At 61.0% G+C, this 114220-nt stretch carries 114 protein-coding genes and 1 other RNA gene (1 of these 115 running past the window's edge); 61 read left to right on the top strand and 54 right to left on the bottom strand.

The genetic code is table 11. The features are described 5' to 3' along the window. The 3 genes in view from KD146_RS14475 to KD146_RS14485 are tightly spaced (at most 31 nt apart) and all read right to left on the bottom strand, a layout consistent with a single transcriptional unit that may run on beyond the window. A protein-coding gene (locus KD146_RS14475; protein ID WP_212659524.1) for a coiled-coil domain-containing protein crosses the window boundary here: on the bottom strand, positions 1-1286 show its 5' portion. Its footprint begins 262 nt before the window's first position; only the first 1286 of its 1548 coding nucleotides appear in the window; it begins with the start codon at positions 1284-1286; the stop codon falls past the left edge of the window. Positions 1287-1290: 4 nt separating this feature from the next. Continuing rightward, on the bottom strand, positions 1291-2229 hold the full coding sequence (locus KD146_RS14480) for a DUF6384 family protein (RefSeq protein ID WP_212659525.1): 939 nt from the start codon (positions 2227-2229) through the stop codon (positions 1291-1293). Positions 2230-2260: 31 nt separating this feature from the next. Beyond that, positions 2261-3487, bottom strand: coding sequence for a cell surface protein (locus tag KD146_RS14485; RefSeq protein WP_427857110.1), 1227 nt, complete (start codon positions 3485-3487; stop codon positions 2261-2263). 239 nt (positions 3488-3726) lie between these two features. Here KD146_RS14485 and KD146_RS14490 point away from each other — a divergent pair, with 239 nt between their 5' ends. From KD146_RS14490 to KD146_RS14555, 15 genes are all read left to right on the top strand, one after another. Then, complete coding sequence (locus KD146_RS14490; RefSeq protein ID WP_212659526.1) at positions 3727-4209, top strand: SRPBCC family protein; 483 nt, start codon at positions 3727-3729, stop codon at positions 4207-4209. Positions 4210-4315: 106 nt separating this feature from the next. Then, complete coding sequence (locus KD146_RS18400) at positions 4316-4438, top strand: hypothetical protein (RefSeq protein ID WP_282222684.1); 123 nt, start codon at positions 4316-4318, stop codon at positions 4436-4438. 194 nt (positions 4439-4632) lie between these two features. After that, positions 4633-5637 carry a BMP family lipoprotein gene (locus tag KD146_RS14495; protein WP_212659527.1) on the top strand — a complete coding sequence of 335 codons (1005 nt, stop codon included), beginning with the start codon at positions 4633-4635 and terminating at the stop codon, positions 5635-5637. Between the two features lie 28 nt (positions 5638-5665). Next, a complete protein-coding gene (locus tag KD146_RS14500) occupies positions 5666-7246 on the top strand; it encodes an ABC transporter ATP-binding protein (RefSeq protein WP_212659654.1) in 1581 nt (526 codons plus the stop codon). Then, positions 7243-8373, top strand: a complete 1131-nt coding sequence (locus tag KD146_RS14505) for an ABC transporter permease (RefSeq protein WP_212659528.1) — start codon at positions 7243-7245, stop codon at positions 8371-8373. The genes KD146_RS14500 and KD146_RS14505 overlap by 4 nt, the downstream gene beginning before the upstream one ends. 3 nt (positions 8374-8376) lie before the next feature. After that, complete coding sequence (locus KD146_RS14510; protein WP_212659529.1) at positions 8377-9342, top strand: ABC transporter permease; 966 nt, start codon at positions 8377-8379, stop codon at positions 9340-9342. 21 nt (positions 9343-9363) lie between these two features. After that, positions 9364-9774 (top strand): cytidine deaminase, encoded by a 411-nt coding sequence (locus tag KD146_RS14515; RefSeq protein ID WP_212659530.1) that lies wholly within the window; start codon positions 9364-9366, stop codon positions 9772-9774. Next, a complete protein-coding gene (locus tag KD146_RS14520; RefSeq protein WP_212659531.1) occupies positions 9771-10565 on the top strand; it encodes a purine-nucleoside phosphorylase in 795 nt (264 codons plus the stop codon). Before KD146_RS14515 ends, KD146_RS14520 begins: the two co-directional genes overlap by 4 nt. Continuing rightward, positions 10562-11551, top strand: a complete 990-nt coding sequence (deoC, locus tag KD146_RS14525; protein WP_212659532.1) for a deoxyribose-phosphate aldolase — start codon at positions 10562-10564, stop codon at positions 11549-11551. Before KD146_RS14520 ends, deoC begins: the two co-directional genes overlap by 4 nt. Before the next feature lie 95 nt (positions 11552-11646). Then, positions 11647-14013 (top strand): aldehyde dehydrogenase family protein, encoded by a 2367-nt coding sequence (locus tag KD146_RS14530; RefSeq protein WP_212659533.1) that lies wholly within the window; start codon positions 11647-11649, stop codon positions 14011-14013. 2 nt (positions 14014-14015) lie between these two features. Further along, positions 14016-14315, top strand: coding sequence for a DUF6958 family protein (locus tag KD146_RS14535; RefSeq protein ID WP_212659534.1), 300 nt, complete (start codon positions 14016-14018; stop codon positions 14313-14315). Beyond that, complete coding sequence (gene deoA, locus KD146_RS14540) at positions 14316-15650, top strand: thymidine phosphorylase (protein WP_212659535.1); 1335 nt, start codon at positions 14316-14318, stop codon at positions 15648-15650. Positions 15651-15652: 2 nt separating this feature from the next. Continuing rightward, complete coding sequence (locus KD146_RS14545) at positions 15653-16870, top strand: phosphopentomutase (protein ID WP_212659536.1); 1218 nt, start codon at positions 15653-15655, stop codon at positions 16868-16870. 24 nt (positions 16871-16894) lie between these two features. Continuing rightward, the gene (gene upp, locus KD146_RS14550) at positions 16895-17536 is read left to right on the top strand and encodes a uracil phosphoribosyltransferase (RefSeq protein ID WP_212659537.1); all 642 of its coding nucleotides are present in this window, start codon (positions 16895-16897) and stop codon (positions 17534-17536) included. Between the two features lie 11 nt (positions 17537-17547). Continuing rightward, entirely contained in the window at positions 17548-17946 is a 399-nt protein-coding gene (locus KD146_RS14555) for a VOC family protein (RefSeq protein ID WP_212659538.1), read from the top strand. 47 nt (positions 17947-17993) lie between these two features. Here the strand turns inward: KD146_RS14555 and KD146_RS14560 are convergent, their stop codons facing one another. From KD146_RS14560 to KD146_RS14575, 4 genes are all read right to left on the bottom strand, one after another. After that, the gene (locus tag KD146_RS14560) at positions 17994-18614 is read right to left on the bottom strand and encodes an HAD family hydrolase (protein ID WP_212659539.1); all 621 of its coding nucleotides are present in this window, start codon (positions 18612-18614) and stop codon (positions 17994-17996) included. A gap of 67 nt (positions 18615-18681) precedes the next feature. Continuing rightward, positions 18682-19254, bottom strand: coding sequence for a TadE/TadG family type IV pilus assembly protein (locus KD146_RS14565; protein ID WP_212659540.1), 573 nt, complete (start codon positions 19252-19254; stop codon positions 18682-18684). Further along, positions 19254-19823 carry a TadE/TadG family type IV pilus assembly protein gene (locus tag KD146_RS14570; RefSeq protein WP_212659541.1) on the bottom strand — a complete coding sequence of 190 codons (570 nt, stop codon included), beginning with the start codon at positions 19821-19823 and terminating at the stop codon, positions 19254-19256. The genes KD146_RS14565 and KD146_RS14570 overlap by 1 nt, the downstream gene beginning before the upstream one ends. Before the next feature lie 119 nt (positions 19824-19942). Further along, complete coding sequence (locus KD146_RS14575) at positions 19943-20398, bottom strand: pilus assembly protein N-terminal domain-containing protein (protein WP_212659542.1); 456 nt, start codon at positions 20396-20398, stop codon at positions 19943-19945. A 389-nt stretch (positions 20399-20787) separates the two neighbouring features. On the opposite strand from KD146_RS14575, the gene KD146_RS14580 reads away from it, so the two are divergent. The 8 genes from KD146_RS14580 to KD146_RS14615 all read left to right on the top strand — a co-directional run bounded on the left by KD146_RS14580 (position 20788) and on the right by KD146_RS14615 (position 29059). Next, complete coding sequence (locus KD146_RS14580) at positions 20788-20961, top strand: Flp family type IVb pilin (RefSeq protein ID WP_212659543.1); 174 nt, start codon at positions 20788-20790, stop codon at positions 20959-20961. Between the two features lie 148 nt (positions 20962-21109). Beyond that, positions 21110-21613 carry an A24 family peptidase gene (locus KD146_RS14585; RefSeq protein WP_212659544.1) on the top strand — a complete coding sequence of 168 codons (504 nt, stop codon included), beginning with the start codon at positions 21110-21112 and terminating at the stop codon, positions 21611-21613. A gap of 198 nt (positions 21614-21811) precedes the next feature. Further along, on the top strand, positions 21812-22687 hold the full coding sequence (cpaB, locus tag KD146_RS14590) for a Flp pilus assembly protein CpaB (RefSeq protein WP_212659545.1): 876 nt from the start codon (positions 21812-21814) through the stop codon (positions 22685-22687). A gap of 13 nt (positions 22688-22700) precedes the next feature. Beyond that, a complete protein-coding gene (locus KD146_RS14595; RefSeq protein WP_212659546.1) occupies positions 22701-24119 on the top strand; it encodes a type II and III secretion system protein family protein in 1419 nt (472 codons plus the stop codon). Positions 24120-24257: 138 nt separating this feature from the next. Next, the gene (locus tag KD146_RS14600) at positions 24258-25529 is read left to right on the top strand and encodes a CpaE/TadZ family protein (protein ID WP_212659547.1); all 1272 of its coding nucleotides are present in this window, start codon (positions 24258-24260) and stop codon (positions 25527-25529) included. A gap of 34 nt (positions 25530-25563) precedes the next feature. Then, positions 25564-27057, top strand: a complete 1494-nt coding sequence (locus KD146_RS14605; RefSeq protein WP_249327906.1) for a TadA family conjugal transfer-associated ATPase — start codon at positions 25564-25566, stop codon at positions 27055-27057. A gap of 1 nt (position 27058) precedes the next feature. Beyond that, entirely contained in the window at positions 27059-28036 is a 978-nt protein-coding gene (locus tag KD146_RS14610) for a type II secretion system F family protein (RefSeq protein ID WP_212659548.1), read from the top strand. A gap of 18 nt (positions 28037-28054) precedes the next feature. Further along, the gene (locus tag KD146_RS14615; protein ID WP_212659549.1) at positions 28055-29059 is read left to right on the top strand and encodes a type II secretion system F family protein; all 1005 of its coding nucleotides are present in this window, start codon (positions 28055-28057) and stop codon (positions 29057-29059) included. 246 nt (positions 29060-29305) lie between these two features. Here the strand turns inward: KD146_RS14615 and KD146_RS14620 are convergent, their stop codons facing one another. Then, positions 29306-30076, bottom strand: a complete 771-nt coding sequence (locus KD146_RS14620; protein WP_212659550.1) for a tetratricopeptide repeat protein — start codon at positions 30074-30076, stop codon at positions 29306-29308. 200 nt (positions 30077-30276) lie between these two features. On the opposite strand from KD146_RS14620, the gene KD146_RS14625 reads away from it, so the two are divergent. Then, positions 30277-31620 (top strand): leucyl aminopeptidase family protein, encoded by a 1344-nt coding sequence (locus KD146_RS14625; protein WP_212659551.1) that lies wholly within the window; start codon positions 30277-30279, stop codon positions 31618-31620. A 55-nt stretch (positions 31621-31675) separates the two neighbouring features. Next, positions 31676-32608 carry a bifunctional helix-turn-helix transcriptional regulator/GNAT family N-acetyltransferase gene (locus KD146_RS14630; protein WP_212659552.1) on the top strand — a complete coding sequence of 311 codons (933 nt, stop codon included), beginning with the start codon at positions 31676-31678 and terminating at the stop codon, positions 32606-32608. A 6-nt stretch (positions 32609-32614) separates the two neighbouring features. On the opposite strand, the gene KD146_RS14635 is transcribed toward KD146_RS14630, so the two are convergent. Continuing rightward, the gene (locus KD146_RS14635; RefSeq protein ID WP_212659553.1) at positions 32615-33553 is read right to left on the bottom strand and encodes a 2-hydroxyacid dehydrogenase; all 939 of its coding nucleotides are present in this window, start codon (positions 33551-33553) and stop codon (positions 32615-32617) included. Between the two features lie 76 nt (positions 33554-33629). Next, the gene (locus KD146_RS14640) at positions 33630-34382 is read right to left on the bottom strand and encodes a c-type cytochrome (protein WP_212659554.1); all 753 of its coding nucleotides are present in this window, start codon (positions 34380-34382) and stop codon (positions 33630-33632) included. Between the two features lie 260 nt (positions 34383-34642). On the opposite strand from KD146_RS14640, the gene KD146_RS14645 reads away from it, so the two are divergent. Continuing rightward, positions 34643-35470, top strand: coding sequence for a prephenate dehydratase (locus KD146_RS14645; protein ID WP_212659555.1), 828 nt, complete (start codon positions 34643-34645; stop codon positions 35468-35470). A gap of 1 nt (position 35471) precedes the next feature. Here KD146_RS14645 and KD146_RS14650 read toward each other — a convergent pair whose 3' ends face one another. Then, entirely contained in the window at positions 35472-35708 is a 237-nt protein-coding gene (locus KD146_RS14650; protein ID WP_212659556.1) for a hypothetical protein, read from the bottom strand. 113 nt (positions 35709-35821) lie between these two features. Here KD146_RS14650 and dapD point away from each other — a divergent pair, with 113 nt between their 5' ends. From dapD to KD146_RS14675, 5 genes are all read left to right on the top strand, one after another. Beyond that, the gene (gene dapD, locus KD146_RS14655; RefSeq protein WP_212659557.1) at positions 35822-36664 is read left to right on the top strand and encodes a 2,3,4,5-tetrahydropyridine-2,6-dicarboxylate N-succinyltransferase; all 843 of its coding nucleotides are present in this window, start codon (positions 35822-35824) and stop codon (positions 36662-36664) included. A 90-nt stretch (positions 36665-36754) separates the two neighbouring features. After that, positions 36755-37219, top strand: coding sequence for a DUF805 domain-containing protein (locus KD146_RS14660; protein ID WP_212659558.1), 465 nt, complete (start codon positions 36755-36757; stop codon positions 37217-37219). A gap of 23 nt (positions 37220-37242) precedes the next feature. Then, positions 37243-38403 (top strand): succinyl-diaminopimelate desuccinylase, encoded by a 1161-nt coding sequence (dapE, locus tag KD146_RS14665; RefSeq protein WP_212659559.1) that lies wholly within the window; start codon positions 37243-37245, stop codon positions 38401-38403. Further along, positions 38400-38933, top strand: coding sequence for a hypothetical protein (locus tag KD146_RS14670; RefSeq protein ID WP_212659560.1), 534 nt, complete (start codon positions 38400-38402; stop codon positions 38931-38933). The genes dapE and KD146_RS14670 overlap by 4 nt, the downstream gene beginning before the upstream one ends. A gap of 16 nt (positions 38934-38949) precedes the next feature. Further along, the gene (locus KD146_RS14675; protein WP_212659561.1) at positions 38950-39522 is read left to right on the top strand and encodes a hypothetical protein; all 573 of its coding nucleotides are present in this window, start codon (positions 38950-38952) and stop codon (positions 39520-39522) included. Here KD146_RS14675 and truA read toward each other — a convergent pair. The 3 genes from truA to def are packed head-to-tail and all read right to left on the bottom strand — an operon-like array spanning position 39519 to position 41743. Continuing rightward, positions 39519-40256: a tRNA pseudouridine(38-40) synthase TruA gene (gene truA / locus KD146_RS14680; protein ID WP_212659562.1), complete on the bottom strand. Its 738-nt coding sequence runs from the start codon at positions 40254-40256 to the stop codon at positions 39519-39521. The two genes, KD146_RS14675 and truA, sit on opposite strands and share 4 nt — an antisense overlap. 2 nt (positions 40257-40258) lie before the next feature. Beyond that, positions 40259-41179: a methionyl-tRNA formyltransferase gene (gene fmt, locus KD146_RS14685; RefSeq protein ID WP_212659563.1), complete on the bottom strand. Its 921-nt coding sequence runs from the start codon at positions 41177-41179 to the stop codon at positions 40259-40261. Between the two features lie 48 nt (positions 41180-41227). Then, positions 41228-41743 (bottom strand): peptide deformylase, encoded by a 516-nt coding sequence (def, locus tag KD146_RS14690; protein ID WP_212659564.1) that lies wholly within the window; start codon positions 41741-41743, stop codon positions 41228-41230. 138 nt (positions 41744-41881) lie between these two features. Here def and KD146_RS14695 point away from each other — a divergent pair, with 138 nt between their 5' ends. Both KD146_RS14695 and KD146_RS14700 read left to right on the top strand, forming a co-directional pair. Further along, positions 41882-43309, top strand: a complete 1428-nt coding sequence (locus tag KD146_RS14695; RefSeq protein WP_212659565.1) for a DNA recombination protein RmuC — start codon at positions 41882-41884, stop codon at positions 43307-43309. Between the two features lie 76 nt (positions 43310-43385). Continuing rightward, on the top strand, positions 43386-43862 hold the full coding sequence (locus KD146_RS14700; protein WP_212659566.1) for a hypothetical protein: 477 nt from the start codon (positions 43386-43388) through the stop codon (positions 43860-43862). A 13-nt stretch (positions 43863-43875) separates the two neighbouring features. Here the strand turns inward: KD146_RS14700 and recR are convergent, their stop codons facing one another. The 4 genes from recR to ffs form a co-directional block, all read right to left on the bottom strand. After that, positions 43876-44478 (bottom strand): recombination mediator RecR, encoded by a 603-nt coding sequence (gene recR / locus KD146_RS14705; RefSeq protein ID WP_427857113.1) that lies wholly within the window; start codon positions 44476-44478, stop codon positions 43876-43878. A gap of 6 nt (positions 44479-44484) precedes the next feature. Then, positions 44485-44808 (bottom strand): YbaB/EbfC family nucleoid-associated protein, encoded by a 324-nt coding sequence (locus KD146_RS14710; RefSeq protein WP_212659568.1) that lies wholly within the window; start codon positions 44806-44808, stop codon positions 44485-44487. Next, entirely contained in the window at positions 44805-46556 is a 1752-nt protein-coding gene (locus KD146_RS14715; protein WP_212659569.1) for a DNA polymerase III subunit gamma/tau, read from the bottom strand. The genes KD146_RS14710 and KD146_RS14715 overlap by 4 nt, the downstream gene beginning before the upstream one ends. A 60-nt stretch (positions 46557-46616) precedes the next feature. After that, an RNA gene (gene ffs, locus KD146_RS14720) (signal recognition particle sRNA small type) lies at positions 46617-46712 on the bottom strand. Between the two features lie 127 nt (positions 46713-46839). On the opposite strand from ffs, the gene KD146_RS14725 reads away from it, so the two are divergent. Continuing rightward, positions 46840-47700: an LOG family protein gene (locus tag KD146_RS14725; RefSeq protein ID WP_212659570.1), complete on the top strand. Its 861-nt coding sequence runs from the start codon at positions 46840-46842 to the stop codon at positions 47698-47700. 152 nt (positions 47701-47852) lie between these two features. Continuing rightward, positions 47853-49232 carry an FAD-containing oxidoreductase gene (locus tag KD146_RS14730; RefSeq protein ID WP_212659571.1) on the top strand — a complete coding sequence of 460 codons (1380 nt, stop codon included), beginning with the start codon at positions 47853-47855 and terminating at the stop codon, positions 49230-49232. Here the strand turns inward: KD146_RS14730 and KD146_RS14735 are convergent. The 10 genes from KD146_RS14735 to KD146_RS14780 all read right to left on the bottom strand — a co-directional run bounded on the left by KD146_RS14735 (position 49229) and on the right by KD146_RS14780 (position 58417). Next, positions 49229-50944: a diguanylate cyclase domain-containing protein gene (locus tag KD146_RS14735; protein WP_212659572.1), complete on the bottom strand. Its 1716-nt coding sequence runs from the start codon at positions 50942-50944 to the stop codon at positions 49229-49231. The genes KD146_RS14730 and KD146_RS14735 overlap by 4 nt on opposite strands. A 45-nt stretch (positions 50945-50989) precedes the next feature. Then, complete coding sequence (locus KD146_RS14740) at positions 50990-51823, bottom strand: sugar phosphate isomerase/epimerase family protein (RefSeq protein WP_212659573.1); 834 nt, start codon at positions 51821-51823, stop codon at positions 50990-50992. 65 nt (positions 51824-51888) lie between these two features. Next, positions 51889-52341 carry a MaoC/PaaZ C-terminal domain-containing protein gene (locus KD146_RS14745; RefSeq protein ID WP_212659574.1) on the bottom strand — a complete coding sequence of 151 codons (453 nt, stop codon included), beginning with the start codon at positions 52339-52341 and terminating at the stop codon, positions 51889-51891. Then, complete coding sequence (locus tag KD146_RS14750; protein WP_212659656.1) at positions 52341-53444, bottom strand: extracellular solute-binding protein; 1104 nt, start codon at positions 53442-53444, stop codon at positions 52341-52343. Before KD146_RS14750 ends, KD146_RS14745 begins: the two co-directional genes overlap by 1 nt. Before the next feature lie 14 nt (positions 53445-53458). Then, entirely contained in the window at positions 53459-54610 is a 1152-nt protein-coding gene (locus KD146_RS14755) for a CaiB/BaiF CoA transferase family protein (protein WP_212659575.1), read from the bottom strand. Positions 54611-54612: 2 nt separating this feature from the next. After that, entirely contained in the window at positions 54613-55152 is a 540-nt protein-coding gene (locus KD146_RS14760; protein ID WP_212659576.1) for a MaoC family dehydratase, read from the bottom strand. Beyond that, complete coding sequence (locus tag KD146_RS14765) at positions 55149-56213, bottom strand: Gfo/Idh/MocA family protein (protein ID WP_427857111.1); 1065 nt, start codon at positions 56211-56213, stop codon at positions 55149-55151. Before KD146_RS14765 ends, KD146_RS14760 begins: the two co-directional genes overlap by 4 nt. A 234-nt stretch (positions 56214-56447) precedes the next feature. Further along, positions 56448-56777, bottom strand: a complete 330-nt coding sequence (locus tag KD146_RS14770; RefSeq protein ID WP_212659577.1) for an L-rhamnose mutarotase — start codon at positions 56775-56777, stop codon at positions 56448-56450. Between the two features lie 33 nt (positions 56778-56810). Continuing rightward, positions 56811-57632 carry an amidohydrolase family protein gene (locus KD146_RS14775; RefSeq protein ID WP_212659578.1) on the bottom strand — a complete coding sequence of 274 codons (822 nt, stop codon included), beginning with the start codon at positions 57630-57632 and terminating at the stop codon, positions 56811-56813. A gap of 11 nt (positions 57633-57643) precedes the next feature. Further along, positions 57644-58417: an IclR family transcriptional regulator gene (locus KD146_RS14780; protein WP_212659579.1), complete on the bottom strand. Its 774-nt coding sequence runs from the start codon at positions 58415-58417 to the stop codon at positions 57644-57646. Positions 58418-58694: 277 nt separating this feature from the next. Here KD146_RS14780 and KD146_RS14785 point away from each other — a divergent pair, with 277 nt between their 5' ends. The 6 genes from KD146_RS14785 to KD146_RS14810 all read left to right on the top strand — a co-directional run bounded on the left by KD146_RS14785 (position 58695) and on the right by KD146_RS14810 (position 64957). Beyond that, positions 58695-60023, top strand: a complete 1329-nt coding sequence (locus KD146_RS14785; RefSeq protein ID WP_212659580.1) for an ABC transporter substrate-binding protein — start codon at positions 58695-58697, stop codon at positions 60021-60023. Positions 60024-60279: 256 nt separating this feature from the next. Then, the gene (locus KD146_RS14790) at positions 60280-61155 is read left to right on the top strand and encodes a carbohydrate ABC transporter permease (RefSeq protein WP_269370815.1); all 876 of its coding nucleotides are present in this window, start codon (positions 60280-60282) and stop codon (positions 61153-61155) included. After that, the gene (locus tag KD146_RS14795) at positions 61152-62009 is read left to right on the top strand and encodes a carbohydrate ABC transporter permease (protein ID WP_212659582.1); all 858 of its coding nucleotides are present in this window, start codon (positions 61152-61154) and stop codon (positions 62007-62009) included. The genes KD146_RS14790 and KD146_RS14795 overlap by 4 nt, the downstream gene beginning before the upstream one ends. Before the next feature lie 11 nt (positions 62010-62020). Further along, a complete protein-coding gene (locus KD146_RS14800; RefSeq protein WP_212659583.1) occupies positions 62021-63106 on the top strand; it encodes an ABC transporter ATP-binding protein in 1086 nt (361 codons plus the stop codon). A gap of 2 nt (positions 63107-63108) precedes the next feature. Continuing rightward, positions 63109-64215, top strand: coding sequence for a mandelate racemase/muconate lactonizing enzyme family protein (locus tag KD146_RS14805; protein ID WP_212659584.1), 1107 nt, complete (start codon positions 63109-63111; stop codon positions 64213-64215). Positions 64216-64225: 10 nt separating this feature from the next. Continuing rightward, entirely contained in the window at positions 64226-64957 is a 732-nt protein-coding gene (locus tag KD146_RS14810; RefSeq protein WP_212659585.1) for an SDR family oxidoreductase, read from the top strand. A 66-nt stretch (positions 64958-65023) separates the two neighbouring features. Here the strand turns inward: KD146_RS14810 and KD146_RS14815 are convergent, their stop codons facing one another. Beyond that, the gene (locus KD146_RS14815; protein WP_212659586.1) at positions 65024-65779 is read right to left on the bottom strand and encodes a fumarylacetoacetate hydrolase family protein; all 756 of its coding nucleotides are present in this window, start codon (positions 65777-65779) and stop codon (positions 65024-65026) included. Between the two features lie 14 nt (positions 65780-65793). After that, positions 65794-67026: an aminopeptidase gene (locus tag KD146_RS14820; protein WP_212659587.1), complete on the bottom strand. Its 1233-nt coding sequence runs from the start codon at positions 67024-67026 to the stop codon at positions 65794-65796. Between the two features lie 179 nt (positions 67027-67205). On the opposite strand from KD146_RS14820, the gene KD146_RS18405 reads away from it, so the two are divergent. Together KD146_RS18405 and KD146_RS14825 are read left to right on the top strand one after the other, a co-directional pair. Next, positions 67206-67328 (top strand): hypothetical protein, encoded by a 123-nt coding sequence (locus KD146_RS18405; protein WP_269370722.1) that lies wholly within the window; start codon positions 67206-67208, stop codon positions 67326-67328. A gap of 373 nt (positions 67329-67701) precedes the next feature. Then, positions 67702-69510, top strand: a complete 1809-nt coding sequence (locus KD146_RS14825; RefSeq protein WP_212659588.1) for an ABC transporter ATP-binding protein — start codon at positions 67702-67704, stop codon at positions 69508-69510. 58 nt (positions 69511-69568) lie between these two features. Here KD146_RS14825 and KD146_RS14830 read toward each other — a convergent pair whose 3' ends face one another. Together KD146_RS14830 and KD146_RS14835 are read right to left on the bottom strand one after the other, a co-directional pair. Continuing rightward, positions 69569-69994: an organic hydroperoxide resistance protein gene (locus KD146_RS14830; RefSeq protein ID WP_212659589.1), complete on the bottom strand. Its 426-nt coding sequence runs from the start codon at positions 69992-69994 to the stop codon at positions 69569-69571. 53 nt (positions 69995-70047) lie between these two features. Beyond that, entirely contained in the window at positions 70048-70827 is a 780-nt protein-coding gene (locus KD146_RS14835) for an SDR family oxidoreductase (protein ID WP_212659590.1), read from the bottom strand. Between the two features lie 178 nt (positions 70828-71005). Here KD146_RS14835 and KD146_RS14840 point away from each other — a divergent pair, with 178 nt between their 5' ends. The 3 genes from KD146_RS14840 to KD146_RS14850 are packed head-to-tail and all read left to right on the top strand — an operon-like array spanning position 71006 to position 73526. Further along, entirely contained in the window at positions 71006-71929 is a 924-nt protein-coding gene (locus KD146_RS14840; RefSeq protein WP_212659591.1) for a VOC family protein, read from the top strand. A gap of 44 nt (positions 71930-71973) precedes the next feature. Further along, positions 71974-72975 carry a zinc-binding alcohol dehydrogenase family protein gene (locus KD146_RS14845; RefSeq protein WP_212659592.1) on the top strand — a complete coding sequence of 334 codons (1002 nt, stop codon included), beginning with the start codon at positions 71974-71976 and terminating at the stop codon, positions 72973-72975. A gap of 8 nt (positions 72976-72983) precedes the next feature. Further along, positions 72984-73526 (top strand): DUF924 family protein, encoded by a 543-nt coding sequence (locus tag KD146_RS14850; protein WP_212659593.1) that lies wholly within the window; start codon positions 72984-72986, stop codon positions 73524-73526. A gap of 12 nt (positions 73527-73538) precedes the next feature. Here KD146_RS14850 and KD146_RS14855 read toward each other — a convergent pair whose 3' ends face one another. After that, a complete protein-coding gene (locus KD146_RS14855; protein WP_249327881.1) occupies positions 73539-74453 on the bottom strand; it encodes a sugar kinase in 915 nt (304 codons plus the stop codon). A gap of 125 nt (positions 74454-74578) precedes the next feature. Between KD146_RS14855 and KD146_RS14860 the strand changes: the two genes are divergently transcribed. Further along, positions 74579-76048: a mannitol dehydrogenase family protein gene (locus KD146_RS14860; protein WP_212659595.1), complete on the top strand. Its 1470-nt coding sequence runs from the start codon at positions 74579-74581 to the stop codon at positions 76046-76048. Positions 76049-76169: 121 nt separating this feature from the next. Here KD146_RS14860 and KD146_RS14865 read toward each other — a convergent pair whose 3' ends face one another. The 6 genes from KD146_RS14865 to ppk2 form a co-directional block, all read right to left on the bottom strand. Then, positions 76170-77330 carry an iron-containing alcohol dehydrogenase gene (locus tag KD146_RS14865; protein WP_427857114.1) on the bottom strand — a complete coding sequence of 387 codons (1161 nt, stop codon included), beginning with the start codon at positions 77328-77330 and terminating at the stop codon, positions 76170-76172. Then, on the bottom strand, positions 77330-78712 hold the full coding sequence (locus KD146_RS14870) for an aldehyde dehydrogenase family protein (protein ID WP_212659597.1): 1383 nt from the start codon (positions 78710-78712) through the stop codon (positions 77330-77332). Before KD146_RS14870 ends, KD146_RS14865 begins: the two co-directional genes overlap by 1 nt. A 189-nt stretch (positions 78713-78901) precedes the next feature. Continuing rightward, a complete protein-coding gene (locus KD146_RS14875; RefSeq protein WP_212659598.1) occupies positions 78902-80263 on the bottom strand; it encodes a glutamine synthetase family protein in 1362 nt (453 codons plus the stop codon). Between the two features lie 55 nt (positions 80264-80318). Further along, a complete protein-coding gene (locus KD146_RS14880) occupies positions 80319-81815 on the bottom strand; it encodes an amino acid permease (RefSeq protein WP_212659599.1) in 1497 nt (498 codons plus the stop codon). Positions 81816-81851: 36 nt separating this feature from the next. Continuing rightward, a complete protein-coding gene (locus tag KD146_RS14885) occupies positions 81852-82622 on the bottom strand; it encodes an N-formylglutamate amidohydrolase (protein ID WP_345790831.1) in 771 nt (256 codons plus the stop codon). A 147-nt stretch (positions 82623-82769) separates the two neighbouring features. Further along, the gene (gene ppk2 / locus KD146_RS14890) at positions 82770-83627 is read right to left on the bottom strand and encodes a polyphosphate kinase 2 (RefSeq protein WP_269370747.1); all 858 of its coding nucleotides are present in this window, start codon (positions 83625-83627) and stop codon (positions 82770-82772) included. 87 nt (positions 83628-83714) lie between these two features. Here ppk2 and KD146_RS14895 point away from each other — a divergent pair, with 87 nt between their 5' ends. Then, the gene (locus KD146_RS14895; protein WP_212659601.1) at positions 83715-85001 is read left to right on the top strand and encodes an ATP-binding protein; all 1287 of its coding nucleotides are present in this window, start codon (positions 83715-83717) and stop codon (positions 84999-85001) included. A 233-nt stretch (positions 85002-85234) separates the two neighbouring features. Here the strand turns inward: KD146_RS14895 and KD146_RS14900 are convergent, their stop codons facing one another. Beyond that, positions 85235-85825, bottom strand: coding sequence for a GcrA family cell cycle regulator (locus KD146_RS14900; RefSeq protein ID WP_212659602.1), 591 nt, complete (start codon positions 85823-85825; stop codon positions 85235-85237). Positions 85826-86177: 352 nt separating this feature from the next. Between KD146_RS14900 and KD146_RS14905 the strand changes: the two genes are divergently transcribed. The 5 genes from KD146_RS14905 to KD146_RS18275 all read left to right on the top strand — a co-directional run bounded on the left by KD146_RS14905 (position 86178) and on the right by KD146_RS18275 (position 92389). Further along, complete coding sequence (locus KD146_RS14905; protein WP_212659603.1) at positions 86178-87377, top strand: aspartate aminotransferase family protein; 1200 nt, start codon at positions 86178-86180, stop codon at positions 87375-87377. 117 nt (positions 87378-87494) lie between these two features. Then, positions 87495-88427, top strand: coding sequence for an ornithine carbamoyltransferase (gene argF / locus KD146_RS14910; RefSeq protein WP_212659604.1), 933 nt, complete (start codon positions 87495-87497; stop codon positions 88425-88427). Positions 88428-88549: 122 nt separating this feature from the next. Beyond that, on the top strand, positions 88550-89569 hold the full coding sequence (locus tag KD146_RS14915; RefSeq protein ID WP_212659605.1) for an Hsp33 family molecular chaperone: 1020 nt from the start codon (positions 88550-88552) through the stop codon (positions 89567-89569). 130 nt (positions 89570-89699) lie between these two features. Further along, positions 89700-90410, top strand: coding sequence for a helix-turn-helix transcriptional regulator (locus tag KD146_RS14920; protein WP_212659606.1), 711 nt, complete (start codon positions 89700-89702; stop codon positions 90408-90410). 179 nt (positions 90411-90589) lie between these two features. Next, complete coding sequence (locus KD146_RS18275) at positions 90590-92389, top strand: glycosyltransferase (protein WP_212659607.1); 1800 nt, start codon at positions 90590-90592, stop codon at positions 92387-92389. A gap of 3 nt (positions 92390-92392) precedes the next feature. On the opposite strand, the gene KD146_RS14930 is transcribed toward KD146_RS18275, so the two are convergent. The 9 genes from KD146_RS14930 to KD146_RS14970 all read right to left on the bottom strand — a co-directional run bounded on the left by KD146_RS14930 (position 92393) and on the right by KD146_RS14970 (position 104955). Then, a complete protein-coding gene (locus tag KD146_RS14930) occupies positions 92393-93463 on the bottom strand; it encodes an ABC transporter ATP-binding protein (protein WP_212659608.1) in 1071 nt (356 codons plus the stop codon). Between the two features lie 116 nt (positions 93464-93579). Next, on the bottom strand, positions 93580-94473 hold the full coding sequence (locus tag KD146_RS14935) for a carbohydrate ABC transporter permease (protein WP_212659609.1): 894 nt from the start codon (positions 94471-94473) through the stop codon (positions 93580-93582). A 3-nt stretch (positions 94474-94476) separates the two neighbouring features. After that, complete coding sequence (locus KD146_RS14940) at positions 94477-95370, bottom strand: carbohydrate ABC transporter permease (RefSeq protein ID WP_212659610.1); 894 nt, start codon at positions 95368-95370, stop codon at positions 94477-94479. Between the two features lie 107 nt (positions 95371-95477). Then, the gene (locus KD146_RS14945; RefSeq protein WP_212659611.1) at positions 95478-96767 is read right to left on the bottom strand and encodes an ABC transporter substrate-binding protein; all 1290 of its coding nucleotides are present in this window, start codon (positions 96765-96767) and stop codon (positions 95478-95480) included. Between the two features lie 69 nt (positions 96768-96836). Continuing rightward, positions 96837-98486, bottom strand: coding sequence for an MGH1-like glycoside hydrolase domain-containing protein (locus tag KD146_RS14950; RefSeq protein ID WP_212659612.1), 1650 nt, complete (start codon positions 98484-98486; stop codon positions 96837-96839). Positions 98487-98905: 419 nt separating this feature from the next. Then, entirely contained in the window at positions 98906-100813 is a 1908-nt protein-coding gene (locus KD146_RS14955; RefSeq protein WP_212659613.1) for a diguanylate cyclase, read from the bottom strand. Positions 100814-100919: 106 nt separating this feature from the next. Next, on the bottom strand, positions 100920-101708 hold the full coding sequence (locus tag KD146_RS14960; protein ID WP_212659614.1) for a hypothetical protein: 789 nt from the start codon (positions 101706-101708) through the stop codon (positions 100920-100922). After that, on the bottom strand, positions 101705-104257 hold the full coding sequence (locus KD146_RS14965; RefSeq protein ID WP_212659615.1) for an ABC transporter permease: 2553 nt from the start codon (positions 104255-104257) through the stop codon (positions 101705-101707). The genes KD146_RS14960 and KD146_RS14965 overlap by 4 nt, the downstream gene beginning before the upstream one ends. Then, positions 104254-104955 carry an ABC transporter ATP-binding protein gene (locus KD146_RS14970; protein ID WP_212659616.1) on the bottom strand — a complete coding sequence of 234 codons (702 nt, stop codon included), beginning with the start codon at positions 104953-104955 and terminating at the stop codon, positions 104254-104256. The genes KD146_RS14965 and KD146_RS14970 overlap by 4 nt, the downstream gene beginning before the upstream one ends. A gap of 89 nt (positions 104956-105044) precedes the next feature. Between KD146_RS14970 and KD146_RS14975 the strand changes: the two genes are divergently transcribed. After that, a complete protein-coding gene (locus KD146_RS14975; RefSeq protein ID WP_212659617.1) occupies positions 105045-105650 on the top strand; it encodes an arylesterase in 606 nt (201 codons plus the stop codon). Here the strand turns inward: KD146_RS14975 and KD146_RS14980 are convergent. The 5 genes from KD146_RS14980 to KD146_RS15000 all read right to left on the bottom strand — a co-directional run bounded on the left by KD146_RS14980 (position 105647) and on the right by KD146_RS15000 (position 109679). Then, positions 105647-107095, bottom strand: coding sequence for a dihydrolipoyl dehydrogenase family protein (locus KD146_RS14980; protein ID WP_212659618.1), 1449 nt, complete (start codon positions 107093-107095; stop codon positions 105647-105649). The two genes, KD146_RS14975 and KD146_RS14980, sit on opposite strands and share 4 nt — an antisense overlap. 38 nt (positions 107096-107133) lie before the next feature. Beyond that, positions 107134-107898, bottom strand: a complete 765-nt coding sequence (locus KD146_RS14985) for a TVP38/TMEM64 family protein (protein ID WP_212659619.1) — start codon at positions 107896-107898, stop codon at positions 107134-107136. Positions 107899-107903: 5 nt separating this feature from the next. Next, entirely contained in the window at positions 107904-108725 is an 822-nt protein-coding gene (locus KD146_RS14990; protein WP_212659620.1) for a sterol desaturase family protein, read from the bottom strand. Continuing rightward, positions 108715-108969, bottom strand: coding sequence for an anti-sigma factor family protein (locus KD146_RS14995; RefSeq protein ID WP_212659621.1), 255 nt, complete (start codon positions 108967-108969; stop codon positions 108715-108717). The genes KD146_RS14990 and KD146_RS14995 overlap by 11 nt, the downstream gene beginning before the upstream one ends. Positions 108970-109055: 86 nt before the next feature. Then, on the bottom strand, positions 109056-109679 hold the full coding sequence (locus KD146_RS15000) for an RNA polymerase sigma factor (RefSeq protein WP_212659622.1): 624 nt from the start codon (positions 109677-109679) through the stop codon (positions 109056-109058). A 99-nt stretch (positions 109680-109778) separates the two neighbouring features. On the opposite strand from KD146_RS15000, the gene KD146_RS15005 reads away from it, so the two are divergent. The 7 genes from KD146_RS15005 to KD146_RS15035 all read left to right on the top strand — a co-directional run bounded on the left by KD146_RS15005 (position 109779) and on the right by KD146_RS15035 (position 113752). Continuing rightward, positions 109779-110474, top strand: a complete 696-nt coding sequence (locus tag KD146_RS15005; RefSeq protein WP_249327882.1) for a CDP-alcohol phosphatidyltransferase family protein — start codon at positions 109779-109781, stop codon at positions 110472-110474. 76 nt (positions 110475-110550) lie between these two features. Then, positions 110551-110805: a hypothetical protein gene (locus KD146_RS15010; RefSeq protein ID WP_212659623.1), complete on the top strand. Its 255-nt coding sequence runs from the start codon at positions 110551-110553 to the stop codon at positions 110803-110805. Then, positions 110802-111149, top strand: a complete 348-nt coding sequence (locus tag KD146_RS15015; RefSeq protein WP_282558853.1) for an ABC transporter permease — start codon at positions 110802-110804, stop codon at positions 111147-111149. Before KD146_RS15010 ends, KD146_RS15015 begins: the two co-directional genes overlap by 4 nt. Before the next feature lie 121 nt (positions 111150-111270). Continuing rightward, positions 111271-111561 (top strand): BufA1 family periplasmic bufferin-type metallophore, encoded by a 291-nt coding sequence (locus KD146_RS15020; RefSeq protein WP_212659624.1) that lies wholly within the window; start codon positions 111271-111273, stop codon positions 111559-111561. A gap of 67 nt (positions 111562-111628) precedes the next feature. Beyond that, complete coding sequence (gene bufB, locus KD146_RS15025) at positions 111629-112492, top strand: MNIO family bufferin maturase (RefSeq protein WP_212659625.1); 864 nt, start codon at positions 111629-111631, stop codon at positions 112490-112492. Continuing rightward, entirely contained in the window at positions 112489-113244 is a 756-nt protein-coding gene (locus tag KD146_RS15030) for an HvfC/BufC N-terminal domain-containing protein (RefSeq protein WP_212659626.1), read from the top strand. Before bufB ends, KD146_RS15030 begins: the two co-directional genes overlap by 4 nt. Before the next feature lie 4 nt (positions 113245-113248). Further along, positions 113249-113752: a DoxX family protein gene (locus KD146_RS15035; protein ID WP_212659627.1), complete on the top strand. Its 504-nt coding sequence runs from the start codon at positions 113249-113251 to the stop codon at positions 113750-113752. Positions 113753-114220: the final 468 nt, after the last annotated feature.

Genomic DNA, 114220 nt, shown 5'->3' on the forward strand with positions numbered 1-114220 from the left:
CCTGCGCTCCAGTTCTGGCTGCGCTGCCAACTGTCCCAATAGCTCGCAGCGGTAATGCCGCCGCGCAGGAAATCATTGAGCAGATCGCCCACCAGCCGGTCTTCGCGGAAGGTCGAGCGCGGATCATCAAACCGCTGCCTTTTGAACTCCCACTGAATGTCTTCTAGCTCGCGCCGCCGGGCCGCCAGGGTCTTGAGGCGCTCTTTCTGCTCGCGCGTCTCCTGATCTTCTTCGCGTGCCCGGGCTCGGGCATCGTCGATCTGGGCAACGATCGTGTCGTCTTGGCCTGTGCGGGTGCGACGGGCGTCAGCCAGCAGGGTTTTGATATCTTCGCGCCCTAGTGCGGTCGCCAGTTCTGCCGATGCGCTTTCAAAGGCCGGGTTGAGCCCTTGCGACAGGCCGGCAACGGTCTTGGCGGTCTCATCGCGCTGGTCCTCATGCGCCATGATTTGAGCATCCAGCGCATCGATCCGCTGCTGAGCGCTTTCCATCGCTTCGCGAATGGGTTTGCCCCCGGCGGTGTCGATAGCTTCGGTCTCCAGAGCATCCAGCTCGGTCTCGGCCACGCTGGCAATCGCAATCTGCCGTTCGGCATGCTCACGCAGCCGCAACGGAATCTCATTGAGCATGGCAAAGTTCGGCCGCGCCTTGTGGAATTTGATCAGTCCGGCCACCAGGCCGTCGAGATAGCGCACCAGATTGTTGGCGCGATAGTTCGAGGTGCCATAGCCGGCTTCCCACAGATACATAAACAGAGGGTCGTCGCGGTAAGGCTGTCCCTTTTCATCACGGTCCGCTTCGGCCTGTTCGGTCTTACGCATCGACTGCGCCGCCACGTCAGCCAGCTCGCTGGCCTTCTGCCGCTTGGCAGCAAAGGCGGGGTCGCGCGCAATCGTCGCCCCCAGCTTGCTCGCCAGCGCCTTGAGCTGGGCCTGATGGCTCTCAAACTGCTTGAGCGCATCGGCGCGTTCACCGGTGAGTTTGTTGAGCGCTTCGTCAATGCTGGCAATAGCGTTTTCGGCCTTGCTCAGCTCTTTGGCATGGGTCTTGATCTGCGCGCGTGCCTTGGTCTCAGCCGTGGTAATGGCGCCATCAAGCTCGCCCTGCACCGCCGGGTCGAGCCGCAAACGGGCCAACTGCCGGAACAGCTCGGCCTCGCTCTCGCGGATCTTGCTGATACGCTCGGCCGAACGGGCAAGACGCTTGGAAATTTCGTCTTCCTCGCGACGGATATCGCGCATCGCCTCGTCAAGGCTCGCCAGGGCTTCGGGACCGCGGATACTCATAGCTCTACCACCGCGTTACCGCCCCGCCGGATACCGGCACATTGTATTCGACATCTACAAAACCATACGATTTACGACCGATCTCATTGCTCTGGATGATGCCGTCATCCTGCTTGTCGGCCACGACGGCCTCATAGACCGACTCTGGGACCCGCACGCCCCATTTAGCAACAGTTTCTGTCTGCCCGTTCTCCTCGTTCAGGATTGGCAGGCTGATGGCATCTCCATCGGTATCGAGCGCTTCGACCACCAGATAGTAATTGGTGGCGTCGGTATTGATTTCCGGAAAGGTCCAGAAGCCCGATTGCTCATCGGGGCGATTGACCACCCGCAGTGTATATTCCTGACGTAACTGGTCGCGCAGCGTGGTCAGATCAGCAACCGCTGCTTCTGCAGCAGCGCGGTCACCTTCAGCAGCAAAGGTTTGACCGCGGGTCCGCAGGGCCTCGGCATCCACAACGGCCTGCTGCACCTTGGTTTCTTCAAAAATGGTCTCATATAGCGCGTCCATCTGCGCTGGCAGACCTTCGGCCAGCTCGATCCTGGCCTGTTCGGCCTGTCCGGCTTGATACGGTTGCCAGACGCCGAAATAGCCAATCATGACCGCCAGTACCGCGCCGACTATGGCGAGCACGGGCTTACCCCATTGCTTGCGACCCACATAGAGCTTGGCCAGGGTCACACCGAAGCTTGGCTCGGGCGCGTCATAGGCAAAACGACTTTCCTGCAGTGCCGCCACACCCTCTTTGAGGATGTGGTCTGGCACTTCAATGCCCTGCTGATGATAGATATCGCGCAGCTTGGAGATCAGTTGCGCTTCTTTGGCGTCGGTGTCGAGTTCACGCGTCGCCAGACCTTGCTGGTGACGCAGGGTATCCACCACATCCATCGCCAGCATGACTTCGTCCAGGGGTGCAGCGGACTTTGCGGTCGCGTCACTCATAATTGCCGTCCACCCGTATGCGTCTCTCGGCTCAGTTCCGGTCCTCGAGCAGCAGCGCATTGCCCTCGGCAGCCAAAGCCGCCAGACGGCGCTTGCCATCTTCCACAGCGTCGCGGATTTCCTCGGAATTCTTGGTCGACGCGACGCGCATCTCGTTGATGATGGTGCGGCTCTTCTCCTGGAAGTTCACCACCGAATCCACCAGCTTCTTGACCGCATCGGCGCGCACCGTTGGGCCGTAGCCAGCCCGGACGGCTTCCTCGGTCACCTTGTCGCCGATCTCGGAAAGGGTTTCGAGGCTCTTGCTCATCCCTTCCTTCATGGCGTTCAGTGTCTCGGTGGATTCATGCAGGCCAAACATGCCGGTGAACGACGCGGACAATGCGGTCAGCACGGTCTCATTGGTCGAGAAGAACGAAATCGACTGCTGATAGACCCGCTCCTTGGCATTGGTCGTCTGCATCAGACGAGCCATCACCACTTCGGACGTGTTGTACGAAATGGTCAGATTGTCCGAGAGGTCCTTGGCGATCTGATAGCGCGACTCTTCATTTTGCATGTCGCGCAGCTTTTCGTCGCGATCCATTTCCAGACGCGCACGATCAGCAGGAACGCTGCCGGCATACGTCGAGACGGCTTCCGAAGCAGCCTGGAGGATGTTCTTTTTCTCGGTGAGACGCTTTTCAGCGGTCCCCAGCACTTCCAGGGCCATCACTTCTGACTGCTTGAGCGCGCCACGGAAGTCGCGATAGGCCTCCAGAATGGTGTGTTCGCGGTCGATCTGATCCTTGGTGTCGGCCGTGACGGCCAGATAGGTGTCACGGATTTTGTCAAAGCGCGTGGCGATATCGCCGCGGCTGACCTTCATCCACACATTGGACGCCCGCTCAAGCAGGTCGAGCTTGTTGTCTGCCAACTGGTCGACCATGCCCTTGGCGTCGTCGCGGATGGAATCAAAACCCTTGGTGATGTCTTCGTAGCGCTCACCGATCTTCATGGCGGCGATCTGCTCGCGGACAACTTCATTGAAGGCGCTCGCCTGGCTCAACGTGCGACCAATCAGTACCACGCGGGTCTCGTCCAGTTCGGTGATCTTGGCGAGCAGGCCGGTAATGGGGGCTTCACCCTGCTGTTCAGGCCAGATCCCCAGGTCGCGAATGGCGTTGACCGCCTTGTCCAGATACTGCAGCGGCTTGTCAGCCGACATCGCGACTGGCGCCACTTCAGTTGCTGGTGCAGTGGTCACTTCATTGGCCATTGTATCGCTCCCCGTATGATTGACGCCGAACCGGCGGAATGCCCTCGTCGCGCTATTGATCGCCGCTGGGTCGCTGCCTGACAATTGCAACTGCCCATTCAGACAACTATTTAGACCATATTGGTGCGAAAAAGCCGCACGTAAAGAGCAAGGCCCGCAACTATGGCAAGCAAGTGTTTCTGGTGGTATCGCGGCCACAATAGGGCCGTCATGCAACATAAGCGCGAAGGTAGCCGCTAATGGACTTTGGTGGACGCTATATCGTCGCCGCCCCGCGCGTGGCCGTGTGGGCTGCACTCAACGACACCGCCATGCTCAAGGCGGCGATTCCGGGCTGTCACAAGATTGCCTGGTCCGGCGCGGACACGCTGGATCTTGAGATCAAGGTCAATCTTGGCGTGGTGCACCCCGTCTTCAAAGGCGATCTGGCCCTGACCGGCATCGTGCCAGCGGAGCGCTATACGCTGACCGGGCGGGGCAAGGGTGGATTGCTCGGTCTGGCTGAAGGCTCGGCCGACATCGTTCTCTCCGATCGCGGCGAGCAGACGTTGCTGGTGTTTGACGCCAAGGGCGGTGCGTCGGGCCAGATCATGAAGCTGGGCAAGGCAATCATCGGCAATTCGGCGCAGAAGATCATTGACGGCTTCTTTGAGCGGTTCGGCGCGGCCATGGGTGCTGAGGTTACCCCGCTGCCGGTCGAGGAGGACGCCAGCACCAATTAAGCGCGCGCTAACCATGCCCTCATCTGCCCTCAAACCATCACAATCGGACGGTCTCAATTGCAGTAGGGAATGCCTCCGCATTCGCTCAACCTTGAAACAAATTGCAATGACCTCCCGCACAAGAGACACGATCGCCCTGTTCGCTATTGGCTCCCTGGCCATTCTGGTGGTGTTCTCGCCCGATATTGATCTCGAGGGCCTGTTCCAGTCCGTCCTGTCGCGCTGGTAGCTCTGGTCGATAGTTTGGGCAAATCGCCGCGCAGCACGCAGGCTTGATGTTCAAAATTTGACCAATCGGAAAAAAATGGGCGATTCCATCTTGCAAGTGCTGCATTTGCACGGTTGTATCGCTGCCTAGAGCACGCCGAGTGTCCGCTGGAGCGTATTGCCAGCGCGAGCGTGCGAGACAGGGAGACGAACTCGATGAAATTTTCCACCTTTACCAAGGCTGTTGCTGGCGGCGTTGCGCTGAGCGCGATCCTCACAGGCACTGCCTTTGCCGACCCCGCAGTCATCTATGATCTGGGCGGCAAGTTCGACAAGTCGTTCAACGAAGCCGCTTATAACGGTGCCGAAGCCTGGAAGGCCGAAACCGGCGGCAGCTTCCTTGATCTTGAACTGCAGAACGATGCCCAGCGCGAACAGGCTCTGCGCCGCTTCGCTGGTCAGGGTGCAAACCCCATCGTTATGGCTGGCTTCTCCTGGACTGCTGCGCTTACCGCTGTGGCGCCAGAATTCCCCGATACCAATTTTGTCGTGATCGATACCGTCGTTGACGCACCAAACGTGCAGTCGATCATTTTTGATGAGCACACTGGCTCGTTCCTGGTCGGCGCTCTGGCCGCACTCAAGTCCGAAACCGGCACTGTCGGCTTCGTTGGCGGCATGGACGTTCCACTGATCCACAAGTTCTACTGTGGCTATGCTCAGGGCGCCAAGGCCGTCAACGCAGACATCAAGCTGATCGAAAACTACACTGGCACCACTCCAGCTGCGTGGAACGATCCCGTGACTGCTGGCGAACTGACCAAGGCTGCCATCGATAACGGCGCTGACGTGATCTTCGCCGCCGCTGGTGGCTCGGGCCTTGGCGTGCTTCAGGCTGCCAAGGATGCCGGCAAGTACTCGATCGGTGTCGACAGCAACCAGAACTACCTCCAGCCCGGTTCGGTGCTGACCTCCATGCTCAAGCGCGTTGACGTGGCTGTGCAGAACGCTCTGACCGAAGCCGCCGATGACGCTACCTTCCAGCCCGGCCTGACCGTGCTTGGTCTGGCTGAAAACGGTGTTGGCTACTCGCTGGACGAGAACAACGCCGACCTGATCACTGCCGATATGCAGACCACGGTTGACGAGCTCTCGGCTCAGATCCAGTCCGGTGCGCTGGTCGTGCACGACTACACCACCGACTCAACCTGCCCGCTCTAAGCCCAGCTAGATGAGCCAAGACGACTCCATGAACTCGCAGCGGCCGGAAACGGCCGCTGCATCCGCCCCGGCCAATGGCTGGGCAATTCAGCTTGAGAAGATCAACAAGCGATTTGGCGCTGTTCACGCCAACAAGGACATTGACCTCCGGGTCGCGCGGGGCTCCATCCACGGTATCGTGGGCGAGAACGGCGCTGGCAAATCGACGCTGATGTCCATCCTGTATGGCTTCTACACGGCCGACAGCGGCACCATCCGCGTCAACGGCACCGAGCAGGAAATCACCGATAGCCGCCATGCTCTGGCACTGGGCATCGGTATGGTGCACCAGCACTTCATGCTGGTTGATAATTTCTCGGTCCTCGAAAACGTCGTTCTGGGCGCCGAGGACTCCGGTTTCATCAAGCCCAGCCTTGACCGCGCGCGTCAGGAACTCAACCGGCTCGAAACAGAATATGACCTTGAGGTCGATCCCGATGCGATCATCGAGGACATCTCGGTCGGACAGCAGCAGCGCGTCGAAATTCTCAAGGCGCTCTACCGCGGCGCTGAAACCCTGATTCTGGACGAACCCACGGGCGTGCTGACGCCAAGGGAAGCCGACGATCTGTTCCGCGTGCTGGAAACACTGCGCGCTCAGGGCAAGACAGTGATCCTGATCACGCACAAGCTGCGTGAAATCATGGCGATTACCGACAGCGTGTCGGTGATGCGTCAGGGCGAAATGGTGGCCACCCTCAAGACCGCCGACACCAGCCCCGAAGAGATCGCCGAACTGATGGTCGGTCGCCACGTCTTGCTCGAAGTCGAAAAAGGCCCGGCCAAGCCCGGCGAAAAGCTGCTCGAAGTGCACAATCTCGTCGTCAAGGACGACATGGGTGTCACCCGGGTCAAGAATGTCAGCTTCTCGGTACGCGCCGGCGAGATCGTCGGTATTGCCGGTGTTTCCGGCAATGGCCAGAGCGATCTGCTTGAGGCCGTCAGCGGCATGCGTGACCAGTCCGCGGGCGATATTATCCTCAAGGGTGTCACCCTCTCGCTGGCCGGCGATGACGGCGCTTCGCGCGCCCGCGCCGCGGGTTTGGCCCATGTGCCCGAGGACCGTCAGCGCATGGGTCTGGTGACCCAGTTTGCCGAATGGGAAAACGCCATTCTGGGCTACCAGAACAGCCCGGAATACGGCACCAACGGCTTCCTCGACATCAAGGCCGCCAAAAAGCGTGCTGCCGAACATGTCGAACTGTTCGACGTGCGACCGGCCAATATCAATCTCAAAACCTCGCTGTTCTCCGGCGGCAACCAGCAGAAAATCGTGCTGGCACGTGAAATGGAGCGCGACCCCGATGTGCTGGTCGTTGGTCAGCCCACGCGTGGCGTCGATATCGGGGCCATCGAGTTCATCCACAATCAGATCATCAAGATGCGCGACGAGGGCAAGGCGATCCTGCTTGTCTCGGTCGAGCTCGACGAAATCCGCTCTCTGGCCGACCGCATCCTGGTGATGTTTGACGGCCAGATCGTCGGTGAAGCCGATCCAGCCACCGCCACTGAAGGCGAGCTGGGCCTGATGATGGCCGGTATCGGCAACGACAAGAAGGCCGCAGAATGAGCGCCCGTAGACCTCTTCCGCGCTGGGCTGATGTGGCCCTGCTGCCCGCGATCAACCTGCTTCTGGCGTTTCTGGTGTCCGGTCTTGTGGTGCTGCTGGTGGGTGAAAATCCGCTGCACGCCATTCAGGTCATCATTTACGGCGCCTTCGGCTATGGCGACGGCTTCGGCTATACGCTGTACTACACGACCAACTTCATCTTCACCGGCCTGGCCGTGGCCGTTGCCGCCCATGCCGGACTGTTCAATATTGGCGGTGATGGACAGGCCTATGTCGCCGGGCTTGGCGCCATTGTCGTCGCTCTGGCGCTTGATCAGACCCATTGGCTGATCGCCATGCCGCTGGCCATTCTCGCCGCTGCGGCCGTTGGCGGCTTCTGGGCCTTCATTCCCGGCTATCTGCAGGCCAAGCGCGGCAGCCACGTCGTGATCACCACGATCATGTTCAACTTCATCGGCGCCGCGCTGATGGTTTACATGGTCAATCGCGTGCTCAAGCCTGCCAGCAGCATGGCGCCTGAATCCGACACCATCGAGATGGGTGGCCGCGTGCCACAGTTGCGCGAGTTCAGCTCATTCTTTGGCTACTCCCCGGTAAACCTGTCCATCGTCATTGCGGTCCTGGCCCTGATCGGGGTCTACATCCTGATCTGGCACACCAAGTTCGGCTATGCCGTACGGGTATTGGGCGCCAACCCGACCGCCTCCCGCTACGCGGGTATTTCAAACTCCAAGATGATCATGATCACCATGACTATTTCCGGCGCACTGGCCGGGATGGTGGCGATCAACGAAGTGATGGGCGTGCAACATCGCCTGGTGCTCGACTTTGTCGCAGGTGCCGGGTTCGTGGGCATCGCTGTGGCCCTGATGGGCCGCAACCATCCCATCGGCATCCTGCTTGCATCGCTTCTGTTTGGCGCCCTCTATCAGGGTGGTCAGGAGTTGCAATTCGTTATTCCCGCCATCACCAAGGAAATGATTGTCGTGATCCAGGCGCTGGTGATCCTGTTCACCGGTGCCATGGAAGGGCTGTTCCGCCCCTCTCTGGAGCGCAGCTTCATGCTGTTCTCACCTGAGCAAAAGTCTGAAGCCATCGAGCGGGAAACCGCCAAGACGGAGAGCTGACCGATGGATCTTTCAGCAACCCTTTCCATTCTGGACGCGACCATTCGCCTGTCCACCCCGCTTCTGCTCGCCTGTCTGGCTGGGATGTATTCCGAACGCGCTGGCGTGTTCGATATTGGTCTTGAAGGCAAGATGCTTGCTGCCGCGTTCGCAGCTGGTGCCGTCGCCGCCGTTACAGGCTCGGCCTGGCTGGGCCTTGCAGCCGGCATGCTCGTCTCATTGGCCACCGCACTGTTGCAGGGTTTTGCCGCAATTTCGCTCAAGGGCAATCAGTTGATTGCCGGCGTTGCGATCAACATGCTGGCGGCTGGTCTGACGACATTTTTGGGGCAAACCTGGTTCCATCAGGGTGGGCGCACCCCGCCGCTGGGCGATGGCGGCCGCTTTGAGCCGATCACCCTGCCATTCGCCGAACAGCTCCAGGGCGTGCCCGTGCTCGGGCCAATCTACTACGACTTGCTATCAGGCCACTACCTGCTGGTCTATATCGCCTTCATCATGGTGGCGGTAACCTGGTTCGTGCTGTTCCGTACCCGGTTTGGCCTGCGGCTGCGCGCTGTGGGTGAAAACCCCAAGGCCGTCGATACCGCCGGTATTTCCGTGGTCAAACTGCGCTTTCAGGCCGTTATCATCACTGGTCTGCTATGCGGGCTGGCTGGCGCCTATTTCTCCATCGCCCAAGGCTCGGGCTTCGGCAATAACATGACGGCGGGTAAGGGCTTTATCGCTTTGGCCGCGCTGATCTTTGCCAAGTGGAAGCCTGTCCCGGCCATGTTTACCTGCCTGCTGTTCGGCTTTCTCGATGCAATGCAGATCCGTCTGCAGAGCGCAGAGCTGTTCGGTATCGAAGTGCCCGTACAGGCCATTCAGGCGTTGCCCTATGTGCTCACAGTGGTTCTGCTGGCGGGCTTTATCGGCAAGGCAGTGGGCCCCAAGGCTGGCGGCGTCCCCTATACCAAGGAGCGCTAGCGGCTACGCTGGCGTCAGACAATGACACACACTGCAACGGACAAGGCCTTGTACGAGGCCGCGGCTGCTATTCGCGCTAAATCTTACTCGCCCTATTCCAACTTTGCCGTTGGTGCAGCGATCTTGGCTGATGACGGTCAGATCTACGCCGGCTGCAATATCGAGAATGCGGCCTACCCGCAGGGCAATTGCGCCGAGGCCTCCGCCATTTCGGCGATGATCGCGGCGGGTGGCAAACGCATCAAGCGCATCTATGTGATCGGCACGGGCGCCGCGCCGGTCACCCCTTGCGGTGGCTGCCGCCAGCGCATCCGCGAGTTTGCCGATCTTGATGTGGAGGTGATCTCCCACGGTGTCGACGGCGATCCGCTTACCTGCACGCTCGACTATTTGCTGCCGCATAGTTTCGGCCCGGAGTATCTTTCGAAATGACCAAGGCATCCAAGACAATCCGCAAGATTGCCGGCGATCAGCCCATCGACGCCGCCATTGTGCTCGGCTCAGGGCTGTCGGCCATCGGCGAGCTGCTGACAGACAAGGTGACCATTCCCTATTCCGAGCTCAAGGGGTTTCCCGGCGGGGGCGTGTCCGGGCATGGCCGAGACTTGCTGATCGGCACCATGGGGGGCAAGCGTGTTGCCATCCTGACGGGGCGCGAGCACTATTACGAACACGGCAATGCCGCTGCCATGCGCCCCGCGCTTGAAGCCATGGCAGAGCTGGGCGCCAAGACCCTTCTGCTGACCAATTCGGCTGGCTCGCTCGACGAGCGGTTTCAGCCCGGCGATCTCATGCTGCTCTCCGATCACATCAATTATGCTGGCATGAACCCGCTGATCGGTGAACCAACTGACCGCCGTTTTGTGAACATGGTCGATTGCTACGACCCCGCTTTGCGCGCCAAGGCGCATGACGTTGCTGACCGTTTCGACATCAAGCTCGGCGAAGGCATCTATCTCTGGTATTCTGGCCCCAGCTTCGAAACGGTGGCCGAAATCCAGATGGCCGTGCGCCTGGGCGCCAATGCCGTCGGCATGTCGACGGCACCAGAAGTCATTCTCGGGCGTTTCCTGGGCATGAAAGTTTGGGCCTGCTCCTCGATCACCAATATGGGTGCCGGCCTGTCGAGCGAAAACATCAGCCATGAGCATACAAAAACCATGGCGGTACAGGGCGCGGCCAAGCTGAAACAGCTGATACCCGCGCTGGTGGAGGAACTATGAGCCTGCGCGTCGTCGACAACAGCCAGCCCCACATTCCGCACAAACGGAATCCCGGTTTTCCGCTCGATCTCGATTGGGTCGAACGCGTCCGCATGAACCGTTCGGCGCTCGAGCGCCGTGCCGGCTCTATCGGTGCGCGTCGCACGGTCAAGAAGGACTATCAGCTCGCATGGTTGCTCAAGGCGATCACCATGATCGACCTGACCACGCTCAATTCTGACGATACCGATGGTCGCGTCGAACGGCTTTGCGCCAAGGCCTTGCACCCGCTGCGTCAGGACATTCTCGACCAGCTTGATCTGGGCGATCTGCGTATCCTGCCCGGCGCGGTCTGCGTCTACCACAGCTTCGTCAAAACGGCCGTCGACGCGCTGGAAGGCTCGGGCATTCCCGTTGCAGCTGTCTCCACGGCTTTCCCGCATGGTCTGGCGCCGATCGAAACCAAGCTCAAGGAGATCGAGATGTCGGTCGCCGATGGCGCGGCCGAAATCGACATCGTCATCGAACGCGGCATGGTACTGCGCAATGACTGGCAGGCGCTCTACGATCAGGTCCGCGCCTTCCGCAAGGCGTGTGGCAACGCCCATATCAAGACCATTCTGGGCACAGGCGAACTGGCTACCCAGACCAATGTCGCCAAGGCGAGCCTGGTGTGCATGATGGCCGGTGCCGATTTCATCAAGACCTCGACCGGCAAGGAAAAGGTCAACGCCAATCTGGTCACCAGCCTGACCATGATCCGCATGATCCGCTGGTTTGCCGAAGAGACCGGCATCGAGATCGGCTACAAGCCCGCGGGTGGCATTTCCAAGACCAAGGATGCGCTGACCTATATGGCGTTGATGAAGGAAGAGCTGGGCACCCACTGGCTGCAGCCTCATCTGTTCCGCTTTGGTGCTTCAAGCCTGCTCACCGACATCGAGCGCCAGATCGAACATGGCCTGACCGGTCACTATTCTGCCGATTATCGGCAACCCATGGTTTAGGCGCGAGGCGCGCCGCGTCCGCTCCAAAGGAACGGGCAGGGAGGAGGTCCAGTCGATCTCCATGAGAAATACCGGCACTCTGAAGGAGGCCACACATGAACAAGATCGCTCAGATATTCCAGTCGCTCGATTATGGTCCGGCCCCTGAAGGCCCCGATCAGGCCATTGCCTGGCTCGATGCCCATGACCGTAAGTTCGGTCACTTCATCGATGGCAAATGGACCAAGCCGGGCAAAACCTTCTCATCAGACAATCCGGCGACTGGCGAAAGCCTGGCGCAGATTACCGACGGCACTGCCGAGGACGTCAACGCAGCAGTCAAAGCGGCACGCGACGCCTTCAAGGGCTGGAGCGCATTGTCGGGCTATGAGCGCGGCAAATATCTCTACGCCATTGCCCGCGCAGTGCAGAAGCATGCCCGTCTGTTCGCCGTGCTCGAGACCATGGACAACGGCAAGCCGATCCGCGAAAGCCGCGATATCGACATCCCATTGGTCGCTCGCCATTTCTACCACCATGCTGGCTGGGCCCAGCATCTGAACCGTGAATTCCCCGATGCCGTGCCCTATGGTGTGTGCGGACAGATCATTCCATGGAACTTCCCGCTGCTCATGCTGGCCTGGAAGATTGCCCCGGCGCTGGCTGCGGGTAATACGGTGATCCTCAAGCCCGCAGAATTTACCTCGCTGACCGCACTGCTGTTCGCTGAAATCTGCGAGCGCGTCGGCCTGCCCAAGGGCGTGGTCAATATCGTCACCGGCGAAGGCGGCACCGGTCAGGCCATCACCGCCCATGAGGGGATCGACAAGATCGCCTTTACCGGCTCGACCGATGTGGGCAAGGCCATCCGTGCCGTCACCGCAGGGTCGGGCAAGGGTCTCAGCCTCGAGCTGGGCGGCAAGTCGCCCTATATCGTGTTTGAAGACGCTGATATCGACAGCGCCATTGAAGGCCTGATCGACGCGATCTGGTTCAATCAGGGCCAGGTCTGCTGCGCCGGCTCGCGCCTTTTGGTGCAGGAGAGCATTGAAGAGCGCTTCATCACCAAGTTGAAAAAGCGCATGCAGACCTTGCGCGTCGGCGACCCGCTCGACAAGTCCATCGACATCGGCGCCATGATCGCCCCCATTCAGGTCGAGCGCATCAAGGATCTGATGAAGCGCGGCATTGCTGAAGGCGCAGAAGTCTATGAACCCGATGGGCAGATGCCTGCGCGCGGCTGCTTCCTCAAGCCCGCACTGGTCACCAATGTTTCGCCCGCCAACACCCTGGTGGCCGAGGAAATCTTTGGACCCATTCTGGTCGCCATGAGCTTCCGTACGCCCGAAGAGGCCGTGCAACTTGCCAACAATACCAAATATGGTCTGGCTGCCACCGTCTGGAGCGAGAACATTAATCTCGCGCTCGATATCGCGCCCCAGATCAAGGCAGGCGTGGTCTGGATCAATGGCACCAATAATTTCGACGCCGCTGTTGGCTTTGGTGGCTACAAGGAATCCGGCTACGGCCGCGAAGGCGGTCGTGAAGGCATGAGTGCCTATCTCAAGCCAGCCTGGGAAAAAGACCTCAAGCCAGCGCCAGCCCCCAAGATCGCTGCGGCCAAGGCGACAAACCCACTCGACAGCGGGCATCTCGACCAGACCGCAAAAATGTATATTGGCGGCAAGCAGTCGCGCCCCGATAGCGGCTATTCCCGTGCCGTGTACGATCCGTCCGGCAAGCTTGTTGGCGAAGTCGGCGATGGCAATCGCAAGGATATCCGAAACGCCGTCGAAGCCGCGCGCGCGGCGCTCGGCTGGTCCACGACTGCAGCCCATAGCCGGGCCCAGATACTCTATTTCCTGGCAGAAAATCTCGACTACCGCCGCGACGAATTCGCTGATCGCATCAAGGCACAGACTGGTGAGAACGGTGTCGAAGAAGTCGCGCTTTCGGTAGAGCGTCTGTTTGCCTTTGCCGGCTGGGCTGACAAATATGACGGTGCTGTGCACAATCCGCCACTGCGCGCTGTGGCGGCTGCCATGGTCGAGCCGCTGGGTGTTATGGGTATTGTCGCCCCACCATCGCGGCCCTTGTTGGGCTCGATTGCCTTGATCGCCCCGGCGCTGGCCATGGGCAATCCGGTTGTGCTGGTACCTTCGGCGCAGTCCCCGCTGTCCGTCACCGACCTGTATCAGGTCATTGAAACTTCTGACGTGCCCAAGGGCGTCATCAATATCGTCACCGGCGACAGTGTCAGCCTCGCCAAGACCCTGGCCGAGCATGATGGCGTTGACGGACTGTGGTATGCTGGCGATGCAGAGAGCTCGGCCATGGTCGAGAAGGTCTCGATCACCAATCTCAAGCAGACCTGGACCAGCCGGGGTCTTTACTATGATCTCGCTGACCGCCGCTTTGAGGGCGACTACTTCCTTGCCAAGGCGACCCAGGTCAAGAACGTTTGGATTCCATACGGAGCCTGATCATGGACGACAAGATGGACGTCGAAAACGTCGGCCAACCCGGCAAGACCTATCGTGTCGATGCGGCCAAATACACGGCCATGCGCGACGCGATGCTCAAGGTTCTGTCCACTGAACCGCCGGGGCAAACTGTTGCCGACGTCATCGCTGCCGTCAAACCGCACCTGCCCCAGGACCTGTTTCCTGGTGGCGACACCGCAGGCTGGTGGGTCAAATGCGTGCAACTCGACCTCGAAGCCAAGCGAGTCATCGCTCGCACGCCGTCGCCCGTCCGTCTGTACCGAGTTTCGTCAGGACACTGAATGGTCTTTCTGCCCCAAGAGGTTATCGCGCGCAAACGCGACGGCCACACGCTCAGCAATGATGAGATAGCCGCCTTTATCGCAGGCTTTGCCAAGGGCAGCGTCTCGCATGCCCAGGCCGCAGCCTTAGCCATGGCGGTCTATTTCAAGGATATGAGCATGCCTGAGCGCGTTGCGCTCACCCTGGCCATGCGCGATAGCGGTGAAGTGCTCGACTGGTCTGATCTCGAAGGCCCGGTGGCCGACAAGCATTCCACCGGCGGTGTTGGCGACAATGTCAGCCTGATGCTGGCGCCAATTCTGGCAGCCATGGGCATTTACGTGCCCATGATCTCGGGCCGTGGCCTGGGCCACACCGGCGGCACGCTCGACAAGTTCGATGCCATTCCCGGCTATCAGACCCAGCCTGACAACTACCTGTTCCGTCAGGTCGTGCGGCAGGCCGGTTGCGCCATCATCGGCCAGACGGCAGACCTCGCGCCTGCAGACAAGGCGCTCTACGCCATTCGCGATGTCACTGGCACAGTGGAATCCATCGCCCTGATAACCGCTTCTATTCTTTCCAAGAAGCTTGCTGCAGGCCTTGGCGCGCTGGTGCTCGACGTCAAGACAGGCTCGGGTGCCTTCATGCCGACGCTGGAACGCTCGCGCGCATTGGCACAGAGCCTCGTTGAGGTCGCCAATGGCGCGGGCCTCAAGACCGGTGCTCTTATCACCGATATGAACGAACCACTTGCCAGTGCTGCAGGCAATGGTCTCGAAGTCCGCAACGCAGTCGACTTCCTCACCGGCCGTCATCAGGACCCACGCCTGCGCGAGGTGACCCTGTCCCTGTGCGCCACCGTCGCGGAAATGACTGGCGTTGCTGCCACGGTTGATGCTGGTCGCATGCTCGCCGAATCCGCGCTCAATAGTGGGCGCGCCACCGAGCGTTTCGGCATCATGGTGCATGCTCTGGGCGGACCGGGCGACTTTATCGACAACATCGACAGCCATCTGGCGGTGGCGCCGATCATCCGCGACGTGTTTGCTGATGAGCCTGGCGCCGTTTCGGCTATTGATACGCGCGGCGTCGGCATGGCTGTGGTTGCACTGGGGGGCGGCCGCACCATGCCCACCGACAACATCGACCACCGCGTTGGCTTTGATCGTCTGGCAGGCCTGGGCGCCATGCTCGACAGCAACACTCCCATCGCTCGTATCCATGCGGCCGACGAAGACAGCGCTGCTGATGCCGAAGCCCGCGTCAAGGCTGCGTATACACAGGGTGGCGAGCTGACGCCCCACGAACTGATTCCCGATAGCGTGCCACACACCACGGCCCAGGAGGTCTGACCATGCCACGCGCCATTCTGTGCATTCTTGATAGCGTCGGTATCGGCGGTGCGCCCGACGCTGACAAATATGGCGATGTTGGCTCCAATACCTTTGGCCACATCGCCGAATGGGCCCATGCCGGCAAAGCAGATCGCGAAGGCCTGCGTTCCGGACCACTCAATGTGCCCAATCTGGATGCGTTGGGAATCGGCGCGGCCATCAAACTTTCGACTGGCACATTGCCGCCGGGGCTGTCAGCCACTGCCAAAGGTGGCCGTTTCGGCGTTGGCCGCGAGGTCAGCAACGGGAAGGATACGCCCTCGGGACATTGGGAAATCGCTGGCGTGCCGGTACCGTTTGACTGGGGCTATTTCCCCCACACCGAGCCGACTTTCCCGCCTGATCTGATCGAAGAATTCATCAAACGTGCCAAGCTGCCCGGCATTCTGGGCGACAAGCACGCCTCGGGTACCACCATCATCGCTGAGCTGGGCGAAGAGAGCATCCGCACCGGCAAACCCATCTGCTACACCTCGATCGACTCAGTATTCCAGATTGCGGCCCATGAGAGCCATTTCGGGCTCGAACGCCTTTACGAGATATGCCAGATCGCCTTTGAGCTGACGGCGCCATTGATGATTGGCCGTGTAATCGCCCGGCCATTCGTGGGCGAAGACGCTGCGAGCTTCAAGCGTACCGGCAATCGGCGCGACTTCGCCATTGCCCCGCCCGAGCCAACCCTGCTTGATCGTAATCAGGCGGCGGGTCATCAGGTTTATGCCATTGGCAAGATCTCCGACATTTATGCTGGCCATGGTGTTACCCACAAGATCAAGGGCACAGGACTGCCGCAGCTCTTTGACAAGACCCTTGAGGCCATGGAAATGGCTGCCGACAACGCTTTTGTCATGACCAATTTCGTCGATTTCGACTCCGAGTATGGTCATCGCCGTGACGTGCCAGGCTATGCCGCTGCACTCGAATACTTTGACAGCCGCCTGCCGGAAATGATCGCAGCCTTGCGCCACGATGATTTGCTGGTGCTCACCGCTGATCATGGCAATGATCCGACCTGGACCGGCACCGATCATACCCGCGAACAGATTCCCATCCTTGTCTTTTCCCCAAGCCTGGGGCAGTCAGAGATTGGCATTCGAACCACGTTCGCAGATATTGGCGAAAGCATAGCCCTTTGGCTGGGTCTCGTGCCCGGCAGCCACGGCAAGAGCTTTCTCTAGTACAACAACAAGGCAGGTGATCTCATGAACCCAGTGCGCGGCAACGTAACCGTCATCGATCACCCCCTGATTCAGCACAAGCTGACCATCATGCGGAACAAGGAGACCTCGATTGCGGGTTTCCGCCGCCTGTTGCGCGAAATCGCCCATCTTATGTGCTACGAGGTCACGCGTGATCTGGAGCTTGAGATGATCCCCATCGAGACGCCGATGGCGCAGATGGATTCGCCCACCATCAAGGGCAAGAAGCTGGTATTCGCCTCCATCCTGCGTGCTGGCAACGGTCTGCTCGATGGCATGCTCGATCTCGTGCCCGCAGCGCGTGTGGCCCATATCGGTCTTTATCGCGACCATGAAACGCTGCAGCCGGTCGAGTACTATTTCAAGGCACCATCCAACCTCGAAGATCGCCTGATCATCGTAGTCGACCCCATGCTGGCGACTGCCAATTCGGCAACTGCTGCTATCGAAAAGCTCAAGGAACGCGGCGCCAACAATATCCGCTTCCTCTGCCTGCTGGCTGCGCCCGAAGGTGTCCAACGCTTTACCGAAGCTCACCCCGACGTACCGATTTTTACCGCCTCCATCGATGAGAAGCTCAACGAAAAGGGCTATATCATCCCCGGCCTCGGCGATGCTGGCGACCGCATGTACGGCACCAAATAGGATCCCTCGCCATGGCCAAGCTTGTCCATTCGATGATCCGCGTCCTCGACGAGGCGCGGTCGGTCGAGTTTTATCACCGTGCCTTTGGCCTGCAGGTCGTGGATCGCGTTGCTTTTCCCGAGTTCACCCTGATCTATCTCAACGACCCGGAAACGGGCGGTTTTGAGCTAGAGCTGACGGTCAATATCGGCCGCACCGAGCCCTATGATCTGGGCGATGGCTATGGCCATCTCGCTGTCGTGGTCGATGACCTTGATGCCGAGCATGAGCGGCTGGTCGCCGCGGGTCTCAGCCCGCGCAAGCTGGTCGATTTCAAGAACGGCGAAGAACTGGTGGGGCGTTTCTTCTTCATTGCCGACCCCGATGGCTACCAGATCGAGGTCATCCAGAAGGGTGGCCGCTTCGGCTAGGCCGATAGACACAAAACCCCGGATCGCGCCAGGGTTTTTCGTTTGTCCTATTTCGCTTTGAGCGGCAGCCCCAGCGCGATCAGTTCCTTGCGCAGCATGATCGGGTCCTTGAAGTGGATGCCATGCATGCCGAACTTGCGGGCCGAGATGATATTGGGTTCGCTGTCATCGATGAACACGCAATTCTCTGCGGCAATGCCGTAGCGCTCGCTGAACACGCGGTAGAGCCGCGGGTCCGGCTTGACCAGGCCCTCCAGGCCCGAGACGATCACGCCATCGAATTTCTCGAGGAACGGCCATTCAGGCAGGCAGCTCACCCATTTCTCCCACGAAAAATTGGTAATCGCAAAGGTCGGGATTTCCTGCTCGACCAGTTCATCGTGAATGTCGATCGTACCCTGGATAAAGCCGCCCAGGGTTTCTTTCCAGCGCAGGTCATAGGCTTGGATTTCGCGCCAATATTTGGGAAAGCGCGTGATCAGTTTGGCCACGCCTTCAGAGTAGATCTCGCCGGCATCGAATTCCAGATTCCAGTCCAGCGTGCAGACATTCTGTTGGAACCATAATGCATCCTCTTCAGTCTCGAAGAGCTTGCGGAATAGGTACATCGGGTTCCAGTCGACGAAAACGCCGCCAAGGTCGAATACGGGAACGAGCGTATCGGTCATGCTGAATCTGCCGGATGGAGGGATCTTGCCCGGCTTGTGACACGCACTCAGGGACGGTGCAAGTGCACTAGTTCAGCACGATCCGTTCACGAAACCGCGGCATGAAGAAGTTCTCTCGTGACAGATTGACCGCTGTGTCAAAGACGATGCCGTACAGTGGCGAGTAGGACAATGCCGCCTCGGTCACGATCACATACTGCCCCTTGGCGATTGCAAGGATTTCGGGAGGCAAGGGAATGCTGGATCCAGATGCATGCGCACCAGACGCCTTGGGGGTCTGGCCGAGATAGCGCTTTGACCAATCCACGGTGACCTGGCCGCTATTGTTGACGTATACCTGTGAGACGATCTGCTCCAGATTGTCGACCGGGTAGGGTGTCATGATTCCGCTGGCGATCTTGACGTAGTCGTTGAGCATGCTCGCGCTGATATTGCCATCAATACGGGCCACCAGATCGCCCACGGCGCCCGATACCGTCTGCACCTTGCGGTCCATAGAAATCAGGGTGCTGCCCTCGACCATGCCAATATAGAGCATCAGCATGATGGGCAGGATCATGGCGAACTCAACCGCAGCAACACCGGCTTCGGCGTGCTTGAATCGGCGGAGGCGCTGCAGCAGTTTTGAGTGAACACCCATTAGCTGTACGGCTCGCTGCGGAACACGGTGGATGTCGCCAGCAGGCGTTTCTGCCCGGGCAGATTGGCCAGGCTCATCTCGCCTAGTGACAACAGGATTGGCCATTTGTAATAGACCTGCACCACAACGATGCTCGATCCTTTGCCTGCCACATAGGTCTCGGGCCGACTCCAGGTGCAATCAACTTCGCAGGTCCAGTCCACGGGCGGTGAAATTGCCGCCGAGGCGAAATCGTTGATGGTCGAGACTTCGACATGGAGACCACTGCAATCGCCATATAGCCCAAACAGGCGATCGCAGACCTTGGTCTTGAATTCAGCGGCTGTGGTGATGGTGCCTTGGGACCGGCCGGTGCGAATGAGTCGGCTAGTGTCCTGAACCGCACTTTCCAGCACTTGGCTGGACAGGAACACCACCGAGGTCTCCAGAATAGCACCGATGATCATGAAGAAGGGCAGGCCGAGCAGCGCGAATTCCACTGCGGTGGTGCCACGCTCATTGCGCAGCAATGCAGCGCCTGCCTTGCGACGGCAAACCCGTCTGATCAATCTTCCCAATAGAGTGGCCATTAGCCGTGCCTTCTTGCTAGAGGGCAACGCTAGCGGTGCATGGCTAACTGAAGGTTAGGAGTGGGGCCGAAAGGGCTGACAACTGCGTATGCGGTTAATGTCCGGTTAAAGCGCCCAGATCAGTTGCCCATGGCTTCAACCAGGCTAGACGAAGCTACCGCCTGGCCTGAGAACCCCGGGTCGTCGCCCATCATGATGATGTTCTGACACACCGGCGCACATGCGAGGCTGGTGCGTGCCAGACCCTGGTAAACCGTGGTCACCCCCGCCTGCATCTGCACCACTTCGATCATAGTGTCGGCAATTGGGTTACCAACGCTGTCCAGCACGATCAGATTGGTCTGGCCATAGCTCTTGCCGGTCAGGATCAGTGTCTGGGGGTCCTGGATCGTGACGTCAGCAATGCCGGGATTGCCGACGATCACGGTTGCTGCTGAAGCATTAATACGCAGAATGCGTGCCATGTTCACGTTTACATTGATGGCTGCCCCATCAACCGCCAGCGCAGGCGCCGTGCTCAGAGCAGTTCCCAATGTCATGCAGAGGGCGACGACGGCAGCAAGATGGGGGCGCATGGCTTCTTCCGGCAGTACTGATACTCAATGGGGCCATTTTCCCCCCGAATGGTGAATAATTGGCAAACAACGCTGGAGCGTCATACGCCAGCATAAATTCCGGCTGCGACAGAGGGTGTCATCACATTATCAAACAGCGTTTGGAGCAAGTTGTGAAAAGCGAGGGTGTGTTCAAATATACAGTGGGAGATATGCGTGATTATATTGTTACAATACAATATAAACCGTTAAATATCTGGTAACCATAAGCTGTTTGCATGGCGATATGTCGTGATTGCTGGCCTGGATTAACCTATTTTCAAGGACTGCGGCCTAGCTTCGCCCAATGTTCGATGTGTGACGTGTCGAACGATGGCGTCTCTTGATGACGTAATAAATGGAGTCTGGGAATGAACCTCTTCGCACGTTTCGCGCAGGACGAGTCCGGCGCGACCGCAATTGAATACGGCCTTATCGCCGCTCTGATTTCTGTTGGCATCATCGTTGCCGCTACCGCTCTCGGCGGCAGCCTTGGCAACCTGTTCAACGGTATCTCCAACGAGCTCGGCAACAACCTGCCATAAGCGGTCGCGATGACCGCTGACGGGTAAGTCAGCTACCAATATTCGGACGGGGAGGGTGCTTGCACTCTCCCCGTTTTCTTTTTTGAGCTTTCTTAACGCCCATTCGACAAGTTGAGCGCGCAGGGCGATCGCCCACCAGGAGCGCTTCATGTTGTCCAACATCGCCATATTGCTGTTTCCCGCCGGTATGGCGCTGGCCGCGTCGTCAGACGTTCTCACCATGAAGATCTCCAACAAGCTGGTGCTGGCAATCACCGCGGCGTTCTTCATCATTGCTCTGGCTGTGCAGCTTCCCCTGCAACTGCTGGGGATGCATGTCCTGTGTGCACTGGCGGTGCTGTGTGGTGGCTTTGCCCTGTTTGCCCTTGGCTGGATTGGTGGTGGCGATGCCAAACTGGCCGCAGCAACGGCGCTTTGGCTCGGATTCGCGCTGATTGTTCCCTATCTTGTCTATTCGGCGCTGTTTGGCGGGGTGCTCACCTTGATGATTCTGGGACTGCGTCGCTTGCCGCTCATGCCGATCTTCACCCGCTATGCTTGGCTTGAACGCCTTCGTGACCCCAAGTCTGGTGTTCCTTATGGTGTCGCGCTGGCCCTTGCAGGGCTGATGACTTATGCCAACTCCGCGATTTTCGCACTGTTGGTCGCCTGATTACTTCATTTCTAAAATTTGATCGTGCGGACATAAAGTATCCGTCGCGTCTTGCTGCGTGCTTTTCGCAAATCGACAAAATTTACTTATTGTTAACTGAGTTCGCAAAGCTCCGATTAACCAAACTTTGACCCTTTGGGCGCAAGGTTCACTCGGTCGAATTGGGCATTGTTGCCCTGAGTACAACCGGAGTGAGTCATGAAGCCGGCGCGTATCATCTTGTTGCTAGTAGCCCTTGTGGCCGGCGGCCTGGCTGCCTTTTTGGTCACGCGTGGCGGTGGCCAGGCGCCCGAGCCGCAGCAGGTCACCCAGGTTATCGAAGAGGCCAAGACTCAGGTTCTGGTCGCCAAATTGCCGATCGGCGTTGGTGAAAGACTCAATCAGGAAACCGTGGAATGGCAGGATTGGCCGGAAGGCGCCCTGCGCGCTGACTATGTGACCATCTCTGCCATGCCCGATGCCCCGGCAGACTTGACCGGCGCCGTGGCCCGTTACGAATTCTTCCCCGGCGAGCCCATCCGCGAGGCCAAGCTGGTCAGCGCCGATCAGGGTTACCTGTCGGCGGTTCTCTCGCCAGGCATGCGCGGTGTCTCTGTGGGCGTCAGCGCCGTATCGAGCGCTGGCGGCTTCATCGTACCAAACGACCATGTCGATGTGGTTCTCACGACAGCCACCGAAGTGGGCGAGCGCTCCGAGGTAATCCTGGCCAATGTGCGCATCTTAGCCATCGGCAAGCGCCTCGGCGAAGTGGGTGCCAGCGGCGGCCAGTCTGAGGAAAACGTTGCGGCTGGCGGCACGCCACAACCCATCACTTTCGATGATGGTGCAATCGCCACAATCGAACTCAATCCAAGTCAGGCCGAAACCCTGATCAATGCAGCAACCCGGGGCCAACTCTCCCTCACGCTGCGCTCAATCGCAGATTTTGGGGAAGATGCCATGGCGCAGCTCCCCAGCAATAACCAGACCGTGCGCGTTTTCCGCTTTGGCAAAGAGCAGAGCGTGATGGCCGGCAGTGCCGGACAGGTGCAGCTCGCCGAGACGGGCAATCAGTCCGAGAACGGGTCCGAGTAGGGTGGAGAAGAATATGAAGACGTTTTTGAACCATCTCCCCCGTTCCGCGACCAGCCGGCTCATTGCACCAGCCTTGGCAGCACTGCTGGCAGGGGCTGCAATTGTGACGGCACCTGTAACGGCTGGTGAGACCCAATTGACGATCTCATCTGCTGCCTACGGCGCGACCCGGTCGGTGGAAATTGAGGTCAACAAGTCCATGCTGGTGGACCTGCCCGCCGGCGTAGCCGAAGTGGTGGTCAGCCAACCCAACGTGGCGGCCGCGATCATGCGCACCCGCACCCGAGCCATTCTGCAGGGCGTACAGGCCGGCAGCACCAATGTGTTCTTTATCGATGATGCCGGCCGCACCATCTCGGTGCTCGATCTCGATGTGCGCGAACCTGCTTCCGAGGTGGGGCGCGCGTTGGAATCCACGCTGGCCCGCGTGATCCCTGGTTCCAATATCAAGGTCGAGACGCTCTCCAACAACGCCATTAATGGCGTCACCCACTTTGTGCTCACCGGTACGGTGTTGACGGCGCAGGACAAGGCCGTGGCGGAATCGCTGGCCGCTGATCTGTCCGACAAAGATGGCGGCACGGGCAGCCTGATCAATGTCATCGGCCCGCAGCAGGTCATGCTGCAGGTAACAGTGTCCGAGGTGAAGCGCGATGTCGCCAAGCAGTTCGGCATCAATCTCTCGGGTACGCTGAGTGTGGGCAACGCCAATCTCAGCTTCAACAACACCTCCACGCCATCCACCTTCACCGGCAACGGCGCTTCGGGCAGTTTCGGTATCGGTGATCTGCAGATCGACGCTGCGATCCGTGCGCTGGAGTCGCGCGGCGGTCTGCGCATTCTCGCACAGCCCACGCTCACGGCGATTTCTGGCCAGCCAGCTGAGTTCCTCGCCGGTGGAGAGCTGCCCTATTATACTTATGATCCCGCCAGCAATACGCGCTCTGTGCTGTTCAAGCCCTATGGCGTCGAGCTCAAATTTACGCCGGTCGTGAAATCCAACAATGTCATCGCGCTCAAGATCGATACCTCGGTATCTGATCCTCAGACTGATGGTTCGCTGACGCGGCGCCAGGCCAATACTTCGGTTGAGCTGCCTGCGGGGACGACGCTGGCCATTGGTGGTCTGCTGCAGGAATCTTCCCGCCAGCAGATCGATCAGCTACCCGGACTGGGCAATATTCCCATTCTGGGTGCACTGTTCCGCTCACGCGATTTCCAGACTGAACAGACTGAACTGGTCATTTTGGTCACGCCCTATCTGGTCAATCCAAGTCCGGCCAACTCCATCCCGGTTCCGACCGACAACTCGGTTGTGGCCAGTGATGCCGAGGGCATTTTCCTGGGGCGCATTGAGAACATTTATGGCGTCGCCGGCAGCGGTGAAATGCGCGGCAGCTTCTCGGGTTCAGTGGGCTTTGTGCTCGATTAGAGCTGAGGTGGGAAGAGTGAGTATCGATTTCATTACGACGCCCTGCGGCACACAATTTGGACGAGCCGTTGATCCGACACAGTCAGGTCAGCGGCAACGGGGACAGCGTACCAGCCCCGGTCAAGGAGAGTAGATTCGATGAGTTTTCTGACCCCAGATTCCAAGAAGGCAGATGAGCCGGCAGCAGAGATTGCGACCGGTGCTCGGCTCATTCCGCGCATTACCATCCAGGCATTCTGCGAACACTCCCAGACTGCCCAGCTGGTCGAAAGCGCCATTCATGACCGCCGCATGTCCAAGGTCGCACTGACCACACACAATGGTGGCATTGACGGGGCCGTCGAAACCTACAAATCCAACCCCACGCCCAATCTGATTGTGGTCGAGAGCACGCTCGCGCCCGACATGATGCTCGGCGCCCTCGAAAAGCTGGCTGAGGTCTGCGATGCCTCCACCCGTGTGGTCGTGTTGGGTCACGTCAATGACGTGCTGCTCTATCGCGATCTCGTCCGGTCGGGCATTTCCGAATATATTGTGCTGCCTGCAACGGCCAGCCAGATCGTGTCGGCCATCACCGAGCTGTTTGCCTCCGAGAATGCTGCCCCTATCGGGCGCACCGTGGGCTTTGTGTCGGCCAAGGGTGGCGCGGGTGGTTCAACTGTCGCGCACAATGTGACCTGGGCCATCGCAACCGCGCTACGTCAGGACAGCCTGATCCTCGATATGGATCTGGCGTTTGGCACTGCCGGGCTCAATTTCAATCAGGACCCGCCACACGGTCTGGCCGATGCCGTAACGGCCAACCAGAAGGTCGATCAGACTATGCTGGACCGCCTGATGAGCAAGGCCGCCAGCCATATCAACCTGCTGACCGCACCTGTCACGCTCGACCACACCTTCGATTTCGAAGAGCGCGAGTTCGAGCAGATCATCGAAATGTGCCAGAACACCATGCCAGTCGTGGTGCTCGATATTCCGCACGCCTGGAACGCCTGGGTCCGCCATACGCTGGCGACCATTGATGAAGTTGTCATCGTGGCCGAGCCCGACCTGGCCAATCTGCGCAATGCCAAGAATCTGGCAGACACAATCAAGGCGCTGCGGCCGACCGAGAATCCGCCTTCGCTGGTCCTCAACAAGGTCGGTCTGCCACGTCGCCCCGAGATCAGCCCTGGCGAATTTGCCAGCTCGATCGAATGCGAACTGATCGGTCAGCTGCAGTTTGACGCGGCCCTGTTCGGCACGGCGGCTAATAATGGTCAGATGATCGCCGAGGTCGCTGCCAACAACAAGATCAACGAGATTTATCGCGCCATCGGCATGCAGGTAACAGGTCGGCAGGCGGCGCATGTCGGAGGCAAGTCAGGAAGCCTGATGAAGCTGCCTTCGTTCCTCAAGAAGCGGGCCTGACGGACCATCGGCAGCCTGAAACGGTAGGATGACTATGTTTGGCAAGCGCACCAGTTTTGGCGGCAACACCCCCGGCGTCGGCGAAGCCGCGCGTCCGGTGCAGAGCCCGCCGCCACGGGCCGAAGTTCCCGCGGCACCGGCGCGCCGGTCAGCTGATAGCGACTCCATGGCCTCGCGCCTGCGTGGGGAAGAAGTCGTTGACGTGCGCGCACCTGCCGAGGCCCAGCGCGACAAGGAGTATTTCCACACCAAGTCGGCGATTTTCAATGCGCTGATCGACAGTATCGATCTCAGCCAGCTTGCGACCATGGATCAGGTCGCCGCGCGCGAAGAAATCCGCGATATCGTCGCCGAAATCATCGCGCTCAAATCCATCATCATGTCGATTTCCGAGCAGGAAGACCTGCTCGAAGACATCTGCAATGACGTGCTTGGCTATGGACCGCTCGAGCCTTTGCTGGCCCGCGACGACATCGCCGATATCATGGTCAATGGCAGCCAGCGCTGTTACATCGAAGTCGCGGGCAAGGTGCGCCTGACCAATGTGCGCTTCCGCGACGACGCGCATCTGATGAATGTATGTCAGCGTATCGTGAGCCAGGTCGGCCGTCGCGTGGACGAAAGTTCACCCATATGTGACGCCCGTCTCCCAGACGGCTCTCGCGTCAACGTCATTGCGCCACCGCTCGCTATCGATGGCGCAGCACTGACCATTCGTAAGTTCAAGAAAGACAAGCTGACCCTCCAGCAGCTGGTCAAATACAACTCCATCTCGCCCGAAGGCGCCGAAGTGCTGCGCATTCTGGGCAAGGTGCGCGCCAATGTGCTGATCTCAGGCGGTACCGGTTCAGGTAAGACTACTTTGCTCAACTGCCTGACCGCGTTCATCGAAAAAGACGAGCGCGTCATTACCTGCGAAGACTCCGCCGAACTCCAACTGCAGCAGCCCCATGTGGTTCGCCTCGAAACCCGCCCGCCCAATCTCGAGGGCGAGGGCGAGATAACCATGCGCGACCTGATCAAGAACTGCCTGCGTATGCGGCCTGAACGCATCATCGTGGGTGAGGTACGTGGCCCCGAGAGCTTCGATCTGCTTCAGGCCATGAACACTGGTCACGATGGCTCCATGGGCACGTTGCACGCCAACAGCCCGCGCGAAGCCCTCTCACGTTTGGAATCCATGATCACCATGGGCGGTTATTCGCTGCCCAGCCGCACCATTCGCGAAATGATCACATCGTCCATTGATGTTGTGGTGCAGGCAGCGCGTTTGCGCGACGGTTCGCGCCGCATCACCCACATCTCCGAAGTGCTCGGCATGGAAGGTGATGTGATCGTGACACAGGACATTTTCCTCTACGATATCATGGGCGAAGATGCCAATGGCATGCTGCTGGGGCGCCACCGCTCCACCGGCATCACCAAGCCGCAATTTGCCGAACGCGCGCGCTACTTCAACGAAGAGGCCAATCTGGTCGAGGCGCTCGAAAAGTCCAACACCGAACATCAAGAACTCATGGGATCGTAGAATGCTTGGTCCCCTCGTCATTGCCATCCTTGCCATGATCGTCGTGGGGGCGGTCGGCTTCGCGCTGGTGCCCTCGGCAATTGGCGGCGGCCGCGCCGAACAGCGGCTAAAGTCGTTTCAGGGTGATATTCGTGTCAATCGGCTCGAAAATGACGCCGCGCGTACGCGCGACCAGCGTCGCAAGGAACTTCAGCAGACGCTCAAGAGCCAGACGGCTGCCCTCAACCAGAAAAAACGGGTCAGCCTCAAGCAATTGCTGTTTCAGGCTGGCATGACCATCAAGCCAGCGGCTTTTATCCGCAACAGCGTCATCTTCGGCGCCGTGGCGTTTGTCATCCTGATTATCGTGCAGGTGCCTGTCTATTTCGCGCCGGTATTTGCCGTGGCCGCCGCCTATCTGCTGCCGCGCATGTATGTGAACCGCAAGCGCCGCATCTATCAGGACCGCTTCCTTGATGAACTGCCTAACGCCGTCGAAGCCATCGTGCGCGGCGTCAAGACCGGTCTGCCGCTCAACGATTCCATTCGCGTAGTGGCCAAGGACGCCAAAGAGCCCGTAAAATCTGAATTCGGGCGCGTGCTGGATCAGCAGGCCTTCGGCATGAGCATGACCGAGGCGGTCGGCGTGTTGCTGGATCGCGTGCCGCTGCCCGAGGTGAACTTCTTTGTCGTGGTCATCACCGTGCAGCAGCAGGCGGGCGGCAATCTGTCGGAAGCGCTGGGCAATCTGGCCAAGGTGCTGCGCAACCGCAAGAAGATGAAGCAGAAGATCAAGGCCATGTCCTCCGAAGCAAAGGCCTCGGCTGGTATCATTGGCTCACTGCCATTCGTGGTGGGCATTCTGGTCAGCCTGACATCGCCGACCTATCTGGCTCCGCTGTTTTTCACCACGCTGGGCAATATCTGGCTGGGCATTGGCGTCGTCATGCTCTCTGCCGGCATTTTTGTCATGAGCAAGATGGTCAAGTTCGACTATTGATCGCGCGGGGAAGCACCAATGATTATCTTTGAACTTCTCGCCAAGCGCGAATTTCTGATCGCCGTCCTGGCCGCCATCTCGATGGCGGCGGTGGTCTTCACCTTCGGCTCAAGCTTCATCGTCAAGTCCGAGATGAAGGACCGCATCAAGCGGGTCGCGCTGGAGCGCGAAAAGATGCGCGCCGAAGAAATGGCCCGTCTGCGCGGTAATGGCAGCGCAGTTGTTGAGGGCCGGGGCATCCGTCGCACCGGCGAAACCAAGTCCTACATGAAGAACGTGGTCGAAAAACTCGACCTCAAAAAGGCATTTCAGGACGATGCCACGGTCGACAAGCTGGCTATGGCGGGCTTTCGTGGCCAGGGCCATCTGACCACATTTCTGTTCATGCGCCTGTCTACGCCCATCGCCATTTTTGCCATCGCGGCATTCTACGTGCTGGTGCTGTCGCCGGGTGACCGGCCGCTATACCTCAATCTGGTTTATGCGATCGGCGCCGGCCTGCTTGGCTCGTTCCTGCCCGGCATTCTGCTCAAGAACACCACAACCAAGCGCCAGCTTTCGATCCGTTCGGCGTGGCCCGATTGCCTGGATCTGCTGCTGCTTTGTGTTGAATCGGGCATGTCGATGGAACATGCCTTCAAGCGTGTCGGTCGCGAAATTGGCCATCAGAGTGCCGAACTTGCCGAAGAACTGGCGCTCACCACGGCCGAACTGGCCTTCCTTGAGGATCGTGGTCGCGCCTATGAAAATCTGGGTCGCCGCAGTGGGCTCGACGGCGTCAAATCCGTGATGACCGCCCTGATCCAGGCTGACCGCTACGGTACCTCCGTGGGGCAGGCGCTGCGCGTCATGGCAGAGGAAGGTCGTGAGCAGCGCATGATGGATGCCGAAAAGAAGGCTGCCGCCCTGCCGCCCAAGCTGACCGTGCCGCTGATCCTGTTTTTCCTGCCAGTGTTGTTCATCGTCATCATCGCACCCGCCCTGATCAAGGTATTCGGTCCGGGCGGCGTCGCCGGCGGCTAATGTGCTCAGTTGCGCCGCCGCACCGGCTGGCGCGAGACAATCTTGCGGCGTTCAGGCCCGACTCCAGTCGTCGATAGATTTCGCGACAGGCGCCACAAGCCACCAGATTGTGCTCTGGCAAGACGTGGTCAAGAAACCTGCCCAGCAATGGAGCCGCCTAAAGGCGATGAGCCGTGGCGAGACCGGACGTTCCGAGTCTGCGATTGTCAGGAAACTTGTGTGAACTCGCCTATCCGCGCCACAGGCCTAGCTCTTGGCGATCATGTCCCAGCGGTTCTGCTGGGTCAGCAATGCGCGGACATAGGCCATGTTGTTGTTGACCTGATCAGGCGGCAGTTCGGCCGCATAGAGCGCCCGGCATTCGTCAAAGCGACCCTGCAGCCCGACAACCAGCGCCAGGTTCTGCCTGATCTGGCTGCTGGCGCCGCGCATCTGCACGGCACGGCGCAGGTGATGCTCAGCTGTGGTGAGTTCGTTGGTCATCGCATAGCTCAGACCCAGATTGGCTTCGATCGAGGCTTCGCTCGGTGCAATTGTCAACGCCTGGGTGTAAAGCTGGCGAGCCTCGCCATTCCGGCCAAGCTGGTCCAGGGTTGCGCCCTTGACCAGCAACGCATTCCAATCAGGCACGTCGGGACGGATGACGTTGTCCAGAACGGTCAGCGATTGGTCGAACCGGCCATCGGCCGTCAGCGCCTTGGCATAGGCAACCGAGATATCGGCATCACCGGGATGAAGATCGATGCCTACTTCAAGGACGGCAATGGCTTGCTTGGGCTGGCCAACGGCACGCAGTGCAGCGGCATAGTGGATAACCACATTCTTGTCGCGCGGATTGGCTTTGTAGCGGGTAGCCAGCTCGCCCAGGCTAGCCTGACTCTGGCTGGCGGAAAGGCCCGAATAGTCGGGGGAGGGCGCGCTGCCTCGATTGGATGCGCAGCCGCTCAACACCACAATAGCCACACCTGCCAGCAGCAGCGGACGCAGGGCTTTGAAACGGGTTTTGCGGAACGTCACGGGCGGCTCCCAAGGCACGGTCGGGGCGCGCGAAAAAATTCGCCAATGCCGCCATGCGAAAGTCTGTCTTGGGCGTTGGCCCATTGCGTTCAAGCAATAAAACATTAACCCTAACAGCCGGTTAAAGCTTAAGGCTCGGCTGTTGCCGTGCCTCTGCCTGATCGCTACAAATCCACGTCAATCAGTTGCGGAGCACGCTCATGTCCAAGCCAATTCCTGTCGTCTGCGTGCAGGAGGGTGAACTGGCCTCTGCCGGTCTGTCGCCCGCGCAATTGGCGTGGGCACAGGCCAGCGATTTCTCCGGACAGCGCGGCCGCCTGTTGCCTGTGCCCGATGCGCAATCTGCACTAACGAGTTATCTGTTCGGGATGGGCGCTACCACCGACCGCCCCACGCTGGTCACCGGTCTGGCTGGCACGGCGCTGCCCGCAGCCCACTACTGCCTCGAGGGTGCCTTTGGCGACCCGACCATGGCGGCCATTGGCTTTCGCCTGGGCGCCTATCGTTTCGATCGTTATCGCTCGGCCAAGCCTGCGCCGACATTGAGCGCGCCTGACGGCGCTGATGCCGCCGAGATCGACCGACTGGTCGAAGCAGCCATCATTGCCCGCGACCTGATCAATACCCCGGCCAATGATCTGGGGCCCGATGCCTTTGAGGCTGCGATCCGCGACTTCGCCAAGGTGCGCGGCATGGATATAGCCGTGACTGCTGGGGATGATCTTCTCAAGGCCAATTTCCCGTTGATCCACGCCGTGGGGCGCGCTGCGGCCGAGCCGCCACGTCTGATTGACCTGAGTTGGGGTGATCCCGCAGCGCCCAAGGTGACCTTGGTCGGCAAGGGCGTCACCTTTGATACTGGCGGTCTCGACATCAAGGGTGCCGCCGGCATGCTACTGATGAAAAAGGATATGGGAGGCGCCGCCAATGTGTTGGGTCTGGTCCACGCCATTGTCTCAGCGGGCCTCAATTTGCGCCTGCGCGTGCTTATTCCAATCGTTGAAAACGCCATATCGGCCGCGTCTTTCCGACCTGGCGATGTACTGCCGTCGCGCAAGGGACTGACGGTGGAAATCGGCAATACCGATGCCGAAGGACGTTTGATCCTGGCTGATGCACTGGCCTTGGCGGACGAAGAAAGTCCCGAACTTCTGCTGGATATGGCAACACTCACCGGCGCGGCGCGCGTGGCACTCGGTCCCGAACTGCCGCCACTTTATACGGCCGATGGCGAACTGGCGCGCTTGCTCATGGAGATCGGCCTGGCATCCGACGACCCGCTTTGGCACATGCCGCTCTGGTCGCCCTACGATACCATGATGAACAGCAGAATTGCTGACGTGAACAATGCTGGCGCTGGCGGGTTTGCTGGCTCGATCACCGCAGCCCTGTTCCTCCAGCGTTTCGTCACCAAGGCAGCCGCTTGGGTGCATCTGGATATCTATGGCTGGTCGCCCGAAGCGCGGGCTGGTCGCTCGCATGGCGGGACGGATCAGGCCATTCGAGCGGTCTATGGACTGCTCAAGCAGCGGTTTCCAAGATAGTTGACTTTGACAACTAACTAGCTGACAACACCAATTGTCAACTAGGGAGACCGTCATGTCGGTACGAGCCGAGGACATTGCGCAAGTGCGCGCCTTCAACCGGTTCTACACGCAGGTGATCGGTCTGCTTGCCGAGTCAATGCACGAAAGCCCATTCACGCTCGCAGAAGCGCGGGTCATCTACGAACTCGGCCGACGCAACACGGCGACAGCATCTGCCATCGCCGAGCATTTGGGCATGGATCGCGGTCAGATGAGCCGACTGGTACTAAAACTGACCGATCGGGGTGTAGTGGCTTTGCTGCCGCCTGGTCACGACAAGCGTGCCGCGCCCTTGGCGCTGACGCCTGATGGTGACACGGTGTACCGCCGCTTCAACGAAATGAGTAACAGGGCCGCAGCCGATACCCTGCTTACGCCGCTCGACGAGTTCGAGCGACGTGATCTGGTCAGCTCAATGCGGCGGATTCAGGCCATGCTCGCCGAGCCCGATGACAGCCCGTTGACCCTGCGGCCGCACCGTATTGGAGATCTCGGCTGGCTTATCCATCGTCAGGGTCTTCTCTATCACCTTGAACAGGGCTGGAACGGGGAGTTCGAGACCTTGATCACCAGACTATATGGCGAGTTTGCTGATGCTCCCGAAACGCCGCCCAAAGCGCTCTGGATCGCGGAGCTGGGTAAGGAAGTGGCCGGCTCGGTCTACATCATCCCAGCCGCCGCCAGTGAGGGAGAAGGCACTGCCCAATTGCGTATGCTCTATGTCGAACCAGCCTTCCGGGGCCGCGGAGTCGGCAAGCAACTGGTTGCAGAGGCGATCAGTTTTTGTCGTTCCGCCGGTTACCGCCGCGTCATTCTATGGACGCAGGATTGCCTGAGTTCTGCGCGCCGCATCTATCAGAGCGCAGGCTTCAAACTGGTTCGCGAGGACCGGCACCATTCATTTGGTGTCGACCTCAACGGCCAGTATTGGGCGCTGCAGCTATAGCGTGTTCTAATAGCCGCGGCGGCGATCCACGACATTGACCAGCGCCTCGCCGGCTTCATGCCGCTTGATGATGTTAGTGAAGTAACGCACGCCGGTGGCTTCATTGCTGATCGCCGCGATGTGCGGTGTGATGTAGCAGTTTTCGATATCCCAAAGGGGGCTGCTGGCGGGAAGTGGTTCGGTCTCGAACACATCAAGGCTTGCAGCGCCCAGCGTGCCATCTCGCAACGCCGCAACGATATCGCTCTCGCGCTGATGCCCGCCGCGGGCAGCATTGACGATAACCGGGCCACCAGCCAGCCGGTCCCGGCGCAGCTTGGCAAAGGTCTGTGTGTTCAGAATGCCCGTGGTCTCGGGCGTCAACGGCAGCAGATTGACCAGAATGTCAGTGCCGGCCAGAAAGGCGTCGAACTGATCGGCGCCAGCAAAGCCCACGACACCTGCCATGTCCTTGGGCGTCCGGCTCCAGCTGCGCAAATCAAAGCCCAAAGGCTTCAGCCGACTGGCCGCGTCCTGACCCAGTACACCCATGCCCATGATACCCACCGTGGTTTCCGAGGCGGCGGGTGGATAGAGTTGGCTCCAGAGCTTGGCCTTCTGGTCGGCCTGGAAGCGGGTATAGAGCCGATGGTGCATGGTGACATGGGCCACCACATAGTCGCTCATGCGCTGGCTGAGGTCCTCATCGACGAAGCGCACGATGGGCGCGTCGGGCAGGGCGGGATGCTTGAGCAGGGCATCAACGCCCGCGCCTAGAGAGAGGATGGCGCGCAGACCCGTCAGCCCGTCGAAGGCCTCCGGCTTGGGTTTCCACACAAAGATATAGCGCACATCTGCGGGATCGTAATCCTCGCCGCGGCGCACGACAGGATAGTCGCCCAGGGCAGCACGCAGCGCTTCGGCCCAGCTCGCTTCATCGACATCGGACAGGTGCAGCAACAGCATTTAGATTTCTCCAGACAAAAAAGAGCCGCGCCATTGTGGGGCGCGGCTCTGCAATTCACGTCAACTGGCGACGGCCTTACTGGGCAGTCGTGGTTGGTGTGCCTTCAACCGGCGTTTCGGTCGCAGTGGTTTCTGGCGTCTCAATCACCGCTGCCGGAGCAGGCGCTGGCGCCTCTGCGGCAGGTGCGGCTTCAGCTGGAGCCGCCGCGGGGGCGTCATGACCAGCTTCGCCGGTTGCGGCGTGATCGTCAGCAGCAGGTGCCGCTTCGGCTTCAACGGCAACTGGCTCAGGGAAGGCCACGGGCGTCCCCGACAATGTCTGCAGATAGGCCAGGATATTGGCGCGCTCTTCTGGCGTGCGAATGCCAGCAAAATTCATCTTGGTGCCCGGTGCATACTCGCTGGGCTTGGTCAGGAATGCGTTGAGGTTCTCGTAGCTCCACACATCGCCAGCGGCATTGTGGGCCAGCAGCGCGTCGGAATAGGCAAACCCATCGACGCTGCCTTCAAGCCGGCCGACCACATCATAAAGATGCGGACCCTGCTTGTTGGGCTCACCCTCGCCGAAATTGTGGCACGACTGGCACTTCTTGACCGAGTTGGCGCCCTTGGAGGCGTCAGCACTGGCCAGCAACACGCCAAGCGGCACTTCTGGTTCAGCTTCGGCCTGCGCGCCGCCATGCGTTGCCTCAGGCTCAGGCAAGGCATAGCCCGGCCCGTTGTCTTCGATCGGATGATAGATGGCCTCGGCGACAAAGCCGGCACCCATGACGAACAACAGCGTGCCCAGCACGGCGCCCATGATCTTGTTTAGCTCGAACGAATCCATTTGGTCTCTCTGCCAGTCCATCCCCTGCGGACGATAGTCGTACCCGTCTCAAATTTCGATAGTCCCATAGGGAAATCGCCTCAACGGAGGGGCACGACGCGGGCGGAAGATAGTCGCAAGGCTGGCAAGGTGCAACCATGCAAACCCGCTCTGCGACAATTCCCCACCGCTGGCATGTCCGCGATGGCGGTCGGGCGCGAATTGACTCCGCTCCCCCTCGGGTCCAAAAGCCTTTGCGCCAACAGCAATTGGACCCGCAGATGACCAAGAAGATCGCTTTTCAAGGTGAGCCCGGCGCATTCAGCCACGCCGCCGCCAATAATCTTTTTCCCGGTGAGGATGCGGTTGGCTGCGTCACCTTCGAGGAGACCATCAACGCGGTACAGTCCGGCAAGGCCGATTTTGCAGTCGTACCGGTCGAAAATTCGCTCTATGGCCGCATCACCGACATTCACCACTTACTGCCCGAAAGCGGGCTGCACATTATTGGTGACCACTATTTGCGGGTCGAGATGACCTTGCTGGGTGTGCCTGGCGCCACGCTGGACGACATCAAGGCCGTGCAATCACTCTCTGTCGCGCTGGGCCAGTGCCGTAAATTCATCACCGAGCACGGTCTGCGCACCATCAATGCGGTCGATACCGCCGGCTCAGCCCGCGAAATCGCCCAAAAGGGCGATAAATCGGTAGCGGCCATTGCTTCGCGTTTTGCAGGTGAGACCTATGGGCTGGATGTGCTTGCTTCCAATATCGAGGACGCCGACCACAATACCACGCGTTTTCTGGTTCTCTCGCGCGACGAAAAGCATGCGCCCCAGGGTGGCAACGTCAAGACCACGTTCGTATTCCGGGTCCGCAACGTGCCCGCCGCGCTCTACAAGGCCATGGGCGGTTTTGCCACCAATGGCATCAATATGACCAAGCTCGAAAGCTATATGGTCGGCGGCGCGTTTACCGCGACCCAGTTCTATGCCGACATTGAAGGACACCCAGACGATCAGGGCGTCATTCATGCCTTCGAGGAACTGGGCTTCTTCACCGACTATTTTCGTATTCTGGGCGTCTATCCCGCCGCCAGCGGCGAATAGCTCAGCCGTCCATCAGGCCCGGTGGCAGCGAGCCAATGCGCAGGATGACGCGCGGCTCATCATAGGCGTCGGTCTCGATGTCGACTTCTTGCGAAAACACCAGAACGCCTGCGCGCATGGGCGCCAGCCGTTCCGCCGTGGCAATGGCCTTTTCTTCGCTCTTGGCTTGTTGCACCGGGTCTGCGATCAGTTTTTTGCCGTTCAGTTTAAAGGCTTGCACGAGATACATCGTCGCCATGGCGCTCTCCAGAGGTTGGTGTGGGCCTATCACCTCGTCGCGCCATTCCCTAGCCAATTGACACCCCTTGCTGTCTCGCTATGGTCCGCGCGCCATATTCTGAGGAACCAGCCATGTCTTATACCGATCTCGCCAAGACCATTGATGACGCCTTTGAGGCGCGCGCCTCGATCGGTTTCGACACCAAGGGTCCCGTTCGCGAGGCCGTGGTCGAGGCCCTCAACCTGCTCGACAGCGGCAAGGCGCGGGTCGCCGAAAAGATTGATGGCAGCTGGCAGGTCAATCAATGGCTCAAAAAGGCCGTGCTGCTCTCCTTCCGCCTCAACGACAACAAGCTGATCGAAGGTGCCCCCGGTGGCTCGTCCTTCTGGGACAAGGTGCCCACAAAGTTCGAAGGCTGGGGGGAAAGCCAGTTCCGTGAGGCCGGTTTCCGCGCCGTGCCTGGGGCTATCGTCCGGCATTCTGCCCACATCTCCCGCAACGTCATCTTGATGCCCAGCTTCGTCAATTTGGGCGCCTATGTTGGTGAAGGCACCATGGTCGACACCTGGGTGACAGTCGGCTCCTGCGCCCAAATCGGCAAGAACGTGCACATTTCGGGCGGCGTCGGCATTGGCGGCGTGCTTGAGCCGCTGCAGGCCGGCCCGGTCATCATTGAAGACAACTGCTTTATTGGCGCCCGTTCCGAGGTTGTTGAAGGTGTCGTCGTCGGCGAAGGCGCGGTCATCTCCATGGGTGTGTTTATTGGCGCGTCAACCAAGATCATCGACCGCGCCACGGGCGAAATCCATATTGGCAAGGTGCCGCCCTATTCGGTGGTGGTTTCCGGTTCGCTCCCCGGCAAGCCGCTGCCCAATGGCGAGCCTGGCCCAAGCCTTTACTGCGCGGTGATCGTCAAGACGGTCGACGCCCAGACCCGCTCCAAGACCGGCATCAACGACTTGCTGCGCGACTAGACCCGTTCTGGTGCAAACTGCACGAGTCGCCTAACATGCGGCATGTCGGAGATTTCGGCATGCCGCGTGCTGATTTTTTGAGGGAAAATCATGGACACTCTCGTGCCACTTCTGACCACGACCGAAGGGCGTATCTCCCGCAAGACCTGGTGGTTTGGGGTGATGATCCTGCTGATCGCCAGCATTCTGCTCAATATCGTCCTGCGGACATTGGGGCTGAATGATGCTTGGGGACAGTTGGTCGCCTACGTGATCATGTTCGTGCCAAACTGGTCGCTGGGCATCAAGCGCCGCCACGACCGGGACAGCGGCGCCAAGGACTTCAAGATATTCATGGGGCTTTCGGGTGTGCTCGCGCTGGTACAGGCTCTGGGGATCGGCATGAGTAGTAGCGATGTCGCTGGTACGACGATGTCGACGCCGAGCTTTCCGCTGGCGATCGTCTTCTTCGCGGCCGCAATCTACGGCCTCTATATTATCATTCAGCTGGGCTTTCTGCGCGGAACGACTGGCAGCAACACATACGGCCCTGATCCGCTCGACGGCGCGGCCTGAACCAACAAGAACGGGATTACCTGGTGACCAAAAGCGTAGCGGATGATCCTGTTCGACTTCTCAAGGATCTGATTGCGTGTCCCTCGGTCACCCCCACCGAAGCCGGGGCGCTCGATCTGCTCGAGATCACGCTCAAATCCATTGGCTTTGAAGTCACTCGGCTGGTCTTTGAAGGCGATGGCTCCTATCCGGTAGATAATCTGTTTGCTACCCGCGGCACGGGGGGGCGCCGTCTGCTGTTCGCCGGACACACCGACGTCGTGCCCCCCGGCGATCTGGCCAACTGGACCGCCGACCCCTTCACCCCGCGCGAAGCTGACGGCAAGCTCTATGGTCGCGGTGCAGCAGACATGAAGTCGGGTGTTGCTGCCTTTGTTGCCGCTGCTGCAGCCATGCCTGCCGATGCCGGCACCATCATGCTCGCCATCACCAATGATGAGGAAGCCGACGCCATTAACGGCACCGACAAGCTGATGAAATGGGCCGAGCAGAACCAGCACCACTTCGACTTCGCTATTGTGGGCGAGCCCAGTTCTGCTGCAACCCTGGGTGACAGCATCAAGATTGGCCGCCGCGGTTCATTGTCCGGGGTCATCACCGTAGCGGGCATACAGGGCCATGTGGCCTATCCCGACAAGGCCAACAATCCCATGCCGGCGCTGGCGCGCGTGGTCACGGCCCTAGACACGACCATCGACACCGGCACCGAGCATTTTCCAGCGACCAATCTCGAAGTCACCTCGATTGACGTCGGCAATGCCATTTCCAATGTCATTCCGGCCGCCGGTACCATTCGCTTCAACATCCGCTATAATGACCTGTGGACGCCAGACACGCTGACGGATTGGGTGCGCTGTCGCATCGCCAGCATAGATCCAGCTGGCGCCAGTATCAGCTTTGAACTGGCTGGCACGCCCTCGCGCTCCTTCCTGTCGCCCCTCAGTGACGATGTGCAAACCCTCTCGGCAACCATTGCGGCCATCACGGGCCAGCCACCGGCGCTCTCGACGGGCGGTGGCACCTCTGACGCCCGTTTCATCGCCCAATATGGGCCAGTGGTGGAATGCGGTCTTGTCGGTCCCTCCATGCACAAAGCGGACGAACACATCGCCCTGAGCGACCTCACGGGGCTGACGAATATCTATCGCCGTTTCATGCTTGGCTTTTTTGGAGTGGTGTCATGAAAATCTGGTCGGTCCTGAGCGACGCGACAAGAGGTTGGCAGATGATCATCAGCGGCCAGCCCGGCTGGCGCGATCGCTTCACTCTGAGTGGTGCCGGCCTGGCGACGGCGCTGTGCGTCTTTGCCTTTTTCGCTTTTCTGGCTGTGGCACTCGCTTCGATTAGCATCGGCATGCCCGCAACGTTCGGCGTACTCGCCGCCATGGTCATTCTGGCCCTGCCGGTCATTTCGCTGCTGGTGACGCTGGTCACCACCCGCAATATCCTCAAGAGCGAAGCGCCCATGTTGCCGGTGCTGGTGCCCGGCATCTACGCCATGACTGGTTTCCTGCTGATCGAGGGCCTGCTGGCCATGATCGGCGGTCCCGTCGTCATGATGGCATGGTTCGCGCTGGGATTTCTGCTATATCGTCTTGCCCGTCAGGCATGCGATTGGAGCCTCGGTACTGCGGCCGGCTTTGCTGTTTTGACGGTCCTGCTTCTTGTGGCGATGCGTTATGCGCTCTACATGCTGTCCAACGCCCCCCTCTGACCGATCGAGACGCGCCTTGGCCCAATCGACCCCGACCTTCTTCGACGAACTGATTGCCGCCGCCCAGGGCAGCTTTGCCCTGCTTACCGGAGATCGCAAGGCGCCGACCTATTTTGACTTCGGCCAGCGTGGTCTGGTCAGTAGCTTTATCGCCTTTCTGATTGCCGGTGCCATGTCGGCCTATGGCCCGCGACTGCTCGGCTTCTCCATGGAGTCGGGTGCAGCGTCGACAGGGCTGTTCATGAGCGCCATGCTCTATGTGCTGCAGGCTGGTGCTGGCTGGCTGGTGCTGCGCCAGTTCGGTCGGCTCGACGGTTTTGTGCCCTATATCGTGACCTTTAACTGGATCAACCTGTTCGCCTCGGTGATCACCCTGATCCTGCTCATGGTCGGGGCCGGTCAGTTCGCCACCATTCTGGTGGGCGTGGCCGCACTGGTCGTGGAGGTCAATATTGCCCGCCTGATCGTCACCTTGGCGCCACTGCAGATCGTGATCTTCATCGTGGCCAAGCTGATCATCCAGGCAGTGGCCATGGGACTGATCATCGCCATGGTCGCCCCCGACATCTTCATGCCGGCGGTCAGCTAGTAGTCGACTTGCGTCAGGTATAGTCCGGCTGATGGCGCCATCGCGCGGCACGCGCTGCGGTCTCTGGCGTCAAGCGCCGCCCGGAAATCGGCTGGCGTCCATTTGCCCTCGCCCACCAGCTTGAGACAACCTACCATCGAACGCACCTGATGGTGCAGGAAGCTGCGCGCGCTGGCATTGATGACGATATGATCGTCCTCGCGCCGCGCATGCAGCACGTCCAGCGTCTTCATCGGCGACTTGGACTGACATTCCGATGACCGGAAGGTGGTAAAATCATGATGCCCCAGAATCAGCTGGGCGGCCTGATCCATGATCTCGGCATTCAGTGGCTTGTGCACATGCCACACATGATTGCGCTCCAGGATCGCTGGCGTACGGCGATTGAGGATGCGGTACTCATAGTGGCGCGCAGTTGCAGAGAACCGCGCCTCGAACGTCTCGTCTACTCGCTCGGCGGCGATGATCCCAACCGGGTTGGGTCGCATGAGATGGTTCAGCCCTTCGCGGACCTGGAACGGGTCCCATTCTCGGGTCAAATCGATATGAGCCACCTGGCCCAGCGCATGCACACCCGCATCGGTGCGACCTGCGGCCTGCAGCGTGAGCGTCTCGCCGGTCATCCTGAAAATGGCATCTTCCAGCGTCTGCTGCACACTCGGCTGCGTCTTCTGCCGCTGCCAGCCGGAATACGGCGTGCCGTCATATTCGATGGTGAGCTTGAAGCGGGGCATGCCTAGCGGACAGCAGCCGGCAGCGTACCCGCACCACGCAGGAAGGTGGCGGCATCCATTGCGCCCTTACCCTCGCGCTGCATCTGAGTCAGCCGCACCGCACCGTCACCACAGGCGATTGTCAGGTCGCCCAACAGGGTTCCGGGAGCACCGGTGCCCTCACCCAGGCTGGATCGCAGTGCCTTGACCCGCACCGACTTGCCACCTAGGTCGATTTCGAACCAGGCGCCAGGAAAGGGTGACAGCCCCCGAATGTGATTATGGACGTCCGCGGCGGGTCGCGACCAGTCGATGCGGCTCTCGGCCTTTTCGATCTTTTTGGCGTAGGTGGTGCCTTCTTCAGGCTGTGGCGTGAACTCCAGGCTATCGCGCTCCAGCGCGGCAAAGGCCCGCCCCATCAGATCGGCACCAACCCGCATCATGGTGTCGTGCAGTTCGCCTGCCGTCATGTCGGGGGCGATGGCGATGACTTCGCCCGGACCGACCGGGCCCGTATCGAGCCCTTCTTCCATCTGCATCACCTGCACGCCGGTCTGGCTGTCGCCGGCCATGATCGCGCGCTGGATCGGTGCCGCGCCACGCCAGCGTGGCAGCAGCGAACCATGCAGGTTCAGGCACCCCAGGCGGGGCGCATCAAGCACGGGCTTGGGCAGCAGCAGGCCATAGGCGACCACAACCGCAACATCGGCATCATGGCTGGCAAAGATGATCTGCTCGGCCTCGCCCTTGAGTGAGCGTGGTGTGAACACGGGAATGCCGAAACCTTCGGCCGCCATGTGGACAGGCGATTTGCGCTCTTCCTGTCCCCGGCCAGCCGGCTTGGGCGCGCGGGTATAGACCGCCACCACTTCGTGACCGCTGGAAACAAGTTCTGTCAGGGTCGGCACGGAAAAATCGGGCGTACCCATGAAGACGACACGCATTGTCCGACCTTCCTTGATGGCCTGGCCCACACTGGGGCCGGCGCAATTCTAGCCAGCGGCGCGCTTGGCAGCCTTGTCGAATTTCTTGATGACCCGGTCGCGCTTGAGGCGGCTGAGATAGTCGATATAGAGCACGCCATCGAGGTGATCGAGTTCGTGCTGAATGCACACGGCCAGCTTGCCCTCGGCTTCCTTGGTGACTTCCTTGCCCTCAAGATCGGTGTACTTCACCACCACATCATTGGGACGCTCGACTTCGTAATACAGTTCGGGGATCGACAGGCAGCCCTCTTCGGTCACCTGCATCTGCTCGCCGAAATGGGTGATTTCGGGATTGATCATCACCAGCGGCTCGGGTTTCTCATCTTCCCCAGCCAGATCCATTACCACGATACGCTTCATCACCCCGATCTGCGGCGCAGCCAGACCGATACCGGGCGCGTCATACATGGTTTCAAGCATGTCGGCGGCCAGGGTCTTGATCTCCTCATCGACCTCGATGATCGGATCGGTGACAGCACGCAGGCGCGCATCGGGAATGACGAGAATGGGGCGAATGGCCATGATGAAGGTCCGGCAATAAGGGAAGTGCCTCTCGATATGGTATTTTCGCGCGTGAGGTCAACTCTTGTGGCAGTCGCGATGGCGTCATCGGCGCATTGGAACATTATGGGAACGCCTCGAATCGGCTAGACTCAACGCATGGACACACTGCTTTTTACACTCGGCGACTGGCCGGTCACTTACCTCACCGCGGCAATTCTGGGCGGGGTGCTACTCGTTCTGGTGCTGGCCGCTATTGTGGTGGGCGCCATGCGCGCCAGCGCCGCGCGCGCCGAAGCGGCTGCCCAGCAGGCGTCCGAGCAGTTGCGCAGCAATTTCCTGGCTCAGATTACCGAGCGCGACAGCCGCATTCAGGAACTGGACCATCAGCTCGCCCAGGAGCGAGAGCGCGGCGAAGAACTGCTCGACATCGAACGTGAGAAGGGGTCGTCGCTGCTCTCGGAAGTCTCGGGCCTGCGCGCCCGCATGGCTGAGCAGGTCAAGCAGGCCGAAGAGAACCACAAGCGCTTCCTTGAGGCGCGCCAGCACATGACCGATGAGTTCAAGGCCATTGCCGGCGAAGTGCTCAAAAGCCATGGCGAGACATTTTCCAAGCAGAACCGTGAGCAGGTCGACGTGCTGCTCAAGCCGCTCAACGAGAAAATCGTCGAGTTTCAGGGTGAGTTGCTGCGCGACCGCGCCACCATGGGCGAACAGATCCGCGCTTTGGCAGCCAGCAATCTGCAGATCACCACCGAAGCGCAGAACCTGACCCGGGCGCTAAAGGGTAATTCCCAGACTCAGGGTGCCTGGGGCGAAATGATCCTCTCGACCATTCTGGAAGGCTCAGGCCTGCGCGAAGGCGAAGAGTTCATCACCCAGGCCAGCCACACGGGCGAGGACGGTGCTCGAGTGCGCACTGACGTTGAAGTGCTGATGCCCAATAATGACCGTCTGGTCATCGACTCCAAGGTGTCGCTCACCGCCTTTGAGGCCTACGTCAATTGCGAGGATGACGCCAAGAACCAGTATCTGCAGGCCCACATTGTCTCGATCCGCAGCCACATCAAGACGCTGGGCGGCAAGGAATATCAACGCCACGCCCGTAGCAGCCTCGATTACGTGATGATGTTCGTGCCCATCGAATCGGCGCTGGCCACCGCTATTCAGGCCGATACCAAGCTGGTCGAATATGGCATGAGTCAGGGCGTGATGCTGACCACACCCACCACGCTGATGACCGTGCTGCGCACAGTGCGCAATGTCTGGGACATCGAAAAGCGTCACCGCAATGCCGAAGAGATCGCCAGCCGTGCCGGTGCGCTCTACGACAAGGTGGCTGGGTTCCTGAGCACCATGGACAAGCTCGATGGTCATCTGGGAAAGGCTCGGTCAAGCTTCGACGACGCCAAGAAGCAGCTGTCCTCAGGCAATGGCAATGTGGTGCGTCAGGTCGAAATGCTGCGTGAACTCGGCGCCAAGTCCAACCGGGCCATTCCGCCTGACTGGGATGGCGGTGATGGCGATCAGAGCGATCCTGAACCGACGTTGCGGCTGGTGGTCGACGATCCGGGCGACTTGGCCTGATCACGATTGCTCTGTCGGTCGAACCAGTTTCGCACCGTCGCGTTCCTCCCCGCAAAACCAATTGCAGGAGGCCGTCTTGGCGCAACATATCGATCACCCCGGCACATTGCTGCCGCAGGACACCAATTTCGACAACGCCGATCAGCCCGGCATCGCACAGCCCTATAGTCAGAGCGAGGTCGAAGACCTGCTCTATGGCGCAGACCGTCCGGCCAGCGAGCGTCTGGCGCGGCTGCGGGAACTGCGCGACGAAAGCGCCGCACGTGAGAGCGGCGACTGGGGCGAGGAAGACCCGGCGGCTCTGCTCGATGAGGTGGACCGCGCCATTGAGGAGCTGAGCGGGTCCATGGAAGATGTCGACAATAATGCCGACTTTGCCGGTCTGGGTGCCCCGCTCCAAACCGGTCAGGGCGATCGCCTCGACACCCTGTCACCCGATGATTTTGACGCCCGACAAGCCATCAAGCAGGGCAGCACCGCTGACGATGGCGTTGCCGAAGAGGCAGAAGATACCGAGGAGGTGGCGGAAGATTTGGACGCCCAGACCGACTAGACACCTAAGACGACTAGATCGCGGTACGGGCTTTCAGCGCCTGGCTCAGCGTGCCTTCGTCAAGATAATCCAGCTCGCCGCCCACGGGTACGCCGTGGGCTAGGCGGCTGACCTTGATTTCTGTCTCGCCAAGTCGGTCCATAATGTAGTGGGCTGTGGTCTGTCCCTCGACGGTGGCGTTGACCGCCAGTACGATCTCGCGGAACTCATGTGCCCGCGCGATCAGCTCATTGATGCTGATATCGTCAGGGCCGATCCCGTCCAGCGGCGACAGGACGCCGCCCAGGACATGATATCTGACCGCGCCAACGCCAGCGCGCTCCAGCGCCCACAGATCGGCCACGTCTTCCACCACGATCAACATGCCGCTATCGCCCCGGCGCGGATCCGAACAGATCGAGCATGGGCTGATGGTATCGACATTGCCGCACACTTCACAGGTGCGCACAGCCTCGACAGCCCGATCCAGCGCCGCCGATAGCGGGATCATCAACTGCTCTTTTTTCTTGATCAACTGCAGAACGGCCCGACGAGCCGAGCGCGGTCCAAGCCCCGGCAAACGTGCCAGCAGCTGGATCAGTTGTTCAATCTCGGGTCCACCATTGGCCAATTGCAGAATGGCCTAGAACGGCAGGTTCATGCCGGGGGGGATGGGCAACCCGGCGGTGACTTCCTTCATGCGCTCCTGCATGGCCGCTTCGCTCTTGGTCTTGGCATCAGCATGGGCGGCGATGATCAGATCCTCGAGGACCTCGACATCATCTTCCTTGAACATGGAGGTGTCGATCTTGACGCCCTTCATGTCACCCTTACCGGTGAGCGAAACCACGACCATGCCGCCGCCGGAGCGGCCTTCAACGACCAGCTCGGCAAGCTCGGCCTGCATGGCCTCCATCTTGCCTTTCATCTCGCTGGCAGCCTTCATCATGCCCATAATGTCTTTCATTCGTCGTCATCCTCTTCAACTGGGGGTGGGGGAACATCATCAACGACAGCTGCGTCATCGCGCACCTTGACGTTGACCACCTTGGCCCCCGGAAATGTCTCTAAAATGGCTTTGACCAAAGGGTCCTCATGCGCCGCGGCATGGTGAGCCTGTGTGCGTTGCTCGGTCTCCTGACGGACCGTCAGCCCCTCTGGCGGTTTGGTTGAAACCATCACGAGCCAGCGCTCGCCGGTCCACTTCTGCAGGCGCGCCGATAGCGTGGCAATGATGCCCGGGTCGGTGCCGTCGACCAGCGCGACCTCAATCCGGCCCTGCTCGAACGACACAGGTCGCATGGAGCCTTCCAGGGCGAGCTTGACCAGCACGTCGCGCTTGGCGCCCGCCAGGGCGATCAACTCCTTGTAGCTGGCCACAGTGGCCAGCGCGGGCTGAACCTGCGCCTGCGGTACCGCAGGCTGGCTCGCGATGGCTTCAGTATCGATAGGGCGGGGCTGCTCAACGCGCATGGCCGAGGAGGCGCCCGAAGACCCGCCAGAGGGACCGCGCGGCATCGGCATCATTGATTGCTGGCCGGCGGCCGGCGCGGGCTGATTGGCCAGCTTGGCAATCAGATCGTCCGGGCTGGGCAGATCGGCGGCATAGGCCAGGCGGATCAACGCCATTTCGGCAGCCTGCAGGCCATTATTGGCCCGCGCCACTTCGTCATAGCCCTTGAACAGGATCTGCCAGGCCCGTGTCAGCGCCCGCATGGGCAATTTGCCCGCCAGATCGGCGCCGCGTGTGCGCTCATCAGGTGTCAGCGACACATCATCAGCTGCGGCGGGCACGACCTTGATGCGCGTCACCAGATGGGTGAAATCGGCCAGATCGGCGACCAGCGTCTGTGGATCGGCGCCCATGTCATACAGGCTGCGCATCGTTTCGATGGCTTCGCCAATCCGGCCACCCATCAATTCTTCGAACAGATCGATGATCCGCGCCCGGTCGCCCAGCCCCAGCATGGCCTTGACCGTTGCGGCGGTGACCGTGCCATTGCCATGGGCAATCGCCTGATCGAGCAGGCTGAGATTGTCGCGCGCCGAGCCTTCGCCGGCCCGCACGATCATCGCCAGTGCCTCAGGCTCAAAGCTGATGCCTTCCTGGCTCAGGATCGACTCGAGATAGGCCGACATGATTTCGGGCGTGATGCGGCGCAGATCGAACCGCATGCAGCGGCTCAGGATGGTCACCGGCACCTTGCGGATTTCGGTCGTGGCGAAGATGAACTTCACATAGGGCGGTGGCTCTTCCAGCGTCTTGAGCAGGCCGTTAAAGGCGGCCGTGGAGAGCATGTGCACTTCGTCGATCACATAGACTTTGTAGGGCGCCGATGACGGCGCGTATTTGACCGAGTCGATAATCTCGCGAATATCGCCAATGCCGGTATTGGAGGCGGCGTCCATTTCGATCACATCGACGTGGCGGCCTTCGATGATCGCACGGCAGTGCTCGCCCTCAACACTCAGGTCGAGCGTGGGGTGCGGTCCGCTGGCATCTTCATAGTTGAAGGCACGGGCCAGAATGCGCGCTGTCGTGGTTTTGCCCACGCCGCGCACGCCGGTCAGAATGAAGGCGTGGTGAATGCGGTTCTGCGCGAACGCATTGCCCAGCGTCTGTACCATGGCATCCTGGCCAACAAGCGTTGTGAAGTCTTGTGGCCGGTATTTGCGGGCAAGGACGAGATAGGGCGAGGTCGTAGCGTCAGCCATCGTGCCCCTCTAGGTCAAGGTTCGGAATCTGCCTGTGGTCATGCGACCATCATAGAGGCAAGTAGGAGGCTGGCAACGACCCGTGAAGGTCTCGTTGGGGCTGCTTCCTTCCGGACCTGACCCGGTTGGCGAGGAACACGTCCGCGCCAACCTCCCGGTGCGCTATATGCGAATTAATTGCGTCAATGGCAAGGCCTCGGCGCAAACTGTGACACATGCGCCGCCTGCGTTGCGATCATTCCGCCCATCGGCTAGACGGGTTGGAGCACAGGAGATCGCATTCATGGCCAAGCGTCGTCAAACTTCACTGCGGACGTCCAAGGAAGATATCGCTTCCGCCAAGCTTGCTCCCAGAACGCCGCAGACCGAGTCATCGGCCTTCCGTCTGGCCTTTGCCGATGACGAATTCCTGACCTCCGAAGACACCCGCGGGATTCGTTTCCAGCTTGAATATCTCAAGCCCGAATTCGTGCTGCGCGAACGTGGCATCAATTCGACCGTGGTGCTGTTTGGTGGTGCGCGCATTCCCGAGCCTGGCAAGGATGCCTGGGCTGCAAAGAATGATACCCAGCGCAAGAATCTGGAGGCGGCCTCGCGCTATTACGACGAGGCACGCCGCTTTGCGCAACTGGCCTCCACAACCGCCAAGGCCATGGATAACAAGGAATATGTCGTGGTCACCGGTGGTGGTCCAGGCGTCATGGAGGCGGGCAATCGCGGTGCCACCGATGTCGGCGCCCCCTCGATCGGCTTCAACATCGTGCTGCCCCATGAACAGGCGCCCAACGTCTATGTGTCGCCCGAGTTCAGCTTCAATTTCCACTATTTCGCCACCCGCAAGATCCACTTCCTGCTGCGGGCCAAGGCCGTGGCGGTTTTCCCCGGCGGGTTTGGCACGCTCGACGAATTTTTTGAGACCCTGACCCTGATCCAGACCGGTCGCATGGATCGCGTGCCGCTCCTGTTGTTCGGCAAGGATTTCTGGGGAAAGGTGCTCAACCTTCAAGCATTGGCGGACGCCGGCACCATTTCGCCGGGCGATCTGGACCTGTTCAACGTTGTGGATACTGCCGATGAGGGGTGGGACGTGGTGCGCCAGTTCTACAATCTGCCCGAAATCGACGAAGTGCTGCGCGGCGACTGATCGCTCCACCGGCCATAGCCGCAATCATGTCAGACAGCACTTGCGCGCGCGGTGATTCAAACCGCATGGTCGCACGGGTGCGGTTGGATTGAACCCTAGGCGGCGCCACCCGTTGGGTCGGCAGTCAGTATGCACAATTGCGGAGGTCGACCATGTCGGATCAGTTTGATGCCATCGTTATCGGGGCAGGGCAGTCCGGCCCGTTTCTGGCAGCACGTCTGGCTGGCGAAAACAAAAAGGTCGCGCTGATCGAGCGCGAACATGTTGGCGGCACCTGCGTCAATGACGGCTGCACCCCCACCAAGACGCTGGTCGCCAGCGCCCGCGCTGCCTGGATGGCGCGCCGTGCCGGTGACTTCGGTGTCGCCGTCAAGGGACCAGTCAGCGTGGACATGAAGGCGGTCAAGGCTCGCAAGGACGCCGTCGTCGGCGCTTCGGTAGAGAGCCTGACCGAATGGCTCGGCGGCATCGAAGCGCTGGAGTATATCGAGGGCGAGGGGCGTTTCCTCTCCCCCAGCGAAGTCCAGATCGGCGAGCGCACCATCACCGCGCCGCAGATATTCATCAATACTGGCGCCCGCGCTGCTGTGCCAGATTGGCCCGGCATCGACAAGGTGCCCTATCTGACCAACAGCTCGATCATGAACCTTGATACCCTGCCGGGGCATCTGGTCATTGTGGGGGGCAGCTATATCGGGCTGGAATTTGCCCAGATGTATGCCCGCTTTGGTGCCAAGGTCACCGTGATTGATCGTGGTGACAGGCCCGCATCGCGTGAAGACGCCGATATCTCGGCCTGGATACGCAAGATTCTCGAAGCCGAAGGCGTGACCTTCCTGTTCAAGACCACTGTGGAATCGGTGACCCGGGCTGGCGGCGGCGTGCTGCTCTCGCTCAAGACCGGCGAACGCCGGGCCTCGGTGGAGGGTAGTCATCTGCTCATCGCCCTGGGGCGCACGCCCAATACTGACGCGCTCAATCTGCCTGCCGCTGGGGTCAAGACCGACAAGCGCGGTTACATTGTCACCGACGAACATCTGCGCACCAGCGCGCCGGGTATCTGGGCCATGGGTGACGTCAATGGACGCGGTGCCTTCACCCATACCTCCTATAATGAGTTTGAAATCGTCGGCGACAATGTCATCGACAAGGGCGACCGCTCCGTCGCCGGGCGCATTCCCGTCCATGGGCTGTTCATAGATCCGCCGCTTGGCCGCATCGGCATGAGCGAAGATGAAGTGCGCAAATCGGGTCGCAAGGCATTGATCGCCACCCGTCCGATGTCGCGGGTCAGTCGCGCTAAGGAGCGCGGCGAGACGCAGGGCATGATGAAGGTGCTGGTTGACGCTGACACCAAGCAGATCCTGGGCGCGGCGATACTGGGAATTGGCGGCGACGAGGTGGTTCAGGTGCTGCTGCAATTGATGGCGGCGCGCACACCCTACACCACGATGGTTGAAACCGTACACATCCATCCCACGGTCAGCGAATTGCTGCCGACCCTGCTGGGGGATCTCAAGCCGCTCGACTAGATATCCTTAAATTGCACGGCCATGCCGCGGCCGCGGGCCTTGGCGGCATAGCAGGCGGCGTCTGCCTCCCCCATGAATCCCAGTGGCGAGGCAGGGGTGGCGGTGATGGCCGTCATGCCAATGCTGGCGCCGATCTTGTAGGTGCGGCCAGCCCAGTCAAACAACAAGGCGGCAATGGCGCGTACCATTTTGTCGGCGATGGCCTTGCCGCCCGATGCCGGGCAATCCTGCAGCAGCACGGCGAATTCATCGCCGCCAATGCGCGCCGCCATGTCGTGGCTGCGACAGCTGCCGCGTATGGTCTGGGCCACCTGTTGCAGCAATGCGTCGCCCGCAGCATGTCCAGCCGTGTCATTGACCGGTTTGAACTGGTCCAGATCGATATAGAGCAGGCAGTGCTGGTGCTGCCGGTCAGTTGCAGCCACAATGGCGTTATTGAGCGCGCGATCGAATGCGGCGCGGTTGGGCAGGCCGGTCAGATCGTCATGATTGGCCGAATGCGCCAGCTCGCGCTGCAGCGTCCGGCTTTGCGTCACATCCTGAAACACCAGCACGGCGCCCGACAGCTTGTCGCCCTGCGTGCGGACCGGCGAGGCCGTGCAGCGAATTTCGCGCTCAATACCGGTTGGCCCGATCAGGATCATGTCATCGTCAAGATTGGTCACGGTATCGGTGGTCAGGCAGCGCGCAACGGGACAGGCCTGGCGTTCGCCTGTCTCGCCAGCAAACAGCGCAAAGATATCGCGCACCGGCCGACCCAGCGCATCGGTGCTGCTATGGCCGGTCAACAATTCAGCCGCCGGGTTCATGAACACCACATGGCCATTGGTGTCAGTGGAGATCATGCCGTCCGCAATGGCTTCAAGCGTCACGCGCAGACGCTCTTTCTCAGCAGCCAGCTCCAGCTCGACCGTCTTGAGCTTGGTCACATCAGTGTCGGTCCCCAGCGTGCGTACCGGATTGCCATCGGCATCCCATTCCACCGGCTTGCCGCGGCTCAGGATCCAGACATAGCTGCCATCGCGCTTGCGCTCGCGATATTCCAGAGCGTCGAAATCCTCGTCGCCCTGATCCTGCTTGTAGACATTGTCGAGCACGTGCTGCAGATCGTCGGGGTGGATACGCGCCAGCCATTTCTGCTGGTCCCCATCCACCTCCTCATCGGGCGGAATGCCCCGCATGATGCGCCACATGCGCGAATAGAACATGGAGTCAGTACGGATGTCATGGTCCCAGACACCCTGACCGGCGCCTTCGAGCGCAAAGTTCCAGCGGCTCTCCGAATAGGCGAGTGCTTCTTCGGCTCTTTTCTGCAGCTCAATGCTGGTGATCTGGAAAATCAGATAGTCGGGTTGCGCGGGTCCCTCGCCCCGCAGGGCAGACGCGGCCACGCCCATCCAGAGCGCGCTGCCATCGTTGTGGCGCAGCCGGTGCTCGCCCCGATAGTCATCGGTCTCACCGCGCATCAGGCGCTGCACATGCTGGCGCCCGGCGCTGTCATCGTCCGCGTGCACCAGATCGACAATGCTCAGGTTCTGATCGGGGCCATATCCCAGCATCTTCTGGAACGCATGATTGGCATAGGCCAGCTGGCCAGACATGTCGCACACCACCATGCCTACGGCAGCGCGATCCACAATACGTGCCAGCATCGCATCAGATTGTGCGAAGCTGGCTTGCGCTTGTGCCGAGGACTTTGAGCCAGTTGCCATCAGAGCAGTGTGCTACAGATCCGTTAATATACGCCTTAATGGCACCTAGACATCGCGCGACAGGATGAAATCGCGCTCGACCCCCAAACCGTGCCACTCATTGGGAATCTCGCTGTCAAAGATCAGCGTATAGGGGCCCTTGTAGCCAGCCTCTTCGGCGAGCGCGACGCATTGGCCATAGTCGGATTCATCGAGATCGCCATCAATGAAGCTGGCCTTGGCGTGGCACAGTTCGGCGCGGCCAAAAATCGACTTGAGGTCGGCATATTTCTCGGGCCCACTCCAATTCCCGAAGTCACCCAGCAGGCCGATGCGGCCATCGAGCTTGTCGAGCAGAAAATTGACATGGGCCGGCTCGGCCAGCAGATCGAACCAGTTCTCGGTGACCAGTCGCACATCCGAGCCTGCATTGCCGTCAGCCAGCGCCGTCAGCGCCTTGACCGAGCGGTCCAGCGCATCGCGCGTCGGCTTCTGCTTGCCAGCGATGATCCGGGCGTTTTCTGCACCCAACTCATTGGCAATCTCGATCCAGCTGGCGATCCAGGCCTGATCGCGGGCGCCATGCTCGGGATCGCTGATATCGCCGGCATCGATCAGCAATGTCTGCAGCTTCACATTGGCAATCTTGAGCTGGTCCCGCAGTTCGCCCAGATAGACCGGATCGCGGCTGCGCAGATGGAACGAGACGATTTCCAGACGATGATAGCCATGATTGGCCAGCACTGAGGGCAGGCCAAGCAGCGATTCATCGCCCTCGCCATAGGTCTCCTGCATCGGCGCGATCTCGGTGGTGCTCAGATCATGAGGATAGGTTGTGCCCAGCAGACGGTGCAGCGACCAGGTCGAAACCGCGATGCGGTCAGCGCTAATTTGAGCCATTGTGAGGTCTCCTTTTGGGGCGGACACTTCCATGCTGGGGCGCTGGGTTCAACCGGTATTATCGTTTAGGCGATCACGCTTCGCCGCTGCGCCAGGTAGATGTGATCGCAGGCCAATACAGTCTCGCCGCGCTGGTTGAGCACACGCACCTGCTCGGTAATCCGACCGTGATCGGCACGCTTTGGGTCAGGCTCGAGCCCGGTAATCGTCAGCTCGGAATGGATGGTGTCGCCAATAAACACCGGCTTGGGAAAGCGCAGGCGTTCATAGCCATAGGAAAAGGCCAGGGGATTGATCTCGCTGGCAGTCAGCCCGATGCCGATGGCAAAGGTCATCGTGCCATGCGCAATGCGCTGCCCCCATGGCGAGTCCTTCATCGCCTCGGCGTCCATGTGGTGGGGAAAAAAATCCCCGGTATGGCCGGCATGGACCACGAAATCGGTCTCGGTAATGGTGCGGCCATAGGTCTTGCGAACCTCGCCCAGCACGTAGTCCTCAAAGTGACGAGGGCGTTCCATCAATGGCTCTCTCTGAATAATGCGTTGAGGGCGGCAACGATGTCACTTGCCGCCTCGCGGTCTTGCCGGCCCGCATTGAGGCGCCGGGCGGCGGCATCCTGAAATGCCATGTAGCCGTCATGGCGGGGTCGCAGCCAACCGCCCTGCATGCTGGCGCGCGTGGCGCGATAGAAATCGGCCGTAGCGGCATTGATCGCGTCGTCTTCCCACGCCAGTCCATGACCGGGCTGGCCCCCCGCACCAGCATAGATCGAGCGCTGGATCGCTTCGCTGGCCACCCAATAGGCGTAGCCGATAGCGGCCTCCTGATGGCTGGAGAAAGCCGATACGGCAATACCGGTGCCGCCTACCGCCGAGCCAATCGGCCCGCGCGATCCGGCGACCGGGATATCGGCAAATTTCAGCTTGTGCGGCCGGAAGCCGTCCAGGGCGTAGCTGACATAGCCATAGCCCAGCGGCATCAGCGCAAACTGATCGCCGCTTGCCATGGCCTCTGAAGCGGCGATGGGGTCCATCGCATACTGGTCCGGCGCGATATGGTCGGTGACCTGGCGCAGGGTTTCGATCACCCGCACGCCGTCCTTTTCCGGAATGAGTTCGTCGCCTTGCGTCGCGCAGGGCGTGCCCAGATTGCCGGCCAGGGTATAAAAGCTCATCAGCGAATGCGGCGCCCGCATGGGCAGAATGACACGACCGGCCTTGGCCAGTTCGACTACCTCGGTCCAGCTCTTGGCGGGTCCGTCCAGCAGGTCGGGGCGATAGGCCTGAACCTGCGCCGCCGCATCGATCGGAAAGGCCCATTGGTGCCCGGCATAGTCGTAGCTGGCAAAGGATGGACCAACGCTGTGGCTGGCCATGGCGGCCCTTTCGGCCTCGCGGCCGGCAACATCCAGCGGCGCCAGGCAGCCTTCCTTGGTGATCTGCCCGACATGGGGATGATCGATCACGATCAGATCATATTGCCGCGCCAGTTCCTCGACGGGAAAGGACTCGAAATCCTGCAGGCTGCGCTTGTCCCAGATGATCTGCACGCCCGTCTGTTCCTGCCAGGCTCTGGCGGTGGCGACCATCGGATCAAAGCCGCGTGGGTGGTCCCAGGTCATGCCCTTCAAAGTAATCAAAGTCCGAACTCCGCGCGGATCTTGGCGCTCTGCTCACCGATCAATGGCGCAGCGCGATGGGTGCGGGCCCGCTGACCATTGACCCGCAATGGGGAGCGCGTGGTGGCAATGGAAACATTGTCTTCGCGCGTGACCGTCTGCAGCATGTCGAGCGCCTTGAAACCCTCGCTGGCCAGCAGTTCGGGCCAGTCGAGCACCTTGGCACACCAGATATCGGCGGGTTCAAGGATACTCAGCCAGTGCGCGGTGGGTTGGGTGACCAATTGGTCGGCGATGATCTGCTTGATCGCGTCGCGCTGGCTGAACCAGCTCTTGGGATCACTGAACTGGCCCAGCGCCTCAATGCCCAGCAGGCTCTGCAATCTGGGCAATGGGGTCATGGCGATCGCCAGATAGCCGTCAGCGGTGGGGTAAACCCCATAGGGCGCTGACAGATAGGCATGGGCCGAACGATATTCGCTGCGCTTGGGCGTGCGCCGACCGTCATTGAGATGGGTGGTCAGCACTTCAAACTGGAAGTCCACCAGCACTTCAAGCAGGCTGGTTTCGATGTGGGCCCCCTGACCATTCATGCCCCGCCGTACCAGCGCTGCCAGAACGCCCTGCGCCACGGCGGCGCCAGCCAGCATGTCGGCAATCGCCAGACCAAATGGCACCGGGCCCTGATCATCATCGCCATTGAGCCACATCACGCCCGAGCGGGCCTGCGCCAGCAAATCCTGGCCCGGCCGGTCCACCCATGGACCTTCCCCGCCATAGCCGGTGATCGAGGCGTAAACGATGGCAGGGTTGATCGCCTTGACCGCCGCATAGTCCAGCCCCAACCGCTCGATCACGCCTGGCCGGAAGTTCTGCAATACCACATCGGCCTTGGCCAACAGCTTGCGCAGGGCGGCGACATCGTCGGGGTTCTTCAGGTCGAGCGCCAAGCTTTCCTTGGACCGGTTGATGGCGTGAAAGATCGTTGAATCGCCGCCGATTTCGGTGTCGCTGAGATAGAGCCGGCGACTGAGATCGCCGCCATCGGGGCGTTCGATCTTGATCACTCGCGCCCCCAGATCCTGCAGCCGCAGGCTGGCATAGGGGCCCGAAAGGAACTGGCACATATCGATGACCACAAGGCCATCAAGCAGGGGAGTTTCGGTCATGGTCACTCCTTCGTCTGGCCGACGAAGTCTTCCGGTTTGCGGTATTTGACGGTCTGGATATGTTCGCAATAGAGCACCAGCTCACCTTCGCCCTTGAACACCTCATAGGATGCCCGGCAAAGGCCCAGCTCTTTGTATTTGGGGTGTTTTTCGAGATTTGTGCGGATGGTGTAGATGGTGTCGCCGATAAAGGTCGGCTTGATGAAACGCAGCTTGTCATAGCCATAGCTGAAGGCGTTCACGCAATTGGTCGCCACCAGCCCGAGCCCGGCCGAGAAAACGAAGGCTCCGGCCACCAGCCGCTTGCCGAACTGCCCTTCACTGGTCGCGAAGATATCGTCGGCCACATAAGGGTGCATGTCGGTGACCAGAGCGTTGAACGTCATGCTCTCGCCCTCCGAAATGGTCCGGCGCAGCGAGCGGATCTGATGACCCGTTTCCCAGTCCTCGTAGAACCAGTTTTCGCTGTTCCACACCGGGATGTCGGCATGCTCGGCCGGCATCGTCGTGGGATGGGTTGAGGAATGGCCGATGGTGCTCATGGTGTCGCCTTGATTGGCGTCGCCGGGCTGGCGGCGGACTGAAAGGCGGCTTCAACCAGCGCCATGGTGTGCCAGGCGTCTTCCACCGAGGTCAGGAGTGTCTTGTCCTCGCCGGCGGCAAAGCGCTGCAGATTGCTCATCGTGCCGATAAAGGCATGCGGGAACCAGCCGCCGTCTAGGCTAACCTGTTGCCAGTCTTCGCCCTTTTGGGCGATCCACAGCTCGTCGGGTTCGCCTTCGGGGTAGTTCAGCAGCAGGCCCAGCTTGATCATCGCGGCGCCCCTGGTGCCCTCGAAGCGGAAACTGGCATCCTGGAACTTGCGGCCAAAATCGTGGTGGTGGTTGATGCTCAGCGTGGTGCGGACGCCATCATCAAAATCGATCAGTGCGCTGGTGCGCGTCTGCGCCAACTCGGTCGAGGGATGGCCCATGGTCCGCGCGTGAATGCCGCTTGGATTGCCCAGAAATGCCCGGATCAGGTCGAGATAATGGATGGAGTGCACGGCGATTTCGACCCGCGGCATGCCATTGAGAAACGGAAACAAATGCCAGGGCGTCACCAGATTGAGATGCACCTCGGTATCGATCAGATCGCCCAGATAGCCGCGGCTTATGGCGTCGCGCACCGCCAGCATCATCGGCGCAAAGCGCAGCTGGAAATTGACGGCCGCCACGAGATGTTTGTCGCGGCACAGCTTGAGGATGGCGCTGGCCTCGGCCAGATCGCGGCCCATGGGTTTTTGCAGTAGCACGCTAGCGCCGTCGGGCAGCTTGGGCAGCACGCTCAGATGGGCGGCGGGAGGCAAGGCCAGGTCATAGACCGCATTGGGCGTTGCGATGGCCTCGTCCAGCGTGGCGAAGGCGGTAATGTTCCATTTGGCCGCCAGAGCCCTGGCCTTGTCCCCGTCAATGTCGAACACGCCAGCGACCGTGAAACCGGCCATCTCATAAGCGGGTAGATGGGCATCATTGACGATGCCGCCCGCCCCGATGATGACGATCGGGCGTGGCGCGCTCGGTTTTGGCCAGCTTTGCTGCAGGCTGGAAACATCGATGGGCACGATTGCCCTCCTCCTCGCGACGCGCTTAGCGTCATTCTTATGTGAATATTCTTTTCACATGCGAGTTGAAGTGACAAGTCCGGATGCCAAAGCTCACCATCATTGCACTGCGAATCTGCCGTCTGCGCCGCCCCATAACGGCTAGTGCGCTATCCCCCTTATCCCCCCTGGCCCCCAAAAAAGCGTCAGCGGCGCCGGAGGTGCCGCCGATGTGGTGCTCAGTTTGATCCACGATCAGTCGAGGTGGAAAACTTCTTCGGTGCTGGCCCACCAGTCGCCCTCGGCCCGGCTCTCCAGCGGGGACTGCATCGGCATGCAGACGTCCCACCATTCCTGTGTCCGCGGATCGGCCGCCATGGCGGCCATATCGGCGTCGTGGTCGCTGCCGGAATATTCGTAATAGGCGAACAGCAAATTCTCCGGTTCGCGCAGGAAGATCGAGTAGTTCGAGATATTGCTCGCCTTGATCTGCGCCAGCACATCGGGCCAGACCGCGGCATGCACCCGCTTATATTCAGCGATCTGTTCGGGCTTGAGCCCAATAACGGCACCATAACGTCGCATTGTTTTGACCTCCTCCATTCGCGCGCCGTGGTCCTAGACCTTGTAGATCCGCTCCGCATTGAGGTGCAGCAGCCTGGCCTTCTCGTCGTCGCTGGCACCCTTGATGATCTCGTGGGTGGCCTGGACCCAGCGGGTCAGCGAGCCGGTCAGCGTCACCACAGGATGGTCGGACCCCCACACCACGCGATCCCAGCCGAAGCTTTCAATGATGTGCTCGACATAGGGGCGGATGGTGTCGACGCTCCAGTCGGCCCCCGAATAGGCGACAATGCCTGAAACCTTGGCCATCACATTGGGCACCTTGGCGATATTGCTGATGTGCGCGCGCCACGGGTCAAGCCCGCCGCCGGTCACATCGGGCACGCCGCAATGGTCCAGCACGAAGGTTACGTCAGGCGCCCGCTCGGCCAGCATCTGGCCAATCGGTAACTGGTCGGCGCGCACGCACAGATCAAAGCTCAGATCGTAATCGGGCAGATGGCGAATGTTCTCGACGAACAGGTCGGACTGGCTCAGATCGTCTGGCATCTGATGCAGGATGCGGCGCACGCCCTTGACGTGAGCATGTTCGCTAAGCTGCTCAATCTGATCGACAAAATTCATGTGCTCCGGGCGGCAGCCGGCAATGGCGCCGACCACGCGGGGCAGGGTGAGGACGAACTCGCTCTCGCCCAGCAGATCGGCCTCAGCGACATCGACTTCCATATGCAGCGCCGACTCGATGCCCAGCGGGAGCGCTTCGGCGAAATAGTCCTCGACCGTCCAGGGCTTGTTGATTGCCGGCGCATCCGAAAGCCAAGGGTAGTCAAAACGGTCGGGATAGACCAGGTGCAGATGGGTGTCGAGAATGCGCATATCGGGTCCTCCTAGGCGCTCAGCGTCGAGCGCTGTGAAATTTCGCGGCTGGATTGCAGCAGCAGCGAGAGTGTCTGTGGGACATGGGGTACATCGAGCTTGTCCAGCCGTTGCGAATAGGGGCAGGTCAGCACCGCAATGACGCCCCCGAGCGGCCCAAAGATCGGCGCTGACAGATTCTGGACGCCAGCGGTCTGGGCGCTGGGCATGTTTTCATAACCCTGCTCGCGCACGCCCTCGAGCCGCGCCTCGAGCCCGCGTGGCATAGTCTCGACACTGCCCAGCCGCCGTTCTTCCAGCATCAGCGCGCGTTCTTCGGCGCTGGCATAGGCCAGAAAAACATGGCCCGAGCCGGTATTGATCAGGCTGATGCGGCTGCCGACACGGATCGACACGTTCCAGTAGCCGGGCCCGTCGACCTGCGCGATGACGACCAGAATATTGCGATCCTGCACCACCAGATGACAGGCCTGTTCAGCCTGCAGCGCGAACCGGCGCATCACCGGCATGGCCTGGCTGATCAGTCGGTGCGTGGGGGGGCGCGCATGGCCCAGCTCAAACAGTTTGAGCGTGATTTCATAGCGGTCTTCGGGGGTGCGGCGCACATAATCGCGGCGCACCAGCCGGTCCAGCATGCGGTAGATTTCATTGGGCGTGCGGTCGAGCGCCTTGGCGATTTCAGCCTGGCTCAGCCCGTCGGCCGTTCCGGCCAGCAGCTCAAGGATATCCAGCCCCTTGTCCAGCGCCGGAGCGCGGTAGCGGTCCCCATCATCTTCAGTCGCCACGCCTCACCGCCCTTTCGCTCTCTTGTCGCATCCTGGCCCCACTGGCTAACACACTGTTAGCACCGAGCGGCACCTTTGGCGCCTTTGTCGTGCTTTTGACCACCAGCTTTGAACGCGTCCTGCCGAGCCCTGCCTCAACCCGCCAGACGACACTTTACGCCGCGCCAGCCGGTTGACGACCCCGCGAGCTTCGTGCTTACCTACGAATAGACTTTTCACATATGGATGATCAAGCCGCAAAACGGGGCACCATTTGAAAGGTCCTTGGAGGAAAACAATGGCAACCAAGTTTCTGGCCAGGGCGCTCCTGGCATCGTGCGCGTTGGCGACCCTGTCGGGCGCGGCGATCGCTCAAGACTTCGACTACGGCTCGTTCCCCGATTACACCCTCAAGGTGAAACTGATCGGCGGCACGCAGTACGAAAAGCTCTACACGCGTATTCCAGAGTGGGAGGCGCTGACTGGCGCCAAGGTCGAGATCGTCTCGTCCAAGAACCACTTCGACCTTGATCGCGAGATCAAGCAGGACATCGCCACCGGCCAGATCACCTGGTGCGTCGGCTCCAACCACACCAGCTTCGCACCACAATACGGCGATCTGTATGTCGACCTGTCGACCATGATCCCGGCTGAAGAACTGGCCAAATACGTCCCGGGCACCCTCAAGTCTGCCATGGTCGATGGCCGTCTGGTGCAACTGCCCCGCGTGACCGACGTGTCGAACCTGTATTACCGCAAGGACCTCTATGAGGACCCGGCCAATATGGAGGCCTACAAGGCCGAGTTCGGCGCCGATCTGGCACCGCCCAAGACCTTTGAGGAGTTCAAGCAGCAGATCATCTTCTTTGCTGATCCGCCAAACCTGTACGGCACGGCCTTTGCGGGCAAGGACGAAGGCATGTCCGGCCGCTTCATGGAAATCCTGCGCGCCAATGGCGGCGATCTGTTCGACGCCGACTGGAACCCGATCTTCAATTCGCCAGAAGGCGTTGATGCGCTCAACTGGTTCAAAGACATCTATGATGCCGGCGGCGTGCCAGCCGGTACCGTGAACTACACCTGGGATGATATCGGTCAGGCCATGGCCGCTGGCCAGCTGGCGGTCGATCTTGACTGGCCGGGCTTTGCCGGCTTCTACAGCGATCCGGCCGCCTCCAAGATCTCTGACGTGCTCGGCTTTGCCGTGTCGCCAGTTGGTTCTGCCGGCGTGCGTGGCGGCTGGTCCGGTTCGCACTCCTTCTCGGTCACTGAAGCTTGTGACAACAAGGAAGCTGCGACCTCACTCGCCGTTTTCCTGACCAATGACGAAAGCGAAATGATGGAAGCTCAGGCCGGCAATCTGCCGACCCGCTCCAAGACCTTCGACGAAGTCATCACCTATTTCAACGAGAACGGCAAAACCGCTCTCGCCGAAATGTTCCCGATCTGGCAGGCCAGCCTGGCCGATGCCCGCACGCCACCATTGATCCCCCAGTGGATCGAGGTGTCCAACGTGCTCTGGCCACAGTTGCAGGCTGCCATCGTGGGTGAGAAGACCCCACAGGAAGCACTCGACAAGGCCGCCGATGAAGCCCGCATGATCCTTGAAGATGCCGGTATCCTCTAGCTGACTCTGTGCTGCCCGGTTCGCCGGGCAGCATCCCTCCCGAGTCTGGCTCGGGACCCGGGACCCGCAAGGCCCTTGCCGTAAACATGTTCAGCCAGATGCTGGCATGCATTGTTCTGGTTTGTTTATTTTAGTCGCCTTCCCCCGCGGGGGGGAAGCAAGGGTGGGGGTCCTTTCCGTGGCTACCGACGTCCAAATACCGCCACGTGCCCGCTGGAGCGAAGGCTTTGCCGCCTTTTTCCGTTCGCCGCGCGCCGTGCCCTATCTGCTGCTTCTGCCAGCCATCATCGTCATTCTGGCGGTGGTTCTGGTGCCGCTGCTGGTCTCGTTCTGGACCAGTTTCACCAGCTACAATCTGACCAAGCCCGCCACGCTGTTCAACTTCGTCGGTCTGCGCAATTACCAGCGCCTGATGGGCAATGAGGATTTCTGGTGGGCCTTCGGCCGGACCTTTATTTTCGTGACCATCACGCTGAATCTGGAAATGCTGCTCGGCCTGGGCTTGGCGCTGCTGATCAACAAGATCACCTGGGGTCAGCGCACGCTGCGCACCATCATGATGTTTCCCATGATGTTCTCGCCCATTCTGGTGGGATTCCAGTTCAAGTACATCTTCAACGACTCCATCGGTCTGGTGAACAACGCCCTGTTCGATCTGGGTCTGATCACCCAGCCCATTCCCTGGCTGGTCGATGGCACGCTGGCCAATTTCTCCATAATCTTCGCCGAAATCTGGATGTCGACCTCGATCTTCGCCATTCTGCTGCTGGCCGGATTGATGGCCCTGCCCAAGGATCCCATCGAGGCTGCCAAGGTTGATGGCTGTAATCCCCTGCAGGTGTTCCAGCACATCACGCTGCCCTTCCTGATGCCCTTTGTGTACATCGCCATGACCATCCGCTCGCTCGATGTGGCGCGGGCCTATGACATGGTCCGCATCATGACCAATGGTGGCCCGGCTGGCCGCACCGAGCTGATCTGGACGCTGATGACCCGCACCGGCTACCAGAACAGCCAGATGGGCATGGCCAATGCCATGGGCTATGTCTCGATCCTGCTCTCGATCTTTTTCACCGTGTTCTTCTTCCGCAAGCTCACCGCGGCGCGCACCTTCATGGGAGGCGCACAATGAGCCGTTTGAGCATCGAGAAGCCCTGGCAGCGCTGGCTGATCCGCTTTGGCGTCTTCGTCGCCATGGTGATCCTGACCGTGCCGGGTCTGTGGGTGGTGCTGACCGCCTTCCGCCCCAATATCGAGGTATTGGCGCGCCCGGCTGTCTGGATTCCCCAGCAGTGGACGCTGGACAATTTCGCCCGGCTGTTCGGTCTGTCCGATGTCCAGCAGGGCCTGCCGGTGGCGCAGTATTTCATCAACTCGCTGGTGATCTCGCTGACCTCCACCATGATCGCGGTGGTGATCGGCATGGCCGGCGGCTACGCCTTTGCCCGCTACCGCTTCCGCGGCAAGGCCACGCTGTTTCTCGCCTTCATGCTCAGCCGTACCGTGCCGGGTGTGGCGCTCAGCCTGCCGCTCTTCATCATCTGGGCCCGCCTGGGCATTATCGACACCAGCTTCGGCCTGATCGTGGTCTATCTGGCGGTCAACATCCCCTTCACCATCTGGCTGACAGACGGCTTTTTCCGGCAGATCCCGGTTGATCTGAGCGAAGCCGCCCAGATCGATGGCTGCACCGCATGGCAGGCCTTCTGGAAGATCGAATTTCCCCTGGCCCGCTCGGGACTGGCGTCAGCTGCGATCTTTGCCTTCCTCACGTCGTGGAACGAATATGCGCTGGCCAGCCAGCTCACCCGTACCACCGCCAGCAAGACCATGCCGGTCGGGCTCATGGACTTCACCGCCCAGTTCACCGTGGACTGGACCGGCATGAGTGCCATGGCCGTGCTCATCATCATTCCCGCTCTGGTTCTGACCTTCATCGTGCAAAAGCACCTGATCTCGGGTCTGACCTTTGGCGGCGTTAAATAAGGAATATTTCGGTGGCACAGGTTCGTCTGGACAAGGTCAGCAAAAGCTATGGCAAACTGGAGACGGTGCACGCCATCGATCTGGAGATTGCCCACAACGAATTCGTGGTTCTGGTGGGGCCTTCGGGCTGCGGCAAGTCCACCACGCTGCGCATGATCGCGGGGCTCGAGGAAATCACCGGGGGCACGATTTCGATCGGCGACCGGGTGGTCAACGACCTGCCGCCGCGTGCGCGCAACATCTCCATGGTGTTCCAGAGCTACGCGCTCTATCCGCATATGACGGTGCGCGACAATCTTGGCTTCGGGCTCAAGATCGCCAATATGGCCGAGGCCGAAATCACCAAGCGCGTCGATGACGCCGCCGATATTCTCGGCCTCGGCCCCTATATGGATCGCCTGCCGGCCAACCTGTCGGGCGGTCAGCGCCAGCGTGTCGCCATGGGCCGTGCCATTGTGCGCAATCCCGATGTGTTCCTGTTCGACGAACCGCTTTCCAACCTGGACGCCAAGCTGCGCGGCCAGATGCGTGTCGAGATCAAGAAGCTGCACCAGCGGGTCAAGACCACGGTGATCTACGTTACCCATGATCAGGTCGAAGCCATGACGCTGGCCGACCGTATCGTGATCATGCGCGACGGCGATATCGAGCAGATCGGCACGCCCAGCGAAGTGTTCGAACAGCCCGCCAATGTGTTCGTCGCCGGCTTTATCGGCAGCCCGCCCATGAACCTGCTCGATGCCGTGGTCAGCAATGGCAAGGCCCGGCTCAGCGACGGGCTCGAAGTGCCGCTGCCAGCGGGTCTGCCAGTCAGCCAATCCCAGCAAATCGTGCTCGGCTTCCGGCCCGAGAGTCTTGCGCCCAAGGGTCATGCGCTGCATGGCGATGGGGCAGCCATGCCGCTGCAGCGCAATGTCATCATCGCCGAGCCGCTGGGCACAGAGACCATTATCTTCGTCGAAATGGGCGGTATTGACGTGCAGGGCAAAATGCTCAATCCGCGCGTCGTCGCCCCGGGCGAGACGCTCGATTTCACCCTCGATCTGACCCGCCTGCATGTCTTTGACAAAGCATCCGGCAAGCGCGTGGTCGCCTAGTCATGGCCAAAATTGTCCGTGTCGAACTGCTCATGGTCGACCTCAAGCCCAAGGTGAAGCGGGTCGACGCCATTCAGAGCTTTGTCTCTCAGGAGACACCCATGGTGCGCATCACCGACGCCGATGGCGTGGTGGGCACCGGCTATAGCTATACCATCGGTACCGGCGGTCCCTCGGTGATGGCGCTGCTCGAGCGTACGCTGGGCCCGGCTATTATCGGCCGCGATGCCTATGACATCGAAGCCATCTGGCGCGACCTGCTGTTTCTCACCCATGCCACCACGGTGGGCGCGCTGACCGCTATTGCCATGGCGGCCATCGACACCGCGCTATGGGATCTCAAATGCCGCAAGCTGGGCCTGCCGCTGCACAAGCTGGCGGGTGGGGCCCAGGCCAGCATCCCGCTCTACACCACCGAAGGCGGCTGGCTGCATATCGAGCAGCCCGCGCTGGTTGAAGACGCCCTGCGCGCCAAGGCCGACGGTTTTGGCGGCTGCAAGCTCAAGATAGGTCGGCCAATCCATGAAGATGTGGCGCGCATTGCCGCTGTCCGCGAGGCGGTGGGCCCCGGCTTTGAAATCTTCACCGACGCCAATCAGGCCTTTGCCGTGGACGAAGCTATTCGCCGCGCCCGGGCCTATGAGCCACTCGATATCGGCTGGCTCGAAGAGCCGCTGCCGGCCGACGATATTTCGGGCCATGTGCGCCTGAGCGAGCAGACCAGCCTGCCCATCGCGGTGGGCGAAAGCCTCTATTCGGTCAGCCATTTTCGCGAATATCTGCAGCGCCACGCTGCGTCCATCATCCAGGTGGATGTCGGGCGTATTGGCGGCATCACCCCCTGGCTCAAGGTGGCGCATATGGCCGAAGCCTTCAATATCAGCGTCTGCCCACATTTCTTGATGGAATTGCACGTTTCGCTGTGTGCAGCCGTGCCCAATGCGCGCTGGGTGGAGTATATTCCCCAGCTCGACAGCCTCACCACCACGGGCATGACCATTGAGCAGGGCCGCGCCATCCCCTCGGACGCGCCGGGACTGGGCATTGCCTGGAACTTTGAAGCCATTGATCGCCTCGCGGTCGAGGGCAGCCGCATAACACTACAATAGGAATTCAGGCATGGCCGACATTACCGGTAAGATCGTTCTCATCACCGCCGCTGCCCAGGGCATTGGCCGCGCCTCGGTTGAAGCCTTCGTCAAGGCTGGCGCCACCGTGATCGCCACTGATGTGAACACCGAAAAGCTCGCCGAACTCGATGGCATGGCCGGCGTGACCACCCGTCGGCTCGACGTGCTGTCGCGCGATGCCGTCAAGCAGGCCGTGGCCGAGATCGGCCGCATTGACGTGCTGTTCAACTGCGCTGGCGTGGTCCATTCCGGCAGCGTGCTCGAAATGAGCGATAGCGATCTCGACTTTGCCTTCGATCTCAACATCAAGGCGCAGATCCGCACCATCCAGGCAGTGCTGCCGCAAATGCTCGAGCGCAAGGACGGCGCCATCATCAATATGGCCACCGTGGCCAGCTCGGTGAAGGGCGTGCCCAATCGCGCGGCCTACACCATCTCCAAGGCGGCCGTGGTGGGCCTGACCAAATCGGTCGCAGCCGATTACACCACTTCCAATATCCGGGTGAACGCGATTTGCCCCGGTACGGTGGACAGCCCCTCGCTGCATGAACGCTGGCACGCGACAGGCGACTTCGAAGCAGCCAAGAAGGCCTTCATCGCCCGCCAGCCCATCGGCCGCATTGCACGTCCGGACGAAGTGGCGGATCTGGCGGTCTATCTGGCTGGCGCGACCTATACGACGGGTCAGGTGCACATCATTGATGGTGGCTGGACGGCCTAGGCTGAAACGAAACAACCGGCCGAGGGGATCGGCCGGTTGTTCAAGGCAATCAATCTGATTGTGCTCTCAATAGCGCATGGCTGCGGTGACTGAACCCCAGGCGCCCATGCGGCCTTCGATGGACTGGGCTGCGCCGTGCGGGCCCAGGGCGCGCGATCCGGTGATGATCACCTGACCGGCCGTGAGCGGCAAGCCGCGTTCTGCGGCGTGGCTGGCGAGCCAGCCCAGGGCCGCCACGATATCCGACCAGTTCGCGCCCGAGGCGCCCGCTGTAGACTCAACGCCGTCAAACAGCAGCGTGACGGGCAGGGTGCTCAGCTCGGACCTGATCGCCCCGTCAAGGACGGGACCGACCACGACCGCACCATTGCTTTGCAGATCGCCCAGCTTGACGTTATGGGCGATGGCATCGCGGTCGACAAACGGGCTCGCCACCATTTCGAGAGCCGGGTGCAGGCTGGCAATCGCTGCTTCAACGGCAGCCGCGTCTGATCCGGCGGGCAGGTCCTGGCCCAGGGTAACCGCCACTTCCACTTCGGGAAAGATGAAGCCGTGCCTGGTTGAATCCAGCGCTGCCCCATTGGCAAAATAGCGGTTGGCCGGAATGGGCGCACAAATTGGCTCGCCCTGCCCACCGGCCATGACCTTCCAGCCACCCACTGGACCTAGTCGGGCGATGATCAGATCCTGCATGGCGTAGACGCCAGCCATGTCGGCTGGGGTCAGGCTCTCGGCGACGGCGCTGATACGCGCGCCGCCGTCATGGGCTGCAATCAACTGCGTCACCAGTTCTTCCATGATGTCGATCGTCTGGCCTGTCATCTGTGTGTCCTGGCTCAAAATGCCCACTCGCCCTTGCGCATGACGGGCTCGACAGTGCCATCGGCATGAACGCCATCAATGTCGATCTTGTCCGAGCCGATCATCCAGTCGATGTGGATGTTGGAGCTGTTGCCGCCGCGCTGGTTGATCTCGGCCTGGGACAGGTCCTTGCCGCCCTCAAAACAGTCCGAATAGCACTGGCCCTGCGCAATGTGGCACGAGGCGTTCTCATCATAGAGTGTGTTGAAGAACAGAATGCCCGAGGCGGAGATCGGCGAGGAATGCGGCACCAGGGCCACTTCGCCCAGATGACGGCCACCCTCATCGGTATCGAGCACCTTGTTGAAGATGTCCTGACCCTTGGAGGCCTTGAGTTCGACCAGTCGGCCACCTTCAAAGCGCGCCTGCATCTCTTCGATCAGCGTGCCGTTATGGCTTAGCGGCTTGGTGGCCGCCACGTGACCCTCAACGCGCGAGCGGTGCGGGGTGGTGAACACTTCCTCGGTCGGAATATTGGGATTGCAGGTCACCCCGTTCTTGGCTTCGGACGCGCCACCCTTCCAGCGGTGACCATCGGCCAGACCAACAGTCAGATCGGTGCCCGGACCGGTATATTTCAGCGACGAAAATGCCTTGCCGTTCAGCCATGTCCAGCGCGCCTTGAGATTGGCATTGTGCTCGGCCCAGGCGGCGATTGGATCATCGACATCGACCCGGCTGGCCTTGAAGATCGCATCGGCCAGCTTGCCGACCGCGACCTCTTCGCTGTCATTGGGAAAGACCAGCCTGGCCCAGGCGGCGCTGGGGTAGGACACAATGTTCCAGTTGATATCAAAGCCGGTGATCAGTTGCAGCGCAGGCTTGTAGGCTGCCGAATTGGCGCGCTGGGCACGGCTGACCTTTTCGGGGTCCTGGCCGGACAGCATCATGGGGTTGTCGCCGGCAATCGCCAGCCGCGCCGCATTGCCCTTGAAGGCCTCGGCCATGCCCGAATAAAGCCAGCCGGCAGCTTTGTCGAAGCTGGCATCATTGGCGTATTTGTAGCGCGCCAGAGTGGCTTCTTCATCCGAATAGATGGTGGTCACAACACCGGCACCAGCCTTGTAGGCGTGCTCGGTGATCCGGCGAACCAGCGGCGCGGCGGTCAGCGGCGCGGTCATCACCAGATCCTGGCCTTCTTCGAGCTGCAGCCCCACCTTGATGGCAACCTGGGCGAGCTTGTCGAGCTTGACGGGATCAATGGTCATTTGGGCAAAAGCCTCTTGGTTTTGAATCGATTGGCGGGAGCCTAGTCCCGCCGCGACCTCTGCGCCACCCAGCGCAATGGCAAAATTTATTGCGCTAAATCCAAAGTTTATTGACCTGAATCAAGGTCGCTGGCGCCGGCCGCTGGCAAATATGCGCCTGTTAGGACAGGAGCATAAAAATGGTCATCACTCTTCCCATCATTCTCAGCGTTGTCGTTGCCATGTTCGGCGTGTTCATGGCTGGTCTGGCCTATGCCGCCTGGTCAACCCGCAATATCGAACTGACGCCACAGCAGCACTAGAACCGCCACCACAGCCCGGTCTGGGCGCGGTCTGGCCGGCCCCTCCGGGCCCTTGTGGCTTTCCTGCATCACTTGCACCTTTGCCGTGCTTGCCCCGTTGGCAAGCGCGGTCGCTTTGCGTATCAATCGTGAACCGCTTCAGATCACCAACAAGGGAGGCGTTGTATGACAGTAACATTCATCGAACTCCCCGCAGGCAAGCACCGGGCCTAAGCCCATTGCCTTTCGCGGCCCGCCGAACCGGCCAGCCGCCCGCGGTATCTCCATCACAGCCCCCTTGATCTGACGGGATCATTCTGCCCCGTTCCGGCTGTGCCTTTCATTTTTGATGTTTTTGAGGGCCGGTCACCGGAAAACGGAGCCGGGCTGCCATATGAGTCGCAAGAAACTCGATTTCCGGGCTGACGCGTTCCGCGATGTGCTCGGCTACACATTCAGCCACTGGGCCAAGCAGCCCCTGCGGGCCGCCTTCATTGCCCTGCTGGTGCTCAGCGCTACGCTGGCCGAGGCCTTCAGCCCGATCTTTGCCGGTCGTCTGGTCGATGCCGTCGCCTCGGGCAGCGGCACCAATGACGCGTTCTGGATTCCGGCCGTAACCGCATTCTGGACCATGGCCGGGCTCTATCTGTGCTCTGTCGTGCTGCGCCAGTTCATCTATTTCAACATCATCACCTTCACCCTGACCATGATGAAGGACATCATCGCCAGCGCCTTTCATCGTGTACAGCGCTTCTCGACAGACTGGCATGCCAACAGCTTTGCCGGCTCGACCGTGCGCAAGATCACCCGTGGTTCTGGCGCACTGGACCTGCTCAATGACACGCTGCTGATTGCCCTGTTGCCCTCGATCACCATGCTGGTGGGCGCCACGGTGATCCTGGGCGCTGCCTGGCCCGTCATGGGGCTGGTGGTGGGTGCCGGCTCGCTGATCTACATCGTGATCACCGTCTGGCTTTCCGTCAGCTTCGTGGCGCCTTCGGGGACACTGGCCAATGCCTGGGACACCAAGATGGGCGGCGCGCTGGCCGATGCGGTCAGCTGCAACTCGGTGGTCAAGGCATTCGGCGCCGAAGCCCGCGAGGAAGACATTCTCGAGCGCGTCGTCAGCAAATGGCGCAAGCGCACACGGCGGCTCTGGCAGCGCGGCACGATCAATGGTGGCGCGCAGGGCCTGATGATGGCCGCCATGCAGACTGCCATTCTGGGCACGGCCTTGCTGCTGTGGCAGCAGGGACTGGCCACGCCGGGCGACATCACCTTCGTGCTGACCATGTTCTTTGTGCTGCAGGGCCATCTGCGCGATGTCGGCCAGCACATCCGCAATCTGCAGCGCTCAGTCAACGATATGGAAGAACTGGTTGCCCTGGGCGATCAGTCATTGGGCATTGAGGATCATTCTGATGCCGGCCCCATCCAGATCGGTGCCGGCGCCATCGCCTTTGACAATGTGACGTTCCAGTATGGCAGCCATCCAACGCCGCTCTACAAGGACTTCTCGGTCAAGATTGCCTCGGGCGAGCGGGTGGGTCTGGTGGGCCATTCGGGGTCCGGCAAGACGACCTTCGTCAAGCTGATCCAGCGGCTCTATGACGTCAATGACGGCGCCATCACCATTGATGGCCAGAACATTGCGCATGTGCAGCAGTCCAGCCTGCGCGGCCAGATCGCAATTGTGCAGCAGGAGCCGATCCTGTTTCACCGCACCCTGGCCGAGAACATCGCCTATGCGCGTCCCGGTGCCTCGCGCGCCCAGATCGAGCTGGCGGCGAGCCAGGCCAATGCCCACCACTTCATTCTCGACCTGCCCAAGGGCTACGAGACGCTGGTGGGTGAACGCGGGGTTAAGCTGTCGGGTGGCGAGCGTCAGCGCGTGGCCATTGCCCGCGCGTTCCTGGCCGATGCACCGATCCTGATCCTGGATGAGGCCACCTCGAGCCTGGACAGCGAAAGCGAGGCCCAGATTCAGGAGGCCATGGAGCGCCTGATGGTGGGTCGGACCACGCTGGTGATTGCCCATCGCCTCTCGACGGTGCGGGCACTCGATCGCCTGCTGGTGTTCGACAAGGGGCATATTGCCGAAGAGGGCGATCATCAGGCGCTGATCAAGCTCAAGGGCGGCATCTATCGCGGACTGTTCGAGCGTCAGGCGCTCGAGCTGACCAAGGGCCTCAACGTCGCCTGACACAAATAAAGACGCCGGGGCCATCATGGTCCCGGCGTCTTGTATTTTTGGTGAGGCGCTAGACGACGTCGAGCGTCACCTCAAAGCCTTTGCGGCTGACTTCGCTATAGGGGCAGATGATGTGCGCGCGCTTGACGATGTCTTCGACCTTGGCCTTGTCCATCCCTGGAACATGGGCCTTGAGCGCTGCCTGGATCCAGAAACCTTCGCCATCGGGCCGGTCGCGGAAGCTTACTTCGGCGGTGACCGTCGCATCATCGGGGATGGTGTCGCCGGACTTGCGGGCCGCGCCCTTCATGGCGCCCAGAAAGCAGGCCGAGTAACCCAGCGCGAACAACTGCTCGGGATTGGTGCCGCGCGCGCCGTCGCCGCCCATCTCCTTGGGCGAGGTAAGGGTGACATCGAGCACCCCGTCATCGGTGGCACCGTGGCCCTGACGGCCACCGGTTGAGGTGGCCTTGGCGGTATACATGATCTTGGTCATCTGTTGTCTCCTGGTGGGGCCGGGCCCGGCGGGCTCGGGTCGTTGCATTGACCTTAGCGTAGCAGCGACTGGCCGCCATCGACATAGACCGGCACGCCGGTAATATGCCGCGCCGCGTCCGAGGCCAGAAAGGCAATGGTTTCGGCAACGTCCCCGCTCTTGCCCGGCTCGCCGCCTGTAAGCGGAATGTCCCCCTGGGGAAACTCGACCGGGATCTCGGCGGCGGCGACATTGCGCTTGTCGGTATTGTCGTCGATCTGCGTGTCGATGGCCCCGGGACACACAGCATTGACCCGGATCTTGTGCGGGCCCAGTTCGAGCGCCAATTGCTGGGCCATCGCCACCTGCGCCGCCTTGGTCGCGGCATAGGCCGTGGCGCCGGCACTTGTGAAAGTGCGATTGCCGTTGATTGACGACACGATGATGATGGCGCCGCCAGCCCGCTTGAGATGGGGTACTGTCAGATGCAGCGTGAGATAGGTGCCACCCAGATTGGTGGTCGTGGTCTTGTCCCACTCATCGGGCATCAATTCGTCGATCGGGGCCCAGACCCCGTTAATGCCGGCATTGGCCACCACGATATCGATCTGGCCCCAATCTCCCATGATCCGGTCGACCGCGGCGCGCATGCCATCGGGGTCCGATATATCGGCCGACACCGCCATGGCTTGCCCGCCAGCCTCCACGATCTCGTCGCGGGTGGCATTGATTTCCTCATCGGTCCGGCTGAGCACGGCGACGCGCGCGCCACCCTTGGCCAGCCGCAGTGCCGTGGCCTTGCCAATGCCCGATCCGGCACCGGTGACCAAAGCGACCTTGTCGGAAAACTGCATGTTTGGCTCCCTATTGCCTGTAACGCTCCTGACCCAAGTCATGGCGGGCCCCAAGGTTCCTTGGCCCGGGTGTTTCAATGCACTCTATCGTCCGCACTGTTCGTGGAATCGGCCCTGCTCTTTGCCACCGCAGGGGCCTATGTAAGGGTCAAGTTTCCCGGCAATGCAGGAGCGTGCCATGATTGATACATCCATGCAGACCAATGTGAAGTCTGCCCCATTGCTGCCGCTGACCACCACGCTGGGCACCGTCCATATCGCGGTGACCGACCGTGCCCGGGCATTGGCCATCTGGCAGGACGTGGTCGGGCTTGAGCTGCTTGCCGAAAGCGGTGGCGCCCTGACCATGGGCGCTGGTGGCAAGCCGCTGATCGTGCTCGAAACCGGTGCCACCGCGCCTGTGACGCCCCGCAGCATCGGGCTGTATCACGTCGCCATCCACGTGCCGCAACGCGCTGATCTGGCGCAAATGACCGTGCGCGCCATGCAGCGCAATGTCCGCATCTCGCCCACCGATCATCTGGTGTCTGAAGCCATCTATCTCTGGGATCTGGACGGTAATGGCATCGAGATCACTTTCGAAACGCCCTGGCGCGGCCATCTGGGCGATCCGGAGAAGGGCGAAAACTATGCTATCTCGGCTGATGGCAAGCCCCATTCAGGGCGCGATCCGATCGATCTGGACGGCCTGCTCGCTGAACTGGGTGCGCAGCCCGTTCTTGCCGCCCGCATGCCGGCCGGCACCCGCATCGGCCATGTCCATGTCCATGTCAAAGACCTGCATCAGGCCATGGGTTTCTACCGTGACGTTATCGGCTTTGCCGGCTTTCTGCTGATCGATTCCTTCGGCATGGGCGATGTCGGGCTCGACTACATGCCCCATACCCTGGCTTTCAATGTATGGTCGGGCCCCAATGCCACCCTGCCGGCTGCCGGCACTGCCGGTCTGCGCTGGTTCACCATCGTGTTGCCCGACGCCGTCACGCTCGATCAGGTCAGGGCGCGCCTGCAGCAGGCTGGTGCCCCCATTGAAGCGCTGACCAACGGCATCGAGACCCAGGATCCCTCCGGCAATCGTATTCAGATCATGGTCAGCGACTGACTGACATGTTAGTCCTTCCGGTGAGTAATCGGGAGGACTTTTTCATGCGGGCCATTTCCTGCGCCGCGCCGGGTGAACTGGCATTGGTCGATATTGCAGCGCCGGCGCTCAAGCCCGGCTGGGTGCGGGTGGGCATTCGCCATATCGGCATTTGCGGCACCGACTATCATATCTTCGAGGGCAAGCACCCTTTCCTGCAATATCCCATCATCATGGGCCATGAGCTGTCCGGCGTCGTGCTCGACGCCAATGGCGCGGCCAGCCTGAGCGATGGCGACGCGGTGGTGATCAACCCCTATCTGCCCTGCTACCAGTGCCCCGCCTGCACCGAAGGCAAGACCAATTGCTGCGAGAGCCTGACGGTGATCGGCGTGCATGGCGATGGCGGCATGGCCGAAGAGATCGTCATCCCCGAGGCCAATCTTTACCCCGCCAAGGGGCTCAGCCTGCGCGATGCGGCCATGGTGGAATTCCTCGCCATTGGCGCGCACGCGGTGCGGCGTACCGAGCTCAAGCCGGGCTGGCGCGTGCTGGTGGTGGGCGGCGGTCCCATCGGACTGGGCGTGGCGTTTTTTGCCCGCATTGCCGGCGCTGAGGTGACCATTCTGGACGCTGCGGCCGACAAGCTGGACGTGGCGCGCGATTTCGGCTTTGGCGCAGTAGCGCTCGACGCTCGTGATAGCGCGGAGTTCAAGACGCGCATGGCGACCGGTTTTGATGCCGTGTTTGACGCCACCGGCGCCATCCCCGCCATGAACCAGGCGGTCGGTTATTGCCGCAATGGTGGCGCGCTGACGCTGGTCGGCGTGGTCAAGGGTACACTGGCCTGGGAAGACCCCGAAATTCACAAGCGCGAACTGACCATCCGCGCCTCGCGCAATGCCACGCGGGAAGATTTCGACCATGTCATGACCCACATCGCCAATGGTAACGTGCCCACTGACAGGCTTGCCACGCACGCCACCAGCTTTGATGATGTGCCCGCCAATATGCCGAAATGGGCCCATGACCGATCCGGGCTGATCAAGGCCATCATCACGCTCTAGGAGGCCCCATGCGCAACGCTCAGGACGTCATCGATTTCTGGTTTGTCCGCCATGGCAGCGACGACTGGTTTGGCGGCAAGGCCGAGTTTGACGCGGCGCTGGCCGCCGAGTTCGCCGAAACCCACGCCGCCGTGGCGCGGGCCGAGGCCTGGCAGTGGCGCGCAACGTCTGATGGGCGGCTGGCCGAGATCATCGTGCTCGATCAGTTTTCCCGTCAATTGCACCGTGGTTCAGCTCAGGCCTTCGCACAGGACAAGATGGCCGTGGCGCTGGCCCAGGAGGCGATTGCTGCCGGGGCCGATCAGGGGCTCGATCAGGACCATGCCATGTTCCTCTACATGCCCTTCATGCACGCCGAGTCGCTGGTGCTGCAGGAGGAGGGCGTCAAGCTGTTCGCCAGCTTCAGCGAGAATCTGCAGAAATTCATGACCGGCCACCGCGATACCATCGCCCGCTTTGGCCGCTTCCCGTTCCGCAACAAGGCGCTGGGGCGCACCAGCACGCCTGAGGAACAAGCCTATATGGCAGAGCAGGGTGATCGGGTTTACTGAGACGCTCAGCCCCTAGAGCGACACCAGCTTGGGATCAACCAGCGCGCCTTTCTGGCCGATGACGATGCCCGCGACGCGGTGGGCCGCTTCGGCAGCTTCGCGCAGCGATTTGCCGGCCAGGCGCGCCGAGAGATAGGCGCCATTGAAGCTGTCGCCAGCGCCCGTGGCATCGACCACGCTTTTGGCGGTTGGCGGCGCGACACGGACGCGCTCATGGGCGGTGGCGATCAGCGCTTCGCCCGCACCATCCTTGACCACCACTTCTTCCACACCCAGTTCGAGATAGCGGTCTGCCGTCTCGTCGACATTCTTGTCGCCAAACAGCGGCGCTTCGTCGGAATGGGTGGGCAGCACGATATCGCACAGGCTTGCTGCCGCGGTCAGTACGCCCGCCATCACACGCGGACTGGTCCACAGGGCAGGGCGCAGATTGGTGTCGAAAGCGACCTTGGCGCCATTGTCGCGCGCCCGCACCACAGCGCCGAGCAGGCGGCCGCGGGCGCGGGGCGCCAGAATGGCGAGCGTGATGCCCGAAACATAGACCATGCTGGCGCCTTCAACGGCCTTGGCCAGCGCGTCCTTGTCATCGGCCAGCAGCTTGGCAGCGGAGGTGTCGCGCCAATAGGTGAAGTGGCGATCCCCGTCGGCCTGATGGATCATGTAAAGGCCGGGACGGCGATCGGGCACGGTGCGAATATGGCTGGTGCCAATGCCATTGGCGTCGAGAAAGGCCTTGATGTCGGAAGAGTATTTGTCAGCTCCCAGCCCGGTGAAATAGTCGACCGACCAGTCATCGCCGAGCAGGGCACGCATATACCAGGCGGTGTTGAGCGTATCGCCGGCATAGCCGAGGCGATATTGGCGATCCTCGCCGCCACTCATTTCGATCATGCATTCACCGATGCTGACGAAGCGATGCTGTACCAAGCCCTTGCCCTCCTTGCGTGTGTCAGGCTTATGCCGGTAAAGCCCATTTGCCTGCAAGTCACTATCTTCCATACAAGATCAGAAGGCACTATGGTGCCGCCAAATTTGTTTCGCCGGAGATTTCCATGTCGCGTCTGAGCGCCAAGACCCTCAACAGCATTCCCGCCGGGGTGGCTGTGCCCAATTACGATCGCAGCACACTCACTCCCGGCATTGTGCATCTGGGCATTGGCGCCTTTCACCGCGCCCATATGGCGGTCTATGTCGATGATCTGCTCAAGGACCATCCCGATTGGGCCATTGTCGGCGCCAGCCTGCGCCGCCCCGATACCAAGGATGCGCTTGAACCCCAGGACGGCCTCTACACCATTGCGGTGCGCGACGCCCAGGGCACCCATCCCCGCGTCATCGGCTCGATCCTGAACGTGCTCGACGCCAACACCCAGCGCGAAGAATTGCTGGCGCTGATGGCGGATCCAAAAATCCGCATTGTGTCGCTGACCGTCACCGAAAAGGGCTATTGCCACGATCCGGCAACGGGCGAGCTCGATGAACGCCACTCCGATATTGCCCACGACCTGGCCAACCCGACCGCGCCGAAATCCGCACCGGGCATGCTGGTCGAAGCGCTGGCCCGCCGCCATGCCGCTGGCGTGCCGCCCTTTGCGGTGATGAGCTGCGATAATCTGCCATCGAACGGCGAGACGGTGCAGCGCATCGTCACCCGCTTTGCCAGCCTGCGCGATGTGATGCTGGGCGACTGGGTCATGCAGAACGTCGCCTTCCCCGGCACCATGGTGGACCGCATCGTGCCCTCCACCACCGATGCTGATCGCGATACCATTGCCGGTCTTATCGGGGCTGACGACGCCTGGCCGATCATGACCGAGCCCTTCACCCAATGGGTGATTGAGGACAAGTTCCCCCAGGGCCGTCCACCGTTTGAAACGGTCGGCGCGCAGCTGGTTGAGGATGTCGAGCCCTTCGAGCGCATGAAGCTGCGCATGCTCAATGGCAGCCACTCGACAATCGCCTATCTCGGCTATCTGGCGGGCCATGAATATGTATCGCAGGCCATTGCCGATCCCGCCTTCCACAAGCTGATCCACGGTCTGATGACCGAGGAAGCCATGCCAACGCTGGACATGCCCGGCACCGATCTGGGCGCCTATCGTGACCAGCTGCTGGCGCGCTTCGCCAATCCGGCCCTGCAGCACCGCACCTGGCAGATCGCCATGGATGGCAGCCAGAAATTGCCGCAGCGCCTGCTCGGCACCATTCGCGATCGGCTGGCGGCCGATCAGCCCTTCGAGCGGCTGGCGCTCGGTGTGGCCGCCTGGATGCGCTATGTCGTGGGCATTGACGAAAAGGGCGAGAACATCGACGTGCGCGATCCGCTCGCCATGCGCATGATGGCCATTGCCGCCGAAGCCGGCGACGATGCCGAAGCGCTCTATGTCGGGCTGGTGGCGCTCAATGAAGTGTTTGGTACCGATCTGGCCGACAACCAAGCCTTTGGCGATGCTGTCGTTACCCATCTCGAAGCCCTGTTCGATGATGGCGTGGTCGAGACGATCAAGGCTGTTGTGGGTTAGGCACCCCACCCAGCCTCCCCCTGAAGGGGGAGGAGTCAGTTTGGTGTTTGGTGTGAGACAGCGCCCATGAGTGGAGCGGCCCCTCCCCCTCTCAGGGGGAGGTTGGGTGGGGGCTCCCCCCTTAGACCCGGCCTTCCATGGCCCGATCAAAGATCTCCAGCGCCAGTTCCTTTGTCAGCTTGATCGGATTGCCGCCAGCCGTCGGATCGACAATGGCCATGTCCCCGATCAGCTCGCGCCTGGCGCTGTCGACGTTGAACTCGGCCAGCGTATGCGGCACGTCCAGGCGCAGGCGCAGCCCGATCACCGCATGCTGGAAGGCCTCAAAGGTTGGTGACAGCCCCAGATAACCGGCCAGTCGGCCGATGCGCGCTTCAATCGCGGCTTTGTTGACGATCAGCACATAGGGCATGAATACCGCATTGGTCATGCCGTGATGGGTATCATAGAGCGCGCCGACTGGATGGCTGAGCGCGTGAATGGCGCCGAGCCCCTTCTGGAAGGCGGTGGCGCCCATGGCCGCCGCGCTCATCATGTGACCGCGCGCCACAAGATCACTGGGATTGGCCACCACCTTGGGCAGGTTCTCCAGCACCAGCCGAATGCCTTCGACGGCAATGCCATCGGCCATCGGGTGATAGCCGGGCGCGCAATAGGCTTCCAGGCAATGCGCCAGCGCATCCATGCCGGTACCGATGGTGATAAAGGCGGGCATGCCAACGGTAAGTTCGGGGTCGGCGATCACAACCTTGGGCATCATCAGCGGGTGGAAGATCACTTTTTTGGTGTGCGTGGTCTCGTCGGTAATCACCCCGGCGCGACCGACTTCCGAACCGGTGCCCGCAGTGGTCGGCACGGCAATGATGGGCAGGATGCCGGCGGGGTCCGCGCGGGTCCACCAGTCACCAATATCCTCGAAGTCCCACATTGGCCGGGTCTGCCCCGCCATGAAGGCGATGACCTTGGCCGCATCAAGCCCCGAGCCGCCGCCAAAGGCGATGACGCCATCATGGCCGCCCTCGCGCAATTGCTTGATGCCCGCCTCGACATTGGCCGAGATCGGATTGGGTTTGACGTCAGCAAACACGCCCACCGGCATGCCCGCATCCTTGAGCAGGGCGATGGTGTTCTGCGTGACCGGCAGATTGACCAGCCCCGCATCGGTCACCAGCAAGGGCTTGGTTATCCCGGCTTCCTTGAGGATCTCGGGTAGCTCGGCAATGCGGCCAGGGCCGAACTTGATCGCGGTGGGGAAATTCCAGTTGGCTTTGGTCATGTCGATTACACCCGCTTCAAGTGGTAGGATTTTGGCTGGGTCAGATTGGCGTAGCCGATTTCGCTCAGGCTGCCGCCCTTGCCGGTGTCCTTGACCCCGGTCCAGACCAGGCCCGGATCAAGATAGTCACAGCGATTGGCAAACACGGTGCCGGTTTCAATGCGGCTGCCCAGTTGCGCCGCGGCGTCCAGATCATTGGTCCAGATCGAGGCGGTCAGCCCATAGGGGCTGTCATTCATCAGCGCGATGGCTTCGGCGTCATCGGCCACCTTCATGATCCCCACCACCGGGCCAAAGCTCTCCTCGCGCATCACGCTCATCTGGTGATTGACCCCGGTCAGCACCTCCGGCGTCAGATAGGGCGAGCCGGGTACGTCCAGCTTGTGGCGGGTATTGAGCCGCGCCACCGCGCCGCCGCGTTCGGCCTCTTCGGTCTGCTGGCGCACATGATCGGCAAAGCTGCCGCGCGCCATCGGCCCCACCATGGTGTCGGCCTCGAACGGATTGCCCAGCGTCCAGCCGCTGGCGGCTTCTACGAACTCATCGACAAAACGGTCATAGACATCGCCATGCACATAGATGCGCTCAATGCCGCAACAGCTCTGGCCAGAGTTGAAGAATGACCCATCGACCAGGCTTTCAACAGCATGCTCGATCTTGGCGTCGGCCCGCACATAGGCAGGGTCCTTGCCGCCCAGCTCCAGCCCCAGCGTGGCGAAGGTGCCCGCCGCAGCCTTTTCGATGCGACGACCGCCCTCAACCGAGCCGGTGAAATTGATGTGGTCGATCTGCCCCGAGCCGATCAGCGTCTCGGTATCGGCATGACCCATCACCAGATTCTGGAACAGCCCGGCGGGCAGCCCCGCCTGCTCGGCGGCCAGCGCGAAACGCTCGCCGGCCAACAGGGTCTGGCTGGCATGCTTGAGGATGACCGCATTGCCCGCGACCAGCGCGGGCACGATGGAATTGACCGCCGTCAGGAACGGGTAGTTCCACGGCGCAATCACCAGCACGATACCCAGCGCTTCGCGGGTAATGTAGCGGGTGAAATTATCCTTTTGCGGCAGCGCAATTGGCGCCAAGGCGCTGTCGGCCAGCCCGATCATGTAGCGCGCGCGCTCTTCAACGCCGCCCTTTTCGCCGCCATAGCGGACCGGTCGGCCCATCTGCCAGGCGAGTTCGGGCACAATCTCGTCATTCATCAGCAGCAGCGCGTCGACCAAATGGCTGACGATCTTCTGGCGCTCGGCCAGGGTGGTTTCACCCCAGGCCCGCCGCGCCATCTGCGCGCGAATGACCGCGGTTTCAATGTCGACGCCGCTGGCCAGTGGCCGCTCGGCATAGACGCTGCCATCTACCGGCGAGATGATTTTTACGGTGTCAGTCATGTGTTCCGAACTCGTTCAACCCACAGTGTCATCCCGGCCCTGAGCCGGGATACATCCTGGAATTTCTGTCTTGCCGCGAGGTGGTTCGTTCGAGCGACCTTGCGGCGGCGGTGCGATCTCGGGATGGGCACCGGACTCAAGGCCGGGACGACACCGAGTATGATCAGGCTTCTGTGGCAGCAGGGAGACCTAGCTGCGTTCGAACCCTCTTTTCAACTCCCAGTCGGTCACCCGGCGATCATATTCGAGCTGCTCCCACTCCGCGGTGTGCACATAATGGGCCACAACGTTTTCGCCAAAGGCCGATTTGAGCATCTCCGAGCGGCGCAGCCAGTCGGTGGCCTCGCGCAGGGTCTTGGAGATCTCGGGCAATTGCTCGCTGACATAGGCGTCGCCAACAAAGGCGGGTTTCAGCTCCAGCTTTTCCTCAATGCCCTTGATACCCGCAGCGATCAGCGCGGCCATGGCTAGATAGGGATTGAGATCAGCCCCGCCCATGCGGCACTCGACGCGGATCGATTTGGAATTCTCGCCACATAGCCGGAACCCGGCGGTGCGATTGTCCGGCGACCAGATCGCCTTGGTGGGCGCAAACGTGCCGGCCTGGAAGCGCTTGTAGGAATTGATATAGGGCGCCAGAAAATAGGTGATGTCGCGCGCATAGGCCAGTTGCCCGGCCATGAAGTGCTTCATCAGATCGCTCATGCCGCGATCATCGCTGGAGTCCGGGAACATCGGCTTGCCATCCAGATCGGCCAGCGACATGTGGATATGGCTCGACGAGCCTGCCAGCTCGTAATGCCATTTGGCCATGAAGGTCACCGACTTTCCCTGAGCATAGGCGATTTCCTTGGTGGCATTTTTCAGCACCACATGGCGGTCGGCCATGGTCAGGGCGTCACAATATTTGACGTTGATTTCTTCCTGCCCCGGGCCCCATTCGCCCTTGGAGGATTCCACCGGAATACCCGAGGCCTGCAGATGCTTGCGCAGCGCCCGCATCACCCCTTCTTCCTTGGTGGTCTGGAAGATGTGGTAGTCCTGAATATAGTCGCCCGCCGTCTGCAGCTTGGCGTGACCCTTTTCGAGCACCGAGCGATAGGTCTCGTCGAACAGGTAGAATTCCAGTTCGGTCGCTGCGTTGGCCGTGTAGCCCATGGCCGCCAGCCGACCCAGCTGCGCCTTGAGAATGGCGCGCGGGCTGTGCGGGATGGGTTCGTGATGGTGATGATCGCTCAGATCGCACAGCACGATCGCAGTGCCTTCGAGCCAGCTCGCCTTCATCAGCGTGGCCAGATCGGGCTTCATCACGAAATCCCCATAGCCCTTGCCCCAATTAGCGGCGGCATAGCCGGGCACCGGCTCCATGTCGATATCGTCGGCCAGCAGATAGTCGCAGCCATGGGTTTCGTCATTGGCCACTTCGAGGAAGAACTCGGCCTGAAAGCGCTTGCCGATCATGCGGCCCTGCATATCAGGAAAGGCGACAAGGACGGTGTCGATATTGCCCGCGGCAACGTCCTGTTTGAGGTCGGCCAGTGAATAGCTCATGCGCTCAGTCTCCCGGATGATGGGGCGCCCGGACAGACCGGACGCCCGTTTGGCCTCAGGCCTTATGTTCGAGGGCGAATTCTTCTTCGGGCGACAGGATCAGCTTGTTGCGGCCGATCAGGCCAAAATAGGCGATGCCCACCGCGCACCACAACACCACCCAGATCACGCCCTTGAAGAAGTTGGGATCCTGCATCTGGTAGAACAGGGTGATCGCGGCAATGATGATAGTGACACTGGCCCCGCCAATGCCCAGGGGCGAGCGGAACGGACGCTCCATATTGGGCTGGTTGCGGCGCAGCAGGATGAAGCTGAGAGCCTGCATGATGTAGCTGAGCATGGCGCCGAACACGGCCATGTTGAGCAGTACGGTGCCGATGATGTCGTCACCCTGCTGACTATCTTCAGCCCCGCCGCCGCCATTGGCAAACCAGATGATCAGCATCACGGTCAGGCCCAGCGCCGCGCCACTCATCATGGCGATATGCGGGGTCTTGTGCTTGCCATGGGTAACCGACAGCGCCGAGGGGAAATAGCCCGCCCGGCTCAGCGAATAGACCTGCCGCCCCTGCGCAAACAGGATGGTGTGGAACGAGGCGATCAGCCCGATCATGGCGATCAGGCCCAGCACGACAGCACCACTGGTGCCATAGATGGCGCGGAAACCATCCAGCAGCGGTTCGCCCGATGAACCCAGCGCGAAGGCGCCGACCCCGATCACCGATGGATTGAGCAGCATGATCATGAAGGCCGAGATGATCAGCGTGCCCATGCCCAGCAAGATGCCGCGCGGCATGTCGCGCTTGGGATCAACCGATTCCTCGGCAGCCAGTGGCAATTGCTCGATGGCCAGGAAAAGCCAGACCGCAAAGGGCAGGCTGGCCAGCACGCCACCAAATCCGAACGGGAACAGTGAGCCGCCACCCTCTGGCAGTTCGCTGCCATCGGCCGCGATATTGAGCGCCCAGCGCGAGAAGTCGATATTGGGAATGGCGCTGATCCAGAAGGCGATCAGCACGGCCAGCGAGGCCAGCGTCACCACCAATGTCACCCGGAAGCTGAGCGCCACGCCATAGATGTTGAGCGCCAGGAAAATGGCATAGAACACTACCCATATGATGGGTAGCCACGCCGCATCCAGCCCCACAATGGCGCTGAAATAGGACGAGATAAACGTCACCACCACAGCGGGGGTGAGCACATATTCGACGTTCTCGAACAGCCCGGTAATGAAGCCGCCCCACGGCCCCATCGAGGTGCGGGCGAACGAATAGGCCGCGCCGGTATGGGGCAGGGCGGGGCTCATTTCGGCAATGCAGAACACCAGCCCCAGATACATCACCGCGATGATGCCGGCGGCCACGACCATGCCGCCCCAGCCGCCGGTGGCGAAGCCAAAATTCCAGCCCGAGAAATGCCCCGAGATCACGGCGCCCACGCCCAGCGCCCAGAGTGACCAGATGCCCGCATAGCGGGTCAGGCCACGTTCTTCGAAATAACTCTTGTCGCGTGTCGCATAGGCGACACTGCCAACCTTCTTGTTTCCAGCCATCGTCACGTCCCCCTGAAAATCAGCCCACGGTTTAGTCTAGACGGCCATTGCCCCGCCACGCGCCAGCCGCGCGGCTTCCAGACAACGGGCCAGCCGGGCAGACCATTGGTCCACCCCGACCGGTTCGAGAATTTCGTCATTGCGGATTTCGATCATGGTGGCGTCCAGCCCGCGCCCGTCGCCATGACGCTCCAGCGTCAGCGTCACCCCGTTGAGCGCCGCATAGGGCTCGTTCCAGCCAATATTGAGCGCGGGGTCTTCGGCTGCCAGTGCATCGCGCACTGCTGCGGTATAGCGCGCGTCCACCCCGTGGATCACCCCGATCGGCCAGGGCCGCGCTACCCCGTTATAGACCGGGGTAAAGGAATGCATGCAGATCAGGATTGTCTCCTGGCCCGCATGACGGCGCGCTTCAAGCAGCGTCTCTATCGAGGCATGGAAGGGCCGGTGATAGTGATCGATCCGGTATTGCCGCTCTTCGGCGCTGATCCCCTCATTGGCCGCAATGCGCGTTGCCTCCGAGAGCGTCCAGATCAGGTCGGGCGCATCCAGATCGCGATTGCAGTCGATGATCAGGCGCGACACGGTCGATTGCACCAGCGGCGCATCGAGCAGATCGGCCAGTTTCCGGCTGACCGCCAGGGCGCCAGGGTCCCAGGCAATATGGCTCACCCGTTCGGTCATGGTCAGGCCCAGATCGCCATATCGGGTGGGGATACGATTTCTGGCATGATCGCACACGATCACGAAAGGCGATGGCCCCCGCGCATTGGTCACCAGCACCGAATGTTGCTCCGTTCTGCTCACTTGGCCTCTCATGTGATGCTTCTGGATCGTCGCACTACTTGCCTAAGCGCGAAATCTGTCAATGTGTTTGTTGGGCGCACCACGGCCACGCCGACGCTCCCGGGCGGGGTCGTTGCAACGTGGCGATCGAGGCGATGTCTGGCGCGCCTAGTCGCTCTTGGACATTTTCAGGAAGTCGGGGCCGCGGAAGCGGATATTGTGGTCAATTTCGCCAATGGCTTTTTTGTCCTTGCCCGCATAGTCGAGCTCATCAAGCACGCTCTGGATCAGGGTGATCCGGCCCCGGCGCTTGTCATTGGTACGGATAACCGTCCAGGGCGCATGCTCGGTATGGGTGCGCTTGATCATCTCGTCGCGCGCATCCGAGTAATCATTCCACCGGCTCAGGGCCTCCAGATCAATCGGGGAGAGCTTCCACACCTTGAGCGGATCGTGACGGCGATCATGGAACCGCTTGAGCTGCATCTCGCGGCCAATCGACAGCCAGAACTTGAACAGGTGAATGCCATCCCTGGTGATGCGCCGCTCGAATTCGGGCGCTTCTTCCAGGAAATGTTCGGTCTGCTCGGGGGTGCAGAAGCCCATGACCTTTTCGACGCCGGCGCGGTTGTACCAGGAGCGATCAAACAGCACCGTCTCGGTGGCGGCGGGCATCCATTCGACATAGCGCTGGAAATACCACTGCGTGCGCTCGCGATCATTGGGCTTGGGCAGCGCCGCGATGATGTTGTAGCGCGGATTGAGATTTTCCATATAGCGCTTGATGGTGCCGCCCTTGCCGGCGGCATCGCGTCCCTCGAACACGATCATGATCCGCTCGCCGGTTGCCAGCAGGTGCGCCTGCAATGTCACCAATTGCTTTTGCAGATCGTACATCTGGGCTTCATAGATATCGCGATCCAGCTTATCCTCGTAAGGATAGCCGCCTGAGGTCATCGCGTTCTTTTTGATGGCCTTGGGCAGATCTGGGTCTTCAATATCAAAGCCGTCGATTGGATCAGTCACTCGTGTCGCTCCATTGTCATGGTCACCGTGCTACACAGAGCCCCCCTTATGCAAGGGGCATGGCAACTGTCTGATTCACAGAAACAAATGGACCAAATCCACATCCATCAACCCGCTTCCCGCTTTGAGACGGCCCTGGCGCGCCTGTTCGAACAGGCGGGGCCGCTGGCCGCGATTGCCGGCGTGTTTGTCACGCTGACGATCTTTGGCGGTCTCGGCCTGGTAGGCGGGCTGGTCGGCTTTGTCGCCGTGAGCGCAGCCGTGCTGTTGCTGCCCCCCAGGGCCGATGCACCGCTTCCAGTACAGACCGTCAGCACCGTTCAGCCTGTTGTGGTTCCCGGCAGCACCGCCTCGGTATTTGCCGATGCGCTGATCGACCCCTGCATGGTGCTGGATCGTCGTGCGGTGGTGCTGCACACCAACCCGGCCGCCAAGCGCCAGTTTCCCAGCGTGACCAATGGCAATCCGCTGACTTTTTCGCTGCGCAATCCCGAACTGGTGCAGGCCATCGATGCGGCCATTCGCACCGGCGCCACGCGCAGTATCGAGCTGCATGAAACCCTGCCCTCCGAGACCTGGGACAAGGTGGTGGTCGCGCCGCTGACCCGGCCGGAGCTGGACTGGTTCGACGACGAGAACCGCCAGCTCATTGTCACCTTCCAGAGCCTGACCGAAATCAAGCGCGCCGAGGCCCTGCGCTCGGACTTCATCGCCAATGCCAGTCACGAGTTGCGCACACCCCTGGCGTCGCTGCTCGGCTTTATCGATACCCTGCTGGGCCCGGCGGCCAAGGATACCGCGGCGCGCGAGAAATTCCTGGGCATCATGCGCGGGCAGGCCGAACGCATGAGCAAGCTGATCGACGATCTGCTCAGCCTGTCGCGCATAGAAATGCACCAGCATGTGCGGCCCACCGGCAGTATTGATCTGGCCGCCTTGCTGCGCGAAGTGCGCGAAGGGCTGATGACCCAGGCCAAGGCCGCCGATATCGAAATACGCTTCAGCCTTGGTACCGGGCCTGCCACCACCATGGGTGATCGTGGCCAGCTTTATGAAGTGTTCGAGAACCTGCTCGACAACGCCATCAAATATGGTGCGGGCGGCAAGTTCGTCGAAGTCAGTCTGGCGCCTGCCGGGCGTGTCGGCTTCCAGCACATGGTCACCGTCATCGATCACGGCCAGGGCGTCGAACCCGAGCATGTGCCGCGCCTGACCGAGCGCTTCTACCGCATCGACGCTGATGCCAGCCGCAAGAAGAAGGGCACGGGCCTGGGACTGGCCATCGTCAAGCATATCGTCAACCGCCATCGCGGCCAGCTCTCGATCAAGAGCAAGCCCGGTGAGGGCATGCGCGTGGACGTGCTGCTGCCCTGAGGCAAGGATCGCCTCAGACTGCTCGTGGCGGCAAAGAGGCAGCTCAGATGAACGCCTGAAAGACTAAACCAACGGTGCCGTCGGACGTGGTCCGAGGGTTGGTCCAGACAATTGTGCAGTGTCAGACAACACGGCTGGCCAGATGCCGAACGCACGATGCCCCGTAAACACGATGCCCCATAAAACGAAAAAGGCGCCCGAAGGCGCCTCATTCTCAATCCGTGTCGCGTCGCCTAGCGGCGCTTTTTATCGACCTGGTGGTAGGCCCGCTTGGAGTGGAACTCGCAATAGGGACCGCTTTCCAGGCTGTGCTGGCCGCAGAAGTAGAAATCCTTGCCCAGTGGATCCCCGATGGGCCACTTGCAGGTATCTTCGCTCAGCTGCAGCAGGCTCAGACGCTTGTCTTCGGGGATGAACAGCTCCTGTACGGCCGGAGCCACATAAAGCTGCTGATCCATCTGCGGGTCATGCGCCAGGGCCGTCGCGCCAACCGATTGTGGACGCGACATGGCTGGACGCGGCTTGGCCGCAGCACTGCCCATATGCGAGCTCATCCCCGCCGAGGGGCTGGCAACGCGGCGCGGTGCTGGCCGGGCAGCCGGACGCGCACGGGGTGTCGAATTGGTTGGCTTGGCCCGTGCCGAAAGCTTGAGGCGATGCACCTTGCCGATCACGGCATTGCGGGTCACCCCTTCGCCCAACTGTCCAGCAATCTGGCTGGCGCTGAGGCCTTCCATCCAGAGCTTCTTCAAGGTCTCGACGCGTTCGTCCGTCCAGCCTGCCGGTTGTGCTCCTGAAACCATCGTCAAAACAGAATCCTTCATTGTGCCGCCAAATAGCCTTGGCAACCATCAAACGCTAGGCGTCGTATGTTGAGTGGGTCCGCCACACGAGATATCGTGCTCCCAATGACGCTGAGTTTACGCCATGCGAGGAATCGGGATCAAGAGTCGGGCGAAAGTTTCCCCGTAAATTCACTGGTTAAAATTATGCTAACGAAGAATGAGTCAATTCATGGGCTTGCCCTGCGATCATTGACTTATCTGGGAAAATTAGCCTAAATCTGGCACCGAAACGCGCTGCGAGACAGGCGCGTTTTTGGTTTTTGTGGCGCTATTGTCACGCACCCCTTCTCGCCTCGTGAAAAACCCTGAGCTTTCAAAAGGAATACGACCCATGTCTGCGCTCTTTGGCACATATGCCCGCTCCGAACTCGCCTTTGAGCGGGGCGAAGGCATGCGCCTTTTCGATCAGCAGGGTCGCGACTATCTCGATTTCCATTCCGGTATCGCGGTCAACGCGCTGGGCCATGGTGATCCCCATCTGGTGACCGCGCTCAAAAGCGCCGCCGACAAGGTGTGGCACACTTCCAATGTGTTCTCCATTCCCGAGCAGGAACGGCTGGGCCAGCGCCTGGTCGATGCCACTTTTGCGGACTCGGTGTTCTTCACCAATTCGGGCGCTGAGGCGCTCGAATGCGCCATCAAGACCGCGCGGCACTATTACTGGGCCAAGGGCGAAACCGAGCGCTACGAAATCATCGCCTTTACCGGCTCTTTCCATGGCCGCACGCTGGGCACCATCGCGGCGGGCGGCAATCCGAGCTACCTCGAAGGCTTCGGCCCGGCCATGCCGGGCTTCAAGCACACAGCGCCGGGCGACCTTGACGCCGTCAAGGCGCTGATCGGACCGCAGACCTGCGCCATCCTGATCGAGACCGTGCAGGGCGAGGGCGGGGTGACCGCAATGACGCCCGAATACATGCAGGGCCTGCGCGCATTGTGTGACGAGCACGATCTGCTGCTGGTTCTCGATGAAGTCCAGTGCGGCTACGGTCGGACCGGTCGCTTCTTTGCCTTCGAGTGGAGCGGCATCACGCCAGACATCGTTGCTGTGGCCAAGGCCATTGGCGGCGGATTCCCGCTGGGCGCCTGCCTGGCCAAGGGCGATGTGGCTGCCTCCATGGTGCCCGGCACCCATGGCTCCACCTATGGCGGCAATCCGCTGGCGACCGCGGTGGGCAATGCCGTGCTCGACCGCATTCTGGCGCCCGGCTTTATCGATCACGTCAACCAGATGGGGCAGAAGCTGGCCTGGCATCTGCAGCAACTGGCGCAGAAATACCCCGACTATGTGCTTGAACTGCGCGGCAAGGGTCTGCTGGCCGGTATCAAGATTTCCCCGCCCGTGCGCGACTTCGTGGCCCGACTGCGCGATGACCATCAGATGCTGGCGATTGGCGCCGGCGACAATGTGCTGCGGCTGATCCCGCCGCTGATTGTCACCGAAGCTGACATCGAAGAAGCGGTCGGCAAGCTGGCCGCGGCCTTTGAAGCCATCGAGGCTGAGGCCGCTGCCGTTCCGGCCGGGGTCTAGTCATCATGAAGATCTGGCACGTCAGCCGCCGACGATGCAGCTTGTTCTCGCCGCCACAGGGCAGGTAACGACCGCCTGCACATTACAAAATCATAGCGACAAGAAAGAAACCGGCCCATGAACTCGACCGGCACTCCACGGCATTTTCTCAATATCGATGATTTCGACTACGCCGAACTGCGCGGCATGCTCAATGCTGCCACCTCGCTCAAGACCCGTCTGAAGGATGGCGACCGGCCCAAGCTGCTCGAGGACAAGGTCCTCGCCATGATCTTTGAGCGCCAGTCGACCCGCACCCGCGTCTCGTTCGATGTCGGCATGCGCCAGCTGGGCGGGCAGACCATCATGCTATCGGGCAATGACATGCAACTCTCGCGCGAGGAAACCCTGACCGATACCGGTCGGGTGATGAGCCGCTATGTCGATGCCATCATGATCCGCATTCTCAGCCACGCCGATCTGGTCGAGCTGTCCGAGGGATCCAGCGTCCCGGTGATCAATGGCCTGACCCGTCGGGCGCATCCGTGTCAGGTAATGGCCGATCTGCTGACCTTTGAAGAACACCGCGGCAAGATCAAGGGCGCCAAGGTCGCCTGGGTGGGCGACAGCAACAATGTGCTGCACTCCTGGGTCAATGCGGCCGAACTGTTCGAGTGCGAGCTGACCATTGCCGTGCCCGATGAGTATCACCCCGAAAAGGATCTGATGCTCGATATCGAAAAGGCCGGCAAATGGGTCAAGCTGATCGAAGATCCGCGTGAAGCCGTCGAGAACGCCGATCTGGTGCTGACCGACACCTGGGTGTCGATGGGTGACACGGACGCTGCCGAGCGACGGCGGGTCTTGAAACCCTACCAGGTCAACACCAGCTTGATGAGCTTGGCGAACAAGGACGCCCTGTTCATGCACTGCCTGCCCGCCCATCGCGGCGACGAGGTGACCGACGAAGTGATCGATGGTCCGCAGTCGGTGGTGTTTGACGAGGCCGAAAACCGCCTTCATGCCCAAAAAGCCATTCTGTGCTGGGCCTTCGGGGTCGACGTCAACTAGACGACACGACCGTTCGTCGCCTGTGGTAAAGTTACGGCGTCACTTCTGCCAGCAGCAGGAGTGGCGTTGTGGTTTTCTCGCGGTGCCCGAAGGATCGGCCCACTGAGAGCCAGTGACCCAAAATGACGGATAAGACGACCATGACCGACAACATGATGACCTCACTGGGGCTGGATCGACCAGAGAGCGGCGACGATACCGTGGTGCCCTTCACCCTGGACAAGCTCGATACCCGTGGCCGCACCGTGCGACTGGGCGATGCGCTGGACACCATCTTGTCGCGCCACAACTATCCCGCCCCGGTTGCCCGCCTTTTGGGTGAAGCCGTGGTGCTGGCCGCGTTGATCGGATCCTCGCTCAAATTTGCCGGCAAGTTCATCATGCAGACCCAGACCGATGGTCCGGTGAACCTGATCGTGGTGGATTTTGACGCGCCTGACGGGCTGCGCGGCTATGCCCGCTTTGATCACGACATGCTGGTCAAGGCTGCCGAAGAAGGCCGCACCAAGCCCGCCGAATTGCTGGGCAAGGGCCATCTGGCCATGACCATTGATCAGGGCGAACACATGGAGCGCTATCAGGGCATCGTGGCGCTGGAAGGCAATTCGCTCGAGGACGTCGCGCACACCTATTTCATGCAGTCCGAGCAGATCCCCACCCAGGTGCGGCTGGCCGTGGCCGAGTTCACCCAGAAGGGCGATCATCGTCCACACTGGCGCGCCGGCGGCATGCTGGTCCAGCATCTGCCCGAGCATGGCATGTCCCATATTCCGGACCTGCCCGGCGATGGCGATTTCAGCAATCCCGAAACCGCTGATCCGCATTTCGAGGAAGATGACGGCTGGAACGAAGCCAAGGCCCTGATGGCCACGCTCGATGATCTCGAACTGGCCGACCCCGAACTCAGCTCGGAGCGGCTGTTGTTCCGGCTCTATCACGAAACCGGTGTCCGCGTGTTCCCGCCCATGCCCGTCGTGGAGCGCTGCACCTGTTCGGCCGATCGCATCGAAGACATGTTGAGCACCAGCTTCACCGCCGAGGATCGCGAAGAAATGGCCGTCGATGGCGAAATCGAAGTGGTGTGCGAATTCTGCTCGACCGCCTACCACTTCAATCCGCATCAGTTCGACGTCAAAGACTGACTGTCAAACACGAGCGATGACTGCAAATAACTGTCGTCGCTCGTGTATTAAAGCCAGACCCGCCTTGCAAGTTGGCTAAATTTTGATCAGTATTTGATTTTTATATGTGTCCGGGCGGGGGGCATCTCAAGTGAACGCCGATCTGATGTCGACGATCGCTGCAATCCAGAAACAGACAGACAGAGTAAGCATTGGCGCAGTCTTGCGCGACGCATTTGGTGGCTATGGCTTTGATCGCTTCATGATCGCCGGCCTGCCCGTCGAAGGCGAGGATGTGCGCTCTGCAGTATTGCTCTCGGGCTGGCCCGAGGAATGGTTTGAGCGCTATATGAGCCAGGGCTATGCCCAGATCGACCCGGTGGTGCGCCACTGTCTGAACACCACGCTGCCCTTTGCCTGGTCAGAAGCGCCGGTCGATCCCGAACTGGCACCCCAGATTGCCGTGCTGGCCCGCGAGGCCGCCGAGTATGGGCTTGAGGATGGCATCTGCGTGCCCGTGCATATCGAGGGTGGCCCCCGCGGCGGCGTGTCGCTGAGCGGGCGTGCGCAGACCGTGGATGAAAAGAGCCGGCTCGAACTGCACATGCTGGCGCTCTATGCCCACGGCCAGTTGCGCTACCTCACCGATCAATTGCCACAGACCCGCACCATTACCGCGCGCGAAGCCGAAGTGCTCAAATGGGCCGCGACCGGCAAGACGGCCGCCGAAATTGCCATCATCACCGGGCTGACCGAGCGCACTGTCGCCCAGCATTGCGAAAATGCGCAGCGCCGCCTGGGCACCAGCAACCGCGTGCACACAGTCGTTGAAGCGATCCGCCACAAGCTGATCGCCATCTAAAGACGAGCCGGGCAAACCGGCCAGAACCGTGCCTGATCCAGACTGAATATCCACGCAGCTTTCGGGGGAGAGCGATGCAGGTATATCTCGTCGTCAGACCACACCATTACCGGTGCGCCAGGCGCAGCGGGCACCAGCGAAGACCCAGGCCGCCGCGCTGAGCGGGCGGTCGGCACATCGTGTCGGACGCGCTTGACCTGATCAGGGTTGTGCTGGGCACGGCTTGCGTGGATGACGCGCAGGCGCGTGCACTGCTGGAAGATGCACTGCGAAGCGAAACCGATCCGCTGATCCATTGCGCCATCGTTTTCGGGATCAGCGAGGCCCTGGCCACCCAGCGCGCGGCGGACTGGGCCGGGCTGGCCTTCTTCGAGAAGGTGCCGCAGGGCCTGGTCGGCGAGATCGCGCCGATGCGACTGGAAAATCTGGCCGGGGTGCGCCTGTTCCGGATGCAGGTGCTGGACCGCGCTGTGGATTTCACCGCCCCCGACTTCCTGGGCTTTCTCAGGCTCAAGCGCCGCCTTAGGGAACGCCCGCCTCTGCGCCAGTCCATCTGCGTGCTGCCGCCCGCCGCACTGCGCGATTATCTGACCAATCTCGCCGCGCCCGATCTGATCGTGGCCGCCCGACAGGGGCTGTCGCAGCGTTGGCCTTATGCGGTGGCTCAGATCGAACTCACCGGCCCCGCGCGCTGGAGTTTTGCCCTGGGCCTGTTGCTGCTGCTGACCATGGCCCTGTCGGCGCCCTTTATTGCCGAAACATGGCTCTTGCCGGTTGCGCTGGCCCTGTTGGTGGCGCCCGCAGCCATTCGATTGGCGGCGCTGAGCACGCCACAGCGTCCGCTGCCGCCGCCGCAACGGCCGCCCGACGAGGAACTGCCGATCTATTCAATATTGATCCCGCTGCACAATGAGGCCGCCATGGTGCCCCAACTGTTTGCCGCCATGTGGGCGCTGGATTATCCGGCCGGTCGGCTCGACATCAAATTCGTTGTCGAAGCCAGCTCTCACGCCACCATTGCGGTGGTGCAGGCACGGCTTGGCGATCCGCGCGTATCGCTGGTCACCGTGCCCGATGCCGCGCCCCGCACCAAACCCAAGGCGCTCGATTATGCGCTGCCGCTCTGCAAGGGTGAACATGTCGTGGTCTATGATGCCGAGGATATTCCTGATCCCGATCAACTCTGGAAGGCGGCGCTGCGCTTCCGCGAGCAGCCCGATCTGGCCTGCCAGCAGGCACGCCTGCTGATCGATAATGGCCATCGCGGCTGGCTGGCTGCCCTGTTTGCCGCCGAATATGCCGCGCTGTTCTCGGTGCTGCTGCCCGCTCTGGCGCGCTGGCGCCTGCCCATTCCGCTGGGGGGCACCTCCAACCATTTCCGTGTCGCCACGCTGCGCCAGATCGGCGGCTGGGATGCCTTCAATGTCACCGAAGATGCCGATCTGGGCATGCGGCTGGCGCGGCTGCGATTGCGGGTGGAGACGCTGGCCTCCAACACCCGCGAACACGCGCCGCTCAACCTGCGCAACTGGCGCGGTCAGCGCACGCGCTGGATGAAAGGCTGGATGCAGACCTTCATCGTCCACAACCGCAATCCGGGCAGGCTGGTCGCCGAGATGGGCTGGGGCCCCACATTGGTGTTCGAGGTGCTGGTGCTCGGCATGATCGTGGCGCCGCTGCTCCATTGCGGGCTGACCATTGGTCTGGCGCTGCAACTGGCCATGGGCACGCCGCTGTTTGATGGTCGTAACTGGGCGGTGTTCTACTCCGGCGTTCTGGTGCTGGGCTACGCCAGCACCTTCGCCATCATCACGCTGGGCCTGGCCCGCACCAGAAACCTGCGCCTGCTGGGCACCCAATTGCTGCTGCCGGTCTACTGGCTGCTCATCACCGGCGCGACCCTGAACGCCCTGCGCGAACTGCTGCAGCGCCCGTTCTACTGGTTCAAGACACCGCATGATCCGGTGGAGGGGGCGTAGACGTCAGGCGTCAAACATCCCTAACCGCTGCCCATCCGCATCGAAGTAATGTGCGTTCTGCGCGGTAAACGCGATGTCGATGGTTTCGCCGAGTCTGTGCTGGGCCTTGCCGGAGGCTTGCACCAGCACGGTCTGGCCTGACGCCAGTTTGACGTAGATGAAGATCTCGCTGCCCAGATATTCGACCAGGGTGATGGTGCCGGTTGCGGTGCGGTCGCCGGTCGTACCGATGGTGAATTGTTCGGGGCGGATGCCCACCGAGAGCATGCCGGGGGCAACGGTGCCCAGAGGCAGGGCGATGTCGCCAAAATCGGGCAGATGGGCCTGACCGTCAGCATGGCTGGCCGCGATGATGTTCATCTTGGGCGAGCCGATAAAGGTGGCCACGAACTGGTTGCGCGGGAAATTGTACAGCTCATAGGGCGTGCCGACCTGCTCGATATTGCCGCCGCGCAGCACCACAATTCGGGTCGCCATGGTCATGGCCTCGACCTGATCATGGGTGACATAGATCATGGTGGTGCCCAGCCGGTTGTAGAGCCCGGCCAGCTCGACGCGCATCTGCACCCGCAATTCGGCGTCGAGATTGGAGAGCGGTTCGTCGAACAGGAACAGCTGCGGCTCGCGCACAATGGCCCGGCCAATGGCAACGCGCTGCTTCTGCCCGCCGGACAGCTGGCGCGGCTTGCGCTCGAGCAATTCCTCGATCTGCAGAATTTTGGCGGCATCGGCGACCCGGCGGGCAATTTCGTCCTTGGGCATGCGTAGATTGCCCAGCCCGAAGGCGAGGTTCTTGCGCACGCTCATATGGGGGTAGAGCGCATAGCTCTGAAACACCATGGAGAGGTTGCGCTGGCTGGCGGGTAGATCGTTGACGATGCGATCGCCAATGGCAATCGTGCCGTCGGTGATCTCTTCAAGCCCGGCAATCATGCGCAGCAGGGTGGACTTGCCACAGCCTGAGGGTCCCACCAGCACGAGAAACTCGCCCGATTTGACCTCCAGATTGACGCCATGGATGATCTCCAGACTGGAATAGGATTTGCGCACATCGCTGAGGGTGACGGAGGCCATGGGTTAGTCCTTGAAGAAAAGGGGGGTGGCTGGATGGTGGACCAACCACCAGGCAGCACCTCCCCCTCGATGGGGGAGGCGGGGAGGGGGTGCGGACATCCGAATGGGTGTGGCCATCATTTCAGCCCGCTCATGGCGATGCCCTGGATGATCATGCGCTGGAAGATGACGAAGAAGATCACAATGGGCAGGATCGACAGGATCGACATGGCGAACATCGGGCCATATTGCGAGACGCTGTCCTGGCTGGTGAACATGCGCAGCGCCAGCGGCACGGTGTAGTCGTTCATGTCGTTGAGATAGACCAGCGGCCCCAGAAAATCCTCCCAGCTCCAGATGAAGCTGAAGATCGCCGCCGTCGCCATGGCAGGCAGGGACAGCGGCATGATGATGGCCCAGTAGATCTTGAACGGCGAACAACCATCAATCATCGCCGCCTCGTCCAGATCGCGCGGCAATTGGCGGAAGAACTGGATCATCAGGAAGACAAAGAAGGCGTCTCCAGCCAGGAATTTGGGCACGATCAGGGGCAGATAGGTATCGACCCAGCCCAGATTGAGGAACAGCAGATATTGGGGGATCAGCACCACGTGATAGGGGATCATCAGCGTCATCATCATCAGCGCGAACCAGATGGTCTTGCCGGTGAATTCGAGCCGCGCAAAGGCGTAGGCGGCAAACGAGCACGAGATGACATTGCCGATAACCGAGAGCACGGTGACGACGGTCGAGTTCCAGAAGAACCGGGTGAAACTGACCGGTAGCGCATTCCAGCCCTGCCAGTAATTGCTCCACTCAAAACGGCTCGGCCAGAGCGATAGATCGCCAAAGATCTGGTTGTCCGGCTTGAGCGAACTCGCCAGCATCCAGATCAGCGGATAGACCATGATCAACGAGGTGGCGATCAGGAAGATGTGCTTGAGCAGCCCCGCGCGCCGTGCGCGTTTGGCCCGGGCGGCGCGGTATTCAGCGGCAAGCGCGGCGGTGTTGGTCATGGCGGTATCGGTCATGGCTCAGCCCCGCTCGTTTTCGTAATGGACCCAGTATTTGGATGTCCAGAAGGCAATTGCGGTGAAGGCGGCGATGATCAGCAGCAGCACCCATGCCAGCGCCGAGGCATAGCCCATGCGCAGGAAGCTGAACGCCTCGTTGTAGAGATAGACGGTGAAGAACAGCAGGCTGTCGAGCGGTGCGCCCGAGCCGCCCGAGATGATGAAGGCGCCCGAAAAGCTCTTGAACGCCTCGATCATCTGCAGCACCAGATTAAAGAAGATCACCGGGGCCAGCAGCGGGACGGTAATGGCAAAGAACTTGCGCACCGGCCCGGCCGCATCGATCTCGGCGGCTTCATACAGCTCCTGCGGAATGGCACGCAGCCCGGCCAGGAAAATCAGCATGGGCGAACCAAACTGCCAGACCGCCAGCACGATCAGCGTCCACAGCGAATAGCGCGGATCGCTCAGCCAGTAGGGTCCATCGCTGCCAAACAGGCGCAGCACCGAATTGATCACCCCGTCATAGTCAAACAACTGCCGCCACAGGATGGCCACGGCAATCGAGCCGCCCAGGATCGAGGGCAGATAGAACAGCGCGCGATACCAGCCAATGGCGCGAATGCCCTTGTCGAGCGCCATGGCCACGGCCAGCGCGAAGATCAGCTTGGCGGGCACCGAAACCACCACAAAGGTGAAGGTGACCTGCAGCGCCTTCCAGAAGCGCGCATCATACTGGAACATGTAGAGATAATGGTCCCAGCCGATCCATTGCGGCGGCTTGACCACATTGTATTTGGTGAAGCTGAGATAGAGCGAGGCCAGGATGGGGCCAATCGCCAAAAGGAAAAAACCGATGAGCCACGGCGCCAGAAAGGTGTAACCGGCAAAGTTGCGGCGGAAGAATTTTACCATGGGCTCTTCTCTGAAAACGTGGCCTGGGTGGGGGCGCTGCGTCAGGGAGACCACAGGACCCCCACCCGGGTGCCGCCTCCCAAATGGGGAGGCGGTGTTCGCTATGATCAGGCGCGGGCGAGAATGGCGCGCGACTGGTTGAGGAAGTCGCTGGCGACCTCGGCAATCGGACGTTCGCCCAGCAGCACCGAGACGGCAACACGCTCAAAGGTCTGCTCGACCTCATTGGCCCCGCTTGGTGGTGGCGGCGCCAGCTTGGCGGTCTTGCCCTGAATGCCATCAAAGAAGGCAACCGAGACGGCCTCGGCCGCGGACAGATCGGGCTCCAGCGCCGCGCGTACATCCGCATTGGATGGAATGCCGCGTTCCAGACCCAGAATGCCGGTCAGGTCGGGATCATTGACGAAGGCGCTCATGTAGGCGGTGGCCGCTTCAGGATCCTTGCTGTCGCGCGTCAGGCAGACGAACTGGCTGGGCTGCACGATCGAGCCGGGGATCATCTCGGGGGTATTGGGATACATGGCGGCAGCCAGGGTATCTTCCATCAGGCCCTGCGCCCCCACCAGCTGGTTGCTCCAGGCATAGGAGGTAGCAGTCTTGCCGGTGACAACGCCCAGCTGGCTCAGCTCGGACACGCCCGCCAGACCGGCCGATTCCTGACCGGCAAGCGTGGCGCCCGCATCGCGCAGATCAGCCCAGATGCTCCAGTATTCCTCGACGATGTCCTGGGTCGGACCATAACTGCCATCTTCATTGAACAGCAGCGCACCCTTCTGGGCGACGAAGTCGGAGAAGTTCTGATAGTCGGCGGTGTTGTCGTCCGTGCCCGCGACACCAGTGGCCTTCTTGATCTCCACGCCCATGCGCTTGAGATCGTCATATGTGTAGCCAAAGGGGTCAAAGTTCTCGCCTGCGGTGATGCCGGCCTCGGCGTAGAGGCGGCTATTATACATCGCCATGTGCGAGTTGGCGCCGATCGACAGGGCGTAGAACTTGCCATCCACCGTGCCCGCATCAATGGCCGACTGGTCGATTTTTGAGATATCCAGGCTCTTGCCGATATACTCGTCCAGCGGCACCACGGCGCCATTGTTGATATATTCAAACAGCACGCCATAACCCTGCTGGATCACGTCGGGCATGTTGCCGCCCGCGATCTGGGTGGTCAGCTTGGTGAAATAGTCGCCAAAGCCCAGCGTCTCGCCCGAGACCACGGTGCCGGGGGTCTTGCTGTTATAGAGCTCGATCACGCCGAAGGTGCGCTTGTCACGCTCGGGATTACCCCACCAGAAATGGCGGACCTGACGGTCCTGCGCAAAGGCGGGCAGGCCGAATGCAGACAGCGCGGCGACGCCGGCTGTGGTTTGCAGGAAATGCCTGCGGTTGAACTTGCTCATATTGGTTCCTCCCTATTGAGCTACGTACGTCAGATCATCTGCGGTTCGGCCCTCACCGGGCCGCAGAATTCAGTATGTCGGGGCCACCAGAGCGGGGTCGCGTACCCGGACCAGTTCTTGTCCCTTCAGATCGAGTTGTTCATTGGGACCAATCGCGAAGGAATAATTGCCTTCTGCGGTGGTCAGCTCGCCCGTTACGGTGCTGGCGCTCATGCCGACCAGACCCGTGATCTGGCCCGTGCGGTCGGTAATGATGCGGACGCCGCGCGGCGCCGAAAACAGCGGCCCGCCGTCGCGATAGGCCGTGATATGGCTGGCGGTGTTGATCAGCTCGAAATTCTGGCCGTCCACGGTGCGGGCATAGCCGGTTTCGTGTGCCACATCGCGGTGCTCGATCTGCTGCGGCGTCAGCCCGGTGAACCAGACTGCGCCGTCGGGGCGAGGCTGGATGCCACACAGTCGTTCGACGAAATCGAGCAGGCACAGAATGGAAGGCGAATAGACCTCGGTGAAGCCTTCAGCGCCGGTGAACGGGTTGATGGTCTGGGCAAAGCGGGTCGACTTGAACAGCGCGCTCAGTACCGGCTGCAGCACCCAACTCAGCTCGACATGACGGTGGTGCGCCTCAAAGGCATGCGGCGCCCGGATCAGGCTGAGGAAGTTCGAGGGCCCGCACCAGCTGTTGTAATCAAAGGCCGGGTCAAACCGCGGATCATCCAGCGCCAGTGAAGTGAATGGATATTTGGCGAAGAACTTGGACGTGTTGAGCAGATAGCGCTCCAGCGCCTTGGCGAAGAAAGCATCGTCGCCAATCTCGCAGGCCAGCACGCGCAGCAGCACATCGGACTGCACCCGGACGTGGCGACCATGCCGGTCGCGGTCGTAGAAGAACCCCTCTTCGGCATCAAAGCACTGGGTGAACAGCGCCGCCGTACTGGCTTCCGCTTTGTCCAGCCAGACGTCGCCGCTTTCGCCAAGCTCCTTGGCCATGCGCGCCAGATAGAGGCGTTGGCAGGCAACATTGGCGGTCAGATCCGGCGCGATGAACGGCAGCAGCGGATTGTCGGGGTGGAAGGCTTTTGGATCATTGTTGAATGGGCTGTCGGGCACATGCCAGAACCGCGCTGACAGGTCGTGGCCCGTATCGAAGGTGCAGAATGCCTCGACGGCGCCTGTGCCGCGCGTATCGCGCCATTGCGCCAGCCAGGCGTCATTGCGCGCCATGGCCGCGTATAGGCGGGCCAGCCAGACCTTGTCGCGGCCATTCAGGCAGTAATGCGTCCACACCGAGCGAGCCAGCGGTGTCACCGTCTGGATTTGCGAGAATACCGGGCCTGTCGCGGTCAGCTTGTAGGGGAACAGGCCATCGTCGCGCTGATGGGTGGCGAAGCCCGCAAAGGTGGCAGCGGCCACCGACGGGATAAAGCGACTGAGCAGTTCGGCATTGATCGTGCCGGTGCTTTCGAGCCAGCAGCCGAAATAGATGCCGCCCTCGTTCAGGATGGGTTCGTCGTCCCCGGTCGACCTGATGCAGGCGATCAGTTCGCGCACCGCATCATCATGACGGCGTTCCATATGGGCGGCCGACGACACAAAGCGCACGCCCGAGGCGATAAATTCGGCAAGGATATCGGGGGCATCAACTGCGCCGACGCGCGCGGCGACGTCAGTGGACCGCAACCTGTCGAGCAGGGCGAGATTGGTCGGCTGATGGTTCATCCTCGTTCCTCCCGCTCACTGGCATCGGTTATCCGATGTCCGGGTGCGGTGTGCTGGGAAGAGGAAGAGACCTGCCCGCCAACCGCGACCGCACGGTTGAGATCCTTGCGGGTCTCTCAGAAGGTCGAAACGAGCACTGGTCCGGTTTTTCCGGTCAGACCAAATGACATTCCGCGTAGCTCACGCTTAACCACATACCCTGGCTGGGCCCTGGGCCCATGACGTGTCTCCGGCCGTTCCTGAGGGTTTGTCCCCACTCAGATGCCGGATGATTGTGCGGAGCAGCCGGTGAAGTCAATGATTTTGTTGCACTAATTCCCAGTGACTCGAATTTGTTCAAGTCTGCCAATGGGTTGGTATGACAAATCTGCCATACAAGATCGCGGCCTATTACCCGTCTGCCCGACCGCAGTGATGGCTCAGGACAGGGCGCGTAAATGGGTGCGTTCAGACACGCGCGTACCAAACACGCGATCGCGACCAGCCGCCTTGGCGCTGTACAGCGCGCCATCAGCTGTGCCGATCAGATCTGTGGCGCTGCGCTCGACAACATCGGGCATATAGGTCGCAACGCCCACGCTGGCGGTGATGTAGCCCTTGTCGCTCGCGGCATGGGGCAGACGGGCCTCGGCCAGCGCCCGGCGGAAGCTTTCAGCCACCAGATAAGCGCCATCCTCGTCGGTATCGGGCAGGATGGCGGTGAACTCTTCGCCACCAAAGCGCGCCACCACATCGGCGGGACGTTTCAGGCTCTGCTTAAGCAATTGGCTGACCTTGCGCAGGGCGTCATCGCCCGCCAGATGGCCGTAGTGATCATTATAGGGTTTGAACAGATCGACATCGACCAGCAGCAGGCTCAGTGGCGTTCCGGCGCGGCTGGTGCGGCGGATCTCTGCGTCAATGGCGTCATCAAAGGCCCGTCGATTGAGCAGCCCCGTCAGAGCGTCCGTACGTACCAGATGCTTGAGTTCGTCCGTCGCTGTGTGCAGGTCCTGTTCGGCCTGCTTGAAGCGGGTTACATCAATGGCCACAACCATAGTGGTGCCATTGCTGGTGGGGCGCGTACGGATCTGTAACCAGCGTCCATTGGCCAGCAGAATTTCTCGCTCGCTCTCGCGGCGCAGATCGGCAAATCGAGCGTCGATCCACTCGGCCGCTGCGGCAACTTCAGTCGGTGCGTTTTGCTGCTCGCCGGTATCGATCACTGCCTTGAGAATGTCGCGGAAATGCGCACCCGGCACGCGCAACGCTCCGGTTTCGGGAAACGCTTCGCGATATTGTTCATTGCAGAAGATCAGCTCGCCACCATTGTCGAACATGGCCAGGCCGCCGGTCATTTCGGCCAATGCATAGCCCAACGTATCACGACTGCGGATCAGTTCCTGCTGGATCTGTTTTTCGCCGGTGACGTCGCGGGTGACCCCGGCCAGCCCGATCAGCTTGCCATCAGGGTCGTGCAGCGGGACCTTGGTAGTCGAATACCAGCGTGAGATACCATTTGTGTCGATGATTTCTTCTTCGAAATCGAGCACCTTGGTATTGCCAGCAAGCACCGCCCGCTCGCGCTCAGCGGTGCGCGCCGCGCGATCTGGTGGCTCAATGTCAAAACTGCTCTTACCCAGCAATTGGCTGGAATCGGCTACCCCGAACAGCGCCGCCGACGCCTTGTTGGCAATCGCGAAATTGCCGTCACGGTCTTTGACATAAACATAGGCTGGTGCATGGGTAATCGCCGCCGCCAGCAATTCGCGATCGGCCGATAGCCGGTATGCCCGCAGATAGACAAAACCGGCAAAAGCGGTGGTGACAATGTTGAGCAGGGCCAGCGGCACAAGGGTGGGCAGGATCGCCTGGAAGGTTTCGCCCGGCAGCGACACCAGGCCAGCCGATGTCACGATGCCGGTAATCAGCGCCACTACGCCGACATGCCACAATTTATGGGTGCGATTGCCAACCACCAGACTGACCAGAACGCCGGCGCCACTCGCCAGCGCAATGCCGGCCAGTCCAGCCATCAGGCCAGCACCACCCAGCCAGAACCGGAAAGCCGCTGCAACAGCACTGCTGATCAAGGCCGCCGGCCAGCCACCAAACAGCGCGACAACGGCCAGCAGGGAATAGCGCAGGTCAAAAAACATGCCCGGCTTGAATTCGATTGCCAGGCTCATCGTAGCGATGGCGCCCAGACCCATGGTCAGGGACAGCAGAAAATTACGATAGGGGCGGGGGATTGCCTTGAGCCAGTAGCTCGCCCGCGACCAGCCCAGCACAAACAGTGCGACCACTGCCAAATTGCCTGCCAGAATTTGCCAAACGGACGCCGTCAATTGCAACTACCCTAGTCCAGTCCGAGCGATCCCGGTGTCGGCACCATGCCCGACTGAACAAGCAAGCTAACAGCCAACAGTTTGCCAAACCTGAATCAAATGCGACTTATTGAGGCTGTCGGGCCGCCGTCACTGCAGCTGTAAAACTGCCAATTGGCTGGGTAATTACCGCACCCGTATCGAACCGGGCGACTGCGTGCACGCCGGGCGAAAAACCGAGCACCACGATCTGCCGGCGATCCTGTGTGGGCAAAGCGAGTTCGAAAAATCCATCGCTGTCAGTATCTTCGGCGCGCGCCAGACTGATGTCGCGCGAACCGATGAAATGGGTCGAATACCCCGATTGCGGCGGCAGGATCGTCTCCAGCACGGAGCCTTTTAGCGACAGGATTTCCAGCACACCGCCAATATGGGGCGTTTTGACGATGGCGATTTCCTTGCCTGCGTCGGCGGTAAAATTGGCAATTGCCGCAATCGACAGCCAGCGATGTGACCGGCCGATGGGCGCGGTGGCGGACCGCTCGACCAGCGTGCCATCGCGCAGGCCATAGACCGCGACTGCGGCGCCGGCGCCCACATCGGTGCGGATGGTGATAATTTCGCTCGCTCCGTCGCCATCCAGATCGACCAGCCGTGGGGTCAGATCCTCAAACACATAACGTTCAGGCAGCACGAGTTCGTGCCGGCTGCCGGTGCGATCAATCACCACCAGCGATCCGCCTTCGACCCGGTCGCCCAGAATGCCGTGGTCATAGCGCGTTGTGGACTGGCCATACCACGCCTGGGCAACATCACCGCTGGCCGTGGCGACGCCGCCATCGGGTAGCCGTTCCTGTGCGCTCGCGGTGCCCGTCAGGACAAGCAGGGCAAACAAGACTGGGCGCAGTACACTCATGGCGTTTCCATTCGCAGTTTGGCGGCGGGCGTGGTGGACATGGCCGACCATGTGGTCGCAGCGCCGGTCACGATGGTGACGACGATTACCAGCAGCGCCACAAGGCCGAGCTGGCCGACCGGGACCATGAAGTCGATCTCCAGCAGCCAGGTCGCGGCCGCCCAGGCGCCCAGCATGGCAATGCCACTGGCCAGCACGGCAGCGATGGCCCCGAGCAAGGCATATTCGATCAGGAAGGCGGTGATGACGTCACTGCGCTTGGCGCCCAGCACCTTCATCACCACGGCATCGGCCTGGCGTTGTTGCCGCCCGACGCTGAGCGCACCAGCCAGCACGAGAATGCCGGCCAGAACCGCAGTCCCGCTGACCAGTGCGATGGCATTGATCAGCCCGTCAAACACGGCCCGCACCCGCGCCAGCGTATCGCCGACAGGCACGAAATTGAGCTGCGGGAAGTCACCCAACAGCGCCGCTTCCACAACGCCATCGGCGCCCTCGGCAACCGTGATGGTGCCGAAATAGGATTGCGGTGCGCTTTCGATCAGCCCAGGCGAGACGATGATGCGGAAGTTGAAATTGGGGCTGCGCCAGTCGATAAGCCGGAAGCTGGCAATGGTCATTGCCAGCGGCCGCCCGGCAATGGCGATGTCAATGCTGTCGCCAATCGACAGATCCAGCGCGTCACGCATTTCCGTGCTCAGGGAAACCTGCGGGTCGCCTGAATAATCTTCAGGCCACCACTCGCCCTCGGCGATGACGGTATCCGCGGGCATGGCCGCAGACCAGGTCAGTGCCGTATCGCCCCGGAACATATCGGCCACATCGCGCGAAATATCATCCTCCGAAGTCGGCGGTGGGGCGCCCTTTAGCGCAGTGATGGTGCCACGCAGCATGGGGATGGTGGTCAGCGCCTCGATATCAGGCGTGGCCGCCACGAAATCGGTCAGCGCGGCCAGATTGGGCTTGTCCAGATCGAGCAGTACAAAGGCCGGGGCCTCGGTGGTAACCTCGGTGGCGATCTGGTTGTTGATGTTGGACTGCGTTGTCACGATCAGCAGCAGCAGCGACAACCCCATGCCCATCGACACCAGTACTGTGGTCGTGGGCGCACCCGGTCGGACGATGGCGGATAGAGCCATGCGCAGCAGCCGGTTGGGCGGTGGTGGGACGCGCGAGAGGATCAGCCCGAGCAGGGCCGCCGCCAGTCGCAGCAGCAGGAACGCGACAACAGTGCCGGCAAAATAGATGGCCACCAGCCGCATATCGCTGGCAATGCTCAGTGTCAGGGCAAACAGCAGGGCAAAGCCGATCAGCAGCGGTACCGAAGCAATCGGGGTCAGCCAGCTGCGCCAGTCCTGCCGCTCAAGATTGCTTGAGCCTCCCGCACGGAACAGCAGGGCGGGGCGAATGGCGCGGGCATGCATCAGCGGCAACCAGGCAAAGATGATGGCCGTCACCAGACCAATGCCGCCGGCCGCCGCCATCGAGCGCAGGTCCAGCGCAGCCGGCAGATCAAGCCCGATCAGCCCGGCCAAGAGCGGCAGGATGGCGAAAGTACCCACAGCAATGGCGACCAGTCCGATGGCAATCGACAGCAATGACAGGAAGATGATCTGGGCCAGGAAATGCACCATGATGCGGTTTCCGCTGGCACCCAGCGAGCGCATGGTGGCGATGGCCGATTGGCGCTCACCGACATAGGCAGTGACCGCATTGGCCGCGCCCAGCCCGCCAACCACCATGGATGAGAGGGCCACCAGCAGCATGAAATTGCCGAAAATGGTGATGAAGCGGGCAATCGATGCCGTGGCTTCGCGAGGCGAGCGGATACGGACTTCGCTGTCGGGGAATTGCTCTTCCAGCGCCGTTTCGGCACTGGCGAAGTCTGTGTCTTCAAGCAGCACCTTGTACTGGAACTGGTTGAGCACGCCTTCCTGTTTCAGCCCCGCCAGTGGCAGGGTAGCGTCAGAGACCAGCGCCGGGGCGCCAAGCTGGAAGCCCAGCGTCGCCTGATCGGGCAGGGTATCGATAATGCCGCGCAATTGCAGCTCGAGCGTGCCGACGCGGATCGTGTCACCCGGCGCAGCCTCCAGCCGCAAAGCAGCCTGTGGTGAGAGCAGAATGCCCCACACACCATTCTGCTGGCCAAGCAGATCGGCAGTGCTGCCGGGCAAGGCGCCGGGGGCCAGAACAACGTCACCGACCAAGGGGTAGAGATCGCCAACGCCACGCAAAGACAGAAAGGCAGAAAGATCGCCCTTCTGGGCCTGTGAATTGAGCTGAACCTCGCGATTGACCGGCCCGAGCTTTTCGAGCGCACTCAGCACGTCGGGCGTAATATCGGTGCGCTGCGAGCGCAGTTCGAGATCGCCGCCCAGAATGGCGCGGGCATCGCGGGCAATGGCGGTTTCCACCGCGCTGCGCACCGAACTGACCACGCCAATGGCGGCCACGCCAAGCGCCAGACAGGCAATCAGGATGGTGAAGCGTGCCGCGCTGCCGCGCAGATCGATCAGCGCAACGCGCAGCCAGGCAATCAGCCGGTTCATGCCGGCACCGCGGTCAGTTCACTGAGTTCGCCGCGATCCATGCGCATCTGCCGGTCGGCGCGCTGCGCCAGGCTGTTGTCATGGGTGATCAGCAGCACCGCCATGCCATTGGCGCGCGCCAGATTGAACAGCAGGTCGATGGCCGATTTGGCGGTTTCCTGATCGAGATTGCCCGTGGGCTCATCGGCCAGCAGCAGTTTGGGGCGCGTAACAATGGCGCGCGCCAGACCGACGCGTTGCTGTTCGCCGCCCGACAGCGCGCTGGGCAGATGATCTTCACGTGCGGCCAGTCCGACTTCGGCCAGTGCCGCCTTGGCGCGGGCGCGAATTTGGTTCAGCGGCAGGTCGTCAAAGGCGATGTCGAGCGCCAGCGACACATTCTCCAGTGCCGTCATGGAGGGAATGAGGTGAAAGTTCTGGAACAGGATGCCGATATTATTGCGCCGCATATCGGCCAGATCGTCCTCGTTCAGGCCACCCAGAGCAGCCCCGCCAACGCTGACCAGACCATCGCTGGCTCGTTCAAGCCCGCCCATCACCATCAGCATTGAGGTCTTACCACTGCCCGAGGGTCCGACAATCGACACCACTTCGCCCCGGCCTATCGTAAAATTGATGTCTTTGAGGATATGAAGCGCCTCCTTGCCCGACCTAAGGTGCAGGTTCATGGCTTGGGTCTGGGCGATGGTTTCGGTCATGAATAAGGGCCAGGTGCTGGTCTGAGGAATTTGAATTGGCAAGGACGGGTATTGTTTTGAGAAGTTGGGTGCATAAGACGCTTTGCGCAATGGCTGTGTTGACCACAATTGCGGCATTCGCCCCGCAGGTGGCCGCTGTCGAGCGCACGATCATGCTCTATGGCGACAGCCTGCTTGCCGGCTATGGCCTGCCACCCGAAGAGGGTTTTGCTGCCCAGATGCAGGCGGCCATGGACGCCGCAGGAATTGATGCCACCCTGCTCAATGCCAGCGTTTCGGGCGACACGACAGCTGACGGCGTGGCGCATCTGGACTGGTCGCTGTCTGACGCGCCCGATGCCATTATTCTGGGGCTGGGGGCCAATGACATGCTGCAGGGTCTGCCTGCCGCCGCAGCGCGCGACAACCTTGAGACCATGTTGAGCCGGTTTGACGCCGAGAGCCTGCCGGTGCTGCTTCTGGGCATGATGGCCGATCGCGGGCTGGGCGCCGACTATGTCGCCGCCTTTGATGGCATGTACCCCGCACTGGCCGAGCAGTATGGAGCGGTGTTCTACCCGTTCTATCTCGACGGCGTGGCGCTCGACCCGGCGTTCAACCAGCCCGATATGCGCCATCCCAATGCCGATGGCGTGGCCAGGATTGTCGAAAACCTGCTGCCCTATGTTGCCGAACTGGTGCAACGCCTGCCCTAGGGCAACAGTTTCTGCACCAGACCGACCCAGGCCTTGGGCAGCTTGCCGAACAGTTTGGGTTTGTAATAGGCGCTGGCTGCGCGCTTGGAGATTTCCGCCAGCGTGGGGTAGGGCGCGATCATCGAGGCGACGGCTGAAAGCTTGACCTTGCCCGAGATCACCAGGCCCCACAGGGTGATCATCTCTCCTGCATGAGGCCCGACCATGGTCGCGCCGAGCACCTTGCCGCGCGGGGTCAGCACCAGCTTGATAAAGCCTTCGGTGCGCTTCTCAGTCTGGGCCCGGTCGTTTTCGGCGAAATGTTCGATGATGGTGGTGACCTCGCCATGCTGCTTGCGCGCATCGGCCTCGGTCAGCCCGACATGGGCCACCTCGGGATCGAGATAGGTCACCCAGGGCAGGGCGGCATAATCGACCTTGGATGGCAGGCCGAACATGGCATTGCGCACAAAAATGCCGGCGTGATAGCCCGCGATATGGGTGAACTGCGGACCACCTGCGACATCGCCCAGCGCATAGACGCGGTGATTGCTCGAGCGCAGCCGGGCATCGACCTCGACGCCTTTCTTGTTGGTCTTGACCCCGGCAAGGTCCAGACCCAGCCCGTCGAGATTGGGTGTGCGACCGGCGGCCACCAGCAAGTGGCTGGCACTAATTGTACGGGTGTCGGATGCGGTTTTGACCGTAGCCTGTACACCGCCATCCACCAGCTTGGGATCGGCGAATTGCGCATTTTCGTGCAACGCAATGCCTTCATCGGCAAACACCTTGCGGATCAGCGGCGCGGCCTCGGGTTCGTCCTTGCCCAGAATTTCACCGGCATCGACCACGGTGACTTCAGAACCGAGACGCCGGAACGCCTGTGCCATTTCCAGTCCGATCGGTCCGCCACCCAGGATCAGCAAATGGTCCGGCCTTGTCGTCAGCTCGAATATGGTTTCGTTGGTCAGCGGTTTGCACGCGGCGAGGCCCGGAATGGGCGGCAGGCTGGCGCGCGACCCCGTTGCCACCACAAAGCGGCGCGCCGTGATGCGGTGATTGCCTGCGACCACTTCGGTCGGGCTGACAAAGCTGGCACTTTCCTTGAGCACGGTAATGCCCATGCCTTCAAAGCGCTCGACACTGTCATTGGGCGCAATGGCGCCGATGACGGCGTGCACGTGATCATGCACGGCCTGAAAGTCGACCTTGGGGGCCAGCCCTTCGCCGACGCCCATCGCCATGGCGGCTTTGAACGCATGAGCGGCGTGGGCGGCGGCGATGAACGATTTGGAGGGGACGCAGCCGGTATTGAGGCAATCTCCGCCCATCGCGCCGCGCTCGATCAGCACCACTTTGGCGCCCAGCTGTGCCGCACCAGAGGCGGCGCTGAGCCCGGCCGAGCCTGCGCCAATGACGCAGACATCGCATTCGATCAGATGGCTGGCTTGGTTGTTGGCAGTCATGATGTTGGTCTCGCTTTGGGCAAATCGAAATGAGCGGGCTACGCTTTGAGCCAGCGGGAGCGCACCAGCTTGAAGATGGGCGGGGCAATAGCCAGCAGCGCCAGGCCCAACAGGCCCAGCGACAGGCCGGGCGTGATCAGATCGCCAATGCTGACATCGCGACCGCTTTCAGCCACCTCGATCAGCACCGTTTCCAGTCCCTGCCCAATCGAGGCATAGACCAGAGCACCGGGCAGAATGCCGATCAGCGTGGCGATGAAATAGGTGCTGAAGGGCACCTTGAGCAAAGCAGGCAGGACGTTGACCACGGCGAACGGAAAGACCGGCGCCAGTCGCAGCGCCAGCATGTAGCTGAAGGCATTGTTCTCAAAGCCTTGGGCTGCACGATCGACGAAACCGCCCACGCGCTGCCGCAGGCTGTCGCCAAAGGCGGTCTTGGCGGCCCAGAACAGCACTGACGCGCCGATGGTGGCGCCTATTGCTGCCAGCGTGCCGCCCAGAAACGCACCATAGACAAAGCCTCCGGCAACCGTGAGCAACCAGGCGGCGGGGAAGGCCACGGCTGTCGCCACGGCATAGCCCAGCACATAGATCAGCGCTGCCAGCAGCCCATTCTGGCTCGCAAACGCCTTGATACCCTCGCGCGCCTCGGCAAGGTAATCGAGCGTAAAATAGCGCTGCCAGCCCAGCAGCAGGCCGGTGATCAGCACGCCGAGTAGAATGGCGATAGGCACAAAGCGGCTCAGGCCGCGCGATGCTGTGCCTTTGGAGGCAGCATCGGCCGCAGGGACGGGGTCATTCATGGGTATCAGTTCTTTCTGAACGGCAGCAGCAGGGACCATTTGAGCCCGCTGGGCTGTTGTTGGTCGCGATAGGCGGCAAGTCCGATATCCATATCGAGGTGCCCCTTGGCGGGCTGATCGGTATAGGTGGCGAACAGGCGATCCCATATCGACAGGCTGAAGCCGTAATTGCTGTCGGTTTCCTGCCGGATTGTTGAGTGGTGCACCCGATGCATGTCAGGCGTCACCAGGACCAGTCGGACCAGCCGGTCGATTGGTTTGGGTAGGGCAATATTGGCGTGATTGAACATGGCGGTGCCGTTCAGGATCACCTCGAACACCAGCACCGACCAGGCTGGCGCACCCAGCGCCAGTACGATGCCGACCTTCCAGAACATCGAAATGACGATCTCGAGCGGGTGAAAGCGCAGGGCGGTGGTCAGATCAAAACCGGTATCGGCATGGTGCATGCGATGGATGCGCCAGAGCAGCGGAATCTTGTGGCTGAGCAGATGTTCCAGCCACACGGCGAAATCGAGCACGATGATCGACACCAGCGCCGCAACCCAGACCGGCACGCCGAACTGGTTGAACAGACCAATACCCTGGTTTTCGGCCCATAGTGCGCTACCGACCGCGGCGGCGGGGAAGATGATGCGCAGCACCACTGAGGACAGGATCAGCATGCCCACATTGGTGAGCCAGCGACGGGTCTTGAGCGCAGCCTGCATCTCGGGCCGCTCCAGACGCGGGTGCAGCAGCTCGATGATCGCCAGCGTGCCAAAAATCAACAGGAAGGACCCGAAGCGGATCACCGGCTCGGGCAGAAACAGACCATTATCGGGCATTGGGCTTCTCGCTATTGGCCGCAGTGGCGCGGAAGGCTTCGATCAGTTTGTCATCAGGGGCGGCCTCATCCTGCGTCGGCCTGCCGACGCGCAGCAGTGCAATGGTCTTGGCCAGTTGATCAACATAGGTGCCGCATTTGCTGCACATCAGCAGATGCAGCTTGAACCCGGCGCGCTGGCGCAGGCTCATCTGACCTTCCAGATAATCGGTGGCTCTCTCATTGAGCTCGCGGCAAGTGAGCATGATGGTCTCCTGGGAGCGCGTACCCGGCATTGGCAAGCGCCGTCTCTAGCTGAGTGCGTCGGAGCGCGGCATTGTTACAAACAATCTCAGGCAGGGGGTGGCGACAGCACCTGTTCGAGGGCGGCCCGCACGCGCGTACGTCCGCGATGCAAAAGAATGCGTTGATTGGCGTCGGTGATGTCGAGCACCGAACAGGTCTCGGTCGCACTCAACCCTTCAATGTCGCGCAGGGTGACCACGGCGCGTTGATTGTCGGGCAGCGCATCCACGGCCGCCAATGCATGTTCCAGTGTCTGTCTGCCACCAACAATGCGCTCGGGATCGATCTCGGACCATTGGCCCGGCGGCGATAGCCAGGTGCCGTCACCGGAAAATCGGTCGGCATCCACGCCGGGGTCATTATAGCCCATATCGGTGAAGGAGACAGTACGCCCCTCGCGGCGAGCCTTGCTGCGCGCAATATTGGCGAGTACCGAAAAGCTCCACGTCTTGAGCGTTGAGCGTCCCTCGAACTCGCGGATGCCCGCGATCAGTGCCAGCCAGGTATCCTGCACGGCCTCTTCGGCCGCGGCCCGGTCGCGCAGGAAGCTGCGGGCAAAGGCGAGCATGGAGGGCTGCTGGCGCGCAACGAGTTGACGAAAGGCTGCCTCATCGCCGCGCCTGAGCGCTGCAATCAGTGCTGTCTCGTCTGTCGTGCCGCTCGCTGCCATCCATGTTCCCCCTCGACGCAACTGCGTCACTAGCAGCAAAGCCGGGCATAAGCGCCTGTCTTCGCGAGATTGTGTCATATGGCGCTGCAAGGAAAGTGCATGCTGAATGTAACATTTGGTCTGCTGGCGCGACCAAGCCGTAAGAACCTGCAGACCTCACACCAACCCGAGCGGGCTAAGCTTATGATCGACAGCTATCTTATCCCGCCACAGGAGCGGGTCTTGCGCCATCCGGCGCGCTGGCTGCTCGGCCTCGGCGTCAGTGCCAACGCCCTGACATTGACCGGTTTCGTCATTGGACTGGGCGCGCTCCCCGCCATTGCTCTGGGCAATTTCTGGCTTGCCCTGCTATTGATCGCCATCAACCGTGTCCTGGACGGGCTGGATGGCGCGGTGGCCCGGCAGGCCGGACCCACCGATCGTGGCGCCTTTCTCGATATCGCGCTCGATTTCTTCTTTTATGCCTCGATCCCGTTTGCCTTTGTGCTGGCCGATCCTGCTGCCAATGGAGTTGCGGGGGCCTTGCTGCTGTTCTCGTTTATTGGCACCAGCTCGAGCTTTCTGGCCTTTGCCGTGATTGCCAAGCAACGCGGCATGACCGCGCTCGCCATGCCCAAAAAGGGCATCTATTATCTCGGCGGCATCACCGAAGGGGCCGAGACCATCGCCCTGTTCGTGCTGATCTGCCTGTTTCCAGCGCTGTTTCCAATTGCCGCCATCTCCTTTGCCGCTCTGGCCTTTCTGACCACGGCAATTCGCTGGTGGTGGGGCTGGACCAGCTTTGACGCCAAGTGAGCACGCTATGTCGCGGAACTGTCCATGGCTGATGTGCGGCTAAGCGGCCTCGCCAAATCCTTTGGCTGATCTGGGCGTGACGCTCGTCGCCAACCGCATCACCGGCAGCAACGACGCAGTTGATCTGGTGATCACCGAGGCGGCTGCTGGCCGTGGCGTTGGTCAGGGAAGCGTCGATGCCATTTGGCTCAATGGCGAAAACTTCTTCACGCTCAAGCAGCAAGACCTGCTGCTCGGCTCATTTGACCAGGCCATCCCCAATGCCGTCAATTTCGAGTTCGATGCCGCCGATCCGCGCGCGGCGCTCAATCTGGGTGATTTCAGCTGCTGACCGCGGTCTATCAGGGGGTCGCTCCTGACTATGAAGAGCAGGCCCGCATCCTGGGCGCCAGTCCGCGCCATACCCTTTGGCAGGTGACGCTGCCCATGCTGCTGCCCGGCGTCATCGCCGGCAGCCTGTTCACCTTCCTGGTCTCGACCAATCTGTTTCTGCTTACTTTCCTTTTGGGGCAGGGCAAGATCATCACCCTGCCAACCCTGCTCTTCTCCAAGCTGGCCGGTGGCGCGCTTGATCCCAGCGCCGCCGGCATCGCCCTGGTCGCGGCGCTGCCGGGCATCGCCCTGCTGCTGGTATCGGAACGCTTTTTGCGCCATCGGCCCTGGCTGTCGCGCTAGCGGGCAGCGCCAGAATATAAAAAAGACAATCACGGTGCCGTGATCGCGTAACCGGATGGACCCTTCCGCCGAATGACTGGGCATGGAACCGAACGGGTTCCTTTTTGGAAGGAGATCCATCATGAATCGCATGTCTTCGCTGGCCCTGGCCGCAACCCTGCTCACCGCCGCAGCCGGCATGTCCGCACCCGCCGCTTTGGCTCAGGACACCGAGAAATGCTACGGCGTTGCCATGGCAGGCCAGAACGATTGCGCTGCCGGCCCCGGCACCACCTGTGCTGGCACCTCCACTGTCGACTACCAGGGTAATGCCTGGAAGGCCGTTCCTGCCGGCACCTGCGTGTCGATGGAAATCGACGGCGACCGCATGGGCTCGCTCGAAGCCCTTGAGCGCGACGTGCCAATGACCTGATCTGTCCACGACCCTATCCCGGAGATCCGTTCATCGGGTCTCCGGATCCAGTCTCAGGGAGATCACCATGCCCGCCAATCATCTGCCCGCGCGCGCCGGTCTTGGCCTCAAGCCGCAGCACTATGCCCAGATCATCGAAACCGCGCCCGATATCGGCTTCTTTGAAGTCCATGCCGAAAACTATATGGGCGATGGTGGCCCGCCACACCGCTATCTCACGGCCATTGCCGAGCGCTACCCCATCTCACTGCATGGTGTTGGTCTCTCGATCGGTGGTGAAGGCCCGCTCGATACCGCTCATCTCACGCGCCTGCGGGCGCTGATTGATCGCTATCAGCCGCAATCCTTTTCCGAGCATCTCGCTTGGTCTTCCCATGACGAGAGCGCGCTCAACGATCTGCTGCCGCTGCCCTATACCCAGGCCACACTCGATACTGTCGTCGCTCATATCGATCAGGTGCAGCAGGTGCTTGGCCGCCGCATGCTGCTCGAAAACCCGTCCACCTATGTGTTGTTTGCCGAAAGCACGATCGACGAGGTCGATTTTCTCGCCGCCATTGCCCAGCGCACCGGCTGCGGCCTGCTGCTCGACGTCAACAATGTCATGGTCTCGGCGGTCAATCATCAGACTGACGCCGCCAGCTATATCAATCGCTTTCCGGTTGAAGCGGTCGGCGAAATCCATCTGGCCGGTTATGACGAGGCAGAGGACGCCGTTGGCGACCGTCTGCTGATCGATGCCCACGCCTCGCGCGTCAGCGCTGATGTGTTCGACCTGTTCCGCCATACGCTCGGCCGCACCGGCCCTATGCCGACCTTGGTCGAATGGGACAACAACGTCCCCAGCTTCGATATTCTGGCTGACGAAGCCCGTCTGGCCGACGACGCGATTGGCCAGGCAAGCAGCCAGATCCAGCGGCGCGCCTCATGAGCCCGGTCAGCCAGCAGGCCCGCTTTGCGGCCGCGGTGCAGGACCCCACGCGGCCGCTGCCCGATGGCGTCGTTTCCTACAGGGGCGATGCCGACCCGCTACGCTTTGCCGTCTATCGCAACAATGTCCATGTCGGACTGGTCGGCGTGTTGGCATCCAAATTTCCGGTTTGCGCCAGGCTGGTTGGTGACGACTTCTTCACCGCCATGGCCCGGATCTATGTTGCCGATCACAAACCGGCCACGCCGGTGATGATGAGATATGGCGCCGACTTCCCTGATTTCATCGCCAGCTTCGACAATGCGCGCTCGGTGCCCTATCTGGCCGATATCGCCCGGCTCGAAGAAGCCTGGGCCATTGCCTACAACGCGGCGGACCAAGAACCCCTGGTCATCGCGCAGCTGGCCGGCCTGGAACCGCATTCACTATTGGAGACGCAGCTGCACGCTCATCCGGCCTGCAGCCTGATCATCTCAACCTTTCCCGTCGGCACTATCTGGTCGGCCCACCAGACCAGCGGCATCACGGTGAGGCCCGGCGCCGAAACCGTGCTGCTCACGCGCCCGCAGGCCGATGTGCAGGTCACGGTCATTCCAGCCGCCGATGCGGCTTTCCTCGCCAGGTTGCTGAGGGGGGAGGCCATCGGCGCCGCCGCTGCAGCAGTCCTTGAAACCCATGCCAGCTTCGATCTTGCCCAGGCCCTGACCGGTCTGTGCGCGCTTGGCGCATTTTCATCATCCAGGGAGGGATGACCTCATGGCCAGTCTGATCCACACCGCCCAACGCGCACTTGGCACCGCCGAGCAGCTGATTGTTGCGATTCCGCATTCTATTGCGCTGTTCGCGCTGCGCGCCGCCCTGGCCATTCCCTTTTGGCGCTCCGGCATGACCAAATGGGATGGCTTTCTCAATCTCTCCAGTGGGGCCCGCTATCTGTTCGAGCAGGAGTTTAAGCTGCATGTGTTCGGGCAGGCCTTCAGCTATCCCTTTCCGCTGACCATGGCGTTCCTCGCCGGCCTGGGGGAGGTCATCTTGCCGGTACTGCTGGTGCTGGGCCTGTTCACCCGCCTTGCGGCGCTGGGGATCCTGGCCATGACCATCATTATCCAGCTCACCATTCCCGATGGCTTGATCAACTTCCACCTGCCCTGGGCGGCCATGGCGCTGGGTCTGATGGCTTTTGGCGGCGGTAGACTGTCCTTGGACGCGGTCATGGCCCCTTTTGGCGGTCGCCGCCGTGGCGGCGCGGTCGCCTCATAAAATTGGGAACAAAATCGACCTGCTGCCGTTAAGAGGCTGAAACCCCTGATATATCGGGCTTTCCGCGACCCAGCAGGTCGAGTTATCCACAAGGCCAAACGGCCTGCTGACAGAAAAACGCGCTCCTCGTGCGAAAATCGACAGGGGGCCGTTGACTCAAACATGGCCCTATCCTAAAACCCGCCTCGTTGAACGACGTCGAGCGAAGCCGCTCCCACTGATCAACACTTTCTGAAAGAGCAGCTGCTCTGCCGGGCGACCGGGGGAACAGCTGTTGACTGCAGGAGGATCGGCCTTCGGGTGATTTTGAAGAAATTCGAAATTGTTTGATGATCGAAAATAGGGTGTTGACAGTCTTACGAGACGTGCTTACAACCCGCCGCACTGGACGACGTTGAACCCTGGTGGTTCCCACTGTTTGGTGTTTCTGGCAGAGACGATCTGGGTTCCGGGCAACCGGCGATGGAT

This window comes from Devosia litorisediminis, from assembly GCF_018334155.1.
GTDB lineage: Bacteria > Pseudomonadota > Alphaproteobacteria > Rhizobiales > Devosiaceae > Devosia > Devosia litorisediminis.

Excerpts from the sequence above, each read along its gene's own strand:
- KD146_RS14480 (WP_212659525.1), bottom strand. The coding sequence starts at position 2,229 with ATGAGTGACGCGACCGCAAAGTCCGCTGCACCCCTGGACGAAGTCATG.
- KD146_RS14485 (WP_427857110.1), bottom strand. The coding sequence starts at position 3,487 with ATGGCCAATGAAGTGACCACTGCACCAGCAACTGAAGTGGCGCCAGTC.
- KD146_RS14490 (WP_212659526.1), top strand. The coding sequence starts at position 3,727 with ATGGACTTTGGTGGACGCTATATCGTCGCCGCCCCGCGCGTGGCCGTG.
- KD146_RS18400 (WP_282222684.1), top strand. The coding sequence starts at position 4,316 with ATGACCTCCCGCACAAGAGACACGATCGCCCTGTTCGCTATTGGCTCC.
- KD146_RS14495 (WP_212659527.1), top strand. The coding sequence starts at position 4,633 with ATGAAATTTTCCACCTTTACCAAGGCTGTTGCTGGCGGCGTTGCGCTG.
- KD146_RS14500 (WP_212659654.1), top strand. The coding sequence starts at position 5,666 with ATGAACTCGCAGCGGCCGGAAACGGCCGCTGCATCCGCCCCGGCCAAT.
- KD146_RS14505 (WP_212659528.1), top strand. The coding sequence starts at position 7,243 with ATGAGCGCCCGTAGACCTCTTCCGCGCTGGGCTGATGTGGCCCTGCTG.
- KD146_RS14510 (WP_212659529.1), top strand. The coding sequence starts at position 8,377 with ATGGATCTTTCAGCAACCCTTTCCATTCTGGACGCGACCATTCGCCTG.
- KD146_RS14515 (WP_212659530.1), top strand. The coding sequence starts at position 9,364 with ATGACACACACTGCAACGGACAAGGCCTTGTACGAGGCCGCGGCTGCT.
- KD146_RS14520 (WP_212659531.1), top strand. The coding sequence starts at position 9,771 with ATGACCAAGGCATCCAAGACAATCCGCAAGATTGCCGGCGATCAGCCC.
- deoC (WP_212659532.1), top strand. The coding sequence starts at position 10,562 with ATGAGCCTGCGCGTCGTCGACAACAGCCAGCCCCACATTCCGCACAAA.
- KD146_RS14530 (WP_212659533.1), top strand. The coding sequence starts at position 11,647 with ATGAACAAGATCGCTCAGATATTCCAGTCGCTCGATTATGGTCCGGCC.
- KD146_RS14535 (WP_212659534.1), top strand. The coding sequence starts at position 14,016 with ATGGACGACAAGATGGACGTCGAAAACGTCGGCCAACCCGGCAAGACC.
- deoA (WP_212659535.1), top strand. The coding sequence starts at position 14,316 with ATGGTCTTTCTGCCCCAAGAGGTTATCGCGCGCAAACGCGACGGCCAC.
- KD146_RS14545 (WP_212659536.1), top strand. The coding sequence starts at position 15,653 with ATGCCACGCGCCATTCTGTGCATTCTTGATAGCGTCGGTATCGGCGGT.
- upp (WP_212659537.1), top strand. The coding sequence starts at position 16,895 with ATGAACCCAGTGCGCGGCAACGTAACCGTCATCGATCACCCCCTGATT.
- KD146_RS14555 (WP_212659538.1), top strand. The coding sequence starts at position 17,548 with ATGGCCAAGCTTGTCCATTCGATGATCCGCGTCCTCGACGAGGCGCGG.
- KD146_RS14560 (WP_212659539.1), bottom strand. The coding sequence starts at position 18,614 with ATGACCGATACGCTCGTTCCCGTATTCGACCTTGGCGGCGTTTTCGTC.
- KD146_RS14565 (WP_212659540.1), bottom strand. The coding sequence starts at position 19,254 with ATGGGTGTTCACTCAAAACTGCTGCAGCGCCTCCGCCGATTCAAGCAC.
- KD146_RS14570 (WP_212659541.1), bottom strand. The coding sequence starts at position 19,823 with ATGGCCACTCTATTGGGAAGATTGATCAGACGGGTTTGCCGTCGCAAG.
- KD146_RS14575 (WP_212659542.1), bottom strand. The coding sequence starts at position 20,398 with ATGCGCCCCCATCTTGCTGCCGTCGTCGCCCTCTGCATGACATTGGGA.
- KD146_RS14580 (WP_212659543.1), top strand. The coding sequence starts at position 20,788 with ATGAACCTCTTCGCACGTTTCGCGCAGGACGAGTCCGGCGCGACCGCA.
- KD146_RS14585 (WP_212659544.1), top strand. The coding sequence starts at position 21,110 with ATGTTGTCCAACATCGCCATATTGCTGTTTCCCGCCGGTATGGCGCTG.
- cpaB (WP_212659545.1), top strand. The coding sequence starts at position 21,812 with ATGAAGCCGGCGCGTATCATCTTGTTGCTAGTAGCCCTTGTGGCCGGC.
- KD146_RS14595 (WP_212659546.1), top strand. The coding sequence starts at position 22,701 with ATGAAGACGTTTTTGAACCATCTCCCCCGTTCCGCGACCAGCCGGCTC.
- KD146_RS14600 (WP_212659547.1), top strand. The coding sequence starts at position 24,258 with ATGAGTTTTCTGACCCCAGATTCCAAGAAGGCAGATGAGCCGGCAGCA.
- KD146_RS14605 (WP_249327906.1), top strand. The coding sequence starts at position 25,564 with ATGTTTGGCAAGCGCACCAGTTTTGGCGGCAACACCCCCGGCGTCGGC.
- KD146_RS14610 (WP_212659548.1), top strand. The coding sequence starts at position 27,059 with ATGCTTGGTCCCCTCGTCATTGCCATCCTTGCCATGATCGTCGTGGGG.
- KD146_RS14615 (WP_212659549.1), top strand. The coding sequence starts at position 28,055 with ATGATTATCTTTGAACTTCTCGCCAAGCGCGAATTTCTGATCGCCGTC.
- KD146_RS14625 (WP_212659551.1), top strand. The coding sequence starts at position 30,277 with ATGTCCAAGCCAATTCCTGTCGTCTGCGTGCAGGAGGGTGAACTGGCC.
- KD146_RS14630 (WP_212659552.1), top strand. The coding sequence starts at position 31,676 with ATGTCGGTACGAGCCGAGGACATTGCGCAAGTGCGCGCCTTCAACCGG.
- KD146_RS14635 (WP_212659553.1), bottom strand. The coding sequence starts at position 33,553 with ATGCTGTTGCTGCACCTGTCCGATGTCGATGAAGCGAGCTGGGCCGAA.
- KD146_RS14640 (WP_212659554.1), bottom strand. The coding sequence starts at position 34,382 with ATGGATTCGTTCGAGCTAAACAAGATCATGGGCGCCGTGCTGGGCACG.
- KD146_RS14645 (WP_212659555.1), top strand. The coding sequence starts at position 34,643 with ATGACCAAGAAGATCGCTTTTCAAGGTGAGCCCGGCGCATTCAGCCAC.
- KD146_RS14650 (WP_212659556.1), bottom strand. The coding sequence starts at position 35,708 with ATGGCGACGATGTATCTCGTGCAAGCCTTTAAACTGAACGGCAAAAAA.
- dapD (WP_212659557.1), top strand. The coding sequence starts at position 35,822 with ATGTCTTATACCGATCTCGCCAAGACCATTGATGACGCCTTTGAGGCG.
- KD146_RS14660 (WP_212659558.1), top strand. The coding sequence starts at position 36,755 with ATGGACACTCTCGTGCCACTTCTGACCACGACCGAAGGGCGTATCTCC.
- KD146_RS14670 (WP_212659560.1), top strand. The coding sequence starts at position 38,400 with ATGAAAATCTGGTCGGTCCTGAGCGACGCGACAAGAGGTTGGCAGATG.
- truA (WP_212659562.1), bottom strand. The coding sequence starts at position 40,256 with ATGCCCCGCTTCAAGCTCACCATCGAATATGACGGCACGCCGTATTCC.
- fmt (WP_212659563.1), bottom strand. The coding sequence starts at position 41,179 with ATGCGTGTCGTCTTCATGGGTACGCCCGATTTTTCCGTGCCGACCCTG.
- def (WP_212659564.1), bottom strand. The coding sequence starts at position 41,743 with ATGGCCATTCGCCCCATTCTCGTCATTCCCGATGCGCGCCTGCGTGCT.
- KD146_RS14695 (WP_212659565.1), top strand. The coding sequence starts at position 41,882 with ATGGACACACTGCTTTTTACACTCGGCGACTGGCCGGTCACTTACCTC.
- KD146_RS14710 (WP_212659568.1), bottom strand. The coding sequence starts at position 44,808 with ATGAAAGACATTATGGGCATGATGAAGGCTGCCAGCGAGATGAAAGGC.
- KD146_RS14715 (WP_212659569.1), bottom strand. The coding sequence starts at position 46,556 with ATGGCTGACGCTACGACCTCGCCCTATCTCGTCCTTGCCCGCAAATAC.
- KD146_RS14725 (WP_212659570.1), top strand. The coding sequence starts at position 46,840 with ATGGCCAAGCGTCGTCAAACTTCACTGCGGACGTCCAAGGAAGATATC.
- KD146_RS14730 (WP_212659571.1), top strand. The coding sequence starts at position 47,853 with ATGTCGGATCAGTTTGATGCCATCGTTATCGGGGCAGGGCAGTCCGGC.
- KD146_RS14735 (WP_212659572.1), bottom strand. The coding sequence starts at position 50,944 with ATGGCAACTGGCTCAAAGTCCTCGGCACAAGCGCAAGCCAGCTTCGCA.
- KD146_RS14740 (WP_212659573.1), bottom strand. The coding sequence starts at position 51,823 with ATGGCTCAAATTAGCGCTGACCGCATCGCGGTTTCGACCTGGTCGCTG.
- KD146_RS14745 (WP_212659574.1), bottom strand. The coding sequence starts at position 52,341 with ATGGAACGCCCTCGTCACTTTGAGGACTACGTGCTGGGCGAGGTTCGC.
- KD146_RS14750 (WP_212659656.1), bottom strand. The coding sequence starts at position 53,444 with ATGACCTGGGACCACCCACGCGGCTTTGATCCGATGGTCGCCACCGCC.
- KD146_RS14755 (WP_212659575.1), bottom strand. The coding sequence starts at position 54,610 with ATGACCGAAACTCCCCTGCTTGATGGCCTTGTGGTCATCGATATGTGC.
- KD146_RS14760 (WP_212659576.1), bottom strand. The coding sequence starts at position 55,152 with ATGAGCACCATCGGCCATTCCTCAACCCATCCCACGACGATGCCGGCC.
- KD146_RS14770 (WP_212659577.1), bottom strand. The coding sequence starts at position 56,777 with ATGCGACGTTATGGTGCCGTTATTGGGCTCAAGCCCGAACAGATCGCT.
- KD146_RS14775 (WP_212659578.1), bottom strand. The coding sequence starts at position 57,632 with ATGCGCATTCTCGACACCCATCTGCACCTGGTCTATCCCGACCGTTTT.
- KD146_RS14785 (WP_212659580.1), top strand. The coding sequence starts at position 58,695 with ATGGCAACCAAGTTTCTGGCCAGGGCGCTCCTGGCATCGTGCGCGTTG.
- KD146_RS14795 (WP_212659582.1), top strand. The coding sequence starts at position 61,152 with ATGAGCCGTTTGAGCATCGAGAAGCCCTGGCAGCGCTGGCTGATCCGC.
- KD146_RS14805 (WP_212659584.1), top strand. The coding sequence starts at position 63,109 with ATGGCCAAAATTGTCCGTGTCGAACTGCTCATGGTCGACCTCAAGCCC.
- KD146_RS14810 (WP_212659585.1), top strand. The coding sequence starts at position 64,226 with ATGGCCGACATTACCGGTAAGATCGTTCTCATCACCGCCGCTGCCCAG.
- KD146_RS14815 (WP_212659586.1), bottom strand. The coding sequence starts at position 65,779 with ATGACAGGCCAGACGATCGACATCATGGAAGAACTGGTGACGCAGTTG.
- KD146_RS14820 (WP_212659587.1), bottom strand. The coding sequence starts at position 67,026 with ATGACCATTGATCCCGTCAAGCTCGACAAGCTCGCCCAGGTTGCCATC.
- KD146_RS18405 (WP_269370722.1), top strand. The coding sequence starts at position 67,206 with ATGGTCATCACTCTTCCCATCATTCTCAGCGTTGTCGTTGCCATGTTC.
- KD146_RS14825 (WP_212659588.1), top strand. The coding sequence starts at position 67,702 with ATGAGTCGCAAGAAACTCGATTTCCGGGCTGACGCGTTCCGCGATGTG.
- KD146_RS14830 (WP_212659589.1), bottom strand. The coding sequence starts at position 69,994 with ATGACCAAGATCATGTATACCGCCAAGGCCACCTCAACCGGTGGCCGT.
- KD146_RS14835 (WP_212659590.1), bottom strand. The coding sequence starts at position 70,827 with ATGCAGTTTTCCGACAAGGTCGCTTTGGTCACCGGTGCCGGATCGGGC.
- KD146_RS14840 (WP_212659591.1), top strand. The coding sequence starts at position 71,006 with ATGATTGATACATCCATGCAGACCAATGTGAAGTCTGCCCCATTGCTG.
- KD146_RS14845 (WP_212659592.1), top strand. The coding sequence starts at position 71,974 with ATGCGGGCCATTTCCTGCGCCGCGCCGGGTGAACTGGCATTGGTCGAT.
- KD146_RS14850 (WP_212659593.1), top strand. The coding sequence starts at position 72,984 with ATGCGCAACGCTCAGGACGTCATCGATTTCTGGTTTGTCCGCCATGGC.
- KD146_RS14860 (WP_212659595.1), top strand. The coding sequence starts at position 74,579 with ATGTCGCGTCTGAGCGCCAAGACCCTCAACAGCATTCCCGCCGGGGTG.
- KD146_RS14870 (WP_212659597.1), bottom strand. The coding sequence starts at position 78,712 with ATGACTGACACCGTAAAAATCATCTCGCCGGTAGATGGCAGCGTCTAT.
- KD146_RS14875 (WP_212659598.1), bottom strand. The coding sequence starts at position 80,263 with ATGAGCTATTCACTGGCCGACCTCAAACAGGACGTTGCCGCGGGCAAT.
- KD146_RS14880 (WP_212659599.1), bottom strand. The coding sequence starts at position 81,815 with ATGGCTGGAAACAAGAAGGTTGGCAGTGTCGCCTATGCGACACGCGAC.
- KD146_RS14895 (WP_212659601.1), top strand. The coding sequence starts at position 83,715 with ATGGACCAAATCCACATCCATCAACCCGCTTCCCGCTTTGAGACGGCC.
- KD146_RS14900 (WP_212659602.1), bottom strand. The coding sequence starts at position 85,825 with ATGAAGGATTCTGTTTTGACGATGGTTTCAGGAGCACAACCGGCAGGC.
- KD146_RS14905 (WP_212659603.1), top strand. The coding sequence starts at position 86,178 with ATGTCTGCGCTCTTTGGCACATATGCCCGCTCCGAACTCGCCTTTGAG.
- argF (WP_212659604.1), top strand. The coding sequence starts at position 87,495 with ATGAACTCGACCGGCACTCCACGGCATTTTCTCAATATCGATGATTTC.
- KD146_RS14915 (WP_212659605.1), top strand. The coding sequence starts at position 88,550 with ATGACGGATAAGACGACCATGACCGACAACATGATGACCTCACTGGGG.
- KD146_RS14930 (WP_212659608.1), bottom strand. The coding sequence starts at position 93,463 with ATGGCCTCCGTCACCCTCAGCGATGTGCGCAAATCCTATTCCAGTCTG.
- KD146_RS14935 (WP_212659609.1), bottom strand. The coding sequence starts at position 94,473 with ATGACCGATACCGCCATGACCAACACCGCCGCGCTTGCCGCTGAATAC.
- KD146_RS14940 (WP_212659610.1), bottom strand. The coding sequence starts at position 95,370 with ATGGTAAAATTCTTCCGCCGCAACTTTGCCGGTTACACCTTTCTGGCG.
- KD146_RS14945 (WP_212659611.1), bottom strand. The coding sequence starts at position 96,767 with ATGAGCAAGTTCAACCGCAGGCATTTCCTGCAAACCACAGCCGGCGTC.
- KD146_RS14950 (WP_212659612.1), bottom strand. The coding sequence starts at position 98,486 with ATGAACCATCAGCCGACCAATCTCGCCCTGCTCGACAGGTTGCGGTCC.
- KD146_RS14960 (WP_212659614.1), bottom strand. The coding sequence starts at position 101,708 with ATGAGTGTACTGCGCCCAGTCTTGTTTGCCCTGCTTGTCCTGACGGGC.
- KD146_RS14965 (WP_212659615.1), bottom strand. The coding sequence starts at position 104,257 with ATGAACCGGCTGATTGCCTGGCTGCGCGTTGCGCTGATCGATCTGCGC.
- KD146_RS14970 (WP_212659616.1), bottom strand. The coding sequence starts at position 104,955 with ATGACCGAAACCATCGCCCAGACCCAAGCCATGAACCTGCACCTTAGG.
- KD146_RS14975 (WP_212659617.1), top strand. The coding sequence starts at position 105,045 with ATGGCTGTGTTGACCACAATTGCGGCATTCGCCCCGCAGGTGGCCGCT.
- KD146_RS14980 (WP_212659618.1), bottom strand. The coding sequence starts at position 107,095 with ATGACTGCCAACAACCAAGCCAGCCATCTGATCGAATGCGATGTCTGC.
- KD146_RS14985 (WP_212659619.1), bottom strand. The coding sequence starts at position 107,898 with ATGAATGACCCCGTCCCTGCGGCCGATGCTGCCTCCAAAGGCACAGCA.
- KD146_RS14990 (WP_212659620.1), bottom strand. The coding sequence starts at position 108,725 with ATGCCCGATAATGGTCTGTTTCTGCCCGAGCCGGTGATCCGCTTCGGG.
- KD146_RS14995 (WP_212659621.1), bottom strand. The coding sequence starts at position 108,969 with ATGCTCACTTGCCGCGAGCTCAATGAGAGAGCCACCGATTATCTGGAA.
- KD146_RS15000 (WP_212659622.1), bottom strand. The coding sequence starts at position 109,679 with ATGGCAGCGAGCGGCACGACAGACGAGACAGCACTGATTGCAGCGCTC.
- KD146_RS15005 (WP_249327882.1), top strand. The coding sequence starts at position 109,779 with ATGCTGAATGTAACATTTGGTCTGCTGGCGCGACCAAGCCGTAAGAAC.
- KD146_RS15020 (WP_212659624.1), top strand. The coding sequence starts at position 111,271 with ATGAATCGCATGTCTTCGCTGGCCCTGGCCGCAACCCTGCTCACCGCC.
- bufB (WP_212659625.1), top strand. The coding sequence starts at position 111,629 with ATGCCCGCCAATCATCTGCCCGCGCGCGCCGGTCTTGGCCTCAAGCCG.
- KD146_RS15030 (WP_212659626.1), top strand. The coding sequence starts at position 112,489 with ATGAGCCCGGTCAGCCAGCAGGCCCGCTTTGCGGCCGCGGTGCAGGAC.
- KD146_RS15035 (WP_212659627.1), top strand. The coding sequence starts at position 113,249 with ATGGCCAGTCTGATCCACACCGCCCAACGCGCACTTGGCACCGCCGAG.